This is a genomic window from Kocuria sp. SM24M-10, assembly GCF_001027955.1.
GTDB lineage: Bacteria > Actinomycetota > Actinomycetes > Actinomycetales > Micrococcaceae > Kocuria > Kocuria oceani.
This window is the reverse complement of sequence record NZ_LDNX01000062.1, coordinates 1-84,257: the sequence shown is the minus strand read 5'-3', so window position 1 is coordinate 84,257 and position 84,257 is coordinate 1. Positions and strand designations below refer to the sequence as shown.

75 protein-coding genes, 3 tRNA genes and 1 pseudogene are annotated in these 84,257 nt (G+C 74.2%); 49 read left to right on the top strand and 30 right to left on the bottom strand.

The genetic code is table 11. From position 1 onward, the window contains the following. Together ABL57_RS07830 and ABL57_RS07825 are read right to left on the bottom strand one after the other, a co-directional pair. A pseudogene (locus tag ABL57_RS07830) lies at positions 1-205 on the bottom strand (hypothetical protein); the annotation flags it as partial. Between the two features lie 83 nt (positions 206-288). Further along, complete coding sequence (locus ABL57_RS07825) at positions 289-1,431, bottom strand: hypothetical protein (RefSeq protein ID WP_152683312.1); 1,143 nt, start codon at positions 1,429-1,431, stop codon at positions 289-291. 139 nt (positions 1,432-1,570) lie between these two features. Between ABL57_RS07825 and ABL57_RS07820 the strand changes: the two genes are divergently transcribed. The 4 genes from ABL57_RS07820 (at position 1,571) to ggt (ending at position 8,070) form a co-directional block, all read left to right on the top strand. Continuing rightward, positions 1,571-1,969 carry an NUDIX hydrolase gene (locus ABL57_RS07820; protein WP_047802893.1) on the top strand — a complete coding sequence of 133 codons (399 nt, stop codon included), beginning with the start codon at positions 1,571-1,573 and terminating at the stop codon, positions 1,967-1,969. Between the two features lie 45 nt (positions 1,970-2,014). After that, positions 2,015-2,488 carry a DUF2867 domain-containing protein gene (locus tag ABL57_RS07815; RefSeq protein WP_047802892.1) on the top strand — a complete coding sequence of 158 codons (474 nt, stop codon included), beginning with the start codon at positions 2,015-2,017 and terminating at the stop codon, positions 2,486-2,488. A 155-nt stretch (positions 2,489-2,643) separates the two neighbouring features. Beyond that, a complete protein-coding gene (locus tag ABL57_RS07810) occupies positions 2,644-6,180 on the top strand; it encodes a proline dehydrogenase family protein (protein ID WP_047802891.1) in 3,537 nt (1,178 codons plus the stop codon). A gap of 45 nt (positions 6,181-6,225) precedes the next feature. Further along, positions 6,226-8,070 (top strand): gamma-glutamyltransferase, encoded by a 1,845-nt coding sequence (gene ggt, locus ABL57_RS07805; protein ID WP_047802890.1) that lies wholly within the window; start codon positions 6,226-6,228, stop codon positions 8,068-8,070. 24 nt (positions 8,071-8,094) lie between these two features. On the opposite strand, the gene ABL57_RS22955 is transcribed toward ggt, so the two are convergent. Next, positions 8,095-9,498 carry an S-layer homology domain-containing protein gene (locus ABL57_RS22955; protein ID WP_047802889.1) on the bottom strand — a complete coding sequence of 468 codons (1,404 nt, stop codon included), beginning with the start codon at positions 9,496-9,498 and terminating at the stop codon, positions 8,095-8,097. 315 nt (positions 9,499-9,813) lie between these two features. Here ABL57_RS22955 and ABL57_RS07795 point away from each other — a divergent pair, with 315 nt between their 5' ends. Together ABL57_RS07795 and ABL57_RS07790 are read left to right on the top strand one after the other, a co-directional pair. Further along, on the top strand, positions 9,814-10,533 hold the full coding sequence (locus ABL57_RS07795) for a hypothetical protein (RefSeq protein WP_047802888.1): 720 nt from the start codon (positions 9,814-9,816) through the stop codon (positions 10,531-10,533). A gap of 94 nt (positions 10,534-10,627) precedes the next feature. Next, positions 10,628-11,680, top strand: coding sequence for an LLM class flavin-dependent oxidoreductase (locus tag ABL57_RS07790; protein ID WP_047802887.1), 1,053 nt, complete (start codon positions 10,628-10,630; stop codon positions 11,678-11,680). 52 nt (positions 11,681-11,732) lie between these two features. Here the strand turns inward: ABL57_RS07790 and ABL57_RS07785 are convergent, their stop codons facing one another. From ABL57_RS07785 to ABL57_RS07775, 3 genes are all read right to left on the bottom strand, one after another. Then, positions 11,733-13,067, bottom strand: a complete 1,335-nt coding sequence (locus ABL57_RS07785) for a sensor histidine kinase (RefSeq protein ID WP_047802886.1) — start codon at positions 13,065-13,067, stop codon at positions 11,733-11,735. 50 nt (positions 13,068-13,117) lie between these two features. After that, positions 13,118-13,813 (bottom strand): response regulator transcription factor, encoded by a 696-nt coding sequence (locus tag ABL57_RS07780; RefSeq protein ID WP_082157294.1) that lies wholly within the window; start codon positions 13,811-13,813, stop codon positions 13,118-13,120. Between the two features lie 130 nt (positions 13,814-13,943). After that, positions 13,944-14,897, bottom strand: coding sequence for a bacterial transcriptional activator domain-containing protein (locus ABL57_RS07775; RefSeq protein ID WP_047802903.1), 954 nt, complete (start codon positions 14,895-14,897; stop codon positions 13,944-13,946). A 312-nt stretch (positions 14,898-15,209) separates the two neighbouring features. On the opposite strand from ABL57_RS07775, the gene ABL57_RS07770 reads away from it, so the two are divergent. The 4 genes from ABL57_RS07770 (at position 15,210) to ABL57_RS07755 (ending at position 20,135) form a co-directional block, all read left to right on the top strand. Then, positions 15,210-15,752 carry a hypothetical protein gene (locus ABL57_RS07770; RefSeq protein ID WP_152683311.1) on the top strand — a complete coding sequence of 181 codons (543 nt, stop codon included), beginning with the start codon at positions 15,210-15,212 and terminating at the stop codon, positions 15,750-15,752. A 117-nt stretch (positions 15,753-15,869) separates the two neighbouring features. Beyond that, a complete protein-coding gene (locus ABL57_RS07765; protein ID WP_047802883.1) occupies positions 15,870-17,672 on the top strand; it encodes a multicopper oxidase family protein in 1,803 nt (600 codons plus the stop codon). Between the two features lie 69 nt (positions 17,673-17,741). Then, a complete protein-coding gene (lepB, locus tag ABL57_RS07760; RefSeq protein ID WP_187347279.1) occupies positions 17,742-18,275 on the top strand; it encodes a signal peptidase I in 534 nt (177 codons plus the stop codon). A gap of 159 nt (positions 18,276-18,434) precedes the next feature. Beyond that, on the top strand, positions 18,435-20,135 hold the full coding sequence (locus tag ABL57_RS07755; protein WP_082157293.1) for a heme peroxidase family protein: 1,701 nt from the start codon (positions 18,435-18,437) through the stop codon (positions 20,133-20,135). A gap of 254 nt (positions 20,136-20,389) precedes the next feature. On the opposite strand, the gene ABL57_RS07750 is transcribed toward ABL57_RS07755, so the two are convergent. Next, positions 20,390-22,390 (bottom strand): hypothetical protein, encoded by a 2,001-nt coding sequence (locus ABL57_RS07750; RefSeq protein ID WP_152683310.1) that lies wholly within the window; start codon positions 22,388-22,390, stop codon positions 20,390-20,392. A 413-nt stretch (positions 22,391-22,803) separates the two neighbouring features. Here ABL57_RS07750 and ABL57_RS07745 point away from each other — a divergent pair, with 413 nt between their 5' ends. Together ABL57_RS07745 and ABL57_RS07740 are read left to right on the top strand one after the other, a co-directional pair. After that, positions 22,804-23,136, top strand: coding sequence for a helix-turn-helix transcriptional regulator (locus tag ABL57_RS07745; RefSeq protein ID WP_047802881.1), 333 nt, complete (start codon positions 22,804-22,806; stop codon positions 23,134-23,136). Further along, on the top strand, positions 23,133-23,840 hold the full coding sequence (locus ABL57_RS07740) for a cation transporter (protein WP_047802880.1): 708 nt from the start codon (positions 23,133-23,135) through the stop codon (positions 23,838-23,840). Before ABL57_RS07745 ends, ABL57_RS07740 begins: the two co-directional genes overlap by 4 nt. A 37-nt stretch (positions 23,841-23,877) precedes the next feature. Here ABL57_RS07740 and ABL57_RS07735 read toward each other — a convergent pair whose 3' ends face one another. Next, the gene (locus tag ABL57_RS07735; protein WP_047802879.1) at positions 23,878-24,453 is read right to left on the bottom strand and encodes a cysteine hydrolase family protein; all 576 of its coding nucleotides are present in this window, start codon (positions 24,451-24,453) and stop codon (positions 23,878-23,880) included. A 122-nt stretch (positions 24,454-24,575) separates the two neighbouring features. Between ABL57_RS07735 and ABL57_RS07730 the strand changes: the two genes are divergently transcribed. Continuing rightward, on the top strand, positions 24,576-25,079 hold the full coding sequence (locus tag ABL57_RS07730; RefSeq protein ID WP_047802878.1) for a phosphoribosyltransferase: 504 nt from the start codon (positions 24,576-24,578) through the stop codon (positions 25,077-25,079). Positions 25,080-25,097: 18 nt separating this feature from the next. Here ABL57_RS07730 and ABL57_RS07725 read toward each other — a convergent pair whose 3' ends face one another. Further along, on the bottom strand, positions 25,098-26,492 hold the full coding sequence (locus ABL57_RS07725) for an MFS transporter (RefSeq protein ID WP_047802877.1): 1,395 nt from the start codon (positions 26,490-26,492) through the stop codon (positions 25,098-25,100). A gap of 177 nt (positions 26,493-26,669) precedes the next feature. Here ABL57_RS07725 and ABL57_RS07720 point away from each other — a divergent pair, with 177 nt between their 5' ends. The 3 genes from ABL57_RS07720 to ABL57_RS07710 all read left to right on the top strand — a co-directional run bounded on the left by ABL57_RS07720 (position 26,670) and on the right by ABL57_RS07710 (position 30,313). Then, the gene (locus ABL57_RS07720) at positions 26,670-27,431 is read left to right on the top strand and encodes an IclR family transcriptional regulator (RefSeq protein ID WP_047802876.1); all 762 of its coding nucleotides are present in this window, start codon (positions 26,670-26,672) and stop codon (positions 27,429-27,431) included. Positions 27,432-27,505: 74 nt separating this feature from the next. Next, positions 27,506-28,408: a shikimate dehydrogenase gene (locus tag ABL57_RS07715; RefSeq protein WP_047802875.1), complete on the top strand. Its 903-nt coding sequence runs from the start codon at positions 27,506-27,508 to the stop codon at positions 28,406-28,408. A 57-nt stretch (positions 28,409-28,465) separates the two neighbouring features. Further along, positions 28,466-30,313 (top strand): bifunctional sugar phosphate isomerase/epimerase/4-hydroxyphenylpyruvate dioxygenase family protein, encoded by a 1,848-nt coding sequence (locus ABL57_RS07710; protein WP_047802874.1) that lies wholly within the window; start codon positions 28,466-28,468, stop codon positions 30,311-30,313. 76 nt (positions 30,314-30,389) lie between these two features. Here ABL57_RS07710 and ABL57_RS07705 read toward each other — a convergent pair whose 3' ends face one another. After that, positions 30,390-30,869: a hypothetical protein gene (locus tag ABL57_RS07705; protein WP_047802873.1), complete on the bottom strand. Its 480-nt coding sequence runs from the start codon at positions 30,867-30,869 to the stop codon at positions 30,390-30,392. A 204-nt stretch (positions 30,870-31,073) separates the two neighbouring features. Here ABL57_RS07705 and ppc point away from each other — a divergent pair, with 204 nt between their 5' ends. Together ppc and ABL57_RS07695 are read left to right on the top strand one after the other, a co-directional pair. After that, positions 31,074-33,881, top strand: a complete 2,808-nt coding sequence (ppc, locus tag ABL57_RS07700) for a phosphoenolpyruvate carboxylase (protein ID WP_047802872.1) — start codon at positions 31,074-31,076, stop codon at positions 33,879-33,881. Positions 33,882-34,153: 272 nt separating this feature from the next. Continuing rightward, positions 34,154-35,191, top strand: coding sequence for a zinc-dependent alcohol dehydrogenase family protein (locus tag ABL57_RS07695; protein ID WP_047802871.1), 1,038 nt, complete (start codon positions 34,154-34,156; stop codon positions 35,189-35,191). A gap of 63 nt (positions 35,192-35,254) precedes the next feature. On the opposite strand, the gene ABL57_RS07690 is transcribed toward ABL57_RS07695, so the two are convergent. After that, complete coding sequence (locus ABL57_RS07690; protein WP_035929432.1) at positions 35,255-35,560, bottom strand: DUF4193 domain-containing protein; 306 nt, start codon at positions 35,558-35,560, stop codon at positions 35,255-35,257. Between the two features lie 182 nt (positions 35,561-35,742). Between ABL57_RS07690 and ABL57_RS07685 the strand changes: the two genes are divergently transcribed. After that, the gene (locus ABL57_RS07685; RefSeq protein WP_047802870.1) at positions 35,743-36,510 is read left to right on the top strand and encodes an alpha/beta fold hydrolase; all 768 of its coding nucleotides are present in this window, start codon (positions 35,743-35,745) and stop codon (positions 36,508-36,510) included. Between the two features lie 91 nt (positions 36,511-36,601). Here ABL57_RS07685 and ABL57_RS07680 read toward each other — a convergent pair whose 3' ends face one another. The 7 genes from ABL57_RS07680 to ABL57_RS07650 all read right to left on the bottom strand — a co-directional run bounded on the left by ABL57_RS07680 (position 36,602) and on the right by ABL57_RS07650 (position 45,236). After that, on the bottom strand, positions 36,602-39,007 hold the full coding sequence (locus tag ABL57_RS07680) for a glycoside hydrolase family 31 protein (protein ID WP_047802869.1): 2,406 nt from the start codon (positions 39,005-39,007) through the stop codon (positions 36,602-36,604). A 32-nt stretch (positions 39,008-39,039) separates the two neighbouring features. After that, positions 39,040-39,534 carry a hypothetical protein gene (locus ABL57_RS07675; protein WP_047802868.1) on the bottom strand — a complete coding sequence of 165 codons (495 nt, stop codon included), beginning with the start codon at positions 39,532-39,534 and terminating at the stop codon, positions 39,040-39,042. 310 nt (positions 39,535-39,844) lie between these two features. After that, positions 39,845-40,828, bottom strand: a complete 984-nt coding sequence (locus tag ABL57_RS07670; protein ID WP_047802867.1) for a pirin family protein — start codon at positions 40,826-40,828, stop codon at positions 39,845-39,847. Continuing rightward, the gene (locus ABL57_RS07665) at positions 40,825-41,361 is read right to left on the bottom strand and encodes a carboxymuconolactone decarboxylase family protein (protein WP_047802866.1); all 537 of its coding nucleotides are present in this window, start codon (positions 41,359-41,361) and stop codon (positions 40,825-40,827) included. Before ABL57_RS07665 ends, ABL57_RS07670 begins: the two co-directional genes overlap by 4 nt. Positions 41,362-41,554: 193 nt before the next feature. After that, positions 41,555-42,697: an acetate/propionate family kinase gene (locus ABL57_RS07660; RefSeq protein WP_047802865.1), complete on the bottom strand. Its 1,143-nt coding sequence runs from the start codon at positions 42,695-42,697 to the stop codon at positions 41,555-41,557. A 77-nt stretch (positions 42,698-42,774) separates the two neighbouring features. Beyond that, entirely contained in the window at positions 42,775-44,868 is a 2,094-nt protein-coding gene (gene pta / locus ABL57_RS07655) for a phosphate acetyltransferase (protein ID WP_047802864.1), read from the bottom strand. Between the two features lie 110 nt (positions 44,869-44,978). Next, positions 44,979-45,236, bottom strand: a complete 258-nt coding sequence (locus ABL57_RS07650; RefSeq protein ID WP_047802863.1) for a metal-sensitive transcriptional regulator — start codon at positions 45,234-45,236, stop codon at positions 44,979-44,981. Positions 45,237-45,423: 187 nt separating this feature from the next. Here ABL57_RS07650 and ABL57_RS07645 point away from each other — a divergent pair, with 187 nt between their 5' ends. The 4 genes from ABL57_RS07645 (at position 45,424) to ABL57_RS22245 (ending at position 47,514) form a co-directional block, all read left to right on the top strand. Continuing rightward, positions 45,424-45,741, top strand: coding sequence for a thiamine-binding protein (locus tag ABL57_RS07645; RefSeq protein ID WP_047802862.1), 318 nt, complete (start codon positions 45,424-45,426; stop codon positions 45,739-45,741). Between the two features lie 23 nt (positions 45,742-45,764). Beyond that, on the top strand, positions 45,765-46,280 hold the full coding sequence (locus ABL57_RS07640; protein WP_047802861.1) for a GNAT family N-acetyltransferase: 516 nt from the start codon (positions 45,765-45,767) through the stop codon (positions 46,278-46,280). Continuing rightward, complete coding sequence (locus ABL57_RS07635; RefSeq protein WP_047802860.1) at positions 46,277-47,176, top strand: spermidine synthase; 900 nt, start codon at positions 46,277-46,279, stop codon at positions 47,174-47,176. The genes ABL57_RS07640 and ABL57_RS07635 overlap by 4 nt, the downstream gene beginning before the upstream one ends. A 122-nt stretch (positions 47,177-47,298) precedes the next feature. Then, positions 47,299-47,514, top strand: a complete 216-nt coding sequence (locus tag ABL57_RS22245) for a helix-turn-helix transcriptional regulator (protein ID WP_047802859.1) — start codon at positions 47,299-47,301, stop codon at positions 47,512-47,514. Between the two features lie 23 nt (positions 47,515-47,537). Here ABL57_RS22245 and ABL57_RS07625 read toward each other — a convergent pair whose 3' ends face one another. The 7 genes from ABL57_RS07625 to ABL57_RS07600 form a co-directional block, all read right to left on the bottom strand. After that, the gene (locus ABL57_RS07625; protein ID WP_047802858.1) at positions 47,538-47,864 is read right to left on the bottom strand and encodes a hypothetical protein; all 327 of its coding nucleotides are present in this window, start codon (positions 47,862-47,864) and stop codon (positions 47,538-47,540) included. 122 nt (positions 47,865-47,986) lie between these two features. After that, positions 47,987-48,781 carry a GAF and ANTAR domain-containing protein gene (locus ABL57_RS07620; protein WP_082157297.1) on the bottom strand — a complete coding sequence of 265 codons (795 nt, stop codon included), beginning with the start codon at positions 48,779-48,781 and terminating at the stop codon, positions 47,987-47,989. A gap of 203 nt (positions 48,782-48,984) precedes the next feature. Continuing rightward, entirely contained in the window at positions 48,985-50,022 is a 1,038-nt protein-coding gene (locus tag ABL57_RS22950; protein ID WP_238986009.1) for a pectinesterase family protein, read from the bottom strand. A gap of 239 nt (positions 50,023-50,261) precedes the next feature. After that, complete coding sequence (locus ABL57_RS22945; protein WP_238986008.1) at positions 50,262-50,873, bottom strand: hypothetical protein; 612 nt, start codon at positions 50,871-50,873, stop codon at positions 50,262-50,264. Beyond that, on the bottom strand, positions 50,870-52,219 hold the full coding sequence (locus tag ABL57_RS07610; RefSeq protein WP_047802857.1) for a polysaccharide lyase family 1 protein: 1,350 nt from the start codon (positions 52,217-52,219) through the stop codon (positions 50,870-50,872). The genes ABL57_RS22945 and ABL57_RS07610 overlap by 4 nt, the downstream gene beginning before the upstream one ends. Positions 52,220-52,438: 219 nt before the next feature. Next, entirely contained in the window at positions 52,439-53,359 is a 921-nt protein-coding gene (locus tag ABL57_RS07605; RefSeq protein ID WP_047802856.1) for an alpha/beta fold hydrolase, read from the bottom strand. Next, entirely contained in the window at positions 53,356-54,891 is a 1,536-nt protein-coding gene (locus tag ABL57_RS07600; RefSeq protein WP_047802855.1) for an NAD(P)/FAD-dependent oxidoreductase, read from the bottom strand. The genes ABL57_RS07605 and ABL57_RS07600 overlap by 4 nt, the downstream gene beginning before the upstream one ends. A gap of 69 nt (positions 54,892-54,960) precedes the next feature. On the opposite strand from ABL57_RS07600, the gene ABL57_RS07595 reads away from it, so the two are divergent. From ABL57_RS07595 to ABL57_RS07585, 3 genes are all read left to right on the top strand, one after another. Next, positions 54,961-55,983: an AraC family transcriptional regulator gene (locus tag ABL57_RS07595; RefSeq protein ID WP_047802899.1), complete on the top strand. Its 1,023-nt coding sequence runs from the start codon at positions 54,961-54,963 to the stop codon at positions 55,981-55,983. A gap of 151 nt (positions 55,984-56,134) precedes the next feature. Continuing rightward, positions 56,135-56,998 (top strand): SDR family oxidoreductase, encoded by an 864-nt coding sequence (locus ABL57_RS23380; protein ID WP_047802854.1) that lies wholly within the window; start codon positions 56,135-56,137, stop codon positions 56,996-56,998. Between the two features lie 9 nt (positions 56,999-57,007). Next, on the top strand, positions 57,008-57,373 hold the full coding sequence (locus ABL57_RS07585) for a VOC family protein (RefSeq protein WP_047802853.1): 366 nt from the start codon (positions 57,008-57,010) through the stop codon (positions 57,371-57,373). 10 nt (positions 57,374-57,383) lie between these two features. Here the strand turns inward: ABL57_RS07585 and ABL57_RS07580 are convergent, their stop codons facing one another. Both ABL57_RS07580 and ABL57_RS07575 read right to left on the bottom strand, forming a co-directional pair. Then, entirely contained in the window at positions 57,384-57,773 is a 390-nt protein-coding gene (locus tag ABL57_RS07580; RefSeq protein ID WP_047802852.1) for a YchJ family protein, read from the bottom strand. 91 nt (positions 57,774-57,864) lie between these two features. Next, complete coding sequence (locus ABL57_RS07575; protein WP_047802851.1) at positions 57,865-59,334, bottom strand: NCS2 family permease; 1,470 nt, start codon at positions 59,332-59,334, stop codon at positions 57,865-57,867. A gap of 257 nt (positions 59,335-59,591) precedes the next feature. On the opposite strand from ABL57_RS07575, the gene ABL57_RS07570 reads away from it, so the two are divergent. From ABL57_RS07570 to ABL57_RS07530, 9 genes are all read left to right on the top strand, one after another. Next, complete coding sequence (locus ABL57_RS07570) at positions 59,592-60,071, top strand: general stress protein (RefSeq protein WP_047802850.1); 480 nt, start codon at positions 59,592-59,594, stop codon at positions 60,069-60,071. Positions 60,072-60,228: 157 nt separating this feature from the next. Then, the gene (locus tag ABL57_RS07565; RefSeq protein WP_047802849.1) at positions 60,229-61,923 is read left to right on the top strand and encodes a nitrite/sulfite reductase; all 1,695 of its coding nucleotides are present in this window, start codon (positions 60,229-60,231) and stop codon (positions 61,921-61,923) included. Continuing rightward, positions 61,920-62,687, top strand: a complete 768-nt coding sequence (locus ABL57_RS07560; protein ID WP_047802848.1) for a phosphoadenylyl-sulfate reductase — start codon at positions 61,920-61,922, stop codon at positions 62,685-62,687. The genes ABL57_RS07565 and ABL57_RS07560 overlap by 4 nt, the downstream gene beginning before the upstream one ends. 26 nt (positions 62,688-62,713) lie before the next feature. Continuing rightward, positions 62,714-63,646 (top strand): sulfate adenylyltransferase subunit CysD, encoded by a 933-nt coding sequence (gene cysD, locus ABL57_RS07555; RefSeq protein ID WP_047802847.1) that lies wholly within the window; start codon positions 62,714-62,716, stop codon positions 63,644-63,646. Between the two features lie 2 nt (positions 63,647-63,648). Then, positions 63,649-65,037 (top strand): sulfate adenylyltransferase subunit 1, encoded by a 1,389-nt coding sequence (locus ABL57_RS07550; RefSeq protein ID WP_047802846.1) that lies wholly within the window; start codon positions 63,649-63,651, stop codon positions 65,035-65,037. Next, positions 65,038-66,171 carry an ABC transporter substrate-binding protein gene (locus ABL57_RS07545; protein WP_053004816.1) on the top strand — a complete coding sequence of 378 codons (1,134 nt, stop codon included), beginning with the start codon at positions 65,038-65,040 and terminating at the stop codon, positions 66,169-66,171. After that, complete coding sequence (locus ABL57_RS07540; RefSeq protein ID WP_047802845.1) at positions 66,168-66,947, top strand: ABC transporter ATP-binding protein; 780 nt, start codon at positions 66,168-66,170, stop codon at positions 66,945-66,947. The genes ABL57_RS07545 and ABL57_RS07540 overlap by 4 nt, the downstream gene beginning before the upstream one ends. After that, a complete protein-coding gene (locus ABL57_RS07535; RefSeq protein WP_047802844.1) occupies positions 66,937-67,911 on the top strand; it encodes an ABC transporter permease in 975 nt (324 codons plus the stop codon). Before ABL57_RS07540 ends, ABL57_RS07535 begins: the two co-directional genes overlap by 11 nt. 99 nt (positions 67,912-68,010) lie before the next feature. Beyond that, entirely contained in the window at positions 68,011-69,438 is a 1,428-nt protein-coding gene (locus ABL57_RS07530) for an FAD-dependent oxidoreductase (RefSeq protein WP_047802843.1), read from the top strand. A gap of 116 nt (positions 69,439-69,554) precedes the next feature. Here ABL57_RS07530 and ABL57_RS07525 read toward each other — a convergent pair whose 3' ends face one another. Continuing rightward, the gene (locus ABL57_RS07525) at positions 69,555-70,916 is read right to left on the bottom strand and encodes a D-arabinono-1,4-lactone oxidase (RefSeq protein WP_053004815.1); all 1,362 of its coding nucleotides are present in this window, start codon (positions 70,914-70,916) and stop codon (positions 69,555-69,557) included. 177 nt (positions 70,917-71,093) lie between these two features. Between ABL57_RS07525 and ABL57_RS07520 the strand changes: the two genes are divergently transcribed. After that, a complete protein-coding gene (locus tag ABL57_RS07520) occupies positions 71,094-72,167 on the top strand; it encodes a universal stress protein (RefSeq protein WP_082157292.1) in 1,074 nt (357 codons plus the stop codon). A 10-nt stretch (positions 72,168-72,177) separates the two neighbouring features. On the opposite strand, the gene ABL57_RS07515 is transcribed toward ABL57_RS07520, so the two are convergent. Beyond that, on the bottom strand, positions 72,178-72,522 hold the full coding sequence (locus ABL57_RS07515; protein ID WP_369821411.1) for a metallopeptidase family protein: 345 nt from the start codon (positions 72,520-72,522) through the stop codon (positions 72,178-72,180). A gap of 189 nt (positions 72,523-72,711) precedes the next feature. Here ABL57_RS07515 and ABL57_RS07510 point away from each other — a divergent pair. The 6 genes from ABL57_RS07510 (at position 72,712) to ABL57_RS07490 (ending at position 74,394) form a co-directional block, all read left to right on the top strand. Then, positions 72,712-72,784: transfer RNA gene (locus tag ABL57_RS07510), tRNA-Glu, on the top strand. 80 nt (positions 72,785-72,864) lie between these two features. Then, a tRNA-Asp gene (locus ABL57_RS07505) sits at positions 72,865-72,938 on the top strand. Between the two features lie 77 nt (positions 72,939-73,015). Next, a tRNA-Phe gene (locus ABL57_RS07500) sits at positions 73,016-73,088 on the top strand. A 105-nt stretch (positions 73,089-73,193) separates the two neighbouring features. After that, on the top strand, positions 73,194-73,655 hold the full coding sequence (locus ABL57_RS07495; RefSeq protein WP_152683307.1) for a hypothetical protein: 462 nt from the start codon (positions 73,194-73,196) through the stop codon (positions 73,653-73,655). Positions 73,656-73,732: 77 nt separating this feature from the next. Continuing rightward, positions 73,733-73,900 (top strand): hypothetical protein, encoded by a 168-nt coding sequence (locus ABL57_RS22240; RefSeq protein WP_158041264.1) that lies wholly within the window; start codon positions 73,733-73,735, stop codon positions 73,898-73,900. Beyond that, positions 73,897-74,394 (top strand): hypothetical protein, encoded by a 498-nt coding sequence (locus ABL57_RS07490; protein ID WP_047802840.1) that lies wholly within the window; start codon positions 73,897-73,899, stop codon positions 74,392-74,394. The genes ABL57_RS22240 and ABL57_RS07490 overlap by 4 nt, the downstream gene beginning before the upstream one ends. Before the next feature lie 11 nt (positions 74,395-74,405). On the opposite strand, the gene ABL57_RS07485 is transcribed toward ABL57_RS07490, so the two are convergent. Next, positions 74,406-76,112: a glycoside hydrolase family 13 protein gene (locus ABL57_RS07485; RefSeq protein WP_047802839.1), complete on the bottom strand. Its 1,707-nt coding sequence runs from the start codon at positions 76,110-76,112 to the stop codon at positions 74,406-74,408. Positions 76,113-76,392: 280 nt separating this feature from the next. Here ABL57_RS07485 and ABL57_RS07480 point away from each other — a divergent pair, with 280 nt between their 5' ends. The 7 genes from ABL57_RS07480 to ABL57_RS07450 all read left to right on the top strand — a co-directional run bounded on the left by ABL57_RS07480 (position 76,393) and on the right by ABL57_RS07450 (position 84,032). Continuing rightward, on the top strand, positions 76,393-77,916 hold the full coding sequence (locus ABL57_RS07480; protein ID WP_152683313.1) for an ABC transporter substrate-binding protein: 1,524 nt from the start codon (positions 76,393-76,395) through the stop codon (positions 77,914-77,916). A gap of 52 nt (positions 77,917-77,968) precedes the next feature. After that, complete coding sequence (locus ABL57_RS07475) at positions 77,969-78,910, top strand: ABC transporter permease (protein ID WP_047802837.1); 942 nt, start codon at positions 77,969-77,971, stop codon at positions 78,908-78,910. Further along, the gene (locus ABL57_RS07470; protein WP_047802836.1) at positions 78,903-79,748 is read left to right on the top strand and encodes an ABC transporter permease; all 846 of its coding nucleotides are present in this window, start codon (positions 78,903-78,905) and stop codon (positions 79,746-79,748) included. The genes ABL57_RS07475 and ABL57_RS07470 overlap by 8 nt, the downstream gene beginning before the upstream one ends. Beyond that, positions 79,741-81,366, top strand: coding sequence for an ABC transporter ATP-binding protein (locus ABL57_RS07465; protein WP_047802835.1), 1,626 nt, complete (start codon positions 79,741-79,743; stop codon positions 81,364-81,366). Before ABL57_RS07470 ends, ABL57_RS07465 begins: the two co-directional genes overlap by 8 nt. Continuing rightward, entirely contained in the window at positions 81,353-82,627 is a 1,275-nt protein-coding gene (locus ABL57_RS07460; RefSeq protein WP_047802834.1) for an MFS transporter, read from the top strand. The genes ABL57_RS07465 and ABL57_RS07460 overlap by 14 nt, the downstream gene beginning before the upstream one ends. 126 nt (positions 82,628-82,753) lie before the next feature. Continuing rightward, positions 82,754-83,278 (top strand): hypothetical protein, encoded by a 525-nt coding sequence (locus tag ABL57_RS07455; RefSeq protein WP_047802833.1) that lies wholly within the window; start codon positions 82,754-82,756, stop codon positions 83,276-83,278. 232 nt (positions 83,279-83,510) lie between these two features. Then, on the top strand, positions 83,511-84,032 hold the full coding sequence (locus ABL57_RS07450; protein ID WP_047802832.1) for a hypothetical protein: 522 nt from the start codon (positions 83,511-83,513) through the stop codon (positions 84,030-84,032). Positions 84,033-84,257: the final 225 nt, after the last annotated feature.

Genomic DNA, 84,257 nt, shown 5'->3' with positions numbered 1-84,257 from the left:
CGGTGCCGGTGGTGGGGTCGCCGATGAGGGTGATCGGGTTGCCCTCGACGGTGACAGGGGCGGTGAGCACGGGGACGACCTGGTTGCCGGCGAGCAGGCCGTCCTGGCCCGAGGTCTCGGCGGCGGACGCCTCCGACGAGCCGATGGCGGCGATGCCGGCGGCGAGGACGAGGCCGTACAGGCCGCGACGAATGTCCTGATGCATGACTGTTCTCCTGATGTGATGACGGGTGACCGCAGGGCGGCCGGAGGGCTGCGTCTGCCCGCGAACGGGCAGGGCAGTCCTCATCAATCAGGTGTGGAACCGGGGTCGAACGCCGGGGGCGCCGGGAGGTCCTCCGCGGCGCCGCGCAGCAGCTCGGTGCCGTCGGCCGTCGACCGGGCCGTCAGGTCCAGGACGACGGCCTCCCCGGGCATGCCGGGCCAGGCGCCGGCACCGGAGTCGCCGAACGGTGAGCCGGTGCCTCCGCTCCCGGACGACGAGGAGCTCGTCCCGGCCGTGCCGACCCCCTGGCCACCCGCGTGGACACCGGCCTCGGCCGGAGCCTGGGCCGCCGCGACGGCGCCGCTGCCGCCCGGGGGAACGACCAGCGCGCGGAGCAGATCAGCGGGCGAGATGACACCTGCCCGCGGGGCGATCGCCGCTGCCGGGGTCACCGTCTCCGTCCGCAGTCGTGCCGCAGCCGCGGCAGGGTCGCCGGCCACGGCAGGCGCGGTGAGCCCGGCAGGTGCGCGCTCTGCAGGAGCGGCAACGGCGCCGTCGAGGACCTGGGCTTCCCGCACTCCGTCCCGCGACGGGGCGGAGGTCGGGGGCACCGGGGTCCCCGGCGCCTCGGCCGGCGACCCGGCGTCGAGCGGAGCCGTCTGCGGGGCGGACGGAACGGGCGCGACTCCCGGAGCGGGGACGAGAGGCGGCAGGCCGGGGACGGGATCCTGCCCGACGACGGGGGCCTGGACGAGCACTTCGTCCACGGTCCCGGTGACGGGCCGGGCGGCCGCCTCCACCGTGCCGCTGAGGCCCTCGACCAGTCCGGTGGTCTCCCGGGCGGGGGTGCCCACGGTGCCGGACGGCGCGATCCCGCCGACCACGGGCACCGCGGCGACGGTGCTGTCCACCGCGTCGGCGAGCGGGACGGCGAGCCCCTCGACCGCCCCCGTCAGGCCGCCGACGGTGCCGGTGACCTCCTCGACGAGCGGGCCGGTGCGGAGCTCGACCGGTGACGCGGGTGCGGGAACCGGCGACTCCGCGGGGGGTGCCGGCTGCAGGACGTCGCGGACCGTGCCGCCGAGGTGGTGACCGAGCCCGCCCACGGGGCCCTCCGCGGCGCTCGCCCCGGTCGCTCCGAGCAGGAGCCAGCCGAGGGCGGTCAGTGCGGAGAGCAGGGCCAGGCGCAGGGCGGCGGCACGGGAGCGCCGCATCGACGACGTCACGGTGGCACCTCCTCGTTCGCATCCTGACGAGTCCGGCCCGCTGGGGGTGGTCCCAGGGTAGGACCGCACGACGTGCATTTCAATGCATTTGCCTGAAATGGGGCGATGGGTCCGCACCCGCCGGCGGTAGTGTCGGGGCATGCGCATCGTCCGGGCCGCCGCGGCGGTGGTCGTCGGCGCGGACGGCCGGCTGCTGCTGATCCGCCGGGGCACGGACCCGCAGCGCGGTCGCTGGAGCGTGCCGGGCGGTCGGGTGGAGCCCGGTGAGACGGTGGCCGAGGCCGCCGTCCGGGAGGCCTTCGAGGAGACCGGCGCCCGGGTGCGCGCCGAGCGCGAGCTCGGGGTGGTGCGCGTCCCCGGCGGGCCGGGCGTGGTCTACGAGGTGCACGACGTCGCGGCCGCGTACCTCGGCGGGACGCTGCGCCCCGGCGACGACGCCGACGAGGTCCGGTGGGTCGCCCCGCAGGAGCTCTCGGCGCTGCCGACCACCGACGGGCTGCTCGAGCACCTCGCGCGCTTCGGGATCCCGGTGCGCTGACCCGAGCCTCCCCGGCCCGGCTCCCCTCCGTGCTTGGATAGGGGCATGGGACGGACGCAGGGCTTCTACGTCGACACGGTGCAGCGCACCAGTTCGGCCGACCGGGACGCGGTGTGGGCGGTCGTCGAGGGCATCGGCGGGGAACGCGGCTGGTACAGCACCGACCGCCTCTGGGCGGCCCGCGCCGCCGCCAACCGCCTCGGCCTGCCGCCCGGGCGGCTGCGCCACCGCGAGGACCCGGACCGGCTGGCGCCCGGGCAGCGCCTGGACTGGTGGACGGTCGAGGCCCTCGAGCCGTCACGGCGGCTGCGGCTGCGTGCCCTGGTCCGGATGCCCGGGGAGGCCTGGCTGGACATCTTCCTGGAACCCCGGGCGGACGGCGGCTGCCTCTACCGCCAGACCACGGTCTTCCGGCCCGCGGGCGCGGCCGGCCGCGCCTACTGGTACGCCATGCTCGGCCCGCACAAGGCCGTCATGGGCCGGCTCGCCTCGGACATCCTGGAGCACGCGCACCGCTAGGGGACGCGCGGGCTCTTCCGCACCGGCTCTTCCGCCGGCGGTCCCGCAGCCGTAGCGTGGTCTCACCGGCCACCGTGACGCCCGGTGGATGCGGCCGGTGGCCGAGGGAGTGCCTCGGCACCGCTGCCGGGCGGAGCTCCCAGGAGAGTGCCGCCATGTCCGCCGACGCCCCGTCCGTTCCCGACTCCCGCGCGCTGGCCGACGAGGCCGTCGCCCTGGTCCGCGAGTGGCTCACCCGCGCCGCCGACGGCCGGAAGCACCGGGACGGAGCCGCCGACCGCCTCGCCACCGTTCTGCAGGACCCCCACGGGCTCGAGTTCACCGTGGGCTTCGTGGACCGGGTGGTGCGCACCGAGGACGTCCGCGCGGCGGCCCGGGCCCTGCGCGCCGTCGCGGAGATCGTCCCGCGCACCATGCCGGCCGCGGACCGCGCCCAGATCCGGGCCGGGGCCGCCATGGCGTCCACAGCCCCGCAGGTGGTCGTCCCCGCCGCGCGCGCCCGGCTGCGCCGGCTCGTGGGGCACATGATCGTCGACGCCCGGCCCAAGCCGTTCGGGCAGGCCGTGCGGAAGCTGACCGCCCAGGGGCACCGGCTCAACATCAACCTCCTGGGCGAGGAGGTCCTCGGCCAGGAGGAGGCGGACAAGCACCTGGCTGACGCCGCCGCGCTGCTGGACCGCGACGACGTCGACTACGTCTCCCTCAAGGTCTCCTCGGTGGTGCCGCAGCTGTCCCACTGGGGCTTCGAGGGCACCGTGGCGGCGGTCGTCGAGCGGCTGCTGCCCGTCTACCGGGCGGCGGCCCAGGCCCCGGCCGGGAGCAAGTTCATCAACCTCGACATGGAGGTCTACTCCGACCTGCACCTGACCACGGAGGTGTTCACCCGGCTGCTCGAGCGCCCGGAGCTGCGCGGGCTCGAGGCCGGGATCGTGGTCCAGGCCTACCTGCCGGACGCGCTCGCGGTGGTCCGGCGGCTCTCCGCGTGGTCCGCCGAGCGGGTGGCGGCCGGCGGCGCCGGGATCAAGGTCCGTCTGGTCAAGGGCGCCAACCTGCCCATGGAACGGGTGGACGCCGAGCTGCACGGCTGGCCCCTGGCCACGTGGGACACCAAGCAGGGCACCGACACCAACTACAAGCGGGTCCTGGACTGGGTCTTCCGCCCGGAGCGGATGACCGGGCTGCGGCTCGGCGTGGCCGGGCACAACCTCTTCGACATCGCCTTCGCCCACCTGCTCGCGCAGCGCCGCGGCGTGACGGAGCGGATCGAGTTCGAGATGCTCCAGGGCATGGCGGTGGAACAGGCGCGGGCGGTCAGCGCGGACGTCGGCGAACTGCTGCTCTACGTGCCCGCGGTGCGCCCCGCCGAGTTCGACGTCGCGGTGTCCTACCTCGTGCGCCGGCTCGAGGAGAACGCCTCGCACGAGAACTTCATGTCGGGGATCTTCGACCTGGCCCCGGACAACGAGGTCTTCGCCCGGGAGGAGCGCCGCTTCCGCGCGGCCCTCGAGGCCCTGGACCCGCGGCAGGACACCGACCCGGTGCCCGCCCGCGCCCAGGACCGCAGCGCCCCCGGCGCCGGCTCCGCGCACCTGCCGCTGGACGAGGCCTTCCGCAACGAGCCCGACACCGACGTCGCGGTCCCGGCGAACCAGGCGTGGGCCGAGGACATCGCCGCCCGGATCACGGACCGCCGCTGGTACGAGGAGCTGCCCGTGCCCGGGCCGGTGGACGCGCCCGACGTGGAGCGGCTGGTGGCCACCGGCCGGGCCGCCGCGGAGGACTGGCACGGCCGTGGCGCCCGGGAGCGCGCGGAGATCCTCAACCGGGCCGCCGACGTGCTGGCCGCCCGCCGCGGCCACCTGCTCGCCGTGGCCGGCGCGGAGGCGGGCAAGACCCTGGGGCAGTCCGACCCGGAGGTCTCCGAGGCGGTCGACTTCTGCCGCTGGTACGCCCGCCGGGCCCTCGAGCTCGAGGCCGTCGACGGCGCCCGCTTCGTCCCCGACCGGCTGGTGCTGGTCACCCCGCCGTGGAACTTCCCGCTGGCCATCCCCACCGGCTCCACGGTGGCGGCGCTGGCCGCCGGGGCCGCGGTGCTGCACAAGCCCGCCCCCGAGGTCCGGCGCTGCTCGACCGCCGTGGTGGAGGCCCTGTGGGAGGCGGGAGTGCCCCGGGACGTGCTCCAGCTCGTGGACTCCGTGGAGGGGGAGGTCGGGCAGGCGCTCGTCTCCCACCCCGGGGTGGACCGGATCGTGCTCACCGGCGCCTACGAGACGGCCCAGCTGTTCGGCTCCTGGCGCCCGGGCCGCCCCCTGACCGCCGAGACCTCCGGCAAGAACGCCATGGTGATCACCCCCAGCGCCGACCGGGACCGGGCGGTGTGGGACCTCGTCACCAGCGCCTTCGGCCACGCCGGGCAGAAGTGCTCGGCGGCCTCCCTCGGGATCCTCGTGGGCAGCGTGGCCCGGTCCCCGCGGTTCCGCCGCCAGCTGCTCGACGCCGCCTCCTCGATGGTGGTGGACTGGCCGCAGAACCTGCAGGCCACCGTGGGCCCGACCATCGACGAACCGGGCGGGAAGCTGCGCCGGGCCCTCACCCGGCTGGACCCGGGGGAGGAGTGGCTGCTCGAGCCCCGGCAGCTCGACGACACCGGGCGGCTGTGGCGGCCCGGGATCAAGACCGGGGTGGCCCCGGGCTCCTTCTACCACCGCACCGAGTGCTTCGGGCCGGTCCTGGGTCTCATGGAGGCCTCCGACCTGTACGAGGCCCTCGAGCTGCAGAACGCCGTGGACTACGGCCTCACCGCCGGGCTGCACTCCCTGGACCCCGAGGAGATCAGCACCTGGGTGGACCTGGTCGAGGCGGGCAACCTGTACGTCAACCGGGGCATCACCGGCGCCATCGTCCAGCGCCAGCCCTTCGGCGGCTGGAAGAGGTCCTCCGTGGGGCTGGGCGCCAAGGCCGGCGGGCCCAACTACCTGGTCCAGCTCGGCTCCTGGCAGAAGGCCCCCTTCGCGCAGGACCCGGCCGGGCAGAGCGACATCGCGGCGCACCCCGCCGCACCGATCGCCCACCACCTCGAGGCCCTGCGCCCCCTGGTCCCGGAGGCCGACGCGGCCTGGCTCACCGCCTGCGCCGAACAGGACCAGGCCTGGTGGGAGCGGGAGTTCGGCCGCGTCCACGACGCCACCGGCCTGGCGTGCGAGGCGAACCTGTTCCGCTACCGCCCGCGCGACGTCGTCGTGCGCGCCGCGGAGGACGCCCCGCTCACCGACGTGATCCGGGTGGGACTGGCCGCCGTACGCTCCTGCTCCCGCGTGATCCTCGTCCCGGCGGCCGAGGTGCCGGGGGAGGTGCGCGAGCTGTTCCGCTCCGTGCTGGACCCGTGCGGGGACGAGGCCTTCGCCCGGGTGGCCGCGGACTGGTCGGACCCCAGCGGGTCCGGCCGGATCCGGGTGGTGGGGACGGCCCACGGGCTGGCCGAGGCGCTCGCGGGGCGGCCCGAGATCGACGTGCTCGCGGATCCGGTGGTCGGCGCCTCCCGCGTGGAGATGCTCCCGATGCTCGCCGAGCAGGCCGTCGCCGTCACGATGCACCGCTTCGGCAATCCCTCGGCGGACGCCGAGACGGTGGTGCGCCGGCTGGTGACGGCCTCGCAGCCGGCGGAGGCCCCCGCGCAACCCGCGGACATCTGAGCATCAGCCCTGGTGGGGGCGGGACTCCGGTGCCAGCATGAGCCCATGCGCGCATCCCTGAGGTACCTCGCACTGGGTCTGGCCGGAGCGCTCGGCGTCTCCGGCACCGTTCTCGGCGGCTCCGCGGCCGTCGCGCACGAGGATCGGCAGCACGGGGGCCGCGGCTCGCCCGTCACCGCGGAGCTGCCCAATGTCCCCACCATGACCGGCGGCGGCGGGGCGGTCTCCTCGGTGGACCCGCTGGCGAGCCAGGTGGGCATCGACGTCCTCGAGCGGGGCGGCAACGCCGCGGACGCCGCCGTGGCCGCCGCCGCCACCCTGGGCGTCACCGAGCCGTACTCCGCGGGCATCGGCGGCGGCGGCTTCTTCGTCCACTACGACGCCGCGACCGGAGAGGTCCGCACGATCGACGGGCGCGAGACCGCCCCGGCCAGCTACACCGAGGACGAGTTCCTGGGCGAGGACGGCGAGCCGCTGGACTTCGCCACCGTGGTCAGCTCCGGGGCGTCCGTGGGCGTGCCGGGGACGCTGGCCACCTGGGAGACGGCCGCCGAGGAGTTCGGCACGATGGATCTGCACCGGCTGCTGCGTCCCGCCGAGCGGATCGCCGCCCGCGGCTTCACGGTGGACGAGAACTTCTCCGAGCAGACGGCGTCCAACGCCGAGCGCTTCCGGAAGTTCCCCGCCACGGCGGAGCTCTTCCTGCGCGACGGCGAGGCCCCGGCGGTCGGGGACGTGTTCCGCAACCCGGACCTGGCCCGCACCTACCGCACCATCCGGCACGAGGGCACCGGCGCCTTCTACGACGGGTCGATCGGGGCGGCGATCGTCGAGGAGAGCCGGGGGCCCACCACCGCCGAGGGCGTGGACGTCCTGCCCGGGGAGATGACCCGGAAGGACCTCGGCTCCTACGAGGCCCTGCTCAAGGACCCGGTCTCCACCGAGTACCGCGGCCTGGAGGTCTACGGCATGGGCCTGCCCAGCTCCGGGGGGATCACGGTGGCCGAGACCCTCAACCTGCTGGAGGCCTACGACGAGCGGACCGGCACCGCCCTCGCGGACGTCCCCGAGGCCCAGTACCTGCACCGCTTCTCGGAGGCCACGGCCACCGCCTTCGCCGACCGCAACCGGTGGATCGGGGACGTGGCGGGCGTGCCCGTCACGGAGCTGACGAGCCAGGAGTTCGCCGACGAGCGCGCCTGTCTCTTCGAGGAGGGGGCCGCCCAGCCCCGGCCCATCGCCTTCGGGGAGCCCGACGGGGACTACGCCGCGTGCGGGACGGGGCAGGCCCGCCAGCCCGAGCCCGCCGGCGGGGTCTCGACCACCCACCTCAACGTGGCGGACCGCTGGGGCAACGTGGTCTCCTACACCCTCACCATCGAGCAGACCGGCGGCTCCGGGATCACGGTCCCCGGGCACGGGTTCCTGCTCAACAACGAGCTGACCGACTTCAACTTCGCGCCCCTGACCGAGGGCGTGCCCGACCCGAACCTGCCGGGGCCGGGCAAACGGCCCCGCTCGTCGATGAGCCCGACGATCGTGCTGCGGGACGGGGAGCCGTGGATGTCGGTCGGCACCCCCGGCGGGGCCACGATCATCACCACCGTGGCGCAGATCCTCACCGGGCACATCGACCGGGACCTCGCCCTGGTCGACGCCGTGGCCGCTCCGCGGCTGAGCTCCCGCAACGGGACCGAGGGCGCCGACCTCGGCCTCGCCGGCTCGCCCACCGGTGCGCAGCTGCGCGAGCTCGGTCACGAGCTGGAGGACGTGCGCTGGATCGGCAACGCCTCGGCGATCCGCGTCCTGGGGGACGGGCGCTTCGTCGCGGCGGCCGAGACCGAGCGCGGCTACGGCGGCTCGGCGATGGTGGTGGACCCCGAGCCGTGAGCCCCGCCCGGCCACGGGCCCCGATCAGGAGTTCTCGGCGTACCGGTGCAGGAAGGCGGCCATGACGTCGCGGCTGGTGCCGGCGCCGGGGCGGTAGGTGCCGTCCTTCCAGCCGGTGGAGATGCCGGTGGCCTGCAGCCAGGCCATCTCCTTATAGAAGCCCTGGCCGGTGGAGACGTCCACGAACGGGGAGGTCCGCGGGGGCGTGTAGGCCGGTTTGCCGGCCTGGCGGTAGAAGAACGCGGCCATCTGGTCGCGGCTGACCCGCTGGGCGGGCTTGTAGGTGCGCGTGCCGTCGGCGGCGGCCCAGCCGGTGGAGATGCCCTTGGCGTGCAGCCAGGCGATCTCCTTGTAGAAGACGTGGCTGGTGGGCACGTCGGTGAAGGGGGAGGTGCGCGGGGGGGTGTAGGCGGGGGAGCCGGCCAGGCGGTAGAGGGCGGCGGCGACCTGTTCGCGGGTCATCTGGTGGGCGGGGCGGTAGGTGCCGTCGGGCCAGCCGCGCAGCACGGCGCGGTTCTTCACCCAGGTGATCTCCGGGGCGAAGGTGTGGGTGGCGGGCACGTCCTTGAACGGGCCCGGGACCACGGGAGCCGGGGCCGGGACGGACGCGCTGCCGTACGTCCGCAGGGCCGCGTCGAGGAGCGCGGCCTGGTCGTACTCGTGGTGGTTGACGCCCGCGGGCACCTGGAGGCTGGTGCGGGTGAAGCCCTGGGCCGCGTAGCTCTGCTGCCCCCGCCGGGCGGAGGCGAGGGCCGACCAGGTCGCGGGCTGCGTGGCGCCGGCGATGTCGTCCGCGCCGGTGACCCACTGGATCGGCAGGGACTTCACGGCCGCGGACGGAGCGGTCTGCATCTTCCGGGCGCCGCCGCCGCCGATCACCACGGCACCGCCACCCCGGATCCAGTTCTGCCGGTCGGCCAGCACCTCCATGGTGATGAACTCCGCGCCGCCGGAGTACCCGGTCAGCCACACCCGGTTGGTGTCCAGGCCGTAGCGCTGGACGAGGTGGCCGGACAGGGCGCGGAACCAGTCCCCGTTGGCGTCGATGTTCTCCCACCAGGTGCGGCTGCCGGTGCGGTCCGGGGACAGGGGGACGACCAGGACCATGTTCCGGGCGGCCGCGTGCCGGGCCATGTTCCGCACCACCGATCCGGTCGGCCGCTGGGCCCAGTACTGGCCGTCGCCGTCGAAGTAGAAGGCCACGCCCACCGGCTTCGAGCGGTCGATGCCGTCGGCGTACAGGTTGTAGGTGGAGCTGAGGCCGTTCGGCGCGGTGAAACCACGGGTGAAGCCGGTGGTCGGGGTCTCGGCGGCCGCAGCGGGGCCGGTGCCGAGGAGGAAGGAGGACAGGACCAGGGAAACGACAGCGGCGAGCGCACCGAGGGGCCGAGAGGCCGTGCGGAACCGCCGCGCGATGTGGGGGGTCATAGCGCGTTCCGATCTGGGGGCACCGGGGGAGGTGCGGAAATGGAGGGGTGCCGGCGTCGTCTCCAGCCCGGAGGCGCACCGGCTGTCCACCCTTTGGTGGACATTGCATAGGTAAACAGAGGGAAGTCCGCTGTGACCAGGGGTTCCGGGAGAATGAAGACCTATGACGCGGGAGTCTGGACGATCGTCCATTCGCCGGGCGCGGGCCCGCGCTCGGGGCGCGGTGGTCGCGGGCCGCCCCGCCCGGGTGCGGGGCGGGGCAGGGCCCTACGCTGGGGGCGGATCCGCCTTGCCCGACCGACCGAGGAGCAGTACGTGTTCAGCCATCCCGCCCCCGAACCCGTCGAGCCCACGGGTCCCTCCGCGGCCGCCCCCGGCGAGCCCGCCCTGGACGGGCGGTGGCGCGCCGCCACCGCCGGATGGCGCCCGTCCTCGATCCGCGCCGCCGGCCCCGAGCGCGTCTGGGCCTGGGTGCGCCACGCCTGGGAGGCTCTCCTCGCCCCTCCGGCCGCGGGCGACGACGACGGGGCGGTGGTGGATGAGGGCGCTCCGGGCCGCTCCGCCACGGGGCCCGGTCCCCGGGTGGACGACCTCCTGGCCGTGGCCGCGCTGCTCGCCCTCCAGGAGCGGTTCCTGGCCGTCGCCGCCGGCGAGCCGGCACCGGCCGAGGTCCCCGACCCCCGCCGGGACGGCGCCGCCCTGAGCGACGACGAGGTGCTGACGGTGGTGCGCCGGACGTGGGAGATCGACCCGGCGGAGGCGGGCGCGGACGCCTTCGCGGCTGAGCTCTCCGGATTCCTGCAGGACCACCTGGACGAGCAGGCCGAGGAGGTGCGCGAGCGGCTGCTGGACCGGCGCGGGCCGACTCAGCTGTTCGCCGAGCTGTGGAGCCTCGAGCACGTGGACGAGCTCGAGCCCGCCGCCGAGCAGGACGCGGCGCCGCCGTTCCCACTCTCCACGGACGACATCGCCTGGATCGTCAGCGGCGTCCCGGGCCCCGAGAAGCACACCGCCTGGGGATGGCTCACGCGCTGACCGGGACGGCGGGCCGGGACGGGCACCCGGAATAGAACCGTCCGGCCGCGACTTTTATGGATGCATCCACAAAATCACGACGAGGAGCACCGCCATGACCCTCCAGCTCGGCCTCAACACCTTCGGCGACCTCTATCCCGGCCCGGACGGGCGGATGCTCAGCGGCGCCCAGGTCATCCGCAACGTCGTCGCCGAGGCCACGCTGGCCGACCGGGTGGGCCTGAACTTCTTCGGCATCGGCGAGCACCACCGGGAGGACTTCGCGGTCTCCTCGCCCGAGACGGTCCTGGCGGGCATCGCCACGGTGACCGAGCGGATCCGCCTGGGCTCGGCCGTGACCGTGCTCAGCTCCGACGACCCGGTGCGCGTCTACCAGCGCTTCGCCACCGTGGACGCCCTCTCCTCCGGGCGCGCCGAGGTCATCCTCGGGCGCGGGTCCTTCACCGAGTCCTTCCCCCTGTTCGGCTATCCGCTCGACGAGTACGAGGCCCTGTTCGAGGAGAAGCTGCAGCTGTTCGACCGGTTGCGCACCGAGGGCGTCATCGACTGGGAGGGCCGGCTGCGCGCGCCCATCCGCGGGCTGGAGGTCCACCCCAGGACCGAGTCCGGGTCGCTGCCCGCGTGGATCGCCGTGGGCGGCTCGCCCCAGTCGGTGGTGCGCGCCGCCCACTACGGGCTGCCCGTGATCTTCGCGATCATCGGCGGGAGCCCCGCCGCCTTCGCGCCCTTCGCGGACTACTACCGCCAGGCCCTCGAGCACTTCGGCAAGGAGCCGCAGCCGGTGGCCTTCCACTCCCCGGGCTACGTCGCGGAGACCGACGAGCAGGCCCGTGAGGAGTTCTTCCCCCACCAGGCCTACACGCACGCCCGGATCGGCCGGGAGCGCGGCTGGGGCCCGCTGACCCGCGCGGAGTTCGACGCGATGTGCGGCCCGGAGGGCGCCTACTTCGTGGGCTCCCCGGAGACCGTGGCCCGCAAGATCGTGCGCTCCTCGGCGGCGCTGGGCGCCGCCCGCTTCGACCTCAAGTACGCCGTGGGCACCCTGGACCACGCCCGGATGACGCGCAGCATCGAGCTGTTCGGCACCGAGGTGCGCCGCTACGTCGAGGACATGACCGCCGACCTGCCGGCCGGCGCCACCGGCTGAGCTCCCGCCGCTGACCCCCGTGTCCGGGGCGGCCGGGACAGGACGCGGGGTGTCAGAGCCGCACGGTCACCGCGTCGTGGGGCAGGGTCGTCACCACGGTGGTCCCCACCCCCGGCCGGGACCGGATCGAGAGCTCGGCCCCCGCGGCGTCGGCGATGTCCCGCATGATGCGCAGCCCGAGATGGCCCTCCGGCGACGAGCCGGAGTCGTCGAAGCCGGTGCCGTCGTCGCTGACCGTCAGCACCGTGGCCCCGTGCTCCACGCCGAGGTGCACCGTGACCGTGGAGGCGTGGGCGTGCTTCGAGATGTTGGCGAGGGCCTCCCTGGCCACCTTCAGGAACATCCCCTCCTGGTCCGGTGCGAGGAACACGGCGGGATCGATCTGCACACTGGTGTCGACCCCGCGCTGCGCGAGCGGCTCCGCCAGGTTCGCCATGGCCTTCGGCAGGCCGAGGGTCAGCAGGTCGGGCGAGTAGAGGGCCGTGGTGATCCCGCGCAGCGTGCGCAGGCTGCCCTGCAGGATCGAACGGGTGCGGCCGAGCACGCCGCGTTGCTCCGGACCGGCATGCATCTCCTGGGCCTCGAGGGCGTAGGAGAGTCCGGCGAGGTCCTGGATCACGTCGTCGTGCAGGTCCCGGGCGACCCGGACGCGCTCCAGCTCGGCCGCGTCCACGGCGTGCTGGAGCAGCCGGGCCCGGGCCGCCCGATGGTCCTGGATCCGCCGGGCGAGGCCCACGGCCGGGGCGAGCTGGGCCAGCTGGAACAGCACCAGCGTCAGCAGGAGCGCGGGGGCCATGCCCATGAGCACCGAGCGCTGCTCGTCCTGCACGATCGCGTCGTCGTAGTAGGCCTCGAAGACGAGCTGCTCCCCGGCGACCGGCACGAACCCGACGTAGACCTCGACGAGCCGTCCTGCACCGGACTCGTGCGCGTTCTCCGCGTCCTCTTGGTGCTCGACGGTGGCGATCCCCTCGCCCCGGGCCACGAGGTCGTCGTCCCAGGAGGGCGGGCCGTAGTTCTGGCCGATGAGCTCGTGCTCGTCGGCGTAGACGATGGTCCCGTCCTCGTCCCAGATCTTGATGCGGTGGATGGTGCCGTCGTCCAGCCAGGGCTGCAGCCGGACGTCCAGCTGGGCGGTGGCCGCCGCGTCGCCCGCGAGCAGGTCGTCGGTGATCAAGGGCGCCACGGCGTAGTCGGCCAACCGCTGGGTGACGCGCAGGACGTGCTCCACGGCATGCTCCTCGGCCACGGCCCGGATCCACCAGGTCGCGGGCACCGCGGCGACGAGCAGCACCAGGAGGCCGGTCAGCAGGAACCGCTGCACGGCAGTCCGGACCTCGGACCGGTCCGTGGCCAGGGCCGGTGGAGCCACCGGCCAGTCGGACATCAGGTCCCCGGCCGTGTGCCCAGGGCGCTCGGGGCGCGAGAGCAGGCGCCTCATGACCGGCCCGTCAGCAGGCCGAGCCTCGAGGCGACGGCGACCGCCTCGAGCTGGGAGTGGGCCCCCAGCTTGGCGAGGATCGTCTTCACGTAGCCACGGCAGGTGTTCGGGCTGATGCTCAGCAGCCGGGCGTTCGTGCCCACGCTGTGGCCCTGGGCCATGAGCTGCAGGACCTGCAGCTCGCGCTGGGTGAGCGCCGGCACCGCGGCGCCCCCACGACGGCTGGGGTGGTCCGCGGCCAGCAACGACGGGTGGACCGCCATCGTGCCGCAGCGGGCGCTGCGGATGGTCTCGAGCAGCGTCGCGAGCGAGCCGTCCTTCGGCAGGAAGGCGCAGATCCCCGTGGCCGCCGCGGCCTCCAGGACGTGCTGCGCCGGGTCCCCGGTCAGCATGACGATCCGTGTCCCCGGCCGCTCGCGGAGGATCCGCGCGGCGGCCGTCACCCCGTTGCCGCCGGAGAGGTGGTAGTCCATGACCACGACGTCGGGCCGCAGCATGCCGCACAGGCGAACGCTCGACTCGACGTCGTCGGCCACGCCGACCGCGTGCAGGTCCGTCTCCTGGCGCAGCGCGCCGGTCAGGAGCTCCGCGAACGTGGTGTGGTCGTCGACCACCAGTATCGAGGTGCGCCCATCGTGCACTTCCCCCAGCCCCTCGGCCATGTCCGACCAGCCCCCCGGCAACCCGTGCATTACGTACGAGTAGTATGCCGATCGCAAATCCCTGCCGCCAGCTGGGCACGTGTCCCCATTTCGGCGCTTGACGAGGGGGCATGCTCTTCGGGTCGATCTCCCGGCGCACCGGTCCACCGTGCCGCCCGCCTCAGCCGGCCGGGGCGAGGGTGCGCCCCAGGAAGGCCTGGAGGACCGTGGCGGCCTCCTCGCGCGCCAGCGGAGGCGGTGCGCCCGGCAACCACTCCGTGTCACCGCAGGGGCCGTGCAGCACCAGGAGGGCGGACAGGGCCAGTCCCAGCTCACTGCCCGTCGTCGCCGTCGCCTGCAGCATGCGCCCGTAGGCGGCCTGCACGGCAGGCGCCGGAGCGCACCCCAGCTCCTCGCCGAGGATCCGGCGGCAGCGGTCGTACTCCTGCAGGCCCTCCACATGACGGCCCGAGCGCTCCAGTCCCAGCACGAGCACGGTCCAGGCGCGTTCGTGCAGCGGATCGCCCGCGAGCACCCTCCTCGCCTGGGCGACGGACTCCGGGCAGCGGCCCAGCTCCAGGCCGGTCTCGGCCGACAGCACGCGGGCCTCGGTCACGCGGGCCGTGTAGGCGTTGCGCTGGCCCTCGAGCCACTCCGAGTCCGGCTCGTCCCCGAGAAGCGGTGCGGAGGCCATGTCCAGGGCCCGGCGGAGCAGGGAGTGCGCCTCCGGTGCCGCGGCCTGCCGGGCCGCCTCCAGGAGGCGGTCGAACCGGGACAGGTCCAGCTCCACCATGGAGGCGTCCATGACGTACCCGCCGTTCGTGGTCTTCAGCGGGCCGCTCCTGCACTCCCCGGGCTGGAGGTGCCGGCGCAGAACGCTGACATAGCTCTCCAGGGTCGTCAGCGCCGCGGCCGGTGCCCGCCCGCCCCAGAGCAGATCGACGAGCCGGTGCTTCGACACGGGTGTCCCCAGCTGCAGGAGCAGAATCTCCAGGATCTGCCGCTGCCGGGGCCCGCCCAGTTCCCTGGACGTCAGGACCCGGCTCCCCTGCCGGACCACGAGCGGCCCGATGACCTGTACCGAGAGCCGGGCCTTCGTGGCCCCGGCTGCGGATCGTACGTTGACGGCTGACATGTTCACGATGATCACTCCCCCCGAAGTGGCCTCAGTGTGGTGGGCGGCCGCCGCTGTCCGTCAGCCCCGAACGGGGGGTGCGCATCCCCCCCCATTCGGGGGTGGGACCGCCGGCCCCGGAAGCACGGGCCCGGGAGCCCAGGGAACGACGCGCGTCGGGCGAGCGCGTGCACCCGCTGATCCGGCGCGCACCCCGCGGGCGACGCCACGAATCGTCATGAACGCCCGGGGCGCCGGCCCGGCGGGCGGTGCTCCCGGGTCGACAGCCGTCACCGCAACGTTTCTCCAAGGTCGTGTCCCGAGCGTGGTGCCATGACCACTCAGGAAGCATCGATCACCACGGACGCGCCGCCGGTCCGGCGGAGCCGCCGGCGGTGGATGCCGCCGGCACTGTTCCTGCTGGCGCTCCTCCTGGTGCTGGGGCGCGGTCTCCTCTCCGCGGAGGACGAGCCGAGCACGATGCTCGGCGCCTCCGGCACCGTGCCGGGCGGGCTCGCCCGGCTGCACGGTGTGATGCCGTACACGGAGTTCGCCGCTCTGGAGGGCCGCGAGGTCCCCGCGGAGCTCACCGGCGACGTCCCGCGCGGCGCCCACCAGGTGGTCGTGCTGCTGGAGCTCACCGCCATGGATCCGGACGGGCTCGAGTTCACCGCGGACGACTACGCGGTGGACCGGCTCGGAGGCCGCCGCGCGCCCGTGGTCTGGGCGTCGTCGGCGGCGGCCTCGCTCGCGCAGGGCGAGACGCTGCAGGCGGAGCTGGTCTTCGAGGTGCCCGACAAAGCCCTGGAGCTGACCCTCGAGGGCGCCGGCGACGTCCGTCTCTCGATGGGCACCGATCACCACAGCGGCGGCTGAGGACGCAGGCCGCAGGAACGGCCCGTCCGGGGGGCCGGGCCGTTCCCCCACACGCACTGTCCAAGCACACGGGGCCACGCTCAGCGCAGCGGCCCCGGTCCAAGGGGGAACGACATCATGGCTGTCTCGAGAAGAAACGTCCTGCTGCTGGGGGGGCTGGGGGTCGCAGGCGCGGCTCTGGGCGTGCCGACCACGGCGGTCAACGCCAAGTCGGCGAGCGCGCTCGACGAATCCTTGATGCCCCGGCCGTTCCGGACGGACTTCACCCAGGCCCCGGTGCTCGGGCCCTCGTCGCCGGACACAGTCGATCCCGCGGACGGCAAGACCGTGCGGCACTACACGGTGGTGGAGAAGGCCGCCTCGGCGCAGATCCTGCCGAAGGCGGGTCTGCTCACGCCCATCCTCGGCTACAACGGCATCTTCCCCGGACCCACGATCGACGTCTACCAGGGCACGAAGGTCGAGCTCACCGTGGTCAACCAGCTGCCGGCCAGGCACGCCCTCGGGGGGCACAGCCTGGACACCTCCACGCATCTGCACGGCTCCGCCTCGCTGCCCCAGTACGACGGCTACGCCAGCGACATCACCCGGCCGGGATTCCAGAAGACGTACAAGTACCCGAACTTCCAGGGCGCGAGGACCCTGTGGTACCACGACCACGGGGTCCATCACACCGCGCTCAACGCCTATTCGGGTCTGGCGGGGCAGTACCACATGCACGACGCCAACTCCGAGCGGCTCCTGCCGCGCGGGAAGTACGACGTCGCGCTGACGGTCTCCGACGCGATGTTCGCGGCCAACGGGGCCCTGGGCTACGACGACAACAGCCAGTCGGGGCTGTGGGGGGACGTCATCCTCGTCAACGGGAGGCCCTGGCCCGTCATGAAGGTGCAGAAGCGGGTCTACCGGTTCCGGCTCCTCAACTGCTGCATCTCCCGCTCCCTCCGGCCCAGGCTCAGCACGGGCGACCCGCTGGTCATGGTCGCCACGGACGGCGGCCTGATGCCCACGGCCCAGCCCGTCCGGGAGTACCGGCACGCCGGCGCCGAACGCTACGAGTTCCTGGTGGACTTCAGCAAGTACCGGACGGGACAGCGCATCGAGCTGCAGAACCTGTCCAACGACAACAACGTGGACTACGACTTCACGAACAAGATCATGGCCTTCGACGTCGTGGACGAACCCGTGGACACCGCGGACCCGAGCTGGAACAGGATCCCCACCACGCTCGTCGGCAGCGAGGTGATGAACCTGCAGGAGAGCCAGGCGACGAGGACCCGCCGCTTCCGGGTCAAGCGCGAGAACGGCACGTGGACGATCGACGGGGTCACCTGGGCGGACGTGATCGCCAGCAACTACCGCAAGGTCGCCGCGGAGGTGCCGCTGGGCGCCACGGAGATCTGGGAGTTCGAGAACGGCTCGGGCGGATGGTTCCACCCCATGCACATCCACCTGGTGGACTTCAAGGTGCTGAGCCGCAACGGCAGGGCTCCGTTCGCCTACGAGAAGGGGCCGAAGGACACGGTCTACGTGGGGGAGAACGAGACGGTCCGGCTCCTTGTGAAGTTCGGGCCCCACGAGGGCCGCTACATGGTGCACTGCCACAACCTGGTGCACGAGGACCACGACATGATGGTGCAGTTCCGAGTGGGGGAGCCCGGTGACCCGGACCCCAACGATCCGATGACGGCGGCCCCGGCGGTGCCCTCGGGGACGACCGCCACCGTGCCCGAGCCGGCACCGACACCGTCGGCCACGCCCAGCGCGACGTCTGCACCGGCACCCACGCCCACACCCACGCCCACCCCGTCATCCACACCGAGCCCGGCTTCCACACCGAGCCCGTCATCCACACCGACCCCGACCCCGACCAAGACGTCGGGCAGGACGCAGCCCAAGCGGCAGCGTCCCAACGGGTGACGTGATGTCGATGCCGCAGCCGAACGGGAACGGCGGAGCCGTCGTTCCGGGACGAGAAGAGGAGCCGACATGGCAGCGTTGAGCACGGTCCCGCTCGCGGTCCAGGAGGCCGGGGACCGGCGCCGGCACCGCGGGCGCGGGACGTTCCGGGCGGTTCTGCTCGGTCTGGCCCTGGTCCTGGCCGCCCGGATCTGGCTGGTGGCGCCGGTGGTCGTCGCCTCGGACAGCATGGAGCCCACCCTGGGGGAGGGGAGCGTCGCGCTGCTCCTGAAACCGGGCCCCGACCCCGCCGGGGTGTCCGCGGGCAGCACGGTGGTGTTCCCCCACCCCGACGACGGCAGCACGACCGTGAAGCGGGTGGTGGCCACCGGTGGCCAGACCGTGGCGATCGAGGACTCCGTCCTCGTCGTCGACGGCGTGGCGGTCGACGAGCCGTTCGTGGACCGCAGCCGGATCGACGGCACCTATTTCGGGCCGGTCACCGTGCCCGAGGGCCACGTCTTCGTCATGGGCGACAACCGGGGCGTGTCGGTCGATTCCCGCCACTTCGGCAGCGTTCCGGCCGAGGACCTGGAGGCCACGGTCCTGCTGCCCTGGCCCTAGCGCCGCCGCCCGCGGGACACCGCGGCGGGCCCGGGACGAACCACTCCCCTCGCCCCGGGCCCGCTCCCCCGTGTCACGAACAGGAGTTCCGCAAGGTATTTCCAAGACCTGCGTCGTTTCCTGTTCGCACATGCACTGCCTGGGGGAGAGGAACATCCGATGAGAGCCACGAAGAGGACCCGCGTGCCGGAGGAGACGACGGCGACCGGGGGCATCTCCCGCCGAGGCGTTCTCGGCGGGGTGATGGCCGGCCTGGCCGCGCTGCCGGCCGCCGGGCCGGCGCACGCCGCACCCAGGAAGCCCGCGCCCACGGCGCCCGCGGCGGGGCCCGCCGCCGCTCCGATCCTGAGCGCGGCACGGTCCGGCCACGGCGTGGGGGCACCGCGCGGCTCCGACATCGCGATCACCGCGGGACGGGCCAAGGAGGGACGCTTCGGTGTCATGTTCAAGAAGCTCCCCGCCTTCGCCCCGAGCGACGAGCTCCTCGCCGACCTGGCGCAGCAGATGGTCGACCGCACCCCACCCCTGGCCGACGTCTCGCTGAGCAACGACGGGTTCGACAACCCGGACATCCCGGCCGGCTACGCCTACCTGGGGCAGTTCATCGACCACGACATGACGCTCGACCGGACGCCCATGCCGCTGCAGGAGGTGGACCCCAAGGGCCTCACCAACTTCGACACCCCGTTCTTCGAGCTGGGGTCCGTCTACGGGCGGGGGCCGGCCGCCGACCCGCAGCTCTACGAACCGGCGGATCCGCGGCGCCTGCGCATCGGTCGGAACCACGACGGATTCCCGGATCTGCCCCGCAACGCCGACGGCACGGCGGTCATCGGGGACCACCGCAACGACGAGAACCTCATCGTCGCCCAGTTCCACCTCACCTTCCTGCAGCTGCACAACAAGCTCGTCGACGAGGGCAGGACGTTCGACGAGGCGCAGCGGCTGGTCCGCTGGCACTACCAGTGGCTGATCGTGCACGACTTCCTCCCCCGCATCGCGGGCAAGGCCCTGGTGGACAGCATGCTCAGGCCCCGCCGGGGCGGGCCGACCGGGGTGGACTGCAGGTTCTACAAGCCCGGCAACCCCACGCGGCCCATGATGCCCATCGAGTACTCGGTGGCCGCGTACCGGTTCGGGCACAGCATGATCCGCGCCGAGTACGAGATGCACGACGCGGTCACCATCCCCTTCTTCGGGAAGCCGTCGAACGACCTCCGCGGGTCCCGCCCGCTGCCCACCATCGCGCGGGCCGACTGGAACTACTTCTTCGACGTCCCGGGGATGAGCGTGCCGGACGACCGCAACATGACCCGGCTGATCGACACCAAGCTCGCGCTCCCGCTCGACGAGCTCCCACCCACCGTGGTGCAGCACGTCGACGGCGCCATCCTCTCGCTGGCCCACCGCAACCTGCTGCGGGGCAAGCGGCTCGGCCTGCCGGCCGGCCAGGACGTCGCCAGGGCCATGGGCCTGGCCCCCATCCCCAACGACAGGCTCGGACTCACGGACCCCCGCTGGAACGGCCGGGCGCCGCTGTGGTTCTACGTGCTCAAGGAGGCGGAGCTCCTCGGTGGGCGGACGCTCGGCCCGGTGGGCGGGAGGATCGTCGCGGAGGTGATCCTGGGCATCCTCTCCCTGGACCGCACGTCGTTCCTCAACGCCCCGAACGGCTGGGCGCCCGAGCGGACGCCCTTCCGGAGCGGCGACTTCCTCGAGATGGCCGGAGCCCTCGAGAACATGCCGGTGGGCAACGAGGACGAGGGCGCCGAGGACGATCCCGGGGCGGAGGAGACCGAGGAGACCGAGGAGCTCCACGCGGAGGACGACGTCGAGGTGGAGCCCGAACCGGCGGGGTGAGCCCCGCCGCGCCGGCCGCGGCGGACCAGGACCGGCCGACCACGACCCGCCCTGCCCAGCCGGGCAGGGCGGGTCCGTGCGTGCGGGCCGGTGACCGACGGAGAAGCCGCTCACCCCGCCGGGCCACGCCTGCCGTCGTCCTCGTCAGGAGGCCGAACCCCGGCGGACCGCGTGGACTTCCCGGTGCGGCCGACGACGGCGCGGGAGGCGGCCCCGGCACGCCCCGGCCCGGGGAGTGGCCTATCCGGTCAACGTCACCCCGCAGCGACCGCCCCCCTCGCCTCGCCGCCGCGCGTCGACTGCACGAGCACGTTGGCGACCGTGCCGCTGGGCGCCGGCCGCAGCCTCAGCTCCCAGTTGCCCAGGGTGTCCACCTGCGCCGTGCCGAGCTTGCGCTTGGACGTCCCGTCCGCGGCCATGTCGTAGACGTTGACCGACGTGGGCGGCTGGAGCAGCGTGGGAGCGCCCTGGACGACGGCCGTGCCGCCGAGCCGGAACTCCTTGCCGGCCCGGAACCTCGCCCCCGGGGCGATGGTGACCTCGTCGTCGCTGTTCAGCGTGATCGTCGCAGGAGCGCTCTTGTTGCCGGCGGGGTCCGTGACCACCAGCTGCAGCACCGGGTTCGCGTCCGGCGCCACGGGTGCCGCGGCACCGGTCGTGGTGAAAAAGGGAACCGTGACCTTGGGCTTGGCCACGTCCTTCCGGTCGAACGCCACCTCGGGACCGCTCACCTGGGACCACTCGTAGGTGACGGCGCCGGCGTTGTCCGTCGAGCCGCTGCCGTCCAGTTCGGTGGCGATGCCGCGGGGCACCGAGGCCGTCAGCGGGGCGATGGCAGCGGTCGGCTCCTCGGCGTCGGCGGGCGGAGTTCCGGTGCCCGGTGTGCCGGTGCCGGGGGTGCCGCCCTCGGTCTCCGTCACCGGACCGGGGTCCTCACCTTCGGGGGGTGCAGGAACCCCGACGGGGGACACCGGGCCGTCGGTGACGACGACAGGGACGGTGGCCTTGCTGGTGCCGGTGGAGACGGTCACGTTCACCGGGGGAGCGACGGTGTCGAACGAGCCCTGGTAGGTGCCGTCAGCTCCGGGCGCGGTGTCCCCGAACCCGTCGACCTTCGGGGCGGACCCGGAGGTCGTCCTCGCCACGACGGTCAGCTTCGTGCCGTCGTAGGTGGCCGAGGTGGGCACGGAGACGTCGCTCACGCCCACCGTGCTGGTGCTCTGCGGGTCGTCGGCGAGGTTCGTGACGGTCACCTCGCTCGGCAGCGCCCCGTCGACCTTCACGCGGGCGTAGGCGAGTTCGGAGGTCCCCGGCGCCTTCTCCAGGGGAGTGGTGGCGATGCCCTGCCCCGACACCTCGAGCGTGTCGCCGCGGCTGGTGGCGAAGACGTCCAGGTACGTGCCGGTGGCGTCCGAGGTGGCCACGGCCTGTTCGGCCTTCACCCCCGTGTTGGTGGCGATCTTGCCCTGGACGGTGAACTGGTCGGTGCTCGCGGCGACGGCCTCGCCCGTCGCCGCGTTCGTGCCGGACACGGAGAAGGTGGTCCGGAGACCGCCCACGATCCGGTGCGGCACGTCCGGGTTGCCCAGGTAGCCCGCGGGGGCACCGGTGTCCCACTTCAGGAACGGTCCGAGGTTGCTCCCCAGCGGTGTCTCGAAGTTGCCGACCGCGGGAGAGATGTCCTCCACGAGCTTGGCGTTGCCCTCGGCGTCGGTGTCGACCTCGATGGTCCCGTACGGGTGGGGGAAGGAGAGCGTGCTGTTGGCCGGGCCGTCCTTGACCACGAGACGCTGCCGGGCGAACACCATCTGCTCCCCGGGCGCCACCTCGTTGGCGAAGGCGGCCTCCAGCCCGAGCGTGAGCACGGCGCTCCCGCCGCCGGGGAGGTCCAGCTCGGACCCGGCCAGCATGTAGAAGATCTCGTGGGGGAAGTTGCCGGGCAGCGCGAGAGGCTGCTCGGGATCGAACCCTTCCTCCGGGGCCAGGCCGCACAGCGGGTTCGTGCCGTCGTCGCACAGTTCCAGCCGGGTTCCGGTCCGGTCCTCGTACCAGGCCGGGAACCCGTACTTGCTGCTCACCGGGCCGACCGCCGTCAGCTGCTGTTTGTTCGTCTCGGTGACCTTGGTGACGGCGACGGCGGCGCTGACGCCCGTGGCGCCCAGGGCCAGGGCGAGGGACACCGCAAGGCTCCGGCGGAAGCGAAGTCCTTGCGGCGGGTCCCGCAGCAGCTCCTGGGGGCTGGTTGACGTGCTCATGATGTCTCCTCACAGAGCGGTGGTGATGACATCGCAAATATGTGGACGGGCTCTTGGAAAAACCCTGTTGCACATGCGACCGGCATCGGCATCGGACCCGGTCCGTGCGGGGTCGGAGGTGGACGGCGCGACCTGGTGCGCGGCGCGCAGCCCTCCGCCCGGGCCGTCCGCACCCGGTGCGCCGCGCCGTTCCTGCCCCGAGCCTGCCGGGGAGCAGTGGGAGGCGGACGCCCCGGGGCGTCCCGGGGAACGGCACCGAGGTGCCCGACGCAATGCGACACACACGGACGTCCCGGGCTCCTCGCGGGAGCCCGACCGGGCCGACGTCGGCGCCGTCCTGCTGGTCCCCGCCGCGAGCCGGTCCCCGCGGGCGTGGCACCCGCACGGTACATGGAAGCCTGTACTGTCAGAGGGTGACCACAGTGACCAGCACCCACTCCGCCGCCCTGGCCCGGCTCGGCCACGCCCTCTCGGAGGGCGTCCGCACCGGGATCCTGCTGAGCCTGCGGGAGGCCCCGGCGCGTCCCTCCGACCTCGTCGAAGCCCTGGGCGTGTCGAAGCAGGTGGTCTCCAACCAGCTCGCCTGTCTGCGGGGCTGCGGGCTCGTGGCCTCCGCCCGCGAGGGGCGCAGCACCTGGTACCGGCTGGCCGACCCCCGTCTGGGCGGCGCCCTCGGGGACCTGTTGGACCTCGTGGCCACCGTGGACCCCGACTGCTGCTCGCCGGAAGGCTGCACCTGCGCATGAGCTCCCGCGCCCCGGAATCCACGCCTCTGACTGCCGACCGCCGGTCGGTCCTGCACCGGCGGGTGCGCTGGATCGTGGCCGGCACCATCACCTACAACGTCATCGAGGCGGTCGTCGCCCTCGCCGCCGGGGCGGTCGCCTCCTCCTCGGCGCTGATCGGCTTCGGTCTGGACTCCGTCGTCGAGGTCCTCTCCGCGGCCGCCGTGGCCTGGCAGTTCGCCGCGCCCGACCCGGACCGCCGGGAGCGGGCGGCGATGCGGGTGATCGCCCTCTCCTTCTTCGGCCTCGCCGCGTTCGTCACGGTCGACGCCCTGCGGGCCCTGCTCGGGGCCGCCGAGCCGGAGCACTCGCCGGTCGGGATCGGGCTGGCCGCGGTGAGCCTGGTGGTCATGCCGGTGCTGTCCTGGTTCGAGCGCCGCACCGGCCGGGAACTGGGCTCCGCCTCGGCGGTGGCCGACTCCCGGCAGACCCTGCTCTGCAGCTACCTCTCGGCCGTGCTGCTGGTGGGGCTGCTGCTCAACAGCACCCTGGGCTGGACCTGGGCCGATCCCGCGGCCGCACTGGTGATCGCGGCCGTGGCGGTGCGGGAGGGCCTGCAGGCCTGGCGCGGGGACGCCTGCTGCACGCCCGCGGCCGTCCTCGTCGGCGCGGACGCCGACGACTGCGCCGAGGAGTGCGGCCCCGGCTGTTCCTGCTGCTCCTGAGCCCGCTCCCGGACGCGGCGGGCAACGCCGCGGGCACTCAGCCGCGCAGCCGGGCCACCGAGTCGGGCTGGTGCAGGATGTCCTGGCGCATCTCGTCCGCCAGGAAGGCCAGGAGCGCCTGGGACAGGTCCGCGTTCTCGGAGGCGACCGCGTCCCGGGCCACGGCCACCCGGAAGTTGTGCGCGAACGCGTCGATCGCGGTCTGCGCCACGCAGCTGTGCGTGGAGATCCCGCACAGCACCAGACGGTTGGCGCCCAGGTTGCGCAGCCGGGCCGCGAGGTCCGTGTCGAAGAACGCGCTGTCCCGGGTCTTGACCAGCCCCACCCCGTCCTCGGTGTCGAGGCCGGCCACGTACTGGGACTGCTCCGTGCCCGGGTAGGCGAAGCCCTGCCCGTCGTCGTGCATGTTGACGGTCCAGGTGGAGCGGTCCCGCTCGTGCTGGGTGCGGATCAGCAGGATGGGGCACCCGCCCTCGCGGGCCGCCGCGATCAGCTCGTTCACCTTCGCCGTCACGGACTCCCGCTGCTCCTCGAGCTCGGGGAAGTCGAAGTAGGAGTTCTGCATGTCGATGACGAGCAGGGCCGTGCGGCCCTCCGTGCGCTGCGGGGTCATGGCGTCCTCTCCGGTGGGGGGGCGTCGCCGAGGAGCGGCGACACGCGACGATCTGATCAGCGAACGTACTACCTATGCCGCGGCCGCTCCAGCCGCCGTCCCGCTCGGGTAGCCTGAAGCCCATGGCTTATCACGCGGACGCCCTGGAGCTCGAGGGCAAGGAGATCCTGACCTGGGAGCGCTTCGGCGAGGCGACCCAGGAACTCGCCCGGAGCGTCGTGGACAGCGGCTTCCTCCCGGACATCATCATCGCGGTGGCCCGGGGCGGCCTCCTCCCGGCGGGCGCCCTGTCCTACGCGATGGGGGTGAAGCTCTCCGACGCGATCAACGTGGAGTTCTACACCGACGTGCACCAGACGCTGCCGGACCCGGTGCTGCTCGCCCCCATGCTGGACACCGAGTCCATCGCGGGGCGCAAGCTGCTCGTGGTCGACGACGTGGCCGACTCCGGGCGCACCCTCGCCCTGGTGCTCGAGCTGCTGCGCGGATTCGGCGCGGAGGCGCGCTCCGCGGTCATCTACGCCAAGCCCCGCTCGGTCGTGGAGCCGGACTTCGTGTGGCGGGCCACCGACGAGTGGATCGTCTTCCCCTGGTCGGCCACCCCGCCGGTCACGGCCGCCGGCTGACGCCGAGCGGGGTCCGGCTTACCGGGAGGCGCGGGGGCTCCCGCCGGCCCGGTCGATCTCGACCAGCTCGAGGGCCTCGGTGCGGGTGGTGTGCAGGTCGTCGATCTGCGCCAGGGTCCGGTCCTTGGTCTCCGTGGCCGTCAGGGCGGCCGCGGCGGAGACCGCGCAGGCGAGGCTGACGAACAGGGCCACGCCCATCCAGTTGGTGCCCTCGGCGCCGGCCAGGGAGCTGGCGATGACCGGGGTGAGGCCGCCGGAGACGGCGAAGCCGATCTGGGTGCCCATGGCCAGGCCGGTCACCCGCACCCGGGTGGGGAACATCTCGGCGTAGAAGGACGGCCAGATGCCGTTGGCCATCGAGTAGAAGAACCCGGACAGGATCGCGCCGAGGACGAAGATCAGCACCCAGTTGCCGGCCGAGACCGCGGCCAGGTAGGGGTACACCATCACGGCCGGGCCGATGACCCCGGCGAGGAAGACCGGCTTGCGCCCCACCCGGTCGGCCACCGTGGCGGCCACGGGGATCATCAGCAGTGCCAGGGCGTTGGCGGCGACGGACACCCACAGCATGGTCGAGCGCTCCAGGCCCACCACCGACGTGGCGAAGGACAGGGACCACACCAGGAACACGACGTTGACGGTGTTGATCATCGCCGCGGTGGCGATCCGCAGGACGGCGGCCTTGTGGTACCTGAGCATCAGGGACAGCGGGGTGGCGGGCCTCTCCCCGGGCAGGGCGGCCTTGGCCTGCTCGAACGCCGGAGGCTCCTCCAGCCGGCGGCGGATCACCCAGGCGACGACCACTACCACGGCGGAGAGCCAGAAGGGCACGCGCCAGCCCCAGCTGAACAGCTGCTCCTCCGTGAGGAGGAGGGTGAAGGGGATGAACACGGCGGTGGCCAGCAGGGTGCCGAACTGGGTGCCCTGCAGGGTCCACGACGTGGTGAAGGCCCGGCGGTGCTCCTCGGCGTGCTCCAGGGAGACCGAGATCGCGCTGGCCTGCTCGCCGGAGGCCGACAGGCCCTGGATCACCCGGCACAGCACGAGCAGCGCCGGGGCGAGCAGCCCGGCCTGGTCGTAGGTGGGCAGGCACCCGACGGCGAAGGTCGCCCCGCCCATCATGAACAGCGTCAGCATGAGGACGAACTTCCGGCCCAGGCGGTCCCCGAGGGGACCCATGACCAGGGCCCCCAGCGGGCGCACGACGTAGGCCACGCCCACGGTGCCCATCGAGAGCAGGATCGCCACCCCGGGGGAGGCGTCCTGGGGGAAGAACAGATGGTTGAGCACCAGGGCGGCGGCGGTGCCGTAGACGGCGAAGTCGTAGTACTCCAGGGCCGAGCCGATCCAGCTGGCAAGCGCTGCCTTCTTCGGCGTCTTGACGTGGGCGGCCGGGGGCGAGGCGTGAGTCATGGTCGGGGTCTTTCACTCGAAGGACGGGCAGGACGGGCCGGGTGCGGCGGCGGTCCGTCGGTCCCCGCTGGAGGCCATCGGGTCGACTTTCCGTCAATTTCCACATATCGGCAATTGTTTCTGTATGCTGGACACACAGCATGTTCCAGATCACACTGGGCGTCAAGGGAGGTGCCTATGGCAACCGAGAAGTCCGGCACGGTCGGCAAAGCCCTGGGGCTGCTCACGCTGCTCGGGGACTACCCCGAGGGCGCGACGGCCGGCCAGATCGCCGACGCCGTCGGGTATCCGTTCAGCACGGCCTACCGGCTGCTCAACACCCTGGTCGAGACGGGGTTCGCCAGCTACGACCGGCGGGAGAAGCGGTACCGGCTCGGCCTGCGGATCTACCAGCTGGGCCAGAAGGTCGCCCACCACCGCGGCTTCGAGGGGGCGGCGGTGCCGGTCCTCCAGCGCCTGACCGACCTCACCGGCGAGAGCTCGATCCTGGCCGTGCTCGACGACGACCGGTTCCTGACGGTGCACAAGGTGGACGGGCCCCAGTTCCGCACCACCACCGACCCCGGCGACCGCGGCCCCCTGCACACCTCCGCACTGGGCAAGGTCCTGCTCGCCTGGACCGACCCGGCCACCCGCGAGCACCTGCTCGGGACGATCGAGCTGACCCCGCGCACCGAGCACTCGATCACCGACCGCGCAGAGCTGGGCCGGCAGATCGACCAGGTCCGCCGCCAGGGCTGGGCCGGGCAGCAGGAGGAGAACGACATCGGCATGGCGGCCGTCGCCGTCCCGGTCCTGTCGGCCTCGGACCGGCTGGTCGCCGCCGTGGCCCTGGCCGCCCCGATCTTCCGGGCCGACCAGGAGGCCCTGCAGGCCCACGTGCCGGACCTGCGCCGGGCCGCCGCCACGCTCGCGCTGGAGCTGCCGCTGCGGGCCTGAGCCCGCCCCGGCCCGTCCGCCCCGGTCCGCCTCCGCCACGGGCCACGCCCTGTCCACCAACCTCGAGGAGCCCCATGAGCACCGTCACCGAGTCCTACCTGGTCGGCCTGATCGGGGCGGGCATCACCGCCAGCCTCACCCCGCCGATGCACGAGACCGAGGCCGCCCACCACGGCCTGCACTACCTCTACCGGCCGGTGGACCTGGAGGTGATCGGCCGCCCGGGCAGCGACGTCGGCGAGCTGCTGCGGGCCGGGCGCGAGCTCGGCTTCAACGCCTTCAACATCACCCACCCCTGCAAGCAGCTGGTCCTCTCCCACCTGGACGAGGTGACCCCCGCGGCCGCCGCGCTGGGCGCGGTCAACACCGTGCTCGTCCGGGACGGGCGGTTCGTCGGCCACAACACCGACCAGTCCGGCTTCGCCGCCGGGCTCACCACCGAGCTGCCGGGCGCGGCGCGGGACACTGTGGTGCAGATCGGCACCGGTGGGGCCGGCTCGGCGGTGGCCGCCGCGCTGCTGTCCGCGGGGGTGCGCACGCTGCACCTGTTCGACGTGGACGGGGCCCGGGCCGCCGAGCGCGCCGCGGCGCTCGCGGCGGTCTTCCCCGGCCGCGAGGTGGTGGCCGCCCCGGCCGGGGCCCTGCCCGAGCTGGTCCCGGCCGCCGACGGGGTCGTCAACGCCACCCCCGTGGGCATGCACCGCCACCCCGGCACCCCCGTCGATCCCGCGCTGCTGGACGGGCGCCAGTGGGTGGCGGACGTGGTCTACCTCCCGGTGGACACCGAGCTGGTCGTCGCCGCCCGGGCCAAGGGCTGCCGGGTGCTCGACGGCGGGCACATGGCCGTGGGGCAGGCCGTGGACGCCTTCCGGCTGATCACCGGGGTGACACCCGACCGCGCCCGGATGCGCGAGCACTTCCTGGACCTGCTCGCGACCCGGCAGACGGCCTCCCAGACGGCTCCGCCGGGCCCCTGAGCCGGCCCCATCCGCCCACCTTCCGCCGTTCCCCCACCGACCACAAGGGGTCCCAGCATGAGAACCTCCATCGCCACGGTCTGCCTCTCGGGCACGCTCGAGGAGAAGATGCACGCCGCCGCGGCCGCCGGCTTCGACGGGATCGAGGTCTTCGAGCAGGACCTCGTGGTCTGCCCGTCGGCGCCCGAGCAGATCCGGGACCTCGCCGCGGACCTGGGCCTGGGCCTGGACCTCTACCAGCCCTTCCGCGACGCCGAGGCCGTGGCCCCCGAGCGGTTCTCCGCCAACCTGAAGCGCGCCGAGGCGAAGTTCCGGCTGATGAACCGGCTGGGCACCACCACCATGCTCGTGTGCTCCAACGTCGCGACCGCCCAGGTCGACGACGACGAGGCCATGGCCGGGCAGCTGCGCGCGCTCGGGGACCTCGCCGCGGACCACGGGGTCCGGCTCGCCTACGAGGCCCTGGCCTGGGGGAGGTTCGTCGACGACTTCGAGCACGCCCAGCGGATCGTGGACCTCGCCGACCACCCGCACGTGGGCACCTGCCTGGACAGCTTCCACATCCTCTCCCGCGGCTGGGACCCCGCGCCCATCGAGGCCATCGCGGCCGAGAAGATCTTCTTCGTGCAGCTGGCCGACGCCCCGCTGCTGCACATGGACGTGCTCTCCTGGTCCCGCCACCACCGGGTCTTCCCCGGCGAGGGCGACTTCGACATGGTCGGGTTCCTGTCCCACCTGGTCCGCGCCGGCTACGACGGGCCGGTCTCCCTGGAGATCTTCAACGACGCCTTCCGCCAGGCCGACGTGCACCGCACGGCCGTGGACGGGCTGCGCTCCCTGCGTTGGCTCGAGGACCGGACCCGGCGGGCCCTGGCCGGCGAGCCGGCGCGGGACCGGCTGCGGCTGCAGCCGCTGCCGCCGGTGGAGGAGCCGGAGGGCTACGACTTCGTGGAGATCCGCACCGGCCGCCTGGGGGAGACCACCCGGCTGCTGCACCAGCTGGGCTTCGCACTCGGCGGGCACCACCAGTCCAAGGAGCACGTGCAGCTGTGGGTCCAGGGACTCGTGCGGATCGTCGTGAACAACGCCGTCGCCCCCGACGCCCCCACCGAGGTCGCCGCCCTCGGGTTCGAGGTCGCGGAGCCCGACACCGCGCTCGAGCGCGCCGCCCGGCTCGCGGCCCGGCCGGTGCCCCGCACCCAGGAGCCGGGCGAACAGGTGCTGCGCGGGGTCTATGCCCCGGACGGCACGGAGATCTTCTTCTGCCGCGCGCCCGGCAACGGTGTGCCGCAGTGGCTCGGGGAGTTCGGCGCGGACGAGGAGCTCGACCCCGCCTCCCTGGTCACCGGCGTGGACCACGTCAACATGGCCCAGCCGTGGCAGCACTACGACGAGGCGGTGCTCTTCTACACCTCGGTGCTCGCCCTCGCCGCCCAGCCGGCCCAGGACGTCCCGGGCCCGTCGGGGCTGGTGCGCAGCCAGGTGATGCGCTCCTCCGACGCGGCGGTGCGGCTGCCCCTGAACGTCGCCCCGGCCGCCGCCGAGCAGGGCTCCTTCGTGGGCGCGGCCTATCCCGAACACGTGGCCCTGGCCTGCACGGACGTGGTCGCGGCCGCCCGCCGGGCCCGCCGGCGCGGACTGGAGCTGCTGCCGGTCCCGCAGAACTACTACGAGGACCTCGCCGCCCGGTTCGACCTGGACGAGGAGTTCGTGGCCTCCCTGCAGGAGCTGGACCTGCTCTACGACCGGGACGCCGAGGGTGAGTTCCTGCACTTCTACACGGGCACCCTGGGCACGGTGTTCTTCGAGGTGGTCGAGCGCCGCGGCGGCTACGCCGGGTTCGGGGCGCCCAACGCCCCCGTCCGGCTCGCCGCACAGTACCGGCGCACGCGCGCGCACCGGTGACGCGCCGCCGGCCGGCTCCGGCAGCGCGTCACCGGTGCCCCGTTCCAGGCGGCCGGCCGGGGGGTGCGGGCGCCGCTCAGCGCAGCGCCGCCCGCACCCCCGGCCGGCCGGCCACGACCAGCCAGAGCACGTTGACGGCCACGAGGGCCACGGTGCTCAGCGCCGGCAGCAGGTGGCCGCCCAGCAGGAACACCGCCAGGTCGAAGACGTCGCCGAGCACGGCCAGGGAGCAGAAGACCAGGCCGAGGACCCACCCCCACTGCAGCTGCTCCCGCAGCGGGAACCAGACCAGCGCGTAGAGCACCGTCGTCAGCGCCACGCCGAACAGCGCCAGCGCGGCCGCCGGCCCGCCCCCGGGCAGCCCGGGGACGCTGATGGCGTCCTCCAGGCCCGGCAGCAGGGTGCTGACCCCCACCACCGCCTGGACGGCGGAGTCCGCCACGTTGACCGCGAACGAGAGCAGGGTGAGCCGCAGCAGCAGGCGCAGACCGGCCGTCCGGGGCGGCCGGGCCGACCCGGGCACGGGGCCGGGCGAACCGTGCTGGTCTCGGGTCATGGCGGTGCCTCCTGGCGCGGGCGAGGTGCTCACCGCCGAACCTACCGCTCCGGGGCACGGCGGGCACGGGAGCGCCCGGGCCGTGACGCCGGATACACCCGTCCGGGCCCGCGGGGTAGGGTGGACGGGTAGGCACCGACGGCGCGACCGGTCGTCGGTCGTGCGCGATTCCGCCCCGACCGACGAGCCAGGAGCAGCCGAGACATGACGACGCAGCACGACCGGCCCCCGCACACCGCCCCCAGTCACCCCGAGGTGATCGACGCCCCGCTGCGGGCCGACGTCCGGCGGATCACCACCCTGCTGGGAGAGACCTTGACCCGCCAGCGCGGCGAGGAGCTGCTGGACCTCGTCGAGCAGGTCCGCCGGCTCACCAAGGACGCCAAGGCCTCCGGGGACGACGGCGCCGCGGCCCAGGTCCGCGAGCTCCTCGGCTCCCTGCCCCTGGACCGGGCGACCGACCTGGTGCGCGCCTTCGCCCAGTACTTCCACCTGGCCAACGCCGCCGAGCAGGTGCACCGGGTGCGCGTGCTCGGAGGGCGCCCCGAGGAGGAGGGGTGGCTCGCCGCGGCGGTCGGCGACGTCGCCGCGGAGGCCGGCCCGGAGGCCCTGCGCCGGGCGGTCGACTCCCTCGACGTCCGCCCGGTGTTCACGGCCCACCCCACCGAGGCCTCCCGCCGCTCCGTGCTGACGAAGATCCGGCACCTCTCCGACATCCTGGCCCACGAGACCCCGGAGGGCTCCTCCGCCCGCCGGAGCCAGGACCGGCGGCTCGCGGAGCTGATCGAGCTGCTCTGGCAGACCGACGAGCTGCGCCAGAACCGCCCCACCCCGCTGGACGAGGCCCGCAACGCCCTCTACTACCTGCGCGAGGTGCTCACCGAGACCATGCCCGTGCTGCTCGCGGACCTCGAGGAGCAGCTCGCGGAGCACGATGTGCACCTCCCGGCGGGCGCCCCGCCGCTGCGCTTCGGCTCCTGGATCGGCGGGGACCGGGACGGCAACCCCAACGTCACCCCCGAGATGACCCGGAAGGTCCTGCAGCTGCAGGGACAGGCCGCCGTCGACATCGCCCTGAGCTTCCTGGACGTCCTGGTCTCCCGGATCTCCTCCTCGACCGCGATCGTCGAGGTCGACCCCGAGCTGCTGGAGTCCGTGGAGCGGGACGTGGCGCACCTGCCCGGGCTGGACCCGCGGGTGCTGGAGCTCAACGCGCAGGAGCCCTACCGGCTCAAGCTCACCTGCATCAAGGCCAAGCTGATCAACACCCGCCGCCGCTTCGCCGAGGAGACCGCCCACGAGCCGGGCCGGGACTACCGGACCACCGCCGAACTCGTGGCCGACCTCGACGTGGTGGCCCGCTCGCTGCGCCACCACGCGGGGGCGCTCGCCGCCGACGGCACCCTCGCGGCCGCCACCCGCACGATCGCCGGGTTCGGACTGGGCCTGGCGACCCTCGACGTGCGCGAGCACGCCGACGCCCACCACGAGGCCGTGGGACAGCTGCTCGACCGGCTCGGGGAACTCGACCGGCCGTACGCGGAGATGTCCCGCGCCGAGCGTGCCCGGGTGCTGGCCGGTGAGCTCGCCGGCCGCCGTCCCCTCGCCCCGCCGGGGCTGTCCACCGGCGCCGGGCACCTGGACGGGGACGCGGACCGCACCTTCGCGGTGTTCCGGGAGATCGTCCGGGCGCAGGAGACCTACGGCGAGGAGATCGTCGAGACCTACATCGTGTCCATGACCCGCGCGGCCGACGACATCCTGGCCCCCGTCATCCTGGCCCGTGAGGCCGGGCTGGTGGACCTCACGGGGGAGCAGGACCGTGCCGGCATCGGCTTCGCGCCCCTGCTGGAGACCGTCCAGGAGCTGCGCCGCTCGGCGGAGGTCATCGACGAGCTGCTCTCCGACCCCGCCTACCGGCGGGTGGTCGCGGCGCGCGGGAACGTGCAGGAGGTCATGCTCGGCTACTCCGACTCCAACAAGGAGTCCGGGGTGATGACCAGCCGCTGGGAGATCCACCGGACCGAGCGCCGGCTGCGCGACGTCGCCGCCCGGCACGGGGTCCGGCTGCGGCTGTTCCACGGCCGCGGCGGCTCCGTGGGCCGCGGCGGCGGCCCCACCCACGACGCCATCCTGGCCCAGCCCAGCGGCGTCCTGGCCGGGGAGATCAAGTTCACCGAGCAGGGCGAGGTGATCAGCGACAAGTTCTCCCTGCCCGCCCTCGCCCGGGAGAACCTGGAGCTGTCCCTGGCCGCCGTGCTGCGCGCCACCGCCCTGCACCAGGACCCGCGCTCCTCGGAGGAGGAGCTGGACCGGTGGGGCGAGGTCATGGACGTCGTCAGCGACGCCGCCTTCGCCGCCTACCAGGGCCTGGTCGAGGACCCCGACCTGCCGGAGTACTTCCTGGCCGCCACCCCGGTGGAGCAGCTCGGCGCCCTGAACATCGGCTCCCGCCCGGCCAAGCGCCCGTCGTCGGACACGGGCCTGTCCGGGCTGCGCGCCATCCCGTGGGTGTTCGGGTGGACGCAGTCCCGCCAGATCGTCCCGGGCTGGTTCGGCGTGGGCTCGGGCCTGCGCGCCGCCCGCGAGGCGGGGATGGAGGGCGACCTGCGCACCATGCTCGAGCGCTGGCACTTCTTCCGCTCCGTGGTCTCCAACGTGGAGATGACCGTGGCGAAGACCGTCCTGGAGGTTGCCGCCCACTACGTCCGGGCGCTGGTGCCCGAGCGGCTCCAGCACCTGTTCGAGGTGATCCGCCGCGAGTACGAGCTCACCCTGGACGAGCTCTCCCGGCTCACCGGGCAGGAGGAGCTGCTGGACGGCAACCCCACCCTGAAGCAGACGCTCCAGGTCCGGGACCAGTACCTCGACCCCATCTCCTACCTGCAGGTGGAGCTGCTGAGCCGGATCCGGGAGCAGGCCGCCGCGGGCCAGGAGGTCGACGAGGGCCTGCAGCGGGCCCTGCTCATCACCATCAACGGGGTGGCCGCCGGGCTGCGCAACACCGGCTGAGCCGGTGGGCCCGCACGGTGGCCGCCACCGGTCACCGTGCGGCCCCCTACCCGAAGGGCCGTCCGCATGCACCCGCTGACCGCAGCAGAGCTCCGCGCCGGCCTCGTCAACTGTTCCCGCAGGGACGTCGCCCGGCTGCCCGTGCCCCCGGACCTCGGGGCTCTGGACTGGGACCGCCTCCCAGGATCCTGCGGAGGCGGTCGCCGGACCACCGCGGTGCGGACGGCACCGCCCGGCGCCGGGAGCCCGGCCACCGTGGGAGAGTGGGAGCCATGCGCGCAGTGGTGATCGATGCTGTCCGGGCCCGGCCCGAGGTCCGTGACGTCGCCGAGCCCTCGGCCCCGCCGCACGGGGTGGTCGTCCAGGTGCGGGCCACGGGTCTGTGCCGCAGCGACTGGCACGCGTGGGCCGGGCACGACGAGATCGCGTGGCCCCACGTGCCCGGGCACGAGCTGGCCGGGGTGGTCGCCGCGGTGGGCGAGGGCGTGCGCCGCTGGAGGACCGGGGACCGGGTCACCGTCCCCTTCGTCTGCGGCTGCGGTCGCTGCGACTGGTGCCGGGCCGGCGACGCGCAGGTCTGCCCCGCGCAGGAGCAGCCGGGGTTCACCCACTGGGGGTCCTTCGCCGAGCGCGTCGCCCTGCACGCCGCCGACACGAACCTCGTGGCCGTCCCCGAGCACGTCGACTTCGCCACCGCGGCCGGGCTGGGATGCCGGTTCGCCACGGCGTACCGGGCCCTGGCCGCGCGGGCGCGCGTGGCCGAGGGGGAGTGGGTGACCGTGCTCGGCGCCGGCGGCGTGGGGCTCAGCGCGGTGATGATCGCCCGCGCGCTGGGCGGCCGGGTGATCGCGGTCGACCGCAACCCCGAGGCGCTCGCCCGCGCCCGCGAGCTGGGCGCGGAGCACGCGCTGCGCGCGGACGGGACCGACGTCCCGGAGGCCGTCGCCGACCTCACCGGCGGCGGCAGCCACGTGGCCGTCGACGCCGTGGGCAGCGAGCAGACCTGCGCCGACGCCGTGCTGAGCCTGCGCCGGCGGGGACGGCACGTCCAGATCGGCCTGCTGCCGCCGGTCGAGGGCCACCCGCGGGTGCCGATGGCGCGGGTCATCGGCTGGGAGCTCGACCTGCTCGGCAGCCACGGGATGGCGGCGGCCGACTACCCGGCCATGATGTCGCTGATCGAGCAGGGCACCCTGCAGCCCCAAAGGCTCATCGAGCGCACCATCGGGCTCGACGCGGCCGCGGCGCTGCTGCCCGTGTTCGACCGGGCGGCGGTGGCCGGCATCACCATGATCGACCCGGCGCTGTAGACGTCCTCGAGGAGGTCCGCCCCGGGAGGGCCCGAGCCGTCGTCCGCCGGTGGCTTCGAGGGCTCAGCCCTCGCAGTCGGTGCAGTAGCTGGTGCCGGCGCTGGTGCGGGCGAGCTGGGAGCGGTGGCGGACCAGGAAGCAGGCCCCGCAGGTGAACTCGTCGCTCTGCTCGGGGATGACGGCCACGGTGAGCTCTTCGTGCGAGAGGTCCGCGCCGGGCAGGTCGATGCCCTCGGCGGTGTCGAAGTCCTCGGCGTCGATCACCGCGGTCTGGGTGGCGGCGCTGCGCTGGACCTGGATCGCTTCCAGGGACTCGTTGGCCGGCTCGTCCTCGGGGCGGGTGCGCGGAGCGTCGTAGTCGGTGGCCATGATGTGGTGCGTCCTCCTGGGAAAGGCGTTGCTGTGCAGGGCTGCCCTGCACGGAAGGACCAAAGTGTAACCGCACCGGGTGGGGATCTGCTGGGGCCCGGGGCTCACCGCCCGGTCCGTCGCTCCGGTCCGTCGCTGCGTGGTGCTGGTGCGGCGCGTCCGGGGAGGCGATACTGAGGCCCATGGACACCGAGGGGACCGGCCGGCCCGCGCGGCTGTGGTTCGATGCCCGCGGGGACGGGCCGCCCTTCGTCCTGCTGCATCCCGGCGGCACGGACTCCCGGGCCCTGGAGCCGCTGGCCGGGGAGCTGGCCGGCAGCTACCGGGTGCTCACCCCGGAACAGCGGGCCCACGGCCACACCCCCGACCCGGGCGGTCCGCTGTCCTACGCCGCGATGGCCGGGGACACGATCGCCTTCCTGGAGCGGGAGGCGGGGGCCCCGGTGCACCTGCTGGGCTACAGCGACGGGGCCGTGGTCGCCCTGGCCGTGGCGCTGCGGCGTCCCGACCTGGTCCGCGACCTGGTCGTCGCCGCCGGGGTCCACCACCACAGCGGATGGGCGCCGGGAGTCCTCGAGGACCAGGCCCGGGTGCCGGAGTTCATGGCCGACGCCTACGCCGAGGTCTCGCCCGACGGGCGGGAGCACTACGGGCAGGTGGTGGAGAAGCTGCGGCGGATGCACGCGACGGAACCGGCCTTCACGGACGCGGACCTGGCGGGTCTCGACCTTCCCGTGCTGGTGCTCCTCGGCGACGACGACGAGGTCCGGCTCGAGCACGCCGTGACCATGTACCGCGCCCTGCCGCAGGCGGAGCTGGCCGTGGTCCCGCACGCCTCCCACGGGGTGCTGGTCGAGAAGCCGGGGCTGTGCGCGCGGCTGATCACCGACTTCCACGCCACCGACAAGCCGGAGACCCTCGCCCCGCTCCGGCGCCGCGCGGACGCCTGACCGGAGCGCCGGGGACGGACGAGCGCACCCCGGTGGCGCGGTGCGGGCGGGACCCGGACCGGAGGGCCCGGCGGGCTGCCGGGCCCCGGGATCAGGCACCGTCCCGGGAGGCCAGGACCAGCTCGGCGAGCGCGCTGAGCAGCGGCCCCTCGGCGCCCAGGGCCGGGGCCTGGCCGAGCGCCGCCACGGGGTCCTGCCGGACGGCGGCGTAGAGGCGCTCCTTGACGTCGTAGCCGATCTGGGCGTCGTTGAGCAGGTCGAAGACCCGGGGCGCCGGGTCCGGGGCCGACACCCCGCACAGGCCCGGGGAGCGGAGCACGACCTGCGCCCCGGCCGGGACGTCCGGGACCGTGACGGAGGTGCGCCGGTCCCGCCGGACGACGGACACCGGGGCGTCCTCGCCGTCCACGGTGACGGTGAGGCCGGTCAGCTCCGCGGCGCCGAGGACGGTGAGGGTCCAGGTCCGCGCCGGCGGCAGGCAGCCGAGGTTGCCCCGCGCGGGGCCGAGCGAGAACTCCCCGGCCGCGACGTCGAGGGCCAGCTCGGTGCGGGCCCAGCGGGCGGGGTCCCGGCCGTCCCCGGCGTCGTCGTCCTCGTCCAGGACGGCGCCGTGGGAGTCGCCCGCCACCACCAGCACCTCGAGCTCGGCGGGGTTTCCCGGGCCCGGTGCGGCGTCGCGGTCCGCGCCGGCGAGCGGGAGGATGGCGCCGGCGCGCGCCAGGACGGGCAGCTCGCCGAGGCCGCGGTGCAGCACGAGCTCGCGCCCGCCGTCGTAGACGGTGCCGGTGAACAGGTCCGTCCACGACCCCTCCGGCAGCCACACGGGCACCGCGGCGCGGGTGAGCACGGGGTCCACGGGGGCCGTCACGGGCGCGACCATCAGCTCGGGGCCGAACAGGTACTGGTGGTCGTAGCGGTAGGCCTGCTCCGCCTCCGGGTGCTCGAAGTACAGGGGCCGGACCAGCGGCACGCCGTCGACGGCCGCGGCGCGGTTGGCGGTGTGCAGGTACGGCACGAGACGGTGCCGCAGGCGCAGGCCTCGCTCCATGATCTCGGCGTAGGGGGAGCGGTAGCGCCACGGCTCCTTGGCGATGAAGTCGTTGTCGCCCGAGTGCAGGCGCAGCACCGGGGAGAACACCCCGAACTGCAGCCAGCGCGTGGCCAGCTCGTCGTCGCGGGAGCCGTGGATGTGCCCGCCGATGTCGTGGCTCCACCAGCCGAAGCCGATGTTCGCCGCCGTCGCGGTGAACCGCGGCTGGAAGGCCAGCGAGGCCCAGGAGATGACGGTGTCGCCGGAGAACCCCACGGGATAGCGGTGGCTGCCGGGGCCCGCGTACCGGGAGAGGATCAGCGGGCGCTCGCCGCCCGAGGCGGAGTCCAGGAAGTGGTAGTGGTTGAGCACCCACAGCGGGTCCACACCGGGCAGGCGGGAGTGCTCGCCGGACTGCCAGTCGATCCACCAGAAGTCCACGCCCTCCGCCTCCAGGCCCCGGTGCAGGACCTCGAAGTAGGCGGAGAGGAACTGCCGGTCGGTGACGTCGAAGGCCACCGGCTCCTCCGTCCCGGGGTCCCGGCCCAGGGCCTCGAGCATCGCGGGATAGGGCTCCTCGAAGGAGCGCACGCCGTCGGCCGGGTGCAGGTTGAGGGTGACCCGGTAGCCGCGCTCGTGCGCCCACCCCAGGAAGCGCCGCGGGTCCGGGAAGAGCTCCCGGTTCCAGGTGTAGCCGGTCCAGCCCGAGCCGTGGTGGCGTTCCACGTGCTCGTCGGTGAGGTGCCAGTCCATGTCCACCACGAGCACGGAGAAGGGCAGGCGGCGCTCCGCGAAGTCCTGGACCAGCTGCCGGTACTCGGTCTCGTCGTAGGCGTGGTAGCGGCTCCACCAGTTGCCCAGGGCGTAGCGGGGCAGCACCGGCTGCGGCCCGGACAGCGCGTAGAAGGCGCGCAGGGCCTCCTGGTGGTCGTGGCCGTAGCCGAAGAAGTAGAGGTCCACCGCGCCCTCCTCACGGGGACGCGGGGCGTACCAGCCGTCCTCCGTGAGCAGCACGGACCCCGAGTCGTCGACCACCCCGAAGCCCTCCCGGGAGTTGATGCCCGGCTCGAGCGGGATGGGGCCGTCGGCCTCGTCGAGGGTGCGGGCGGTCCCGCCGAGCGTGGGCACCGGGGTGCCGTAGCGCCACACGCTGTGGTAGTTGGTCACCCCGCCGCGCACCTGCACGGACAGGCCGGAGGGGCTGAACTCCCGCTCGTCGTAGCTCAGGTGGATCCGGTCGGTGAACAGCTCCAGGCCGGCCTCCGAGCGCCGGACGCGGAACGGCGGCACCGGGAACCGGCGGTGCACCGCGAAGGCCGAGGGCCGGTCCTCGAACCGGCCTCCGGGGCTGTACTCCAGGCGGAGCAGCCCGTCGGTCAACACGGTGATGCGGTAGTGCGCGCCGGCGACGACGGCGGCGGGCTCCGGGGAGCCGTGGCCGGTGGGACGGAAGCGGGGGAGGGGCATTCCCCCAGCGTAGGGCCCCGGACCCGGCGGGGTCAGCGCAGGGCGGCGCGCACCCCCGGGCGCACGGCCACGACCAGCCACGCCGCGTCCACCGCGAGCTTGAGCGCGGCGGGCAGCAGCTGCAGCGGTTGCGTCCCGGTCGGCACGACGGGCACGGCGAACGACAGCACGAGACTGGCCACGGTGCTGAGCACCGCCATGGACGCGAAGACGATGCCGAGGATCCAGGCCCACTGCCGCTGATCGCGCAGCGGGAAGAAGACCAGGGCGTACAGGCCCGCGTTGACGGCGACGCCCACCACGGCGCTCGCGAGCACGAAGCCCGTGCCCAGGAACATGCCGCCCGAGGCGGCGGCCACCTGCTCCGAGGACGTCAGGTAGCCGATGACGCTGCCCAGCACGCCGATGGCGAGGGACGCCACCGTGAGCCGCAGCAGCAGCCGCAGGTCCGGGGTCCTCGGTGGGACGGGACGGGCCGCCCACGGGCCGCCGGGGGCGCTGGACGGGCCGTACGGGTACTGGGTCATGGCGGTCGACTCCTCGCGGCGGGACGGGCCCGGTCGGGGCTCAGCACCGAACCTAGCCGCTGATCCCGCCCGCCGGACCGTTCGCGACCGTGAAGACACCGGCGCGTCGCCGAACGGCGGCCTGCGATCCCCCATCGGGGCACGGGTTCTCCCGGCGCGGGCCCACCGATCCGGTGCCCGGCGATCCGGTGCCGGGCGATCCGGTGCCCGGCGATCCGGTGCCGGGCGATCCGGTGCCGGGCGATCCGGTGCCGGGCGCTCCGGTGCCGGGCGAACGGCGCCCGGCACCGGGCCGGGCGGCCCCGGGGGCTCAGCCGCGCGGGCGCAGCGGGACGGTGGGCAGGGCGGGGGCCGGCAGTGGAGCGGGCTCTCCCTCCGGATAGGGACCGAAGCGCGGGTCGGCCGCCCCGACCGGTGCCGGCTCGGCCCCGATCTCCGCCTGCCAGGCCGCCCGGTAGGAGGCGACCTCCTCGTGGCTGCGGCCCACGAAGTTCCACCACATCACGATCCGCTCGCCCAGGGGCTCCCCGCCGATCAGCAGCGCCCGGACGGGGAGCGACCCGGCCTCCAGGACCAGGCGCGCCCGGCCCGGGGGCAGGTAGGCCAGGTGGTCCGCCGGCACCGGGTCCCCGTCCAGGGCGAGGTCCCCGGCGTCCAGCAGCACCCCGTGCTCGAAGGCCGGGTCCACCTCCAGCTCCAGCCGGGCACCGGCGTCCAGGGCGATCTCGGCGGCCAGCAGGGGCGGGGTGTGGGTCCGCACCGGGGAGACGGACCCGGCCAGGGAGCCCAGGTACACCCGCAGCAGGCTGCCCGGCCCGGGCACGGGCTCCGGGGCGTAGTGCTCGAACGTCGGGGCCGTGTGCCGGGTCCGGTCCGGCAGCGCGTACCACAGCTGCACCCCGTGCAGGAGGCCGGTGTCCGGGGTCGAGAACTCCTGGTGGGAGATCCCGCGCCCGGCCACCATGAGGTTGACCTCGCCGGGGCGCACGATCGCGCGGTACCCGGCGGAGTCCCGGTGGGCGATCGCCCCGGTGAAGAGCAGGCTCACCGTGGCCAGGCCGGTGTGCGGGTGCCGGGCCACCCGCATCCCCCCGGACGCGGAGACCGGGTCCGGGCCGTAGTGGTCCAGGAAGCACCAGGAGCCGATCAGACTCCGCCGGCGCTGGGGCAGGGTCCGGCGCACGGTCATCGCCCGGGGCCCGCCCAGCGGCACGTCGCGCGGCGGGAGCAGCTGCGGGCCCCCACCGCCCTCGGTGCAGACGACCTCCTCGGGGCGCGCGTCCAGATTGGTCATGCCCCGCCCCCGGGCACGCTCGCCGGGGCAGGGGTGGCCGGGGCCGTCGCCGCGGCCGCCTTCGCGCCGCCCCTCGAGCGGACGGGGTGGCGGGAGAGGATCGAGATCCGGTTGAACGCGTTCATCGTCACCGCCGCCCACTGCAGCGCCGAGAACTGCTCGTCGGTGAGCGCCTCACGGGCCGCGGCGAGCTCCGCGGTGCGCGCCGGTTCCTCGGGCAGGACCGTGGCCGCCTCCCCGACGGCCAGCGCCGCGCGCTCGAGGTCCGAGTACAGGGCCTCGGCCTCCCGCCAGGAGGTCAGCACCGCGAGCTGCTGGGAGCCCACCCCGGCCTTCACGGCGTAGCGGACGTGCAGGTCCAGGCAGTAGGCGCACCCGTTGAGCTGGGAGATCCGCACGTTGACGAGTTCGAGCACCGCCCGGGAGACCCCCGCCTCCTCGGCGGCGTCGGCGACCGTGCCGGCCAGCCCGTTGAGGGCGCGCCAGGAGCCGGGATCGGACTTGTCGAGGAAGAAGCGGTCACGGGCGGTCATGGATCCTCCTCGCCGTCGGTGCGGTCCGGTGCGTCGGTCAGCGGAGCCCTGTCCTTCAGCAGACACCTCCGCCGCCGCCCCGTCAAGGGCGGGCGGCACCGCGCCGTCAACGGTGCGCGGCGGGCCGGCCGTGCGTCCCGGTGCGGCGCTCCGGTGTGCCGGTCCGGTGTGCCGGTCCGGTCTCCCGCGATGCTCAGCCGGCGACCAGCGCCGCGGTGGCCGCGGCGATCGCCTGCTCCTCGTCGGTGGGCACCACCAGCACCTCGAGGGCCGAGCCGGGGGCCGAGATCCGCCGGGTCCCGCGTGCGCGGGCGGCGTTGGCGTCGTCGTCGAGACGGACCCCCAGGGCGCCGAGCCGGTCGCAGACCCGCTTCCGGAACGGCGCGGCGTTCTCGCCGATGCCGGCGGTGAAGACCAGCGCCTGTGCCCCTTCCACGGCCACGTGGTAGCCGCCCACGTACTTCGCCAGGCGGTAGGCCGCCATCTCCAGGGCCAGCTCGGCGCGCTCGTCGCCGCGTGCGGCGGCCTCCTGGACGGCGCGCATGTCGTGGTCCCCGGCCACGGCCCGCAGCCCGGACTCCTTGTTCAGCACGGCGTCGAGCCGCTCAGGGGTCATCTCCGGGTCCCGGCGCAGCACGGCGGTGACCACGGACGGGTCCAGGTCCCCCGTGCGGGTGCCCATCACCAGCCCGGCCAGGGGCGTGTAGCCCATCGAGGTGTCGTAGGAGCGGCCGTCCCGGATCGCCGTGACCGAGGCGCCGTTGCCCAGGTGGGCGACGACGGCGCGGAACCGCTCGCGCGGGATCCCCAGGAACTCCGCCGCCTGCCCGGTCACCCAGTCGTGGGAGGTGCCGTGGAAGCCGTAGCGGCGGATCCCCCAGTGCTCGTAGAACCGCTCCGGGACCGCGTAGCGCCACACGTGCTCGGGCATGGTGCGGTGGAAGGCGGTGTCGAACACGCAGACCTGCGGCAGCTGCGGCCAGGTCTTCTGGACGGCGCGCAGGCCCAGGACCGCGGCCGGGTTGTGCAGCGGCGCCAGCGGGACGAGCCGCTCGATGTCGCGGATGATCTCCGGGGTCGCCAGCACGGGTGCCGAGAACCGCTCGCCGCCGTGCACCACGCGGTGCCCGGCGGCGTCCACGGTCCGCCCGTCCAGCTCGGTCCCGAGGCGCCCGGCGAGCAGCTCGAGGGCCTGCGTGTGGTCCTGGATCCGGGAGCTGCCGATGTTCTCGATCAGCCCGGACGTGAGCACGGTGCCGCCGTCGGCGCCCGGCTCCAGCTCCCGGACCTGGTACTTCAGCGAGGACGAGCCGCAGTTGACGACGAGCACGAGCATGGTGGGTCTCCCTGGGGCGGTCGGGAACGGGACGGTCGGGAACGGGACGGTCGGGAAGCGGGCGGCGGGGCGCCGGCTCACATGTGCTGGGCCTGGATCGCGGTGATCGCCACCGTGTTGACGATGTCGTCCACGGTGCACCCCCGCGAGAGGTCGTTGACGGGCTTGCGCAGCCCCTGCAGCACCGGGCCCACGGCCACGGCGCCGGCGGACTGCTGGACGGCCTTGTAGGTGTTGTTGCCGGTGTTGAGGTCCGGGAAGACGAACACGGTCGCCCGTCCCGCCACGGCGGAGCCGGGCAGCTTGGAGGCCGCGATCGAGGCGTCCACCGCGGCGTCGTACTGGATGGGACCCTCCACCTCCAGCTCGGGGTCCGCCGCGCGCACGATCTTGGTGGCCGCCCGGACCTTGTCCACGTCCTGGCCGGAGCCGGAGCCTCCGGTGGAGTAGGACAGCATCGCCACCCGGGGCTCCACGCCGAACTGGCGGGCGGTGCGGGCGGAGGCGAGCGCGATGTCCGCGAGCTGCTGGGCGTCGGGGTTCGGGTTGACCGCGCAGTCGCCGTAGACCAGCACGCGGTCCTCGAGGAGCATGAAGAACACGGAGGAGACGATCCGCACGCCCTCGGAGGTCTTCACGAACTCCAGGGCGGGGCGGATCGTGTTGGCCGTGGTGTGCGCGGCGCCGGAGACCATGCCGTCCACGTCCCCCATCTGCACCATCATGGTGCCGAAGTAGGAGCCGTCGAGCATCCGCTCCAGGGCCGCGTCCTGCTGCACGCCCTTGTGGGCGCGCAGCCGCACGTACTCGCCGGCGTACTTCTCGCGCAGCGCCTCGTCGTGCTCGAAGTCGACGAGCGTGAGCCCCTCGTCGTCGAAGTCGAGGTTGATGCCCTCCGTCTGGCACAGCCCGGCGATCTTCGCGGGGTCGCCGAGGACCGTGAGGTCGCAGAAGTTGCGGCGGTGGATCATCTCGGCGGCGCGCAGGATGCGGGGGTCCTCGCCCTCCGGCAGCACGATGTTCTTCCGCTGCGTGCGCGCCGCCTCGACCAGTTCGTGCAGGAAGCGCAGCGGCGTGCGCCGCAGCGGGCGCGGCAGGTCCAGGCGGCTGACCAGCTCCTCGTCGTCCACGCGCCGGGCCCACTCGCCCAGCGCGGCCGCGACCTTGCGCGGATGGGCCCCCGAGAGCGTGCCGCGGGAGCGGGAGACCGCGCGGGCGGCGCTGTAGGTGTCCAGCCCCGTGGTGAGCACGGGGAACGGCGCCGCGGCGGTGAGCTCCTGGATCCGCCCCTCGGTGCCGAAGCCGCCGGTCAGCAGCATCCCCGAGGGGACCGGCAGGGCCGGGGAGAGGGCGGAGGCCAGGGACGCGACGACGATGTCGGAGCGGTCCCCCGGGGTGATGACGAAATCGCCGTCGGCGAGCTGCTCGAGGTAGTGGGCCACCGTCATCGCGGCGATCTTCACGCCCTTGACGTCGCGGTCCAGGGAGACGTCCGAGGGCCCGTCCCCGAAGCCGTGCCGGTCCCGCAGCTCGGCCACGGTGGGCGCGGCCACCGCGGCGTTCTCGGCGATCACGTAGACGGGCAGCCCGCGCACGCCCCGGGAGGCGTTGGCGCTCAGCCGCTCGACCCACTCGGGCCGGGCCCGGTTGACGATGACGGCGAAGATGTCGCACCGGGCCTGGTGCAGCTCCGCGCGGGTGACCTCGATCGCGTTGAGCAGGTCCTCGGGGGACTCGGACTCGTCCGCGCCGATCACGGCCAGCACCGAGGTGCCCAGGTTGTTGGCCATCCGGGCGTTCATGTCGAACTCGGCGGTGGCCGCGTTGTGCGCCAGCAGGTCGGTCCCGTCCACCACGATCACGTCGCAGTGCCGGGCCATCTCGCCGTAGACGCTCACGGCCATCGAGTCGAGCTCGTCGTGGTCCCCGGCCGCGAGCAGCTCCCGGGTGCGGGCCAGCGAGAGCCCGCCGCGGCACCGTTCGTCGGGGAGGTCGAAGTTGCGCTTCATGAGCTGGACCATGGGGTCCTCCGCCGGGCTCCGCCCCAGGTGGACGGGCCGGAAGTAGCCCAGGCGGTCGGTCCTGCGGAACAGCGAGTCGGCCAGCCCGAGGGCCACGAGCGACTTGCCGGACTGCGGCGTCATGGCACTGACGTAGATGCCTTGGGTCATGGTCTGGGCGTCCTCCGGTGGGCGGGCTCGGAACTGACGTGCTCGCCCCAGTCTAGGGTCCGCCCGTTCCGGGGGCCGGGCCGCGGCGCTCGCCGCCCGCCCGGGCGGGCTCAGGCCAGGGAGAGGAACATCTTCTCCAGCTCGGCCTTGTCCAGGCTGGGGTCCTCCTGGCGCAGGCACTGCTCCAGGCCGGTCGCGATGATGCTGAAGCCGGCCTTGTCCAGGGCGCGGGAGACCGCGGAGAGCTGGGTCACCACGTCCTTGCAGTCACGGCTCTCCTCGAGCATGCGGATGACGGCGGTGAGCTGGCCCTGCGCCCGCTTGAGGCGGTTGATGGTCGGGGTGAGGTCCTGGGGATCGAGTTGCACGGGGCGCTCCTGGGGGACGAGGGCGGGTCCCGGCCATTCTATACCCCCCGGGGGATCCGGCATACCCTTCGGGGTATCTTCCGCGACGGGTCCCCACCGCTCCGGGCCGGACCGCCCCGGGGCGGCGGGGCCGTCGTCGTCGTGGCGCGGGGTTCTCCCCGGGCGTCCCGGGTGGGAGACTGGGGGCATGCTGGTTGCCTTCTCCGTCTCCCCGTCCGGTGGCTCCGACGCCACCGGCTCCGTGCACGACGCCGTCGCCGCCGCCGTCCGGGTGGTCCGCGACTCCGGACTGCCGCACGAGACCGACGCCATGTTCACCACGATCGAGGGCGAGTGGGACGAGGTCATGGACGTCGTCAAGCGCGCCACCGAGGCCGTCGGCGCCTACGGGCCCCGGGTGTCCCTCGTGCTCAAGGCCGACATCCGCCCCGGTCGCACCGGCGAGCTGACCGGCAAGGTGGAGCGGCTCGAGGCCGCGATCCGGCGGCAGGCGATCGAGTCCTGACCCGCGCCACCACGGCCGCGCGGGTGCGCCCCGCCGGTGTCGAAGACGCCTCCGCGTGGTCCGCCCTGCACCTGCGCTGCCTCGACGAGACCTACCGCCCGCTCTTCGGCGACGCCTTCGCCGACCGGCAGCGCGACGCGGCCGACCGCACGGCCGGCTACGACCGCGACCTCCTCGCCGACCCGCGCGTGCGCACCCTCTGGGCGCTCGACGACGACGGGGCCGCCCTCGGGCTGGTCTCCGCCGGACCGGCACCCGCCGCGTGGGAGACCCGCGCCGGGGTGCCCGCCCCGGTGGTCCCCCGGCAGCTGTTCCAGCTCTACACCCTCGTCGCGACGCACGGCACCGGACTGGGCGCGGCGCTGCTGGAGGCCGCCGTCGGCCCCGCGGACGCCTACCTGTGGATCATGGACGGCAACGACCGCGCCGAGCACTTCTACGCCAAGCACGGTTTCCGAGCCTTCGAGGAGTCCTTTCCCGCCGGCGGGCCGTGGACCGGGCAGCACATGCACCGGATGGTGCGGACGGGTCCGGCGTGAGCCGCGCGGCCCGCCGCGGGCGCCGGGCGCCGGAGCCCGCCGCCCCGGGCGGCCCCGCGGCCGGCAGCTACGAGATCTCCACCGGCACCGCCGAGCTGGTGCCCGACGAGTACGCTCCCGGCTCCTGGGTGCTCCACGTCAACGGGGTGCCCTCCTCCCACGTGGACCCGCAGCACCCCGAGCGGCTGGACTTCGAGTACATGCGCTGGATCGCCGCGCTCGTCCACGCCCACGTCGGCGCGCACCTGGACCCCGCCGCGCTGCGCGTCCTGCACCTGGGCGGGGGTGCCTGCTCGATGGCCCGGTACCTCGCCCACGCCTATCCGGCCGCACGGCAGGTCGTCGTGGAGCTCGACGGCCGGCTCGCCGAGCTGGTCCGGCAGTGGTTCGACCTCCCGCGCGCCCCGCGGCTGCGGATCCGGGCGGGGGAGGCCCGCGCCGTCACGGAGTCGCTGACGGCGGCCACCCGGGACGTGGTGGTCCGGGACGTGTTCGCCGGATCCACGACCCCGGAGCCGCTCACCACGGTGGAGTTCGCCCGGCACGTGGCCCGTGTGCTGGCCCCGGGCGGGCTGTACGTGCTCAACTGCGGGGACACCCGGGACCTCGCCGGGGCGCGGGCCGAGCTGGCCGCGCTGTCCGAGGTCTTCGAGCACGTCGGCGCCGTGGCCGACCCGGCGATGCTCAAGGGCCGCCGCTACGGCAACATCGTGCTGGCCGCCTCCGCCGTGCCACTGCCGGCGGCGGGCTCGCCGGAGGCCGCCGCGCTCGGCCGCGAGCTGCTGGGCGGAGCGGTGCCCGCCCAGTACAAGGACGGGGCCTGGGCCCGCTCCTTCGTCGCCGGGACGCCCCCGCGCCGCGACGCCGTCCCGCCCCGGGCGCCGCACGCCCCGTGACGCGCCCCGCGCGGGGATCCGGGGGACACGCAGGTGCTCGCCGGGAGTTGCTCGGCACCGCGCCGCCGGAGCCGCTAAGGTTGCTTGGTAACCGACGAGGGTGTCCGAGGAGGTGGTCGCAGGTGCGCAACGAGCTGAAGGCGCTGCGGGCCGCCCGGACCCTGTCGCAGGGGCAGCTGGCCATCGCCGTGGGGGTCTCCCGGCAGACGATCTACGCGGTCGAGAACGGCCGGTCCGAGCCGTCCCTGTCCGTGGCCCTCGCCCTGGCGCGGTTCTTCGGCCGGCCGGTCGAGGACGTCTTCCACGACGACGCCGGCCGCACCCCGCCCCGGGCCTGACGGACCGCGGCCGGCGCGGGGGCTCACCCGGCGCGGCGAGGACCCCGGGCCGCGAGCTCGGCCGCCACGTCGTGCTGCCGGTCCCGGGTGAGCGGGTGCGGTCCCTCGGGGGAGAGGTGCTCGTGCTCGACCTGGCGGGTGACGCGGCTGTGGAGCACCTGCAGATCGGCCAGGGGGAGTTCCTCCAGGCCCTCCGGGAACTCCTCGTCAGGAGCGAGAGCGGTCTCGTCGGCGGGCCCTGCGTCCGCGGCGGCGAGCCCGGCCCGGCCGGGCGCCGGCGCGGGATCGGCGTCACCGCCCAGGACGGCCACGGTCGGGGCGGTGACGGGGGTGGCGGGAACAGAGTGCACGGGAGCTTCTTTCGCTGGCTACGACAAAGTCGCGGCCGACTACTCGACGCACTCCTCGATCCTAGCCGCGCGGCATCCGGGGCGCCACCGCCGGCACCGGGGGACCCGTGGCGCGGTCGGGTTCAGACCACGCTCCCGTCCACCGGGGACGGCACGGGCCGGGACCGCGACGCGGGCGGGGCGGACGGGTTGAAGTGCGTGCTCGTCGGCCCGTCGTTGGCCGCCGCCACCAGCTCGGCGGCGACGTCGCGCAGCTTGACGTTGCGGTGGTTGGACGCCGCGGTCAGCAGGGCCACGGCGTCGTCCTGGGTGCAGCCCTGGCGGGCCATCACCAGCCCGATGGCCATGTCGATCGTGGTGCGCGAGGCCATCGCCGCGGCCAGGTCGGTCTGCGTCTCCCGGTGCCGGGCCAGGCGCAGGGCCAGGCGCAGGGCCCGGGAGGCCAGTGCGACCTCCCGCTCGACCGCCGCCGTGGTCCGGGCGTCGAACGGGCGCAGCGTCCCCGAGTAGACGTTCAGCGCCGCCCGGGCCCGGTCCTCCAGCTCGAAGGGCACGGCCAGGACGGAGCGGACCCCGTGCTCCGCGGCCGCCCGGCTGTAGGCCGGCCACTGCCGGTCGGTGCGGGTGTCGGCCAGCAGCACGACCCGGTGCCGCTCGGCCGCGCTCAGGCACGGGCCGCCGTCGAAGGCGTACTGGACCTCGTCCAGGGCGGCGGCCCGCTCGTGGCTGGCGACCACCGTGGCCGCGGCGGCACCCCGGACCAGGGTGATCGAGCACCACAGGTCGTCGGCGTCCTCCGCGAGGTGCCGCGCCGTGCTGCGCACGAACTGCTGGAGGAAGTCCGTCAGGTCCTCGGAGGCCAGCAGCAGGTCCTCCAGCTGCACGGAGCGCGCGTCGGCCGTCGTCGAATCCACCATGGGCAGGCCCACCCGTTCCGTCCTGTGTGCGGACCCCCTCGCCGCAGTCGAGGCCGGCGCGTGCGCGTGCCGGCGGCAGAACTGTACCAGCACCCCGGACGAGGACGCGCGGGCGGCGGCCCACGGGGACGTGTGCGCGAGGGAGCGGTGGCCCGCCGGGGACGTCGCCGCCCGGCGGGCCACCGCCCCTCGTGGCGACCGGGTCAGCCCGGCAGGTCGAGCAGGGCGGTGCTGTCGACCGCCGTGCCGGCCAGCTGCGGGGCCCAGCCGTCCTCGCCCGCGAGGTAGTCGCGGACGGTGAAGCGCTCCGCCTCGCCGGCCGGCAGCTGGGGGCGGTCCGGGGTGAGCCGCGCGCCCGGGCCGCGGTTGGCGTGCTCGGCGAAGCGGGCCTCCCGCCACGAGAAGCCGCTCATGTCCGTCCACGGGCTCGCCGCGATGTGGGCGCCGAGCCAGGAGTCGCGCACGAGCACCTGCGCCACGGCCCGGGGGTCACCGCCGGGGTGCCAGGGGCGGCCGAGGTGCACGGTGCCGGCGGCGGCCCCGGACGTGAAGCGGCAGCCGCTGAACAGGTACCCGCGCTCGACGCTCAGGTCCTGGCTGCCGGCCGTGACGTACCCGTTGTTGCTGTCGGAGCCGCGGTCGAGGGACCGGAGCTCGCAGCCGTCGAACACCGCGGTGCCGCGGCCGAACACGAAGTCGACGTCGCCCTCGACGTAGCACCGGTCGAACCAGGACCGCGCGGCCACGCCGCTCGCGGGGGAGTTGACCAGCAGGGTGTCCTGGTTGCCGAGGAGGCGCACCCCGGAGAGGACCGCCCGGTCGCCGGTCAGGTGCAGGGCCACCGCCTGGCGGTTCTTCATCCCCGGGTGCGCGGCCTCGTCGAAGTCGTTGCCGAACGTCAGGTTCCGCGCGACGAAGTCCGCGCCGTCCACCCGGGCGGAGGCGCTGCCGAACGTGCCGAACGGACCGCTCCCGTCGGGCTTGAGGGTCCCGGAGGCGTTGTCGTGCACCAGCACCACGTCCTCGGGTCCCTCGCCCGTCCCGACCAGGGAGATCCGGGGTCTGCTCGACGGCACGTGCAGGACCTCCCGGTACTCCCCGGGGTGGATCCGGATCACCGTCCGGCGGGCGCCGCCGGGCTCCGCCGCGTCCACGGCGGACTGCACGGTGCGGAACCGTTCGCCGGGACCGACGTCGAGCACCACGGGGGTGTCCACGGGCCGCTCGGCGGGCCAGTGCATCCGGCCCAGCGGGTCGGCCGCCGCGCCGGTGTCCGCGAACCAGCCCGGCGGCACGATCCGCTTCGACCGCAGTTCGCGGGCGACCAGCCGGGCCACCGCGAGGGCGCCGAGGGCCTGGAAGTGGGTGTTGTCCGCCGAGCCCTGCGGGTACTGCGGGTGCTCGCCCGACGCCAGGTGCAGGAAGTGGGAGGTCGTCCCCTCGGGGCCGAGGCGCTGCCACAGGTCCTTGGAGGAGGCGGTCAGGTCCACCAGGGGTGTGCCGGTGGCCGCCGCGAGGTCGCGCACGGCCTGGGGATAGGCCCCGTGGGTGTCCCGGGCCGCCCCGAAGGCGTCGAAGCGCCGGCGCTCCACCGGGGTGACCAGCACCGGCTGCGCGCCCTGCGCGACGGCGCCGTCGACGTAGCGGCGCAGGTACGCCTCGAAGGTCCAGGACCCGGCAGCGTGCCGCGGGCCGGGTCCTGGACCTTCTCGTCGTTGTGGCCGAACGCGACGAGCAGGTGGTCGCCGGGCTGGAGCATGCCCAGCACCCGGTCGAGCAGCCCGGCGTCCGCGTAGCTCTTGGACGAGGCCCCGGACCAGGCGTAGTCGGCCACGCCGGCCCGGGGGCCCAGCAGCAGGGGCAGGGCCTGTCCCCAGCCCGCGCGGGGGCGCTCGGAGTGCTGGTAGGCGGACGACGTCGAGTCGCCGACGACGAACAGCGCCGGGCGGGTGCGCCGCATCCCGCCGTTGTTGCCGGTGGCCCCCGGCGCGGCCAGAGCCGGGGTGCCCGCCGCGCCCGTCAGGGCGGTGGTGCCGGCCGCCAGCGCGAACGCGGTCAGGAGGGTGCGCCGGGTCGGCGCGGCGGGGCTCACCGGTTCCCGCCGGTGCTGAGCACGGGGCCGGTGGTGCGGGCGAGCAGCGCCGGCACCGCCTGGGCGGAGTGCACCTTGGTGCGCAGCGTGGGCGTCCAGGAGGTGTCGTGGGCCAGCTGCGCGCTCTCGGGGACGGCGGCGTTGTAGGCGGCCCGGAGGTCGACCTCTTTGCCGTTCACGGTGTTGTCCACGGTGGCGACGACCGAGCCCTTGTAGCGGCCGATGAGCCGCGCGGGGTCCGTGCCGGCGGGCAGGGTGAAGGCGTTGGCCTCCGCGTACAGGTGCGACTCGATCCCCGCGCCCAGGGAGTACACGAAGGGCACGGACCCGTCCTCGGGCACCACGTAGTGGTTGTTGTAGACGTCCACCTGGCCGTAGCGCACCCGGGGGGCCCGCTGGCCGACGTCCTCGAACACGTTGTGGTGGACGGTCACCCGCAGTCTGCCGGGGTCCCCCCGGGTGGGGGAGTCGGTGGACCCGATGAGCATCAGCTTGTCGTGGTCGGTGAACCGGTTGTAGGAGATCGTGACCAGGTCCGACCCGTTGGTCACGTCGAGGGCGCCGTCGTGCACCTGGTAGGGGGTGCCGAAGTAGCTGGGCTGCCCGCTGTCGGGGTTCGGGGCGTCGGTGAACTCCGAGTGGTCGACCCACACGTGGGTGGCGCCGTTGATGACCTGCAGCAGGTCGTACTCGCTGTTCCAGGCCCCGGTGCTGCCGTCGCCCGGGTCCCAGGCCGGGAAGCAGTCGGCGGCGTCGGAGAACGTCAGGTTGCGCAGGATGACGTTGTCGGCCCCGTTGATCCGCAGCGCGGCGCCGCGGATCTCGCTGTCCGGGCCGGCGCCGACGATCGTGGTGTTGCCGGGGACGTCCCAGCGGATCGTGCGGGCCTGGTTCGCGGCCGCGGCACGGCGGGCGTCCTCCTGGGCCCCCGCCGGGTCACGGTCCCGGCCCCAGGTGGCGGGGTCGTAGTCCTGCAGGTACTGCTCCAGGTCGTAGCCGGTGCCGGCCGCGTAGTCCGCGCAGCTCAGCGCGGATCCGTCGGGCGCCGTGTTGGCGTCGATCCTGCCGTGCACGCGGATGATCTTCGGCCGCTCGCCCGAGGCGGCGAGCGCCTCGAGGAGCCCGGCCCGGTCGTCGACGTCGTGGACGTCGGCGGGGGCGGCCGCAGCCCCGCCGGTGGTCCCGCCGTCGGCGGAGGCCCAGCCGTCACCGGCGGGCAGCACCTGCCGCTCGACCGGGGTGCGGGCCGACCGGGCCGTCGGGTCGGCGAGCGGGCCGGGGGCGGCCGCGGCGGGGGACGCCGTGAGCAGCGCCAGTACGGCGGCGGTGGACAAGGACAAGGACATGGACAAGTGCGAGGCGCGTGGGCGCATGATCCCTCTTCCGTCGTTGCGGTGGGCACGCCCCGGTGAGGGGAAGAACTGTGATGGGGGTCACTGGGGGTGCTGGGCAGGACGGTAGCAGAAAGCGCTTTCCGGCCGGAAGGTGTCCGGGTGTGCATGCTCGAAAGGACCTGTTCGGCCGGGAGTCATGCTCGGTGGTGCCGCCCGCGGTGCGCCGCGGGATCAGGAGGCCGCGCGGCGATCCTCGGCGGAGGCCACGAACTCCCGGGCCAGCTCCACCAGCTCCGCGGTCCGCTCGATCTGCGGCATGTGCCCGGTGTCCGGGAACACGTGCAGGCGGGCCCCGGGCAGGGCGGCGGCCGCGGCGTCGGCGTGGTGGGCGGGCAGCACGGCGTCGGCGTCGCCCCACAGCACGAGCACGGGCAGCCCGGAGGCACGGATCTTCTCGAGCAGGGCCCGGCGCCAGCCGGGCAGCACGCCCACCACCGGCAGCCCGATGCTGCGGTAGGTGCCCAGGAAGGTGGCCCGGAAGTCCGGCTGCGAGCCCACCGTCGCCGCGTGCCGGAGGAGCTCGGGCGTGGCCAGCGCCGGGTCGAAGAAGCAGTTCTGGTTCGAGCGCACCGCGGCGGCCCTGGCCAGCGGGCGGAACCGGGCGCCCACCACGGGCAGGCGGGACAGCGCGGCCCAGACCATGGGCAGCGGGGAGACGTTGGCCTCCCGGCCGAACCCGGCGCTGTTGGCCAGCAGCAGGCTCGCCACCCGCTCCGGGTGCTCCGCGGCCACGGTCATGGCCACGGCGCCGCCCAGCGAGTTGCCCATCAGGTGCACCGGGCGGTCCTCGCCCACCGCGTCGAGCACCCCGACCACGGCACGGGCGAACGCCCCGAGTCCCGGCTTCTCCGGGCCCGCGGGGCTCAGCCCGAAGCCGGGCAGGTCGGTGCTCAGCACCCGGTGGTCCCGGGCGAGCAGCTCGTGGGCGGCCGACCAGTCCTCGAGGCTGCGCCCGATCCCGTGCAGCAGCACCACGGGTGGGGCCTGCTCCGGCCCGGAGAGGCGGATGCGCACGGGCCGGCCGGCGACCTGCACCGTCGTCGTGGCCCCCGGGGCGCCGGCGGCGGGCTGCGAGGTGTGCTGCTCGGTCATGCGTGGGTCTCCTGGGGTGCGGCCGCGGGGCGGGCGGCGGGGCGGGGGATCAGGTCGAGGGTCCGGGACAGCGGGGTGCGCAGGGTGGTCGCCGAGTCCAGCAGGTAGTTCTGCCGCACCCGCCAGGGGTGGCGGTCGCCCTGGCGGGGGAACGCGTCGATCGAGCGCCGGACGTAGCCGGATGTGAGGTCCAGCAGCGGGTGCTCGGTCATGCCCGGGGCGGCCTTGGGCACCACGGCGGCGGCGTCGCGGCGCTCCAGGTGCTGGAGCACCTTGCAGACCAGGCGGTGCGTCAGGTCGGCCCGCAGCGTCCACGAGGCGTTGGTGTAGCCGATGCACAGCGCGAAGTTGGGCACGCCCGTGAGCATGGCGCCGTTCCAGACGAACTGCTCCGACAGCTCCACCGGGGCGCCGTCCACCGTGGGGGCGATCCCGCCGAAGGGCAGCAGCCTCAGCCCCGTGGCGGTGACCACCACGTCGGCCTCCAGGACCCGGCCGCTGCTCAGCCGGATCCCCTCGGGCACGAACGTGTCGATCGTGTCGGTGACCACGTCGGCCCGGCCCCGCCGCAGCGCCTTGAACAGGTCCGCGTTGGGCACGGCGCACAGCCGCTGGTCCCAGGGGTCGTAGGTCGGGGTGAAGTGCTCGGCCACGAGCTCCTCCGAGCCGAGGATGCGCGCGGCCCGGGACGTGAAGTACTCCCGCGCCGCGGCCGGGCGGCGCCGGCAGAACTGGTATACGGCCGTGCTGAACAGGATGTTCTTCGTCCGGATCAGCCGGTGGGCCGGCCCCGGGGGCAGGGCCCGGCGCAGGGCGTCGGCGCGCCGGTCCCGGCCGGGCACGGCGCTGATCCAGGTGGGGGAGCGCTGCAGCATCGTCACGCTCGCCGCGTCCGCGGCCATCGCCGGCACCAGGGTCACCGCTGTGGCGCCGCTGCCGATCACCACCACCCGCTGCCCGCTCCAGTCCAGCTCCTCGGGCCAGAACTGCGGGTGCACCACCCGGCCCCCGAACTCCTCGATCCCGGGCAGGACGGGGTCGTGCCCCCGCTCGTAGTCGTAGTACCCGGCGCAGGAGTACAGGAAGGAGCACGTCATCGTGCGCCGCCGGAGCCCGCCCTCGTCGTCGCGCTCCTGGAGGCCCAGCGTCCACCGGGCATCCGCGGAGGACCAGTCGGCCGAGACCACCTTGGTGCGGTAGCGGATGTGCCGGTCGATGCCGAACTCCTCGGCCGTCTCGCGGATGTAGGCGAGGATCGAGGGGCCGTCGGCGATGGACTGCGGGTCCCGCCAGGGCTTGAAGGAGTAGCCCAGGGTGAACATGTCGGAGTCCGAGCGGACGCCGGGGTAGCGGAAGAGGTCCCAGGTCCCGCCCATCCCGTCGCGCGCCTCCAGGACGGCGTAGGACAGGCCGGGGCACTCGGTCTGCAGGCGGTAGGCCGCGCCGATGCCGGACAGGCCCGCGCCGACGACCACGACGTCGCGGTGCTCCGCCCCGGCGGGGTTCTCGGGGGTGGGGAAAGTGGCTGACATGGGTCCAGGATCCCCCGCGGCGCCCGGCAGCACTTGACGCTGCACGACGATTGCTTGACCCTGGGCGACATGTCCGTCATCCGTTCCGCGGGGCTGCGCGGCTTCCGCGCCGCGGTGGCCGAGCTCGGGGGCGACGCCGAGGCGCTCGCCGACGCCGCCGGCCTGCCTCGTGCCGCCCTGGACACCGACGACCTCCTGGTCCCGGAGCGGGCCGTCGGGCGGGTGCTGGAGGCCGCCGCCCGGGAGCTGGCCTGCCCCGACCTGGGGCTGCGGGTCGCCGCCCGCCAGGACCCGGGCGTGCTCGGCCCGCTGGCGCTCGCCGCCCGCCACTCCGAGACGGTGCGCGACGCCCTGGAGTGCGCGTCCCGCTACCTCTTCGTGCACGCGCCCTCCCTCGAGCTGGCGCTGGTCGAGGACCCCTACGGCGCCCGGGGGGTGACGGCCGTGCGCTACGTCGGGCACGCCCCGGCGGCCCGGGGCGGGCACGGCAGCCCGCAGGGCACCGACCTCGGGCTGGGGCTGCTGCACCGGGCCCTCACCTCGCTGGTCGGCGGCCGCTACGGGCTGCGCACGGTCGACCTGGACCACCGCCCCGCCGCGCCGCTGCGGGTCTACGAGGAGTTCTTCGGCGTGCCGGTGCGCCCGGGCCGGCCCGAGGTCCTGCTGCGGATCCCCACGAGCACGCTCGCCCGGCCGCTGCACGGGGACGCCGGCGTGCGGCAGGTGGCGCTGGCCTTCCTCGACGCCCAGATCCCGGGTGCGGGCTCGGCGTGGGCGCCGCGGGTGCGCGGGGTGCTGGTGCAGCTGCTGGGCACCGCCGACCCGGAGCTGGAGGCGGTGGCCCGCGTCCTGGACCTGCATCCCCGCACCCTCCAGCGCCGGCTGGCCGAGGAGGACACCACCTTCGGCGCGATCCTGGACGAGGCCCGGCGCAGCGCGGCCCTGCGCTGGCTCACCACCACCGAGGTCCCGCTGAGCCAGATCGCCGGGCTGGTGGGCCTGTCCGAGTCCTCGGCGCTGACCCGGTGCGCCCGCCGCTGGTGGGGCGCCCCGCCGCGGGACGTGCGCCGCGGGGTGACGCGCACGAGCTGATCGTGTCGCGTGCGGTCAACTTACTGTCGTGACCGGTCAAGCCCGCCTCGGCGGGAGCGCCCCACACTGGACCCCGAGCCCGTCGCCCGGACCCTGTCCCGCGTCCTCGTTCCCGTTTCCGCGTCCCGTTTCCTCGTCCCAGGAGCAGCCCGTGTCCCCCTCCGCCCCCTTCCGCTTCTCCGGCGCCACCGCGGTGCTCACCGGCGCCGCCGGCGGCATCGGCGAGCAGCTGGCCCACGGCCTCGCCGCCCGCGGCGCCCACCTGGTGCTCGTCGACCGGGACGAGCCCGGGCTCGAGGGCGTCGCCGGCACGATCCGCCGGCGGCACCCGGAGGTGCGGGTGCGCACCGTCGTGGCGGACCTCGCCGAGCTCTCCGCGCTGCCCGCCGTCACCGACCGGATCCTCGCCGAGCACCCGCGCATCGACCTGCTGGTGAACAACGCCGGCGTGGCCCTCGGCGGCACCTTCGAGCAGGTCTCCGCCGAGGAGTTCGACTGGCTCATGGACATCAACTTCCGGGCCCCGGTCATCCTCACCCGGCGGCTGCTGCCGGCCCTGCTCGCCACTCCCGGCAGCCACCTGGTCAACCTCTCGAGCCTGTTCGGGCTCATCGCCCCGCCCGGGCAGGTGGCCTACGCCGCCAGCAAGTACGCCGTGCGCGGGTTCACGGAGGGCCTGCGCCACGAGCTGGCCGGGCGGGTGGGCGTCACCGTGGTCCACCCCGGCGGGGTCCGGACCCGGATCGCCGAGTCCGCCCGCACCCCGGCCGGCGCGCCGGCCGAGGAGGCCGCGGCCGGTCGTGAGAGCTTCGCCGCGCTGCTGAGCTACCCCGCCGAGCGGGCGGCCGCGGACATCCTGGAGGCGGTGGAGCGGCGCCGGGGCCGGCTGCTGGTGGCCCCCAGCGCGGTGCTGCCGGACCTGGCGGCGCGGCTGTTCCCGGGCACGTACTGGTCCGTCCTCCAGCGCGCCCGCCCGCTCCTGCAGCGCCTTTCCCGGCGGCGGCGCCGGGCCTAGGCTGGCCCCATGACCAGCACCCTGTCCTCCGTCGTCGTCGACTGCCGCGACCCCGCGGCCCTGGCCCGCTTCTGGTGCGCGGCCCTGGGCTACACCGTCCACGGCGAGGCCGAGGGCTACGTGGGCATCGCACCCGCCGCGGGCCCGGGCCCGCACCTGGACTTCCTGCTCGTCCCGGAGCCGAGGACCGCCAAGAACCGGATGCACCTCGACCTCCGGGCGGCGGACACCGACCAGGACGGGGAAGTGGCCCGCCTGGAGTCCCTCGGCGCGCGCCGGGTGGACGTGGGGCAGGGGCCCGAGGTCACGTGGGTGGTGCTGGCCGACCCGGAGGGCAACGAGTTCTGCGTGCTGGCGGACCTCGAGGACGCCTGAGCCGGCCGGCTCAGGCGGGGGTGCCGTCCACGTAGAACCAGCGGCCGTCCTCGCGCACGAACCGGGAGCGCTCCCGCTGCCGGCCGCGCGCCCCGGAGCCGTCGCGCCAGTGGGCGCTGAACTCCACCCGGCCCTCGCTCTCGAAGGGTCCGCCGCCGTCGGCGGCGTGCACGTCCAGCCGGTACCAGCGCAGCTGCGGGTCCAGCGCCACGGAGGCGGGACGCGTGCCGGGGTGCCAGGTGGCCAGCAGGTACTCCTCGTCCCCGGCGGCGAAGGCGCTGTACCGGGAGCGCATCAGCAGCTCGGCGGTCGGCGCGCTGCGGCCGCGGTGGAAGCGCCCGCAGCACGCGCCGTAGCTCTCACCGGTGCCGCAGGGGCAGCGGGCGTCGTCGTCGATCATTCCCCCATCCTCCCGCGGGGTTGCGGCTCACGGCCACCGGAAGCGGCTCGGTGGCCGTGAGCCGCAACCTCGCGGGGGCGGGAACAGCCGGTCAGGCGAGCCAGCCCTCCACCACGCCCTTGCCGAAGAACACCACGAAGGCCGCGGCCACCACGTACATCAGCGGGTGGACCTCCCGGGCACGGCCCTGCACGAGGCGGATGAAGACGTAGGAGACGAAGCCGGCCCCGATGCCGTCGGCGATCGAGTACGTGAAGGGCATCACGGCGAAGGTCAGGAAGGACGGCACGGCCAGGCCCCAGTCCTCCCACTCGATCCGCACCACCTGCTTGGCCATGAGGAAGCCGACCACGACCATGGCCGGGGCGACGGCCTCGAACGGCACCACGTTGACCAGGGGCGTGACGAACATCGCGAGCAGGAACAGCGCGCCGGTGACCACGTTGGCCAGGCCGGTGCGGGCGCCGTCGGCGATGCCGGTGGAGGACTCCACGAAGATCTGGTTGGAGGACACGGAGCCCGCGCCGCCCGCGATCGCGCCGGCGGCGTCCACGAGCAGGACCCGGTCCACGTTCTCGATCTGCCCGTTGCGGCCCACCAGGCCGGCCTGCTGGGAGAGCCCCACCATGGTGCCCATCGCGTCGAAGAAGATCGAGAGCAGGATCGTGAAGACCAGCAGCAGCGCCGCGAGGGCGCCCAGGCTCCGGAACGCCTCCAGCGGGGCGACCGCGCCCACGAGGGAGAGGTCCGGGAGGGCGACGAAGGAGGTGGGGGCCGAGGGCACCACGAGGGACCACCCGGTGGGGTTCTCCACCGACGAGCCGGACGGGAAGACCGCCTCCAGGACGTGGGCGAGGACCGTGGTGAGGACCACCGCGATCAGGATCGCGCCTCGGACGTTGCGCACCATGAGGGCCAGGGTCAGCAGCAGGCCGACGACGAAGGTGAGCATGGGCCAGCCCAGCAGCGTCCCGCCGTCGCCGAGCTGCACGGGCACGGTGGTGCCGGCGGCGTCCGGGATGCGGCGCACGAAGCCGGCGTTCACGAAGCCGATCAGGGCGATGAACAGCCCGATGCCCACGACGATCGCGGTCTTCAGCGACGGCGGCACGGCGTTGAACACCGCGGTGCGGAAGCCGGTGAGCACCAGGACGAACATGACCACCCCGGCCCACACGACCAGGCCCATCACCTGCGGCCAGGTGAGCTCGGGGGTGGTCACGATCGTCACCGCGAGGAACGCGTTCACCCCCAGGCCGGTGGCGATCGCGAACGGCGAGCGGGCCACGAGCCCCATCAGGATGGTCATCACGCCGGCCACGAGCGCGGTGACGGCCGCGACCCGCTCGGCACCGAGGGTGTTCCCCGCGCCGTCCGGGCCGTAGCCGAGGATCAGCGGGTTGAGGACCACGATGTAGCTCATCGCGATGAACGTGGCCACGCCGCCGCGGACCTCGCTCGTCACGGAGGAGCCGCGCTCGCTGATCCTGAAGAAGCGGTCCAGGCCGTTGCGCGGTGGACGGGAAGGGGTCTCCGTGGGAACGGAGGCGGAGGATGCCATGGTGGTCCTAAGGGCACTCGACGGGACAGGGCGGGCTCGACGGCGGCGGCCCCGGAGCGGCCCCGGATCCGCGTACCACCGGGGGAACATTACCGGTCCCGCCCGGTGGTGTCGCGGTGAGCGCCCGGTCATGGACGAGGCCGTCCGGCGCCGGGCGGAACAGGGGCGCGCCGGATCCCGTTGGACCGGACGGCGGTCGCACCGCGAGCGCGGCACCGGAGCCCACCCCAGCACCACGGAACAGGAGCGCAGCAGCCATGACCCAGCCCTCACGGATTCCTCCCACCTCCTCCGGCAACTACCGGGTGCTGCGGACCGTGCCCACCTACGCCGAGGCGCAGCAGATCGTCGACGCCCTCTCCGACGAGGGGTTCCCCGTGGAGCACGTGCGCGTGGTCGGCACCGGGCTGCGCTCGGTCGAGCAGGTCACGGGGCGGATGACCAACGGGAAGGCCGCGCTCTACGGCATGGCCACCGGCGCGTGGCTCGGCCTGTTCGTGGGGCTGCTCCTCGGCCTGTTCACCGTGGGCGGCTGGCTGTCCGTGGTGCTGTGGGGCGTGGCGCTGGGTGCCGTCTGGGGCCTGGTCTTCGGCCTCGTGGGCCACGCGGCCACCGGCGGGCGCCGTGACTTCCGCAGCGTCCAGGGCCTCGAGGCGGACGCCTACGACATCCTGGTGGACGCCGAGCACATCGACGACGCCGCGGCGCGGCTGACCGGGGGCGGGTCCACCGCCTGAGGGCGCCCGTGCCGGGTCCGCCCGGCCGGGCCCGGCACGACTCGCCGTCTTGCACATGCGGGCGTCGGTGTCCAGCCCTGTGTCACGTCGGGTCGGTTCATGGCGGTTTGTGACGACCGGCGTGACTGTCCGGGGCAAGCCGCGAAGAATCGACGCCATGACACAGACGACGCGCGCGCCCCGTGCCGCCCGGAAGCCGAAGCCCGAGGGGCAGTGGAAGGTCGACGGCCGGGACCCCCTGAACCCGAACGAGGTCTTCAAGCAGGCCGACGACGGGCTCAACGTGCGCACCCGGATCGAGGAGGTCTACTCCCGGGAGGGCTTCGACTCGATCGACCCCCAGGACCTGCACGGGCGGTTCCGCTGGTGGGGGCTCTACACCCAGCGCCGGCCGGGCATCGACGGCGGCCGGACGGGGTCCCTGTCCGACGCCGAGATCGAGGACAAGTACTTCATGATGCGCGTCCGGCTCGACGGCGGGGCGCTGACCCGCGAGCAGCTGCGCGTGCTCGGGCAGATCTCGGCGGACTTCGCCCGGGACTCGGCCGACATCACGGACCGGCAGAACATCCAGTACCACTGGATCCGCGTGGAGGACGTCCCGGAGATCTGGCGCCGGCTCGAGGACGCGGGCCTGGACACGACAGAGGCCTGCGGGGACGTCCCGCGCGTGATCCTGGGCTCCCCGCTGGCCGGGATCGCCGCGGACGAGATCATCGACCCCACTCCGGTGATCGAGCGGATCAAGTCCACCTGGATCGGCTCCCCGGAGTTCTCCAACCTGCCGCGCAAGTACAAGACCGCGATCACCGGCCACCCGTCCCTGGACGTGGTGCACGAGATCAACGACTGCGCCCTCGTGGGCGTGGTCCACCCCGAGCTCGGCCCCGGCTACGACCTGTGGGTCGGCGGGGCGCTGTCCGTGGTGCCGTTCCTCGGCAAGCGCCTGGGCGCCTTCGTGACCGAGGAGCAGGCCCCGGAGGTCTGGAAGGGCGTCACGAGCATCTTCCGCGACTACGGCTACCGGCGGCTGCGCAACCGCGCCCGGCTGAAGTTCCTGGTCCAGGACTGGGGGACCGAGAAGTTCCGCCAGGTGCTCCAGGACGAGTACCTCGGCTACGAGCTCGCGGACGGCCCGGCGCCGGAGAAGGCCGCCGTGCCGGGCGACCACATCGGCGTGCACCGGCAGAAGGACGGCCGGTTCTACATCGGGGTGGCCCCGCGCGTGGGCCGCGTCTCCGGGGCGAAGCTGCTGGCCCTGGCCGACGTGATGGCCAAGTACGGCTCCGACCGGCTGCGCACCACCCCGCACCAGAAGCTCGTGCTGCTCGACATCGAGGAGGCCGACGTGGAGAGCGTGGTCGCCGACCTCGACGCCCTGGACCTGCAGGCGCGGCCCTCCGCGTTCCGCCGCTCCACGGTGGCGTGCACCGGCATCGAGTACTGCAAGCTCGCGATCGTCGAGACGAAGCAGACCGCCTCGGACACCATCGACGAGCTCGAGCGGCGGCTCGACGGCGTGGAGCTGCCCCACCCCATCTCGATGCACGTCAACGGCTGCCCCAACTCGTGCGCCCGGATCCAGACCGCGGACATCGGGCTCAAGGGCCAGCTGCTGCCCACCGAGGACGGCGGGCAGAAGCCCGGCTACCAGGTGCACCTGGGCGGCGGGCTCGCCGCCGACGACCGGGCCGAGGCCGGACTGGGGCGCACCGTGCGCGGCCTGAAGGTGTTCCAGGACGACCTCGCCGACTACGTCGAGAAGCTGGTCCGGCGCTTCCTGGCCCAGCGCACCGGGAACGAGACCTTCGCCGAGTGGACCCACCGGGTCGAGGAGAGTGAACTCGCATGACCAGCACCGACAGGGGCACCCGCCCCGCGCTGCGCGACGAGCAGCAGCTGCGCGAGCTCGCGGCGGCCGGCGCCGCCGCGCTGCACGCCGAGCTGGACGCCGAGGGCCGTGTGCCCGCCGCCGGCGAGGCGTCCACGGAGGAGGCGATCCGCTGGGTCGCGGAGAACTTCGACCTGCGCAACGTCACCGTGGCCTGCTCGATGGCCGACGCCGTGCTGCCGGCCCTCGTCGCCGAGCAGCTGCCGGGGGTGGACGTGCTCTTCCTGGAGACCGGCTACCACTTCCCGGAGACCATCGGCACCCGGGACGCCGTGGCGCACATGCTCGACATCACCGTGGTCGACGCCCTGCCGGAGCTCACCGTGGCCGAGCAGGACGAGAAGCACGGCAAGGACCTCTTCGCCCGCGACCCCGGCCTGTGCTGCGCGATCCGCAAGGTGGCTCCGCTCAAGAAGTCCCTCGAGGGCTACGAGGTCTGGTTCACCGGCGTGCGCCGCGACGAGTCCTGGACCCGCACCAACGCGCCCATGGTGACCTTCGACGAGACGCACAAGCTCGTCAAGGTCAACCCGATGGTCCGCTGGAGCCTCGACGAGCTGGTCCAGTGGTCGCAGGACCGCGGGATCCCGACGAACCCGCTGATGGGGGAGGGCTACCTCTCGATCGGCTGCGCCCCCTGCACCCGGCCCACCGCCCCGGGCGAGGACCCGCGCGCGGGCCGCTGGTCCGGCCAGGACAAGATCGAGTGCGGGATCCACCTGTGAGCGCACCCACGACGACGGAGGCGAACGTGACCACCCCCAGCACCGCCCCGGCCCCCGCGGAGGCCGGCGTGCACAGCAGCCTCGACGCGCTCGAGGCCGAGTCCATCCACATCCTGCGCGAGGTCGTGGCCGAGTTCGACCGCCCCGCCATGCTGTTCTCCGGCGGGAAGGACTCGGTGGTCATGCTGCACCTGGCCGCCAAGGCCTTCTGGCCGGGCCGGATCCCCTTCCCCGTGCTGCACGTGGACACCGGGCACAACTTCCCCGAGGTCCTCGACTTCCGGGACCGCACCGTGGAGCGGCTGGGCATCCGCCTGGTCGTGGCGTCCGTGCAGGACTACATCGACGACGGCCGGCTGCTCGAGCGCGCCGACGGCACCCGCAACCCGCTGCAGACCGTCCCGCTGCTGGACGCGATCGCCGACAACCGGTTCGACGCCGTGTTCGGCGGCGGCCGCCGCGACGAGGACAAGGCCCGGGCCAAGGAGCGGATCCTGTCCCTGCGCGACGAGTTCGGCCAGTGGGACCCGCGCAACCAGCGGCCCGAGCTGTGGAACCTCTACAACGGCCGGCACACCGCCGGTCAGCACGTCCGGGCGTTCCCCATCAGCAACTGGACCGAGCTGGACATCTGGCGCTACATCGAGCGGGAGAACATCGAGCTGCCGCCGATCTACTACGCCCACGAGCGCGACGTGTTCCGCCGCGACGGGATGTGGATGGCCGTGGGCGAGTTCTCCGCCCCCTCGGCCGCCGAGCCGGTCGAGCGGCGCAGCGTGCGCTACCGCACCGTGGGGGACATGTCCTGCACCGGGGCGGTGCTCTCCGCCGCGGGCACCGTGGCCGACGTGGTGGCCGAGGTCGCCGTGTCCACGCTGACCGAGCGCGGGGCCACCCGCGCGGACGACAGGATCTCCGAGGCCGCCATGGAGGACCGCAAGAAGGACGGGTACTTCTAGACATGACTTCCCCCAGCACCGTGACCCCGCAGGTCCCCGCCGAGCAGGTCCCGACCATCGACCCCGGCTCGCTGTTCCGCTTCGCGACCGCCGGGTCCGTCGACGACGGCAAGTCCACCCTGGTGGGCCGGCTGCTGCACGACGCGAAGGCGATCCTCGCCGACCAGCTCGAGGCCGTGGGCCGCACCTCGGCCGAGCGCGGCTTCGGCGGCGGCACGGGCCGGCTCGACCTCGCCCTGCTGACCGACGGCCTGCGCGCCGAGCGGGAGCAGGGCATCACGATCGACGTGGCCTACCGCTACTTCGCCACCGACCGCCGCTCCTTCATCCTCGCCGACTGCCCCGGCCACGTGCAGTACACGAAGAACACGGTCACGGGCGCCTCGACGGCCGACGCCGTCGTGCTGCTCGTGGACGCCCGGCACGGGGTGGTCGAGCAGACCCGCCGGCACCTGGCCGTGGTCTCGCTGCTGCGCGTCCCGCACGTGGTGATCGCCGTGAACAAGATCGACCTGGTCGACTACGACCGGGAGGTCTTCGACCGGGTCTCCGCCGACGCCACCGGCGTCGCCGCCCGGCTGGGCATCGAGGACGTGCACGTGGTGCCCGTCTCCGCCCTCGAGGGCGACAACGTGGTGGAGGCCTCCGCGCGCACCCCCTGGTACACCGGGCGCCCGCTGCTGCGCGTGCTCGAGGAGCTGCCCACGGTCGACGAGTCCGGGCGCGGCACCTCCCGCCCCTTCCGCCTCCCCGTCCAGTACGTCATCCGCCCGCAGGGCGGCACGGCGCCGGGCGCGGACGCCGAGGCGCTGCGCGACTACCGCGGCTACGCCGGGCAGATCGCCTCCGGCACGGTCGCGGTCGGCGACGAGGTGGTGGTCCTGCCCGCCGGCCGGCGCACCACGGTCACCGGCATCGACGTGGCCGGCACCGCTCCGGCCCCGGGCGCGCCCCTGCCCGGGGAGCAGCTGCCGGAGGCCGCCGCCCCGCTGTCCGTGACGCTGCGGCTGGCCGACGACATCGACATCGCCCGCGGCGACCTCCTCGCGAGCGCCGACGACGAGCTGCCGGAGCCCAGCCGGGACCTGACCGCCTCGGTGGCCTGGCTCGGCGAGCGGCCCCTGCAGCCGCGCGCCCGCGTGCTCGTCAAGCACGGCGCCGCCACGGTCCAGGCCATGGTCCAGGACCTCGAGGGGCGCCTGGACCTCGAGGAGCTGGTGCTGCGCGACGCGGCGACCCTGGAGCTCAACGACATCGGACGGGTCCGGCTCCGGCTGGCCTCCCCGTTGCCCGTCGACCCGTACGACCGGCTGCGGCGCACCGGCGCCTTCCTGCTCGTCGACCCCGCCACCGGCAACACGCTCGCCGCCGGACTCGTCCGGGACGCCTAGGTGGACCGGCAGCAGCCGCCGGCCCTCACCACGGTGACGGCCGGCGACGGCGGGCGCCCCGCCGCCGGCCGCCGTCCGGGCTGGCCGCTGGTGCTGACCGCGCTCGCGCTCCTGACCGCCCTGACGGTCGCCGCCACCGTGCTGCGCGCCAACGGGACGCTGGCGGCCTGGGAGCAGACCGCGGTCGAGACCTCCGACGCGGCCGAGCTGCGTCTGGGCTACTTCGGCAACCTGACGCACGGACCGGCCCTCGTCGGCCTCGAGAACGGGCACTTCGCGGAGGAGCTGGGGGACACGACCCTGTCCACCCAGGTCTTCAACAGCGGCCCCACCGCGGTGGAGGCCATGAACGCCGGGTCGATCGACGCCGCCTTCGTGGGCCCCAACCCGGCGATCAACTCCTTCGTCCGCTCCCAGGGCCGCTCGCTCGCCGTGGTCGCGGGCGCGGCGTCCGGCGGGGCGCAGTTCGTGGTGGGCCCGGGCGTCACGGACGCCGAGGACCTGGCCGGGCGCACCGTCGCGAGCCCCGAGTTCGGGGGGACCCAGGACGTGGCCCTGCGGACCTGGCTCACCGAGCAGGGCTACGAGGTGGACGGCGACGGTCAGCGCGCGGTCGCCATCACCCCGATGGCCAACGGCCAGACCATCTCCATGCTGCGGCAGGGACGCGTGGACGGGGCCTGGCTGCCCCAGCCGTGGGCCACCCGCGCGGTGCAGGACGGCGCCCGGGTCCTCGTGGACGAGCGCGACCTCTGGGCGGACGGGCGCTATCCCACGACCGTGCTGGTGGTGCGCAAGGACTACCTCGAGCGCCATCCGGAGACGGTCGAAGGACTCGTGCGGGGCCTGCAGCGGTCCGTGGACTGGCTGGACGAGCACGAGGACGACCCCGCGCTGCTGGCCTCGACCCTGAACCGGGGCCTGGAGCGCGCCCAGACCGAGACCCTCCCCGACGAGACGATCGCGGGCGCCCTCGAGGCGATCGAGTGGACCACGGACCCCCTCGCGGACACCTACCCGCAGCTGCTGGCCGACGGCGTGGCGGCGGGGACCACGGACGAGGCCTCGCTGGACGGCCTCGTGGACACCACGGTCCTCGACCGCGTCCGCGCCGGCTCGGAGGAGGGCCCATGAGCACCACGACCACCACCGCGATCCGGCTGCAGGGACTCGGGAAGACCTTCTCCGCCGAGGACGGCCCGGTCCTGCAGGACGTGGACCTCGACGTGGAGCGTGGGCAGTTCGTCGCGCTGCTCGGCGCCTCGGGCTGCGGCAAGTCGACGCTGCTGAACATCGTGGCCGGGCTCGAGGAGCCGACCGCCGGGTCGGTGACCGTCCCCGCGGAGGGAGCGGCCCTGATGTTCCAGGACGCCGCCCTGTTCCCCTGGCTCACCGCACGGCGCAACGTGGAGCTCGCCCTGGAGCTGCGCGGCGTCCCCGCCGCGCAGCGGCGGGAGCGGGCCGAGGAGCTGCTCGAGCTGGTCCGGCTGCCGCACGCGGCGGACAAGCGTCCGCACGAGCTCTCCGGCGGGATGCGCCAGCGCGTGGCCCTGGCCCGGGCCCTGGCCCAGGAGCGGGAGGTCCTGCTCATGGACGAGCCGTTCTCCGCGCTGGACGCCATCACCCGGGACCTGCTGCACGAGGAGCTGCTGCGCGTCTGGCGCGCCACGGGACGGACGATCGTGTTCATCACCCACAACGTCGGCGAGGCCGTGCGGCTGGGCCAGCGGGTCCTGCTCATGTCCTCCCGCCCCGGGCAGGTGGTCCAGGAGTGGGACACCCGGCCGTGGAAGGACCCCGAGTCCTACGGTTTCGAGGGCAGCGCCCAGTCACTCGACGACACCCTCGCCGAGCTGACCCGCACCATCACCGCACGACTGCGTGAGGAGATCAGCCGCCATGCGAAATGACACCGCCCTGCCCCAGGTCCCGGCCGCGCCGCCGGCCGCGCCCCGCGCACCCCGGGCGGCGGAGCGGACGGCCTCCGGGCCGCTCCCGGTGCCGCCCGCCGAGCAGGACGCCGCCGGCGAGGAGCTCGCCGGCCTGGACGCGCTGCAGACCGAGCGCACGCGCAGGACCTCGGCCGGGGAGGTGTTCCGCACCAAGGTGGCCCCGCCGATGGTCGCCCTGGTGGCCGGCCTGCTGCTGTGGCAGCTGCTCGTCGCCCTCCTCGGCCCCCGGCCCGACGTCATGCCGGGGCCGCTGGACGTCGGGCGGCAGTTCGCGGAACTCCTCACCGACGGCACCGTCCTGGGCGCCCTCGGCACGAGCCTGTGGCGGGGGATCAGCGGCTTCCTGGTGGCTGCGGCGGTGGCCACGCCGCTGGGGCTGTTGATCGCCCAGCGGCGCGCCCTCCGCGACGCCGTGGGCCCCATCATCTCGGGCCTGCAGGTGCTGCCCTCCATCGCCTGGGTGCCCGCCGCGATCATCTGGTTCGGCCTCTCCGACGCCACCGTGTACTTCGTGGTGCTCATGGGGGCCATCCCGTCGATCGTCAACGGCATGCTCGCGGGGGTGGACCAGATCCCGCCCCAGCTGCGCCGGGCCGGCCACGTGCTCGGGGCCCGCGGCTGGACCATGGCCAGCAAGGTGGTGCTCCCCGCGGCCCTGCCCGGCTACGTCGCCGGGCTCAAGCAGGGCTGGGCGTTCTCATGGCGCTCGCTCATGGGCGCCGAGCTCATCGCGATCGGTGGCTCCATCGGCTTCGGCCTGGGCTCCCTGCTGGAGCAGGGCCGGACGGTCTCCAACATGGCGGTGGTGATGGTCGCGGTCCTGTCGATCCTCGCCGTCGGCATCCTCGTGGAGCTGCTGTTCTTCAACCCCGTGGAACGCCGGCTGCTGCGCGGGCGGGGGCTGCTCGGCCACCGGTCGTGAGCATCCTCACCCGGGAGATCCCGGGACGACATCACTAAACTTGGACCCGGTCCACGACGCGCGCGGTGCACGCCGTGCGCGCGAACGAAAGGAACCTCAGTGGCTGACACCACCACCCGCCCCCTGCGCGTCGCCGTGATCGGCGCCGGCCCGGCCGGCATCTACGCCGCGGACATGCTCACCAAGTCCGAGCCCGTGAAGAACGGGGAGCTCGAGGTCAGCATCGACCTGTTCGACCGCTACCCGACCCCGTTCGGGCTGATCCGCTACGGGGTGGCCCCCGACCACCCCCGGATCAAGGGCATCATCACCGCGCTGCGCGCGATCCTGGGCCGCGGCGACATCCGCTTCTTCGGCAACGTGGAGTTCGGCCGGGACCTGACCCTCGCCGACTTCGGCGCCCACTATGACGCGGTGATCTTCGCGACCGGTGCCGTCTACGACGCCCCGCTGAACATCCCCGGCAACGACCTCGAGGGCGTCCACGGCGCCGCCGAGTTCGTCGCCTGGTACGACGGGCACCCGGACTTCCCGCGCACCTGGCCGCTCGAGGCGAAGGAGGTCGCGGTCATCGGCAACGGCAACGTGGCCCTCGACGTCGCCCGGGTGCTCTCCAAGCACGCCGACGACATGCTCGTCACCGAGATCCCCGGCAACGTCTACCAGGGCCTGAAGGCCTCCCCGGTCACGGACGTGCACATCTTCGGCCGCCGCGGCCCCGCCCAGGTGAAGTTCACCCCGCTGGAGCTGCGCGAGCTCGCCAAGTCGCGCGACGTCGACATCGTCGTCTACGACGAGGACTTCGACTACGACGAGGGCTCCGAGCAGGCCATCGCCGAGAACAACCAGGTCAAGGTGATGGTCAAGACCCTCGAGAAGTGGCGGGCCGACGACGCCCCGCAGACCGCCTCCCGGCGCCTGCACCTGCACTTCCTGCAGAGCCCCCGCGAGGTCCTCGGCGAGGACGGCCGGGTCACCGGCCTGCGCATGGAGCGGACCCGGCTCAACGGGGACGGCTCGGTGTCCGGGACCGGCGAGTACGTCGACTACCCGGTGCAGGCCGTCTACCACGCCGTAGGCTACCTGGGCTCCCGGCTGCCGGAGCTGCCCTTCGACGACGGCCGCGGCGTGATCCCCAACGCGGAGGGCCGCGTCCTGGCCGAGAACGGCACGGTGCTGCACGGTCTCTACGCCACCGGGTGGATCAAGCGCGGCCCGGTCGGGCTGATCGGCGCCACCAAGTCCGACGCCCTCGAGACGGTCACCCACCTGCTGGAGGACCGCCCCGTGCTGCCCGGCGCCACCCGCCCCGACCCCGGGTCCGTGAACGAGGTGCTCGAGGCCCGGGGCGTCGAGTACACCACGTGGGAGGGCTGGCTGGCCCTGGACGAGTACGAGCAGGGCCTGGGCCAGTCCTCGCACGACGCCGAGGGCAACCCGCGCGAGCGGGTCAAGGTGGTCGAGCGCGAGGAGATGGTCAGCGTCTCCCGGGAGGGCGTGCCCGAGCCGGTCTCCTCGCCCGTCTGAGCCGGAGCCCAGCACCCCTGGGGCCGCGTCCTGCCGGGCAGGACGCGGCCCCTCGCGCTCCCGGGACGGGAGCAGCCGCTCCGGGACCGGCGCCGGCAGAGCGGCGCCCCACCGGGTCAGAGGCCCAGCAGCTCCCGGACGTGGTCGTTGAGGAAGACCCCGTCCGGATCCGCCGCGGCACGGGCGTCGAGGAAGTCCTGGAACCGCGGGTAGACCGCGTGCAGGTACCCGGCGTCCCGGGTGTGCACGGTGCCCCAGTGCGGGCGTCCGCCGTGGTCCACGAAGACCTCCTCCGCCGCGGCGAAGACCTTCGGGTCGTAGCGCCGCCAGTACTGCCGCAGCGCGATCCAGGCGGTGTCGCGGCCGTGGGCGGGCGCCAGCCAGGCCTCCTCGGCGGCGGAGCAGCGCACGTCCACGGGCAGCGAGAAGGCATAGCCGCGGCGCTCGACGAGCGTCTGCAGCTCCCGGAAGGCGACCCCCAGCTCCTCCACGGGCAGCGCGTACTCGGTGGAGACGAAGCGGACCCGGCGCGGGACGGTGAACACCCGGAAGGAGAGGTCGCTGTACTGCCGCGGGCTGTTCGTGAGGGCGTCGACCCGGTTGAGCCCGGGCGTGGAGCGCGGCAGCGCCGTGGCCAGCTGGTTCAGCCCGGCGGTGAGGGTGTTGCGCAGCAGGGCGTCGTCGAGCCGGCGCACGGTGCGCGCCACGGGGGAGCCGGGCCGGGTGTAGGAGTCCGGGAGCTTGTGCAGCCGGGTGAGGATGCGGGTCTGGGCGGTGGCCGTGCCCGGCATCCAGTAGAACTCGAAGTGGTCCGACCCGGCCATCCGTGATCCCACGGAGTCCACGAGCTGCCCGAGCGGCTCCCGGATCTCGGCGGCGTGCAGCCGGAAGGCCGGTTCGCAGGCCAGGGTCACGCTCGCGAGGATCCCCAGGGCGCCCAGTCCGGCCCGCGCCGCCTGGAACAGCTCGGGGCGCTGTTCGGCGGAGCACTCCACCAGCTCGCCGCGGGCCGTGACCAGGGTCAGGGCCACCACCTGGGCCGAGAGGGAGCCGAAGGCCAGGCCGGTGCCGTGGGTGCCGGTCGAGACCGCGCCGGCGATCGTCTGCCAGTCGCTGTCCGGCAGGTTGGTCACCGCCAGCCCGTGGGCGTCCAGCTCCTTGTTGAGGGCCCGGATCGTGGTGCCCGCCAGGACCGTGACCCGGTGCTGGTCCGCGTCCACCGCCGTGAGCCCGGTCAGCCCGGTGAGCTCGACCATCACCTCGGGCGCCAGGGGCAGCGCCGAGAAGCTGCAGCCGGAGCCCACGGCGCGCACGCCCAGGCCCCGCTGCGCGGCGGCCGCCACGCCCTGGGCCAGCTCCGCCACCGAGGCCGGGCGCAGGACGTGCTGAGGGGTGACGGCGTGCGTCCTGCCCCACGTGGCCCACTCCGTCGCCCCGGTCTCCCCGGGCAGAGTGTCGGGCGACGAGACCTCGCTCATCGGCGGAACCGTCCTTCCTGGCAGGCGGGTGCACAGTGCGCCCTCATCTTCTCACCCCGGGCGCCGATCGTCCGCCGGCGGGCGCCGACCGCGGCGCGTCCGCGCGTACCATCGGAGGCGAGGTCCCGGGCCGCGACGGAGCCGTCCGGGCGGAGGCCGCGCACAGGAGGCAGCACCATGACCGACCACCCGTCCCCGGAGCGCGAGGAGCGCCGCGACACCAGCCTGGGGGAGGAGGCCGTCCGCCGGCGCTCCCCGGCCGCCGGAGGGCAGGGTCGCGCCCTGGACGCGACCGGCGAGGTCGTCGTGGGCGTCGACGGCTCCGAGCAGAGCCTGGGCGCCCTGCGCTGGGCGGCGCGGGAGGCCCGCCGCCGCGGCCTGCCCGTCCGGCTGGTCACCGCCTACAGCATGCCCGTGTTCTCGGGCTCCGGGTTCGACACCGGCTACGCCACCGTGGACGAGGCCGCCCTGACCCAGGGCGTCGAGGAGCTGCTGAACCACGCCGCGGACCAGGTCCGCCCCGTGGGGGTGGAGCTGCGCGCCACGGTCGAGACGGGCGACCCCTCCGGCGCCCTGCTCGAGCTCAGCCGCACGGCCGAGCTGATGGTCCTCGGCTCCCGCGGCCGGGGCGGGCTGCTGGGCCGGCTGCTGGGCACCGTCTCCACGGCCGTGCCGGCGCACGCCAAGTGCCCCACCGGGGTGGTGCCCCTGCCCTGGTCCCAGGAGCACCTGGGCGCGGAGGAGCTCACCACCGACCGGGCCCTCGTGGACCGCGTGGTCGTCGGCTCGGACGGCTCCACGCAGGCCCGGGCGGCGATGCTCTACGCCGCGGAGGAGGCCCACCTGCTCGGGGTCCCCCTGACCGTGGTGTGCGCGCTCCCGCCGGTGAGCGGGGCGCTGGCCTGGATGCCCACGGCCGTGGACTTCGAGGTGATGTACGACGACGTCGCCCGGGCCCTGGGCGGCGGGGTGGCCTGGCTCAGGAGCTGGTTCCCGGACCTCGAGATCGGCTCCGAGCTGGCCGACGGCCCACCGGTGCAGGTCCTGGTGGAGCAGACCCGGAAGAACTCCCTCGTGGTGCTCGGCACCCGGGGCCGGGGCGGCTTCGCGGGCATGCTGCTGGGCTCCACCTCGCAGGGGGTGCTGCACAACGCGGCCGGTCCGGTGCTGATCGTCCCGGACCGCTACGACCAGCGGATCGAGACCCGCAAGGACTTCGACCTCGACGACGTCCGCCCCTGGGACGCCTGAGCGGGCCGGGTCAGCCCCAGCCCAGCTCGTGCAGCCGCTCGTCGTCGATGCCGAAGTGGTGGGCGACCTCGTGGATGACGGTCACCGTGATCTCCTCCACGAGCTCCTCCCGCTCGGTGCACATGCGCTGCAGCGGGCCGCGGTAGACGAAGATCCGGTCCGGCAGGGACCCGGCCCCCCAGCCGCCGTCCCGGGCGGTGAGGGGCACGCCCTCGTAGAGGCCGAGCAGGTCCGGCGCGTGCCCGGGCGGTTCCTCCTCGACGAGGATCACCACGTTGTCCATGGCCCGGAAGAGCTCGTCCGGGATGAGGTCGATGGCGTCGTCGACGGCGCCGTCGAACTCCTGGCGGGTCATCTCGATCACGCCCCCTTTCCTACCCCACGCGCGGCCCGGGCGCACGGGGTGCCGGCCGCACGGGTGCCGCCGGGTGCCGGCCCGGACGGCAATTGTGCGAATTCCGGGGGAAGCCCTAAGCTGTACTCGGTTTCACCCGTGCCAGGGTCCTCGGTCCTCGAGGCCGTGGCCGCCGGCGCGGGCGTTCTGGCCCCCATCGTCTAGCGGCCTAGGACACCGCCCTTTCACGGCGGCGGCACGGGTTCGAATCCCGTTGGGGGTACGCGAAGCAGGTGGGCCTCCCACCGATTTGCACAACCGGCGAGGAATGCTGGTAAGATCAATCCTCGTTGGAAACAGCAAGGCCCTGTAGCGCAGTTGGTTAGCGTGCCGCCCTGTCACGGCGGAGGTCGCGGGTTCAAGTCCCGTCAGGGTCGCTCAGGCGGCGTTCACAGCGGAAGAGGTCTTTCCGGGGTGCGACGCCGTCGCGGCATATCCGCCTCGGATGTGCCGGGGCTCTGTAGCTCAGTTGGTAGAGCGTACGACTGAAAATCGTAAGGTCACCGGATCGACGCCGGTCGGAGCCACCGCGGAAGAACCGCCGGTCCCCACGGGGACCGGCGGTTCTTCTCATGTCCGGGGTCCTTGCCGGCTGCCAGCCCGCACCGAGGTTCGCTCCGTATCCTGGAGCCGTGACCCGCCCGCCCCGCCGCTCGAGCGCACCCGGCGCAGTGCTCGCTCCCGCCGTGCTGTGCCTGCTCGCCGTGGCCGGCTGCGGCGCCGGGCAGCAGCAGGGGTTCGTCCTGGAGTCGGTCCCGGGACCGACCACCCCCGCCCCGGTCCCCACCGAGGAGTCCCCGGGCCCGGAGACCTGTTTCGACGTCGCCGGCGCCTACACCTCCCTGATGCTCGTGCCGCTGTCCACCGACGGGCCGCACCCCGGCTTCGACCCCGGCCGGGCGGCCGACTCCGTGCAGGAGCTCGCGCCCGGGATGCCCGCCGACCTCCGGCCGGCCTTCGACTCCGCCGTGGCCGATCTGCGCGCCGCGGGCGACTCGCTGCAGCCGGTCGAGGTCGCCGACCTGCAGCGCACGCTCGCCCCGGTCGACGACTGGCTGCAGCGGCGCTGCGGCGAGTCCGCCCCCGCCCACTGACCGGCCCGACTGATCAGCTTCCTGCCTATACTGGCCGCGGGCCGCCCGGGCCGGGTGCCCGAACGGAGGGAGCGACCATGAGCGAGCAGCAGCGGGAGCACGGACCGGGGCAGCAACCGGGGCGGGAACCGGAGCGCGGAACGGTCGAGGACCAGCGCGAGGACGGCGTGGTCGTCGAGCCGGGCGGCGAACTGGACCGTGATCTGGCGCGACAGGGCCTCGAGGACGAGGAGGACCGGGCATGACCGCCGCCTCCCGTCCGGACCTGCTGCTGCGCGCGGCCGGAATCGGCGCCGCGGCGGGCGTGGTCGGCGCCGCCGGGATGGTGCTGGGGGAGAAGGCCGAGCAGGCCCTCACCCGGCGCCCGAACTCCTACGTCCCCGGCCGTGCCCTGCTGACCCTGCTGGGGCGGCCCCCGGGCGACGACGAGCGGCCCCGGGGCTGGAACTCCGTGATGCACTACGGCACCGGGGCCGCCCTGGGTGCGCTGCGCGGCGTCTGGTCGGTCACGGGCATCCGCGGCGGGTCCGCGAGCGCGTGGCACACCGTGGTCCGGCTCGCCGTCGACCAGACGGTGGAGAACGCGACCGGGGTGGGCGCCCCGCCGGCGTCCTGGCCGGTCCAGGAGCTGACCGTCGACGTCCTGCACAAGGCGGTCTACTCGGTGCTGACCGGGGCGCTGGCCGACCGGCTGCTCGCCCCCGTGCTCGCCTCGGGCCGGGGCCGCACCAGCCACTGACCCGCCCCGGGTCAGGCCGTCAGGCGCACCCACACCGCCCGCTCGGGCCGCAGCGCGCCGTCGGCCACGGCGTCCTCCCGGCTGGCCACGAGCAGCTCTCCGGCGGGCAGCGGCACCGGGGCCCCGCCCAAGTTCGCCGCCACCAGCACCCGCTGCCCGGCCTCGGTGGTGCGCACGAAGGCGAGCAGGCCCGTCGCGGCGTCGTGCGCCTCGTGCCAGGCGAACGCGCCCCGGCCCAGGCCGAGCTCCCGGCGCAGGGCGATGGCGGCGCGGTACAGCGAGTGCGTGGACCCCGGGACGCCCACCTGGCGGTCCGCCGCCAGCTCCGCGAAGGCCTCCGGCTGCGGCAGCCACGGCTCGGGGCCGAAGCCGTGGCCGGGCTCCCCGGCGGCCCAGGGCAGCGGCACGCGGCAGCCGTCGCGGCCGATCTCCTCGCCCCCGGTGCGGGCGAACGCCGGGTCCTGCCGCAGCTCCGCGGGCAGCCCCGTGTGGTCGGGCAGGCCCAGCTCGTCCCCCTGGTACAGGTAGGCGGAGCCCGGCAGCGCGAGCTCCACCAGGGCGGCGGCACGGCCCCGGGCCAGGCCCTGGTCGTGGTCCGGCTGCTCGCTCCCCGCGTCGATCCCCTTGGGGTAGGCGACCGGGTCCGAGAGCCCGAAGCGGGAGACGTGCCGGACCGTGTCGTGGTTGGAGAGCACCCAGGTGGTGGGCGCCCCGACCTTCGCGGACTCGGCCAGCGAGTCCCCGATCGCCCGGGAGAGCCGCGCCCAGTCCCATCCGGCCACCAGGAAGTCGAAGTTGAAGGCCTGGTGCATCTCGTCGGAGCGCACGTACATGGCCAGCCGGTGGGCCGGCTCGACCCACGCCTCGGCCACCATCATCCGGTCGCCGTCGTACTCGGCGAGCACCCGGTGCCAGTCGCGGTAGACCTCGTGCACGCCGTCCTGGTCGAAGTAGGGGCTGCCGGTGCTCATGGGGGTGTCCGGCTCGTCGTGCTCCCGCGCGTCGTGCTCGCCCTCGACCATGTGCACCTGGTGGTCCCAGTCCGGCAGGCCCTCGGCCTTGACCAGCCCGTGGGCCACGTCCACGCGGAAGCCGTCCGCGCCGCGGTCCAGCCAGAAGCGCAGCACGGAGCGGAACTCCTCCCACACCTCCGGGTTCTCCCAGTTGAGGTCCGGCTGGGTGCTGTCGAACAGGTGCAGGTACCACTGCCCGTCCGGCAGCCGGGTCCACGCCTCACCGCCGAACACGGAGCGCCAGTTGTTGGGCGGCAGCTCGCCGTGCTCGCCCCGGCCCTCCCGGAACATGTAGCGCTCCCGCTCGGGGCTGCCGGGCCCGGCCGCCACGGCCGCCCGGAACCACTCGTGCTCGCTGGAGGTGTGGTTGGGCACGAGGTCCACGATGAGCCGCATGCCCAGCTCGGCCATCCGGGCGCGCATCCGGTCGAAGTCCTCGAGCGTGCCGAACCGGGGATCGATGTCCCGGTAGTCGGAGACGTCGTAGCCGGCGTCGTGCTGGGGGGAGACGTAGAAGGGGGACAGCCACAGGGCGTCCACGCCCAGGTCCGCCAGGTAGTCCAGCCGGTCGATGATGCCCGGGAGGTCACCCATGCCGTCACCGTTGCCGTCGTTGAAGGAGCGGGGATAGATCTGGTAGATCACCGCGGAGCGCCACCACTCCCCGGCGGTGGTCGTGCGGGGCGTCTCGGCCTGCTGCGTCATGGAGCTCCTCGGGGTCGTCCGGTCGGGGGATGTCCGTGCCCCACTGTGCCAGGCCGCCGGTGCGGTGTCAGCACGGACGCGCCGGTGCCCATAGCACATCCGTGGCGGCCGGTGAAACCGGAGCTGTTTCATGACGGGGCCCCGTGCCCGACTGGACCCGACGGTTAGGTTCCCCTAACCTGCCTCCGGGGGTTTTACCGAACTCTTCCGTGTCCTTATTCTCTGCCGCCTCCGGGCGGCGACCTGAGGTGGTCCCGTGCGCTCTCCGCTCCGGTCCGCGATGCCCGTCGGGCTCGTGGCTCTTCTCACTCTGTCGGGCTGCGGCTTCAGCGGCGAGGAAGGTGGCAGCACCCAGGCCGCCGACCGCGATCAGCGGATCGTGGTGGACAACTTCCGCGCCCCGGTCGCGGACTGGGCGCTGGAGAGCGACGCCGCCTACATCCTCTCCCTGTCGGGGTGCCTCGAGACCCTGACCCGCTACGACGAGGCGGCGGGCGAGATCGTGCCGGCGCTGGCCACGGAGTGGGAGCAGGTCTCGCCCCTGGAGTGGGAGTTCACCCTCCGGGAGGGCGTGCAGTTCCAGGACGGCACCGCGCTGACCGCCGACGCGGTCGTGACCTCGCTGCGCGCCGTCCTCGACGCCGAGGTCCCGGCCCGCGCCTTCAGCCCCGCCGTGGTCAGCGGCGTGGAGGCCGTCGACGAGCGCACCGTGCGGATCACCACCCCGGCCGAGAGCCCGCTGGTCCCGTACCGCCTGGCGAGCGTCAACACCGGGGTGCTGGCCCCGGCGGCCTTCGAGGGCGGGTCGGTGGACCCCTTCGGGCACTGCACCGGGCCGTTCACCCCGGTGTCGGAGAAGCCCAAGCAGTCCCTGACCGTGGACCGCAACGAGGACTACTGGGGCGGAGAGGTCCAGCTGGCCGGCGCCGAGGTCCGGTTCATCACCGACGGGGCGACCCGCGCCACGCAGGTCCAGACGGGGGAGGCAGACGTCTCCCTCTCCATCCCGGCGGCCAACGTCGCCGCGCTGGAGGCCGACCCCGCCGTCGAGGTGCTCCAGGCCGAGTCCCCGCGCACCGCGACCCTGTACATGAACAACGGCCGGGCACCGTTCGACGACGTCGACTTCCGCAAGGCCGTCCGCTCGGCCCTGGACCTGGACGCCCTGGCGGCCAGCGTCTACGAGGGGGCGGCCCTCCCGGCGACCGGGCCCTTCGCGCCCTCCGAGCCCTGGGCGATCGAGGGCGCCGAGGCCCCGCAGCAGGACGTCGACGCCGCGAAGGAGCTGCTGGCCGCCGCCGGCTACACCGCGGAGCGGCCGCTGGAGATCATCGCCATCGTGGAGCGGGCCGAGTTCGCCGACGTGGCCACCGTCATCCAGGAGAACCTCAAGAGCGTCGGGGTCCCCGTGACCATCACGACCAAGGAGTACGCCGCCGTGGAGCCGGACCTGCTGTCCGGGGACTACGACATGGTGCTGAGCCAGCGCAACCGGCTGATCGACATCGCCGACCCCATCGGCTTCCTCACCGCCGACTACACCTGCGAGGGCACGTACAACCTCAGCCACTTCTGCGACGAGGAGTACGACCGGCTCGTGGAGGAGGCCGCCGGCACCGCCGACACCGCGCAGCGCTACGAGCTGTACGCCCGGGCCGGAGAGATCCTCGAGGAGCAGGCCGTGAACGTGTGGCTGGTCAACGAGCAGGCCGTCGACGCGGTCCGTGCCGATCTGCAGAACCACCGGCAGGACCCGCTGTCCCGGTACGTGCTGCGCGCGGAGACGAGCAAGCCCGCCTCGTGAGCACCGCCGGCAGCACCAGGACCCCGGGACGAGCGGAAGGACGGGACCGCGCGTGACGGCCTTCCTCGCCCGGCGGGCGGCGACCCTGGGGATCACCGTCCTGCTCGCGTCCTTCGTGGTGTTCCTCATCCCCTACGTGACGCCGGGGGACCCGGTGCGCAAGATCATCCGGTCCCGGGTGGCCGGAGAGGTGATCGACGACTCCGTCGCCCAGGCCCTTGCGGCCGACCTGGGACTCCAGGACCCCCTGATGGTGCAGTACCTGCGGTGGCTGGGCCGGCTGCTCGGCGGCGACATGGGGCTGTCCTACGCGAGCCGCACCCCGGTGGTCGAGCAGGTGCTGCCCGCCCTGGGAATCACACTGAGCCTCGTGGTGATGACCCTGGCGGTGGCCGCGGCGGTCTCGGTGGTCCTGGGCGTCATCGCCGCGCTGCAGGAGGGCCGGGCCGCCGACCGGATCATCACCACGGTCACCCAGGCGTTCATCGCCGTGCCGGAGTACTGGCTCGCCCCGGTGCTCGTGCTCGTGTTCGCCCTCAACCTGTCGCTGCTGCCCTCCGCCGGGTGGTCGGGGCCCTCCTCCGCGGTCCTGCCGGTGGCCGTCCTCGCGCTGCGGCCGACGAGCTACTTCACCTCCGCCGTGCGCGAAGGAGTCCTCGACGCGCTGGGCGCCGAGCACGTCGTCGCCGCCCGGGCCCGCGGCCTCGGACGGTTCCGGACGCTCCGGCGGCACGTGCTCCCCAACGGGCTGCTGCCCCTGACCACGCTGGTGGCCGTCTGGTTCGCCGGGCTGCTGGGCGGATCCGTCATCGTGGAGGTCGTCTTCGCCATTCCCGGCATGGGACGGCTGCTCTACGACGCGGTGCGCAACAGCGACATCCCCCTGGCGCAGGGCGGTGTGGTCGTCGTCGTGGGCCTGGCCGTCGCGCTGACCACCGCCGCCGACCTGGTCCACGGCCTGCTCAACCCCCGGGTCAGGGGGCGCCGTGCGTGAGCGCCGCGCCCTCGTGTGGGCCGCCTCGGCGGTCCTGGTCCTCGTCGTGCTCGCCGTGGCCCTCGCGCCCTGGCTCGCGCCCCACCCGCCGGCCGCGCAGGACCTCACGGCCCGGCTGGCCCCGCCGAGCGCCGCCCACTGGCTGGGCACCGACCACCTGGGCCGGGACACGCTGAGCCGGCTGCTCGACGGCGGGCGGTTCTCCCTGACCGTCGCCGCGCTGGCCACGCTGCTCACCGCCGTGACGGGCACCGTCATCGGGGTGCTCAGCGCCCGGCGCCGGGGCTGGCTGGACGAGGTGTTCACCCGGACCAGCGACGTCCTGCTGGCCCTGCCGGAGATGGTCGTGGCCCTGTTCCTGGTGGCCGTGCTCGGTCCCGGGCACCTGTCCCTGCTGCTGGCCCTGACCGTGACCGGCTGGACACCGTTCGCCCGGCTGGCCCGGGCGCTGACGTACGACGTCTCCGCGCGCGGCTTCGTGGAGGCCGCCCGGGTCCTCGGCTGCTCGCCCTCCTTCATCGTGCTGCGCCACGTCCTTCCCCACCTGGCGGGGCCGCTGCTCGGGCAGGCCACACTGCGCTTCGGGCAGTTCCTGATCACCGTGGGGGCCCTGTCCTACCTGGGCCTGGGGGTGCAGCCCCCGCAGTCGGACTGGGGGGCGATGCTGGCCGCCGCCCAGCCGTACGCGGCCCGGTCCCCGTTGACGATCCTCGCCCCCGGGCTCGTCGTCTTCGTCGTCGCCCTGTGCGTCACCCTCGTCGGCCAGCGACTGGCCCGGGCGACGAGCACCCGCATGGTGCTCTCCTCCGCGCCCTCCCGGACGGTGCCGGATGCCTGAGGGGCTGAGCGTCGAGCAGCTGCACGTCAGCCGGCGGGGGCCCTCCGGAGCCCCCCGGCCGGTGCTGTCCGGGGTCGACCTCGCGGTGGCGCCGGGGGAGTTCGTGGCCCTGGTCGGCGCCTCCGGCAGCGGCAAGACGATGACGGCCATGTCCGTCCTGGGCCTGCTGCCCCCGCAGGTCCAGCTCGACGCCGGATCGATCCGGCTGGGCGGGACCGACCTCGCCCGGGCGGGCGAGGCCGAGCTGGACAGGGTCCGCGGCGGGCGGATCGGCATGCTGTACCAGCAGCCCAAGCGGATGTTCAATCCCCGCCGGACGGTCCTCCACCACCTGCGGGAACCCCTGCGGCTGCACGGCGGGCTCCGGGGCGGGGCGGCCCGGGAGCGGGCGCTCGAGCTCCTGTCCGAGGTGGGGTTCCGGGACCCGGAGTCCTGCGCCAGCGCGCACCCCCACCAGCTCTCCGGGGGCATGGCCCAGCGGGCCATGGTGGCCCTCGCCCTCGCCGGCCGGCCGGAGGTGCTGCTCGCGGACGAGCCGACCTCCGCCCTGGACACGGTCCTCGAGCGGCAGATCCTCGAGCTGATCGACCGGGAGCGTCGCGACCGCGGGCTGGGAGTGCTCTACATCAGCCACAACCTGGCCACCGTCTCCGCCTACGCGGACCGCGTGGTGGTGCTGGACGCCGGGCGCGTCGTCGAGGCGGGCCCGGCCGGAACCGTGCTCAACCGTCCCCGCAGCGCGTGCACCCGGGCCCTGCTGGAGGCCGCGGCCCTCACCCCCGCCGACACGCCGCCCCCCGCCGCGGGCACGGGCGCGGCGCTGGCGCTGGAACGGGTCACCAAGACCTTCGGCACGGGCCGGCGCCGCGGACGCCCTGCCGTGGAGCAGGTCACGCTCGAGCTGCGGGACCGGGAGATCCTCGGGGTCCTGGGCCAGTCCGGCTCCGGGAAGAGCACCCTGGCCCGCCTGGCCGTCGGGCTGGAGGCCCCCGACGCCGGACGCGTCACCGGGGCCCCGGGAGCGCCGGGAAGTGCCGGTCCGGTGCGCACGGGTGTGCAGCTGGTCTTCCAGGAACCGCACGACTCCTTCGACCCCCGCATGCGGCTGCGCACCAGCCTGGAGGCCCCCCTGCGGCAGCACCGGGACCTCCCCGCGGAGGAGCGGGAGGCCCGTCTCCTGGACGCGGTGCGCGAGGTGGAGCTCGACCCGGAGCTGCTGGAACGGTATCCCGGCCAGTGCTCGGGCGGGCAGCTGCAGCGGCTCACCATCGCCCGGGCCCTGCTGCTGGAACCGACCGTGCTCATCTGCGACGAGGCCACCTCGGCCCTGGACGCTGCGACCCAGCGCACCGTCCTGGACCTGCTGCTGCGGCTGCACCGGGACCGGGCACTGTCGCTGATCATGATCTCCCACGACCTGGGCGTCATCCGCTACATGAGCCACCGGGTCGCGGTGCTCCACCACGGAACCCTGGTCGAGCTCGCGCCGACCCGCGAGTTCTTCGCCGCGCCGCGCCACGAGCACAGCCGGCAGCTGGTGGCGGCGGCCCTGCCCCGGGTGTGCGCGATCCTGGACCACCACACCCTGCCGCCGGAGCACCGCGATGTCCCCGCCTGACCACCGGCCCGAGACGCGCACCCTGCTCGGGGCCCAGCTGGTCTTCAACATCGGCTTCTACGCCGTCATCCCCTTCCTCGCCGGCGCCATGGGCACCGAGTACGGACTGGACGCCGCCGCGATCGGACTGGTGCTCGGGGCCCGCACCTTCAGCCAGCAGGGCATGTTCCTGTTCGGCGGTCTGCTGGCCGACCGCTGGGGCCCCCGCCGGGCCATCCTCACCGGCTGCCTGGTGCGCATCCTGGGCTACGCCACCCTGGCGGCGGCCTCGGACTTCCCCCTCTTCCTGCTCGGCGCGGTCCTAACCGGCGCCGGGGGCGCACTGTTCTCGCCCGCGCTGGAGTCCCAGCTCTCCCACGCCGACCGGCCGCCGGCCGGCGGCGCCGGGGGCGCGGGCCGGCGGTCGGTGTTCGTGTGGCTGGCGATCACGGGCGAGCTGGGCGCGGTGCTGGGTCCCGTGCTGGGCACCGCCCTGCTGGGGTGGGGGTTCGACGCGGCCCTGGGCGCCGGGATCGCGGTGTTCGCTCTCGTGACCGTCCTGCTGTGGTTCCGCCTGCCCGCCGCACCTGCCGCGCGGGCCCGGGGCGCGGGGGGCCCCGGGCCCGCCCTGGGATGCCTGCGCAACCGGCGCTTCGTCCTGTTCTGCCTGTTCGCGGGCACGAACATGCTGGCCTACAACCAGCTCTACTTCACCGTCCCGGTCGAGCTGGACCGGCGCGGCCTCGACCCTGCCTGGCTCGGGGCACTGTTCCTGCTGGCCTCGGTGCTGACCCTGCTCCTGCAGCTGCCGGTCTCGGGGCTGGGCCGGCGGCTCGGGCCCGGGCGCGCCCTGTCCGCCGGCTTCCTGGTGGTGGCCGCCGCGTTCGCCGTGGCCGCCCTCACCTCGGTGCCCCCGGGTGCGCAGGAGAGCTCCGTGCTGCCGGTCATGGGCGCGGTCGCGGTGCTGATCCTGGGCCACATGCTCCTCACCCCCACGATCCTGTCCCTCATTCCGGTCTTCCTCCCGGACCCGGGGGCCCGCGCCGGACGAGGCGCCTACTACGGGCTGGCCGCCACCTGCGGCGGCGTCGCCGTGCTCGTGGGCAACGCCGGGCTCGGGATCCTGCTCGAGCTCACCGCCCGCCACCACTGGTGGCCCGGCACACCATGGATCCCCCTGTCCCTGCTCGCGCTCCTGGCCGCCGCGGCGCTGCCGGTCGTGCTGCGCCGCCCCGGCGGCGACCGGACCCGGGCCGAGGCGCCGTCCCGCACCGCCCCCTGAGCCCGGCCGGTCACGGACCCGGCCGGCGGTTCCTCCGGCCGGTGCCGGTGGGTGAGGATGGGAACGGACGGGGCGACGCCGTGCCTGCCCGGCCGGAGGGATCCCGCCCGAGCGAGGAGGACTGCCATGCCCGTTCACAGGACACACCGCACGAGACGACTGGTCGCCGCGTCGGCGCTGACACTGGCGGCCGCGACCGGCTGCACCGGCGGCGAGGAGCCCGAGCCGGGCGGCGGCACCCCGGCCCAGCAGGAGACGCCCGGAGCGCAGGAGACACCGTCCCCGGCCGGCGCCGCCGAGACCACGGGAGGCCTGGCCTACGACGGCCCGTACGACGAGCAGTTCGTCGCGGAGCTGCCCGACCACGCCGGGCAGCAGGTCCGGCTCACCGGGACGATCGGGGACTTCGTCCGTTCCCGCTCCGCCTACGTGCTCACGGGCCCGGCGGGAACGGATCCCCTGCTGGTCAGCGCCCGGTACACGGCCCCGGACGTCGCGGAGGGCTCCACGGTGGAGGTGACCGGCACGCTCCGGGAGGACTTCGAACCCCCCGTCGCCGAGGAGGCGGCCGCGGACGACGAGTCCGGCTTCTACGCGGAGCACGCGGGGGAGGCCTATCTGGACGAGGCGACGGTCGACCCCGCGCCCTAGGGCTCCCGCGGAGCCTCGGGGCTCCCGCCGAGAACGCGCCGGTCATCACGAGCGGGTCACGATCTGCGCAGAGGGTTCCCCGCAGGAGCCCGGAAGGCCCGGTGAAGGTCGGCGGACATCGCTTTCCTGCTGGTCCCGGGCCGGACCGGCTTCTTACGGTCGAGGAGCAGCACACCCGGGGACCCGGCGGCCCACCGCCCCGGCGACCGGGACCGACACGAGGAGGACCATCATGGGAACACACAGCACGCGCACCACCCGCACGCTCGCCGCAGGGCTGTTCGCCGTCGCCGGGCTCGGTCTGGCCGGATGCGGCTCGGAGGGCCCGGAGACCGGCACCGACGTCGAGGACGTCACGGACGGGGAGGTCGTGGAGAGCTCCGCGGCGGCCACCGAGGACGCCGGGGCGATGGCCCTGGCCTACGAAGGGGACTACAACCAGGACTTCTACGACGAGGTCACCACCTACACGGGTCAGCAGGTGACGCTCTCGGCCGAGGTGAGCGAGACCATCTCGCCCGATGCGTTCGCCATCGCCGGTGCGGTGGATCCGCTGCTGATCGTCGAGGAGCAGGAGATCCCCCCGCTCGACGACGGCCAGGTGGTCCAGGTCACCGGCACCGTGCAGGAGGGCTTCGACGTCGCCGGTGTGGAGCAGGAGCTCGGCGTCGATCTGGAGGACGAGGCGTTCACCGAGTTCGAGGGCGAGCCCTACATCATGGCCACCAGCGGGGAGGTCATCGAACAGGAGTGAGGAACGGCCGGCCGGGACGTCCGGTCCCGTGCGAGCACGCGACGGCACGGGGCCCGACGCGGTCGTCCGGGAACGCCCCGCTCCCCGGGCGGGCCCGCCGGCCGGATCTCGGCCGGCACCAGGCCACCCGGCACACCCCCGTCACGGGAGCATCGAGGAGGACACTGATGACCCATCGCACCCTGACCCACCGCCCCCTGACCCACCGCCCCCTGACCCACCGCC

Excerpts from the sequence above, each read along its gene's own strand:
- ABL57_RS07690 (WP_035929432.1), bottom strand. The coding sequence starts at position 35,560 with ATGGCCACCGACTACGACGCTCCGCGCACCCGCCCCGAGGACGAGCCG.
- ABL57_RS07610 (WP_047802857.1), bottom strand. The coding sequence starts at position 52,219 with ATGTCCTTGTCCTTGTCCACCGCCGCCGTACTGGCGCTGCTCACGGCG.
- ABL57_RS07550 (WP_047802846.1), top strand. The coding sequence starts at position 63,649 with ATGACTTCCCCCAGCACCGTGACCCCGCAGGTCCCCGCCGAGCAGGTC.
- ABL57_RS07720 (WP_047802876.1), top strand. The coding sequence starts at position 26,670 with ATGGCAACCGAGAAGTCCGGCACGGTCGGCAAAGCCCTGGGGCTGCTC.
- ABL57_RS07685 (WP_047802870.1), top strand. The coding sequence starts at position 35,743 with ATGGACACCGAGGGGACCGGCCGGCCCGCGCGGCTGTGGTTCGATGCC.
- ABL57_RS07645 (WP_047802862.1), top strand. The coding sequence starts at position 45,424 with ATGCTGGTTGCCTTCTCCGTCTCCCCGTCCGGTGGCTCCGACGCCACC.
- ABL57_RS07605 (WP_047802856.1), bottom strand. The coding sequence starts at position 53,359 with ATGACCGAGCAGCACACCTCGCAGCCCGCCGCCGGCGCCCCGGGGGCC.
- ABL57_RS07570 (WP_047802850.1), top strand. The coding sequence starts at position 59,592 with ATGACCCAGCCCTCACGGATTCCTCCCACCTCCTCCGGCAACTACCGG.
- ABL57_RS07480 (WP_152683313.1), top strand. The coding sequence starts at position 76,393 with ATGCCCGTCGGGCTCGTGGCTCTTCTCACTCTGTCGGGCTGCGGCTTC.
- ggt (WP_047802890.1), top strand. The coding sequence starts at position 6,226 with ATGCGCGCATCCCTGAGGTACCTCGCACTGGGTCTGGCCGGAGCGCTC.
- ABL57_RS07535 (WP_047802844.1), top strand. The coding sequence starts at position 66,937 with ATGCGAAATGACACCGCCCTGCCCCAGGTCCCGGCCGCGCCGCCGGCC.
- ABL57_RS22955 (WP_047802889.1), bottom strand. The coding sequence starts at position 9,498 with ATGACCCCCCACATCGCGCGGCGGTTCCGCACGGCCTCTCGGCCCCTC.
- ABL57_RS07455 (WP_047802833.1), top strand. The coding sequence starts at position 82,754 with ATGCCCGTTCACAGGACACACCGCACGAGACGACTGGTCGCCGCGTCG.
- ppc (WP_047802872.1), top strand. The coding sequence starts at position 31,074 with ATGACGACGCAGCACGACCGGCCCCCGCACACCGCCCCCAGTCACCCC.
- ABL57_RS07790 (WP_047802887.1), top strand. The coding sequence starts at position 10,628 with ATGACCCTCCAGCTCGGCCTCAACACCTTCGGCGACCTCTATCCCGGC.
- ABL57_RS07585 (WP_047802853.1), top strand. The coding sequence starts at position 57,008 with ATGACCAGCACCCTGTCCTCCGTCGTCGTCGACTGCCGCGACCCCGCG.
- ABL57_RS07735 (WP_047802879.1), bottom strand. The coding sequence starts at position 24,453 with ATGACCCCGCAGCGCACGGAGGGCCGCACGGCCCTGCTCGTCATCGAC.
- ABL57_RS07485 (WP_047802839.1), bottom strand. The coding sequence starts at position 76,112 with ATGACGCAGCAGGCCGAGACGCCCCGCACGACCACCGCCGGGGAGTGG.
- ABL57_RS07670 (WP_047802867.1), bottom strand. The coding sequence starts at position 40,828 with ATGACCAATCTGGACGCGCGCCCCGAGGAGGTCGTCTGCACCGAGGGC.
- ABL57_RS07465 (WP_047802835.1), top strand. The coding sequence starts at position 79,741 with ATGCCTGAGGGGCTGAGCGTCGAGCAGCTGCACGTCAGCCGGCGGGGG.
- ABL57_RS07680 (WP_047802869.1), bottom strand. The coding sequence starts at position 39,007 with ATGCCCCTCCCCCGCTTCCGTCCCACCGGCCACGGCTCCCCGGAGCCC.
- ABL57_RS07730 (WP_047802878.1), top strand. The coding sequence starts at position 24,576 with ATGGCTTATCACGCGGACGCCCTGGAGCTCGAGGGCAAGGAGATCCTG.
- ABL57_RS07575 (WP_047802851.1), bottom strand. The coding sequence starts at position 59,334 with ATGGCATCCTCCGCCTCCGTTCCCACGGAGACCCCTTCCCGTCCACCG.
- ABL57_RS07780 (WP_082157294.1), bottom strand. The coding sequence starts at position 13,813 with ATGCACGGGTTGCCGGGGGGCTGGTCGGACATGGCCGAGGGGCTGGGG.
- ABL57_RS07490 (WP_047802840.1), top strand. The coding sequence starts at position 73,897 with ATGACCGCCGCCTCCCGTCCGGACCTGCTGCTGCGCGCGGCCGGAATC.
- ABL57_RS07705 (WP_047802873.1), bottom strand. The coding sequence starts at position 30,869 with ATGACCCGAGACCAGCACGGTTCGCCCGGCCCCGTGCCCGGGTCGGCC.
- ABL57_RS07770 (WP_152683311.1), top strand. The coding sequence starts at position 15,210 with ATGACCACTCAGGAAGCATCGATCACCACGGACGCGCCGCCGGTCCGG.
- ABL57_RS07600 (WP_047802855.1), bottom strand. The coding sequence starts at position 54,891 with ATGTCAGCCACTTTCCCCACCCCCGAGAACCCCGCCGGGGCGGAGCAC.
- ABL57_RS07740 (WP_047802880.1), top strand. The coding sequence starts at position 23,133 with ATGAGCTCCCGCGCCCCGGAATCCACGCCTCTGACTGCCGACCGCCGG.
- ABL57_RS07660 (WP_047802865.1), bottom strand. The coding sequence starts at position 42,697 with ATGCTCGTGCTCGTCGTCAACTGCGGCTCGTCCTCGCTGAAGTACCAG.
- ABL57_RS07765 (WP_047802883.1), top strand. The coding sequence starts at position 15,870 with ATGGCTGTCTCGAGAAGAAACGTCCTGCTGCTGGGGGGGCTGGGGGTC.
- ABL57_RS07460 (WP_047802834.1), top strand. The coding sequence starts at position 81,353 with ATGTCCCCGCCTGACCACCGGCCCGAGACGCGCACCCTGCTCGGGGCC.
- ABL57_RS07565 (WP_047802849.1), top strand. The coding sequence starts at position 60,229 with ATGACACAGACGACGCGCGCGCCCCGTGCCGCCCGGAAGCCGAAGCCC.
- ABL57_RS07785 (WP_047802886.1), bottom strand. The coding sequence starts at position 13,067 with ATGTCCGACTGGCCGGTGGCTCCACCGGCCCTGGCCACGGACCGGTCC.
- ABL57_RS07520 (WP_082157292.1), top strand. The coding sequence starts at position 71,094 with ATGACCGACCACCCGTCCCCGGAGCGCGAGGAGCGCCGCGACACCAGC.
- ABL57_RS07750 (WP_152683310.1), bottom strand. The coding sequence starts at position 22,390 with ATGAGCACGTCAACCAGCCCCCAGGAGCTGCTGCGGGACCCGCCGCAA.
- lepB (WP_187347279.1), top strand. The coding sequence starts at position 17,742 with ATGGCAGCGTTGAGCACGGTCCCGCTCGCGGTCCAGGAGGCCGGGGAC.
- ABL57_RS22950 (WP_238986009.1), bottom strand. The coding sequence starts at position 50,022 with ATGCACTGGCCCGCCGAGCGGCCCGTGGACACCCCCGTGGTGCTCGAC.
- ABL57_RS07725 (WP_047802877.1), bottom strand. The coding sequence starts at position 26,492 with ATGACTCACGCCTCGCCCCCGGCCGCCCACGTCAAGACGCCGAAGAAG.
- pta (WP_047802864.1), bottom strand. The coding sequence starts at position 44,868 with ATGACCCAAGGCATCTACGTCAGTGCCATGACGCCGCAGTCCGGCAAG.
- ABL57_RS07540 (WP_047802845.1), top strand. The coding sequence starts at position 66,168 with ATGAGCACCACGACCACCACCGCGATCCGGCTGCAGGGACTCGGGAAG.
- ABL57_RS07755 (WP_082157293.1), top strand. The coding sequence starts at position 18,435 with ATGAGAGCCACGAAGAGGACCCGCGTGCCGGAGGAGACGACGGCGACC.
- ABL57_RS07675 (WP_047802868.1), bottom strand. The coding sequence starts at position 39,534 with ATGACCCAGTACCCGTACGGCCCGTCCAGCGCCCCCGGCGGCCCGTGG.
- ABL57_RS07665 (WP_047802866.1), bottom strand. The coding sequence starts at position 41,361 with ATGACCGCCCGTGACCGCTTCTTCCTCGACAAGTCCGATCCCGGCTCC.
- ABL57_RS07710 (WP_047802874.1), top strand. The coding sequence starts at position 28,466 with ATGAGAACCTCCATCGCCACGGTCTGCCTCTCGGGCACGCTCGAGGAG.
- ABL57_RS07620 (WP_082157297.1), bottom strand. The coding sequence starts at position 48,781 with ATGGTGGATTCGACGACGGCCGACGCGCGCTCCGTGCAGCTGGAGGAC.
- ABL57_RS07815 (WP_047802892.1), top strand. The coding sequence starts at position 2,015 with ATGGGACGGACGCAGGGCTTCTACGTCGACACGGTGCAGCGCACCAGT.
- ABL57_RS07775 (WP_047802903.1), bottom strand. The coding sequence starts at position 14,897 with ATGTCAGCCGTCAACGTACGATCCGCAGCCGGGGCCACGAAGGCCCGG.
- ABL57_RS07695 (WP_047802871.1), top strand. The coding sequence starts at position 34,154 with ATGCGCGCAGTGGTGATCGATGCTGTCCGGGCCCGGCCCGAGGTCCGT.
- ABL57_RS07810 (WP_047802891.1), top strand. The coding sequence starts at position 2,644 with ATGTCCGCCGACGCCCCGTCCGTTCCCGACTCCCGCGCGCTGGCCGAC.
- ABL57_RS07515 (WP_369821411.1), bottom strand. The coding sequence starts at position 72,522 with ATGACCCGCCAGGAGTTCGACGGCGCCGTCGACGACGCCATCGACCTC.
- ABL57_RS07580 (WP_047802852.1), bottom strand. The coding sequence starts at position 57,773 with ATGATCGACGACGACGCCCGCTGCCCCTGCGGCACCGGTGAGAGCTAC.
- ABL57_RS07595 (WP_047802899.1), top strand. The coding sequence starts at position 54,961 with ATGTCCGTCATCCGTTCCGCGGGGCTGCGCGGCTTCCGCGCCGCGGTG.
- ABL57_RS07560 (WP_047802848.1), top strand. The coding sequence starts at position 61,920 with ATGACCAGCACCGACAGGGGCACCCGCCCCGCGCTGCGCGACGAGCAG.
- ABL57_RS07525 (WP_053004815.1), bottom strand. The coding sequence starts at position 70,916 with ATGAGCGAGGTCTCGTCGCCCGACACTCTGCCCGGGGAGACCGGGGCG.
- ABL57_RS07450 (WP_047802832.1), top strand. The coding sequence starts at position 83,511 with ATGGGAACACACAGCACGCGCACCACCCGCACGCTCGCCGCAGGGCTG.
- ABL57_RS22240 (WP_158041264.1), top strand. The coding sequence starts at position 73,733 with ATGAGCGAGCAGCAGCGGGAGCACGGACCGGGGCAGCAACCGGGGCGG.
- ABL57_RS07715 (WP_047802875.1), top strand. The coding sequence starts at position 27,506 with ATGAGCACCGTCACCGAGTCCTACCTGGTCGGCCTGATCGGGGCGGGC.
- ABL57_RS07820 (WP_047802893.1), top strand. The coding sequence starts at position 1,571 with ATGCGCATCGTCCGGGCCGCCGCGGCGGTGGTCGTCGGCGCGGACGGC.